115 protein-coding genes (2 of these 115 cut by a window edge) are annotated in these 108,485 nt (G+C 68.7%); 54 read left to right on the top strand and 61 right to left on the bottom strand.

The features are described 5' to 3' along the window. From AC3WT6_RS02615 to AC3WT6_RS02570, 10 genes are all read left to right on the top strand, one after another. A protein-coding gene (locus tag AC3WT6_RS02615) for a hypothetical protein (protein ID WP_492652000.1) crosses the window boundary here: on the top strand, nt 1–9 show its final stretch. The gene continues 165 nt to the left of window position 1, outside the view; only the last 9 of its 174 coding nucleotides appear in the window; the start codon falls outside the window, past its left edge; its stop codon occupies nt 7–9. A 22-nt stretch (nt 10–31) separates the two neighbouring features. After that, nucleotides 32–937 carry a PhzF family phenazine biosynthesis protein gene (locus AC3WT6_RS02610; RefSeq protein WP_492651999.1) on the top strand — a complete coding sequence of 302 codons (906 nt, stop codon included), beginning with the start codon at nt 32–34 and terminating at the stop codon, nt 935–937. A gap of 10 nt (nt 938–947) precedes the next feature. Further along, on the top strand, nt 948–1,958 hold the full coding sequence (locus tag AC3WT6_RS02605; RefSeq protein WP_492651998.1) for a DUF72 domain-containing protein: 1,011 nt from the start codon (nt 948–950) through the stop codon (nt 1,956–1,958). A 41-nt stretch (nt 1,959–1,999) separates the two neighbouring features. Beyond that, nucleotides 2,000–2,254, top strand: a complete 255-nt coding sequence (locus tag AC3WT6_RS02600; protein ID WP_492651997.1) for an AbrB/MazE/SpoVT family DNA-binding domain-containing protein — start codon at nt 2,000–2,002, stop codon at nt 2,252–2,254. Continuing rightward, nucleotides 2,251–2,604: a type II toxin-antitoxin system PemK/MazF family toxin gene (locus AC3WT6_RS02595; RefSeq protein WP_492651996.1), complete on the top strand. Its 354-nt coding sequence runs from the start codon at nt 2,251–2,253 to the stop codon at nt 2,602–2,604. Before AC3WT6_RS02600 ends, AC3WT6_RS02595 begins: the two co-directional genes overlap by 4 nt. Before the next feature lie 14 nt (nt 2,605–2,618). Further along, a complete protein-coding gene (locus AC3WT6_RS02590; protein ID WP_492651995.1) occupies nt 2,619–2,996 on the top strand; it encodes an MGMT family protein in 378 nt (125 codons plus the stop codon). A gap of 77 nt (nt 2,997–3,073) precedes the next feature. Next, a complete protein-coding gene (locus AC3WT6_RS02585; RefSeq protein ID WP_492651994.1) occupies nt 3,074–3,679 on the top strand; it encodes a TetR/AcrR family transcriptional regulator in 606 nt (201 codons plus the stop codon). A gap of 64 nt (nt 3,680–3,743) precedes the next feature. Continuing rightward, nucleotides 3,744–4,658, top strand: a complete 915-nt coding sequence (locus AC3WT6_RS02580; RefSeq protein ID WP_492651993.1) for an SDR family NAD(P)-dependent oxidoreductase — start codon at nt 3,744–3,746, stop codon at nt 4,656–4,658. A gap of 59 nt (nt 4,659–4,717) precedes the next feature. After that, nucleotides 4,718–7,312 (top strand): TonB-dependent receptor, encoded by a 2,595-nt coding sequence (locus AC3WT6_RS02575; protein WP_492651992.1) that lies wholly within the window; start codon nt 4,718–4,720, stop codon nt 7,310–7,312. A 2-nt stretch (nt 7,313–7,314) separates the two neighbouring features. Continuing rightward, nucleotides 7,315–7,776, top strand: coding sequence for a DUF2147 domain-containing protein (locus AC3WT6_RS02570; protein ID WP_492651991.1), 462 nt, complete (start codon nt 7,315–7,317; stop codon nt 7,774–7,776). Between the two features lie 25 nt (nt 7,777–7,801). On the opposite strand, the gene AC3WT6_RS02565 is transcribed toward AC3WT6_RS02570, so the two are convergent. Continuing rightward, nucleotides 7,802–8,494 carry a hypothetical protein gene (locus AC3WT6_RS02565; RefSeq protein WP_492651990.1) on the bottom strand — a complete coding sequence of 231 codons (693 nt, stop codon included), beginning with the start codon at nt 8,492–8,494 and terminating at the stop codon, nt 7,802–7,804. Between the two features lie 49 nt (nt 8,495–8,543). On the opposite strand from AC3WT6_RS02565, the gene AC3WT6_RS02560 reads away from it, so the two are divergent. The 7 genes from AC3WT6_RS02560 (at nt 8,544) to AC3WT6_RS02530 (ending at nt 12,944) form a co-directional block, all read left to right on the top strand. Beyond that, nucleotides 8,544–9,035: a VOC family protein gene (locus AC3WT6_RS02560; protein ID WP_492651989.1), complete on the top strand. Its 492-nt coding sequence runs from the start codon at nt 8,544–8,546 to the stop codon at nt 9,033–9,035. 10 nt (nt 9,036–9,045) lie between these two features. Continuing rightward, a complete protein-coding gene (locus tag AC3WT6_RS02555) occupies nt 9,046–9,471 on the top strand; it encodes a YciI family protein (RefSeq protein ID WP_492651988.1) in 426 nt (141 codons plus the stop codon). A gap of 11 nt (nt 9,472–9,482) precedes the next feature. Continuing rightward, nucleotides 9,483–9,980 (top strand): VOC family protein, encoded by a 498-nt coding sequence (locus AC3WT6_RS02550; protein WP_492651987.1) that lies wholly within the window; start codon nt 9,483–9,485, stop codon nt 9,978–9,980. Next, nucleotides 9,977–10,618: a glutathione S-transferase family protein gene (locus AC3WT6_RS02545; RefSeq protein ID WP_492651986.1), complete on the top strand. Its 642-nt coding sequence runs from the start codon at nt 9,977–9,979 to the stop codon at nt 10,616–10,618. The genes AC3WT6_RS02550 and AC3WT6_RS02545 overlap by 4 nt, the downstream gene beginning before the upstream one ends. Nucleotides 10,619–10,645: 27 nt before the next feature. After that, entirely contained in the window at nt 10,646–11,056 is a 411-nt protein-coding gene (locus AC3WT6_RS02540; RefSeq protein ID WP_492651985.1) for a VOC family protein, read from the top strand. Further along, nucleotides 11,044–11,499, top strand: coding sequence for a YciI family protein (locus AC3WT6_RS02535; protein ID WP_492651984.1), 456 nt, complete (start codon nt 11,044–11,046; stop codon nt 11,497–11,499). The genes AC3WT6_RS02540 and AC3WT6_RS02535 overlap by 13 nt, the downstream gene beginning before the upstream one ends. Nucleotides 11,500–11,732: 233 nt before the next feature. After that, nucleotides 11,733–12,944 carry an RNA polymerase sigma factor gene (locus AC3WT6_RS02530; RefSeq protein WP_492652836.1) on the top strand — a complete coding sequence of 404 codons (1,212 nt, stop codon included), beginning with the start codon at nt 11,733–11,735 and terminating at the stop codon, nt 12,942–12,944. An 8-nt stretch (nt 12,945–12,952) separates the two neighbouring features. Here AC3WT6_RS02530 and AC3WT6_RS02525 read toward each other — a convergent pair whose 3' ends face one another. Beyond that, a complete protein-coding gene (locus AC3WT6_RS02525; protein WP_492651983.1) occupies nt 12,953–13,363 on the bottom strand; it encodes a protein tyrosine phosphatase family protein in 411 nt (136 codons plus the stop codon). Nucleotides 13,364–13,663: 300 nt separating this feature from the next. On the opposite strand from AC3WT6_RS02525, the gene AC3WT6_RS02520 reads away from it, so the two are divergent. Beyond that, nucleotides 13,664–14,101, top strand: a complete 438-nt coding sequence (locus tag AC3WT6_RS02520) for a YciI family protein (protein ID WP_492651982.1) — start codon at nt 13,664–13,666, stop codon at nt 14,099–14,101. Between the two features lie 15 nt (nt 14,102–14,116). Here the strand turns inward: AC3WT6_RS02520 and AC3WT6_RS02515 are convergent, their stop codons facing one another. Further along, nucleotides 14,117–14,371: a hypothetical protein gene (locus AC3WT6_RS02515; protein WP_492651981.1), complete on the bottom strand. Its 255-nt coding sequence runs from the start codon at nt 14,369–14,371 to the stop codon at nt 14,117–14,119. Between the two features lie 272 nt (nt 14,372–14,643). Next, on the bottom strand, nt 14,644–15,696 hold the full coding sequence (locus AC3WT6_RS02510) for an AraC family transcriptional regulator (protein WP_492651980.1): 1,053 nt from the start codon (nt 15,694–15,696) through the stop codon (nt 14,644–14,646). A gap of 24 nt (nt 15,697–15,720) precedes the next feature. On the opposite strand from AC3WT6_RS02510, the gene AC3WT6_RS02505 reads away from it, so the two are divergent. The 3 genes from AC3WT6_RS02505 to AC3WT6_RS02495 are packed head-to-tail and all read left to right on the top strand — an operon-like array spanning nt 15,721 to nt 20,396. Further along, a complete protein-coding gene (locus AC3WT6_RS02505; protein ID WP_492651979.1) occupies nt 15,721–18,186 on the top strand; it encodes a DUF1302 domain-containing protein in 2,466 nt (821 codons plus the stop codon). A gap of 21 nt (nt 18,187–18,207) precedes the next feature. Continuing rightward, entirely contained in the window at nt 18,208–19,041 is an 834-nt protein-coding gene (locus AC3WT6_RS02500) for a DAPG hydrolase family protein (RefSeq protein WP_492651978.1), read from the top strand. After that, nucleotides 19,038–20,396 carry an FAD-binding oxidoreductase gene (locus AC3WT6_RS02495; RefSeq protein ID WP_492651977.1) on the top strand — a complete coding sequence of 453 codons (1,359 nt, stop codon included), beginning with the start codon at nt 19,038–19,040 and terminating at the stop codon, nt 20,394–20,396. Before AC3WT6_RS02500 ends, AC3WT6_RS02495 begins: the two co-directional genes overlap by 4 nt. A gap of 12 nt (nt 20,397–20,408) precedes the next feature. Here the strand turns inward: AC3WT6_RS02495 and AC3WT6_RS02490 are convergent, their stop codons facing one another. From AC3WT6_RS02490 to AC3WT6_RS02455, 8 genes are all read right to left on the bottom strand, one after another. Then, nucleotides 20,409–21,086 carry a hemerythrin domain-containing protein gene (locus AC3WT6_RS02490; RefSeq protein WP_492651976.1) on the bottom strand — a complete coding sequence of 226 codons (678 nt, stop codon included), beginning with the start codon at nt 21,084–21,086 and terminating at the stop codon, nt 20,409–20,411. Between the two features lie 450 nt (nt 21,087–21,536). Next, nucleotides 21,537–22,916 carry an AlbA family DNA-binding domain-containing protein gene (locus AC3WT6_RS02485; protein WP_492651975.1) on the bottom strand — a complete coding sequence of 460 codons (1,380 nt, stop codon included), beginning with the start codon at nt 22,914–22,916 and terminating at the stop codon, nt 21,537–21,539. Between the two features lie 210 nt (nt 22,917–23,126). Then, complete coding sequence (locus AC3WT6_RS02480) at nt 23,127–24,461, bottom strand: GAF domain-containing protein (RefSeq protein ID WP_492651974.1); 1,335 nt, start codon at nt 24,459–24,461, stop codon at nt 23,127–23,129. Then, nucleotides 24,458–24,949 carry a hypothetical protein gene (locus AC3WT6_RS02475; protein ID WP_492651973.1) on the bottom strand — a complete coding sequence of 164 codons (492 nt, stop codon included), beginning with the start codon at nt 24,947–24,949 and terminating at the stop codon, nt 24,458–24,460. The genes AC3WT6_RS02480 and AC3WT6_RS02475 overlap by 4 nt, the downstream gene beginning before the upstream one ends. A 67-nt stretch (nt 24,950–25,016) precedes the next feature. Beyond that, entirely contained in the window at nt 25,017–25,901 is an 885-nt protein-coding gene (locus tag AC3WT6_RS02470; protein ID WP_492651972.1) for a fatty acid desaturase family protein, read from the bottom strand. Between the two features lie 170 nt (nt 25,902–26,071). Next, nucleotides 26,072–26,923 carry an acyl-CoA thioesterase gene (locus AC3WT6_RS02465; protein ID WP_492651971.1) on the bottom strand — a complete coding sequence of 284 codons (852 nt, stop codon included), beginning with the start codon at nt 26,921–26,923 and terminating at the stop codon, nt 26,072–26,074. A 91-nt stretch (nt 26,924–27,014) separates the two neighbouring features. Further along, nucleotides 27,015–29,084, bottom strand: coding sequence for a M13 family metallopeptidase (locus AC3WT6_RS02460; protein WP_492651970.1), 2,070 nt, complete (start codon nt 29,082–29,084; stop codon nt 27,015–27,017). 67 nt (nt 29,085–29,151) lie between these two features. Then, on the bottom strand, nt 29,152–31,242 hold the full coding sequence (locus AC3WT6_RS02455; protein ID WP_492651969.1) for a M13 family metallopeptidase: 2,091 nt from the start codon (nt 31,240–31,242) through the stop codon (nt 29,152–29,154). Nucleotides 31,243–31,414: 172 nt separating this feature from the next. Between AC3WT6_RS02455 and AC3WT6_RS02450 the strand changes: the two genes are divergently transcribed. Beyond that, on the top strand, nt 31,415–31,903 hold the full coding sequence (locus AC3WT6_RS02450) for a GAF domain-containing protein (RefSeq protein ID WP_492651968.1): 489 nt from the start codon (nt 31,415–31,417) through the stop codon (nt 31,901–31,903). A gap of 323 nt (nt 31,904–32,226) precedes the next feature. On the opposite strand, the gene msrA is transcribed toward AC3WT6_RS02450, so the two are convergent. The 3 genes from msrA to AC3WT6_RS02435 all read right to left on the bottom strand — a co-directional run bounded on the left by msrA (nt 32,227) and on the right by AC3WT6_RS02435 (nt 34,358). Further along, nucleotides 32,227–32,853, bottom strand: a complete 627-nt coding sequence (gene msrA / locus AC3WT6_RS02445; protein WP_492651967.1) for a peptide-methionine (S)-S-oxide reductase MsrA — start codon at nt 32,851–32,853, stop codon at nt 32,227–32,229. Further along, entirely contained in the window at nt 32,850–33,350 is a 501-nt protein-coding gene (gene msrB, locus AC3WT6_RS02440; protein WP_492651966.1) for a peptide-methionine (R)-S-oxide reductase MsrB, read from the bottom strand. The genes msrA and msrB overlap by 4 nt, the downstream gene beginning before the upstream one ends. Nucleotides 33,351–33,422: 72 nt before the next feature. Next, entirely contained in the window at nt 33,423–34,358 is a 936-nt protein-coding gene (locus AC3WT6_RS02435) for a hypothetical protein (RefSeq protein WP_492651965.1), read from the bottom strand. Between the two features lie 134 nt (nt 34,359–34,492). Between AC3WT6_RS02435 and AC3WT6_RS02430 the strand changes: the two genes are divergently transcribed. Continuing rightward, nucleotides 34,493–35,179, top strand: a complete 687-nt coding sequence (locus AC3WT6_RS02430) for a type 1 glutamine amidotransferase (RefSeq protein WP_492651964.1) — start codon at nt 34,493–34,495, stop codon at nt 35,177–35,179. A gap of 235 nt (nt 35,180–35,414) precedes the next feature. On the opposite strand, the gene AC3WT6_RS02425 is transcribed toward AC3WT6_RS02430, so the two are convergent. The 18 genes from AC3WT6_RS02425 to AC3WT6_RS02340 form a co-directional block, all read right to left on the bottom strand. Next, a complete protein-coding gene (locus AC3WT6_RS02425; RefSeq protein WP_492651963.1) occupies nt 35,415–36,617 on the bottom strand; it encodes a molybdopterin molybdotransferase MoeA in 1,203 nt (400 codons plus the stop codon). A 10-nt stretch (nt 36,618–36,627) separates the two neighbouring features. After that, entirely contained in the window at nt 36,628–37,362 is a 735-nt protein-coding gene (locus AC3WT6_RS02420; protein ID WP_492651962.1) for a TSUP family transporter, read from the bottom strand. A 15-nt stretch (nt 37,363–37,377) separates the two neighbouring features. Continuing rightward, a complete protein-coding gene (gene moaCB / locus AC3WT6_RS02415) occupies nt 37,378–38,307 on the bottom strand; it encodes a bifunctional molybdenum cofactor biosynthesis protein MoaC/MoaB (RefSeq protein ID WP_492651961.1) in 930 nt (309 codons plus the stop codon). Beyond that, nucleotides 38,307–38,849: a molybdenum cofactor biosynthesis protein MoaE gene (locus AC3WT6_RS02410; RefSeq protein WP_492651960.1), complete on the bottom strand. Its 543-nt coding sequence runs from the start codon at nt 38,847–38,849 to the stop codon at nt 38,307–38,309. The genes moaCB and AC3WT6_RS02410 overlap by 1 nt, the downstream gene beginning before the upstream one ends. A gap of 133 nt (nt 38,850–38,982) precedes the next feature. Beyond that, nucleotides 38,983–39,228: a MoaD/ThiS family protein gene (locus AC3WT6_RS02405; protein ID WP_492651959.1), complete on the bottom strand. Its 246-nt coding sequence runs from the start codon at nt 39,226–39,228 to the stop codon at nt 38,983–38,985. Between the two features lie 5 nt (nt 39,229–39,233). Then, nucleotides 39,234–40,226 carry a GTP 3',8-cyclase MoaA gene (moaA, locus tag AC3WT6_RS02400; protein WP_492651958.1) on the bottom strand — a complete coding sequence of 331 codons (993 nt, stop codon included), beginning with the start codon at nt 40,224–40,226 and terminating at the stop codon, nt 39,234–39,236. Next, nucleotides 40,223–40,810 (bottom strand): molybdenum cofactor guanylyltransferase MobA, encoded by a 588-nt coding sequence (gene mobA, locus AC3WT6_RS02395; RefSeq protein WP_492651957.1) that lies wholly within the window; start codon nt 40,808–40,810, stop codon nt 40,223–40,225. The genes moaA and mobA overlap by 4 nt, the downstream gene beginning before the upstream one ends. 27 nt (nt 40,811–40,837) lie before the next feature. Then, complete coding sequence (locus AC3WT6_RS02390) at nt 40,838–43,684, bottom strand: nitrate reductase (RefSeq protein WP_492651956.1); 2,847 nt, start codon at nt 43,682–43,684, stop codon at nt 40,838–40,840. Continuing rightward, nucleotides 43,681–44,898: an NAD(P)/FAD-dependent oxidoreductase gene (locus AC3WT6_RS02385; RefSeq protein WP_492651955.1), complete on the bottom strand. Its 1,218-nt coding sequence runs from the start codon at nt 44,896–44,898 to the stop codon at nt 43,681–43,683. The genes AC3WT6_RS02390 and AC3WT6_RS02385 overlap by 4 nt, the downstream gene beginning before the upstream one ends. Nucleotides 44,899–44,907: 9 nt before the next feature. Then, the gene (nirD, locus tag AC3WT6_RS02380) at nt 44,908–45,273 is read right to left on the bottom strand and encodes a nitrite reductase small subunit NirD (RefSeq protein WP_492651954.1); all 366 of its coding nucleotides are present in this window, start codon (nt 45,271–45,273) and stop codon (nt 44,908–44,910) included. Continuing rightward, on the bottom strand, nt 45,270–47,795 hold the full coding sequence (gene nirB, locus AC3WT6_RS02375) for a nitrite reductase large subunit NirB (RefSeq protein ID WP_492651953.1): 2,526 nt from the start codon (nt 47,793–47,795) through the stop codon (nt 45,270–45,272). The genes nirD and nirB overlap by 4 nt, the downstream gene beginning before the upstream one ends. 151 nt (nt 47,796–47,946) lie before the next feature. Continuing rightward, the gene (locus AC3WT6_RS02370) at nt 47,947–48,750 is read right to left on the bottom strand and encodes an ABC transporter ATP-binding protein (protein ID WP_492651952.1); all 804 of its coding nucleotides are present in this window, start codon (nt 48,748–48,750) and stop codon (nt 47,947–47,949) included. Nucleotides 48,751–48,752: 2 nt separating this feature from the next. Continuing rightward, complete coding sequence (gene ntrB, locus AC3WT6_RS02365; protein ID WP_492651951.1) at nt 48,753–49,673, bottom strand: nitrate ABC transporter permease; 921 nt, start codon at nt 49,671–49,673, stop codon at nt 48,753–48,755. Between the two features lie 102 nt (nt 49,674–49,775). Next, the gene (locus AC3WT6_RS02360) at nt 49,776–51,053 is read right to left on the bottom strand and encodes a CmpA/NrtA family ABC transporter substrate-binding protein (protein WP_492651950.1); all 1,278 of its coding nucleotides are present in this window, start codon (nt 51,051–51,053) and stop codon (nt 49,776–49,778) included. Nucleotides 51,054–51,093: 40 nt separating this feature from the next. After that, complete coding sequence (locus AC3WT6_RS02355) at nt 51,094–52,368, bottom strand: alginate export family protein (RefSeq protein ID WP_492651949.1); 1,275 nt, start codon at nt 52,366–52,368, stop codon at nt 51,094–51,096. A 220-nt stretch (nt 52,369–52,588) separates the two neighbouring features. Next, nucleotides 52,589–53,158, bottom strand: a complete 570-nt coding sequence (locus AC3WT6_RS02350; RefSeq protein WP_492651948.1) for an ANTAR domain-containing response regulator — start codon at nt 53,156–53,158, stop codon at nt 52,589–52,591. Between the two features lie 92 nt (nt 53,159–53,250). Continuing rightward, nucleotides 53,251–55,002: a DUF4153 domain-containing protein gene (locus tag AC3WT6_RS02345; RefSeq protein WP_492651947.1), complete on the bottom strand. Its 1,752-nt coding sequence runs from the start codon at nt 55,000–55,002 to the stop codon at nt 53,251–53,253. Further along, nucleotides 54,999–55,673 carry an alpha/beta hydrolase gene (locus AC3WT6_RS02340; protein WP_492651946.1) on the bottom strand — a complete coding sequence of 225 codons (675 nt, stop codon included), beginning with the start codon at nt 55,671–55,673 and terminating at the stop codon, nt 54,999–55,001. Before AC3WT6_RS02340 ends, AC3WT6_RS02345 begins: the two co-directional genes overlap by 4 nt. A gap of 47 nt (nt 55,674–55,720) precedes the next feature. Between AC3WT6_RS02340 and lptM the strand changes: the two genes are divergently transcribed. The 3 genes from lptM to polA are packed head-to-tail and all read left to right on the top strand — an operon-like array spanning nt 55,721 to nt 60,129. After that, on the top strand, nt 55,721–55,924 hold the full coding sequence (gene lptM / locus AC3WT6_RS02335; protein ID WP_492651945.1) for an LPS translocon maturation chaperone LptM: 204 nt from the start codon (nt 55,721–55,723) through the stop codon (nt 55,922–55,924). An 18-nt stretch (nt 55,925–55,942) separates the two neighbouring features. Then, the gene (gene lysA, locus AC3WT6_RS02330) at nt 55,943–57,190 is read left to right on the top strand and encodes a diaminopimelate decarboxylase (protein ID WP_492651944.1); all 1,248 of its coding nucleotides are present in this window, start codon (nt 55,943–55,945) and stop codon (nt 57,188–57,190) included. A 23-nt stretch (nt 57,191–57,213) separates the two neighbouring features. Next, nucleotides 57,214–60,129: a DNA polymerase I gene (gene polA, locus AC3WT6_RS02325; RefSeq protein WP_492651943.1), complete on the top strand. Its 2,916-nt coding sequence runs from the start codon at nt 57,214–57,216 to the stop codon at nt 60,127–60,129. Nucleotides 60,130–60,407: 278 nt separating this feature from the next. Here the strand turns inward: polA and yihA are convergent, their stop codons facing one another. Further along, nucleotides 60,408–61,025 (bottom strand): ribosome biogenesis GTP-binding protein YihA/YsxC, encoded by a 618-nt coding sequence (yihA, locus tag AC3WT6_RS02320; RefSeq protein ID WP_492651942.1) that lies wholly within the window; start codon nt 61,023–61,025, stop codon nt 60,408–60,410. Nucleotides 61,026–61,172: 147 nt separating this feature from the next. Here yihA and AC3WT6_RS02315 point away from each other — a divergent pair, with 147 nt between their 5' ends. From AC3WT6_RS02315 to AC3WT6_RS02300, 4 genes are all read left to right on the top strand, one after another. Continuing rightward, nucleotides 61,173–61,802, top strand: a complete 630-nt coding sequence (locus tag AC3WT6_RS02315; RefSeq protein WP_492651941.1) for a c-type cytochrome — start codon at nt 61,173–61,175, stop codon at nt 61,800–61,802. A 21-nt stretch (nt 61,803–61,823) separates the two neighbouring features. Next, nucleotides 61,824–62,471 (top strand): thiol:disulfide interchange protein DsbA/DsbL, encoded by a 648-nt coding sequence (locus tag AC3WT6_RS02310; protein ID WP_492651940.1) that lies wholly within the window; start codon nt 61,824–61,826, stop codon nt 62,469–62,471. A gap of 4 nt (nt 62,472–62,475) precedes the next feature. Next, complete coding sequence (locus tag AC3WT6_RS02305; protein ID WP_492651939.1) at nt 62,476–63,381, top strand: M14 family murein peptide amidase A; 906 nt, start codon at nt 62,476–62,478, stop codon at nt 63,379–63,381. 208 nt (nt 63,382–63,589) lie between these two features. Continuing rightward, nucleotides 63,590–64,570, top strand: a complete 981-nt coding sequence (locus AC3WT6_RS02300; RefSeq protein ID WP_492651938.1) for a diguanylate cyclase domain-containing protein — start codon at nt 63,590–63,592, stop codon at nt 64,568–64,570. 27 nt (nt 64,571–64,597) lie between these two features. Here the strand turns inward: AC3WT6_RS02300 and AC3WT6_RS02295 are convergent, their stop codons facing one another. After that, nucleotides 64,598–65,650: a succinylglutamate desuccinylase/aspartoacylase family protein gene (locus AC3WT6_RS02295; protein ID WP_492651937.1), complete on the bottom strand. Its 1,053-nt coding sequence runs from the start codon at nt 65,648–65,650 to the stop codon at nt 64,598–64,600. Beyond that, nucleotides 65,647–66,546 carry a 30S ribosomal protein S6--L-glutamate ligase gene (gene rimK / locus AC3WT6_RS02290; RefSeq protein ID WP_492651936.1) on the bottom strand — a complete coding sequence of 300 codons (900 nt, stop codon included), beginning with the start codon at nt 66,544–66,546 and terminating at the stop codon, nt 65,647–65,649. Before rimK ends, AC3WT6_RS02295 begins: the two co-directional genes overlap by 4 nt. 93 nt (nt 66,547–66,639) lie before the next feature. Between rimK and AC3WT6_RS02285 the strand changes: the two genes are divergently transcribed. From AC3WT6_RS02285 to mnmG, 3 genes are read left to right on the top strand one after another with little or no spacing between them, the layout of a single operon-like run. Further along, nucleotides 66,640–66,948, top strand: coding sequence for an Mpo1-like protein (locus AC3WT6_RS02285; protein WP_492651935.1), 309 nt, complete (start codon nt 66,640–66,642; stop codon nt 66,946–66,948). Further along, nucleotides 66,948–67,334 (top strand): hypothetical protein, encoded by a 387-nt coding sequence (locus tag AC3WT6_RS02280; RefSeq protein ID WP_492651934.1) that lies wholly within the window; start codon nt 66,948–66,950, stop codon nt 67,332–67,334. Before AC3WT6_RS02285 ends, AC3WT6_RS02280 begins: the two co-directional genes overlap by 1 nt. 49 nt (nt 67,335–67,383) lie before the next feature. Continuing rightward, nucleotides 67,384–69,279: a tRNA uridine-5-carboxymethylaminomethyl(34) synthesis enzyme MnmG gene (mnmG, locus tag AC3WT6_RS02275; RefSeq protein WP_492651933.1), complete on the top strand. Its 1,896-nt coding sequence runs from the start codon at nt 67,384–67,386 to the stop codon at nt 69,277–69,279. On the opposite strand, the gene AC3WT6_RS02270 is transcribed toward mnmG, so the two are convergent. The 8 genes from AC3WT6_RS02270 to AC3WT6_RS02235 form a co-directional block, all read right to left on the bottom strand. Continuing rightward, nucleotides 69,276–70,034: a M48 family metallopeptidase gene (locus AC3WT6_RS02270; protein WP_492651932.1), complete on the bottom strand. Its 759-nt coding sequence runs from the start codon at nt 70,032–70,034 to the stop codon at nt 69,276–69,278. The genes mnmG and AC3WT6_RS02270 overlap by 4 nt on opposite strands. A gap of 20 nt (nt 70,035–70,054) precedes the next feature. Beyond that, nucleotides 70,055–70,450: a hypothetical protein gene (locus AC3WT6_RS02265; RefSeq protein WP_492651931.1), complete on the bottom strand. Its 396-nt coding sequence runs from the start codon at nt 70,448–70,450 to the stop codon at nt 70,055–70,057. A 79-nt stretch (nt 70,451–70,529) separates the two neighbouring features. Then, on the bottom strand, nt 70,530–70,958 hold the full coding sequence (locus AC3WT6_RS02260) for an excinuclease ABC subunit A (protein WP_492651930.1): 429 nt from the start codon (nt 70,956–70,958) through the stop codon (nt 70,530–70,532). Between the two features lie 63 nt (nt 70,959–71,021). Next, complete coding sequence (locus tag AC3WT6_RS02255) at nt 71,022–72,248, bottom strand: beta-ketoacyl-ACP synthase (protein ID WP_492651929.1); 1,227 nt, start codon at nt 72,246–72,248, stop codon at nt 71,022–71,024. Next, a complete protein-coding gene (locus AC3WT6_RS02250; protein ID WP_492651928.1) occupies nt 72,248–72,988 on the bottom strand; it encodes a 3-ketoacyl-ACP reductase FabG2 in 741 nt (246 codons plus the stop codon). Before AC3WT6_RS02250 ends, AC3WT6_RS02255 begins: the two co-directional genes overlap by 1 nt. Then, nucleotides 72,985–73,464, bottom strand: coding sequence for a hotdog family protein (locus AC3WT6_RS02245; protein WP_492651927.1), 480 nt, complete (start codon nt 73,462–73,464; stop codon nt 72,985–72,987). Before AC3WT6_RS02245 ends, AC3WT6_RS02250 begins: the two co-directional genes overlap by 4 nt. A gap of 4 nt (nt 73,465–73,468) precedes the next feature. After that, entirely contained in the window at nt 73,469–73,951 is a 483-nt protein-coding gene (locus tag AC3WT6_RS02240; protein ID WP_492651926.1) for a DUF3261 domain-containing protein, read from the bottom strand. Nucleotides 73,952–74,067: 116 nt separating this feature from the next. Continuing rightward, entirely contained in the window at nt 74,068–74,418 is a 351-nt protein-coding gene (locus AC3WT6_RS02235) for a hypothetical protein (protein WP_492651925.1), read from the bottom strand. A 66-nt stretch (nt 74,419–74,484) separates the two neighbouring features. Here AC3WT6_RS02235 and AC3WT6_RS02230 point away from each other — a divergent pair, with 66 nt between their 5' ends. Then, entirely contained in the window at nt 74,485–75,786 is a 1,302-nt protein-coding gene (locus AC3WT6_RS02230; RefSeq protein WP_492651924.1) for an NAD(P)/FAD-dependent oxidoreductase, read from the top strand. Continuing rightward, entirely contained in the window at nt 75,786–77,033 is a 1,248-nt protein-coding gene (locus AC3WT6_RS02225) for a cation:proton antiporter (RefSeq protein ID WP_492651923.1), read from the top strand. Before AC3WT6_RS02230 ends, AC3WT6_RS02225 begins: the two co-directional genes overlap by 1 nt. Here AC3WT6_RS02225 and AC3WT6_RS02220 read toward each other — a convergent pair. From AC3WT6_RS02220 to AC3WT6_RS02185, 8 genes are all read right to left on the bottom strand, one after another. Beyond that, entirely contained in the window at nt 76,996–79,308 is a 2,313-nt protein-coding gene (locus AC3WT6_RS02220) for an MMPL family transporter (RefSeq protein ID WP_492651922.1), read from the bottom strand. The two genes, AC3WT6_RS02225 and AC3WT6_RS02220, sit on opposite strands and share 38 nt — an antisense overlap. Continuing rightward, nucleotides 79,305–79,937 carry an outer membrane lipoprotein carrier protein LolA gene (locus AC3WT6_RS02215; RefSeq protein ID WP_492651921.1) on the bottom strand — a complete coding sequence of 211 codons (633 nt, stop codon included), beginning with the start codon at nt 79,935–79,937 and terminating at the stop codon, nt 79,305–79,307. Before AC3WT6_RS02215 ends, AC3WT6_RS02220 begins: the two co-directional genes overlap by 4 nt. Beyond that, complete coding sequence (locus tag AC3WT6_RS02210) at nt 79,934–80,353, bottom strand: acyl-CoA thioesterase (protein ID WP_492651920.1); 420 nt, start codon at nt 80,351–80,353, stop codon at nt 79,934–79,936. The genes AC3WT6_RS02215 and AC3WT6_RS02210 overlap by 4 nt, the downstream gene beginning before the upstream one ends. Next, nucleotides 80,350–81,102: a glycosyltransferase family 2 protein gene (locus tag AC3WT6_RS02205; protein ID WP_492651919.1), complete on the bottom strand. Its 753-nt coding sequence runs from the start codon at nt 81,100–81,102 to the stop codon at nt 80,350–80,352. Before AC3WT6_RS02205 ends, AC3WT6_RS02210 begins: the two co-directional genes overlap by 4 nt. Before the next feature lie 6 nt (nt 81,103–81,108). After that, complete coding sequence (locus AC3WT6_RS02200) at nt 81,109–81,450, bottom strand: ApeI family dehydratase (RefSeq protein WP_492651918.1); 342 nt, start codon at nt 81,448–81,450, stop codon at nt 81,109–81,111. 6 nt (nt 81,451–81,456) lie between these two features. Beyond that, nucleotides 81,457–81,735: an acyl carrier protein gene (locus tag AC3WT6_RS02195; RefSeq protein ID WP_492651917.1), complete on the bottom strand. Its 279-nt coding sequence runs from the start codon at nt 81,733–81,735 to the stop codon at nt 81,457–81,459. Between the two features lie 315 nt (nt 81,736–82,050). Further along, nucleotides 82,051–82,851 carry a lysophospholipid acyltransferase family protein gene (locus tag AC3WT6_RS02190; protein ID WP_492651916.1) on the bottom strand — a complete coding sequence of 267 codons (801 nt, stop codon included), beginning with the start codon at nt 82,849–82,851 and terminating at the stop codon, nt 82,051–82,053. After that, nucleotides 82,848–83,705, bottom strand: coding sequence for a chorismate transformation FkbO/Hyg5 family protein (locus AC3WT6_RS02185; RefSeq protein WP_492651915.1), 858 nt, complete (start codon nt 83,703–83,705; stop codon nt 82,848–82,850). Before AC3WT6_RS02185 ends, AC3WT6_RS02190 begins: the two co-directional genes overlap by 4 nt. Before the next feature lie 181 nt (nt 83,706–83,886). Here AC3WT6_RS02185 and AC3WT6_RS02180 point away from each other — a divergent pair, with 181 nt between their 5' ends. Genes AC3WT6_RS02180 through AC3WT6_RS02140 form a run of 9 tightly spaced genes read left to right on the top strand, consistent with a single transcriptional unit; the run spans nt 83,887 to nt 90,455 of the window. Beyond that, on the top strand, nt 83,887–84,651 hold the full coding sequence (locus AC3WT6_RS02180; protein ID WP_492651914.1) for a class I SAM-dependent methyltransferase: 765 nt from the start codon (nt 83,887–83,889) through the stop codon (nt 84,649–84,651). Between the two features lie 44 nt (nt 84,652–84,695). Continuing rightward, a complete protein-coding gene (locus tag AC3WT6_RS02175) occupies nt 84,696–84,974 on the top strand; it encodes a phosphopantetheine-binding protein (RefSeq protein WP_492651913.1) in 279 nt (92 codons plus the stop codon). Next, entirely contained in the window at nt 84,974–85,597 is a 624-nt protein-coding gene (locus tag AC3WT6_RS02170; protein WP_492651912.1) for a COG4648 family protein, read from the top strand. The genes AC3WT6_RS02175 and AC3WT6_RS02170 overlap by 1 nt, the downstream gene beginning before the upstream one ends. A gap of 5 nt (nt 85,598–85,602) precedes the next feature. Next, a complete protein-coding gene (locus AC3WT6_RS02165) occupies nt 85,603–86,913 on the top strand; it encodes an AMP-binding protein (RefSeq protein ID WP_492652835.1) in 1,311 nt (436 codons plus the stop codon). After that, on the top strand, nt 86,906–87,196 hold the full coding sequence (locus AC3WT6_RS02160; protein ID WP_492651911.1) for a 3-hydroxyacyl-ACP dehydratase FabZ family protein: 291 nt from the start codon (nt 86,906–86,908) through the stop codon (nt 87,194–87,196). Before AC3WT6_RS02165 ends, AC3WT6_RS02160 begins: the two co-directional genes overlap by 8 nt. Beyond that, nucleotides 87,189–88,082 (top strand): lysophospholipid acyltransferase family protein, encoded by an 894-nt coding sequence (locus AC3WT6_RS02155; RefSeq protein WP_492651910.1) that lies wholly within the window; start codon nt 87,189–87,191, stop codon nt 88,080–88,082. Before AC3WT6_RS02160 ends, AC3WT6_RS02155 begins: the two co-directional genes overlap by 8 nt. Nucleotides 88,083–88,090: 8 nt before the next feature. After that, nucleotides 88,091–89,260 (top strand): beta-ketoacyl-ACP synthase, encoded by a 1,170-nt coding sequence (locus AC3WT6_RS02150; RefSeq protein WP_492652834.1) that lies wholly within the window; start codon nt 88,091–88,093, stop codon nt 89,258–89,260. After that, nucleotides 89,257–90,039, top strand: coding sequence for a beta-ketoacyl synthase chain length factor (locus AC3WT6_RS02145; protein ID WP_492651909.1), 783 nt, complete (start codon nt 89,257–89,259; stop codon nt 90,037–90,039). The genes AC3WT6_RS02150 and AC3WT6_RS02145 overlap by 4 nt, the downstream gene beginning before the upstream one ends. After that, nucleotides 90,036–90,455, top strand: coding sequence for a hotdog family protein (locus AC3WT6_RS02140; RefSeq protein ID WP_492651908.1), 420 nt, complete (start codon nt 90,036–90,038; stop codon nt 90,453–90,455). The genes AC3WT6_RS02145 and AC3WT6_RS02140 overlap by 4 nt, the downstream gene beginning before the upstream one ends. 25 nt (nt 90,456–90,480) lie before the next feature. On the opposite strand, the gene AC3WT6_RS02135 is transcribed toward AC3WT6_RS02140, so the two are convergent. Beyond that, nucleotides 90,481–91,209 carry a class I SAM-dependent methyltransferase gene (locus AC3WT6_RS02135; RefSeq protein WP_492651907.1) on the bottom strand — a complete coding sequence of 243 codons (729 nt, stop codon included), beginning with the start codon at nt 91,207–91,209 and terminating at the stop codon, nt 90,481–90,483. 87 nt (nt 91,210–91,296) lie between these two features. Between AC3WT6_RS02135 and AC3WT6_RS02130 the strand changes: the two genes are divergently transcribed. Continuing rightward, complete coding sequence (locus AC3WT6_RS02130; RefSeq protein WP_492651906.1) at nt 91,297–91,827, top strand: hypothetical protein; 531 nt, start codon at nt 91,297–91,299, stop codon at nt 91,825–91,827. Nucleotides 91,828–91,834: 7 nt separating this feature from the next. Here the strand turns inward: AC3WT6_RS02130 and AC3WT6_RS02125 are convergent, their stop codons facing one another. Both AC3WT6_RS02125 and AC3WT6_RS02120 read right to left on the bottom strand, forming a co-directional pair. Then, nucleotides 91,835–92,671 (bottom strand): MipA/OmpV family protein, encoded by an 837-nt coding sequence (locus AC3WT6_RS02125; RefSeq protein ID WP_492651905.1) that lies wholly within the window; start codon nt 92,669–92,671, stop codon nt 91,835–91,837. Between the two features lie 35 nt (nt 92,672–92,706). Next, complete coding sequence (locus AC3WT6_RS02120; RefSeq protein ID WP_492651904.1) at nt 92,707–93,516, bottom strand: ParB/RepB/Spo0J family partition protein; 810 nt, start codon at nt 93,514–93,516, stop codon at nt 92,707–92,709. 63 nt (nt 93,517–93,579) lie between these two features. Here AC3WT6_RS02120 and folE point away from each other — a divergent pair, with 63 nt between their 5' ends. From folE to AC3WT6_RS02105, 3 genes are all read left to right on the top strand, one after another. Then, nucleotides 93,580–94,122: a GTP cyclohydrolase I FolE gene (gene folE / locus AC3WT6_RS02115; RefSeq protein ID WP_492651903.1), complete on the top strand. Its 543-nt coding sequence runs from the start codon at nt 93,580–93,582 to the stop codon at nt 94,120–94,122. Nucleotides 94,123–94,221: 99 nt separating this feature from the next. Beyond that, the gene (locus tag AC3WT6_RS02110; protein WP_492651902.1) at nt 94,222–95,220 is read left to right on the top strand and encodes an acyl-ACP desaturase; all 999 of its coding nucleotides are present in this window, start codon (nt 94,222–94,224) and stop codon (nt 95,218–95,220) included. 41 nt (nt 95,221–95,261) lie between these two features. Beyond that, complete coding sequence (locus AC3WT6_RS02105) at nt 95,262–96,062, top strand: SDR family oxidoreductase (RefSeq protein WP_492651901.1); 801 nt, start codon at nt 95,262–95,264, stop codon at nt 96,060–96,062. A 16-nt stretch (nt 96,063–96,078) separates the two neighbouring features. Here the strand turns inward: AC3WT6_RS02105 and AC3WT6_RS02100 are convergent, their stop codons facing one another. The 6 genes from AC3WT6_RS02100 to AC3WT6_RS02075 form a co-directional block, all read right to left on the bottom strand. Next, on the bottom strand, nt 96,079–97,347 hold the full coding sequence (locus tag AC3WT6_RS02100) for a GGDEF domain-containing protein (RefSeq protein WP_492651900.1): 1,269 nt from the start codon (nt 97,345–97,347) through the stop codon (nt 96,079–96,081). Nucleotides 97,348–97,433: 86 nt separating this feature from the next. Then, nucleotides 97,434–98,312 carry a DUF4340 domain-containing protein gene (locus tag AC3WT6_RS02095; RefSeq protein ID WP_492651899.1) on the bottom strand — a complete coding sequence of 293 codons (879 nt, stop codon included), beginning with the start codon at nt 98,310–98,312 and terminating at the stop codon, nt 97,434–97,436. Between the two features lie 91 nt (nt 98,313–98,403). Continuing rightward, nucleotides 98,404–99,792 carry a GldG family protein gene (locus AC3WT6_RS02090; protein ID WP_492651898.1) on the bottom strand — a complete coding sequence of 463 codons (1,389 nt, stop codon included), beginning with the start codon at nt 99,790–99,792 and terminating at the stop codon, nt 98,404–98,406. Nucleotides 99,793–99,805: 13 nt separating this feature from the next. After that, nucleotides 99,806–100,549, bottom strand: a complete 744-nt coding sequence (locus AC3WT6_RS02085) for an ABC transporter permease subunit (protein WP_492651897.1) — start codon at nt 100,547–100,549, stop codon at nt 99,806–99,808. Further along, entirely contained in the window at nt 100,546–101,484 is a 939-nt protein-coding gene (locus AC3WT6_RS02080) for an ABC transporter ATP-binding protein (RefSeq protein ID WP_492651896.1), read from the bottom strand. Before AC3WT6_RS02080 ends, AC3WT6_RS02085 begins: the two co-directional genes overlap by 4 nt. A 160-nt stretch (nt 101,485–101,644) precedes the next feature. Continuing rightward, complete coding sequence (locus AC3WT6_RS02075) at nt 101,645–102,523, bottom strand: lysophospholipid acyltransferase family protein (RefSeq protein ID WP_492651895.1); 879 nt, start codon at nt 102,521–102,523, stop codon at nt 101,645–101,647. A 40-nt stretch (nt 102,524–102,563) separates the two neighbouring features. Here AC3WT6_RS02075 and dtd point away from each other — a divergent pair, with 40 nt between their 5' ends. The 6 genes from dtd to ttcA form a co-directional block, all read left to right on the top strand. Next, nucleotides 102,564–102,998 carry a D-aminoacyl-tRNA deacylase gene (gene dtd, locus AC3WT6_RS02070; protein ID WP_492651894.1) on the top strand — a complete coding sequence of 145 codons (435 nt, stop codon included), beginning with the start codon at nt 102,564–102,566 and terminating at the stop codon, nt 102,996–102,998. A gap of 157 nt (nt 102,999–103,155) precedes the next feature. After that, entirely contained in the window at nt 103,156–104,295 is a 1,140-nt protein-coding gene (locus tag AC3WT6_RS02065) for an OmpA family protein (protein ID WP_492651893.1), read from the top strand. A gap of 60 nt (nt 104,296–104,355) precedes the next feature. Next, nucleotides 104,356–105,630 (top strand): thrombospondin type 3 repeat-containing protein, encoded by a 1,275-nt coding sequence (locus AC3WT6_RS02060; RefSeq protein ID WP_492651892.1) that lies wholly within the window; start codon nt 104,356–104,358, stop codon nt 105,628–105,630. Between the two features lie 73 nt (nt 105,631–105,703). Then, on the top strand, nt 105,704–106,471 hold the full coding sequence (locus AC3WT6_RS02055; protein WP_492651891.1) for a type II toxin-antitoxin system TacA family antitoxin: 768 nt from the start codon (nt 105,704–105,706) through the stop codon (nt 106,469–106,471). Between the two features lie 91 nt (nt 106,472–106,562). After that, nucleotides 106,563–108,398 carry a POT-type proton-dependent oligopeptide transporter gene (locus AC3WT6_RS02050; protein ID WP_492651890.1) on the top strand — a complete coding sequence of 612 codons (1,836 nt, stop codon included), beginning with the start codon at nt 106,563–106,565 and terminating at the stop codon, nt 108,396–108,398. 73 nt (nt 108,399–108,471) lie between these two features. After that, nucleotides 108,472–108,485, top strand: partial view of a tRNA 2-thiocytidine(32) synthetase TtcA gene (gene ttcA, locus AC3WT6_RS02045; protein ID WP_492651889.1) — the beginning only. Its footprint extends 898 nt past the window's final position; only the first 14 of its 912 coding nucleotides appear in the window; the start codon lies at nt 108,472–108,474; its stop codon lies beyond the right edge, outside the window.

Below are 108,485 nucleotides of genomic sequence, written 5' to 3'. Positions count from 1 at the left end.
GTCCACTGATCCCAGCAACAGGAGATTGCCGGTGAGCACACTGGCCTTTCACACCCTCGACGTCTTCACCGAGCGCGCCTACACCGGCAACCCGCTGGCGGTGGTGCTCGACGCCGATGGCCTCAAGGACTGGCAGATGCAGCGCATCGCCAGCGAGTTCAATTTGAGCGAGACGGTGTTCGTCTGCAAGCCGCGCACGCCGGGTGCGCTGGCCACCGCGCGCATTTTCACGCCGGCGCGCGAACTGCCGTTCGCCGGTCACCCCACGGTCGGCAGCGCCTGCCTGCTCGCCGATCTCGGCCTCGTCCCCGCCGGGGCGTCGCGCCTGGTGCTGGACGAGGGCGTAGGCCCGGTGGCGGTGGAGCTGCGCCACGAGGCCGGTCAGCCCTGGTTTGCCCAGCTCACCGCCGCCGTCGCGCCGGAGACCCGGCCCTGGGACGGCGACTTCGCCGAGATCGCCGCCGTGCTCGGGCTGGCGCCGGAGGCCCTGGGCAGCGAGGCGGAAGTCCCGCGCCAGGCGAGCTGCGGCAATCCCTTCCTGATCGTGCCGGTGAAACAGCCCGAGCTGCTGGCGGCGATCAGTTTCGATGCCCAGCGCGCCCGCGCCTTGCTGGCCGGTGGTTGGGCGCACGCGATCTACGTCTATGCCCGCGGTTATGAGGACGGCGAGTTGCGTGCCCGCATGTTCGCGCCCGATCTCGGCGTCGCCGAAGACCCGGCCACCGGTTCGGCCGCCGTCGCACTCGCCGGCGCGCTGGCGCTGGAAGCCGCGCAGCCCGAGGCCGACCTGCGCTGGACCATCCATCAGGGTGTGGAGATGGGCCGCCCCAGCCAGCTCTATGCCGAAGCCAGCAAGCGCGGCGGCAAGGTGGCGGCGGTGCGCGTTGGTGGCTACGCCGTGCGCATCACCGAGGGGCGCATCCAGGTTCCGGTCTGAGCGGTGGCCGATGGACCTGTTCGGTGACGAGGGGCCCGCGCCGCCAAAGCCGCCGAAGCGCGCCGCGGAACCGAAGCCGCCGCGCACCAAGGGCATCCAGCCCGCCGAGCCGAATTCCGAGCTGATCGCCCTCGCCGAACGTTTGCGTGCGAGCTACGGCGAGCGGCTGCGGCTCGGCACCTCGTCCTGGTACTTCCCCGGCTGGGCCGGTTTCGTCTGGTCGTCGTCGGCGCGCGAGGCCAGCGAGCAGAAGGTTTCCCGAGAGGGCCTGCGCGCCTACGCCCAGCACCCGCTGTTGCAGAGCGTCAGCCTGGACCGCGCCTACTACACGCCGATGACCGCCAGCGACTACGCGCGCTACGCGAACCAGGTCGGGCCGGGCTTTCGCTTCACCAGCAAGTGCTGGCGCGGCATCACCGACCCGGTGATCGAAGGCACGCCCAACCCGCTGTTCATGGACGGCGACTACGCCCGCGAGCAGATCCTCCAGCCCTTTCTTGATGGCGCCGGCGCCAAGGCCGGTGTACAGGTGCTGCAGTTCTCGCCCGGGCTGCCACGTCGCGCGCGACTCACGCCGCGAACTTTCGCGGAACGGCTCGATGCCTTTCTCGCCGCCTTCGCCAGCCCGATCCCGGTGGTGGTCGAGTTGCGCGATGCCGAGCTGCTCACGCCCGACTACTTCGCTGCTTTGCAGCGGCACGGCGCCGAACACTGCATCAACGTGCATCCCAAGAGCGGCGTGTCGGTGATCGAACAGGCCAAGCTCATCGGCCGCCGGCCTGAGCCACTGGTGATCCGCTGGATGCTGCACGCCGGTTTCGCCTACGAAGAAGCGCGCGAGCGCTACGCGCCCTTCGATCAGCTGGTGGATGAAGACCCGGAGACCCGCCGCGCCATCGCTAGGCTGGCGCGCCGCGCATTGGACGGCGGCGGCAGCGTCTACATCATCGCCAACAACAAGGCCGAGGGCAGCGCGCCCTTGACGCTGTTCAAGCTGGCGGCGGAGATTGTCAGCGGCTAGGGCAAAAGTGCTACATTTGTCGCACTTGTTAGGAGCGCTCCATGTCTCAAGCCTCGCTGCGTAGGGCCGGTGGCTCGGTAATGGTCACCGTGCCGCCTGCCTACTTGAAACACACCGGCCTTTCGGCTGGTCAGACTGTCAGTCTGGAAATGAAGGGAGATACCCTCACCATCCGCCCGTCGGCGAAGAAGCGGGTCACGCTGGCCGAAATCCTGCGCGGCACGCCCAAGAAGGCTGCGCGGCAGCGCGCCGAAGGCTGGGACGAAATGCCTGCCACCGGCCGAGAGGCGGCGTGACCCCTGATCTTGGTGACATCCTGCACTTAGCGTTCGACCCCGCCAGTGGACGCGAGATGAAGGGCAACCACTACTGTCTGGTGGTAACGCCCAAGGCCTTCAACCAGCACTTCGGGCTGGCCTGGACGCTGCCGATCACCACCGGCGCGCAAAACGCCGCACGCGGGCTGACAGCCGTGACCCTGATGGGCACCGGCCTCAAGGTTAGTGGCAGCGTGCTATGCCACCAGATCAAGGCACTCGACTGGTCCGCGAGGCGGGCCAGCAAGACTGATCGCCTGAAGGGACCGGTGCTGGATGAGATCCTCGATATCTGTACCGGCATCCTCGACCCGGCGCGCAGGGCCTGAGCGGCGCTATCGCTATGAGATCGAAAGCGCCGAAGCCGAAACCGCTCAGTGCCTTCAACTACCAGACGGCACGCAAGCAGATCCTCGACACCATCCGCCGCATTCCCATGGGCAAGGTGGCGAGCTATGGCCAGGTCGCCTACGTCGCCGGCTGGCCCGGCCGCGCGCGGCTGGTGGCGCGGGTGCTGGGCGATGTCGAAGTAGCCGACGGCGTCATCCCCTGGCAGCGGGTGATCAACGCCCAGGGGAAGATCGCCATCCCCAAGGACTCGCCTGGCCATCGCACGCAAATCCGCCTGCTCAAGGCCGAGGGCGTGGTCTTTCTCAACGGCAAGGTCAGCTTCGCGCACCACGGCTGGCAGCCCGCCGACCCAAGCCCGCTGCTTGATTGAGCCGCTCGCAGCAATTCCACCCGCCGCGCTTGCGGGTTAATGTGCCGCCCTCGTATCTCCGCCCAGCAGCAGCGACGATGGCCAATGCAAAACCCGCGGTGCCGCGGTCGCGCGGTCGCGCGGTCGAACAGGCGATCCTGAAAGCCACCTTGCAGATCCTCACCGAGGGCGGCTACTCGGCGCTCACCATAGATCGCGTCGCCGCCACGGCGCGCGCCAGCAAGACCACGATCTATCGCCGCTGGGCCACCAAGGAGCATCTGGTGCTGGCGGTGTTCGCGGAGCTGCCCATCGCCGAACCGGTGGCGGGGCCGAGCCTGGAAGCGGACCTGATCACCCTGTTCGGGCAGTTCACCAAGATCATGGAGAACTCGCCGCTGCGCGGCGTGCTGCCCAATCTCACCGCCGAGTGCATCAACAACCCGGAACTATCCGCGGCCTTGATCCAGGTGAACGAGCGCCGCCGGGTGCCGATCCGCCAGGTGCTCAGGCACGCCATCGATCGTGGCGAGCTGCCTGCCGATGCCGACATCGAACTCGCCATCGACGTGATCCAGGGAGCGATCTCGATCCGCCTGTATTTCCTGCTCGACCGGCTCAGCGAGGAATGGATACAGGGGCTGGTTCAGCTGCTGCTGCAGGGCATCGGCCGCGGCCACCGTCGCCGCAAACCGGCCCGCTGATCGGGGCCGGGCTCGTCCTTTTGGGCGATGTTGATGTGTACGATACGTATCGTATTGTCCGGGGATGGGCAAAAAACATGTGGTCATCACCGGTGCGGCCAGCGGTCTCGGCCTGGGCTGCGCACGGCAATTCCGGCGTCTGGGCTACGACGTCACCATCGCCGACCTTGATCTGGACGGCGCGCACCGGGCGCTGCAGCAACTGCAGCTGCTGGGTCCTGGTGCGGCGCGGCTAAGTGCCGCGCCCATCGATCTCGCCGACCCGGCCAGCATCGCCGCCTGCGCCGACCGCCTGTTGCAGGCGGGGCGCCCCATCGACGTCCTGGTCAACAACGCCGGTATCTACTCGCCGTCGCAGCGCCGGCTCACCGCCGAAGGTCAGGAACTGACCTTCGCCATCGCCCACCTGGGCCACTTCCGGCTCACCAAGGCGCTGTGGCCGCTATTGTGGCAGGCCCAGGCGGCCCGAGTGGTCTCGGTGTCCAGCATGGTGCAGCGCCAGGCGCAGATCGACCTCGACGATCTGACGCTGGAGCAGAACTACCAGCCGATACTCGCCTATCGCCAGGCCAAGCTGGCCTGCCTGCTGTTCGCCCAGGAGTTGCAGCGGCGCCTGAGCCAGATCGGCAGCCCCATCCAGAGCTACGCCGCCCACCCCGGCGTGTGCCGCACCGGCATCGGCCGGCACCGGCCGCGCACGCCCGGCGACAGCGCCTGGCAGGGCTTCACCTCCAAGACCATGGACTGGGGGCTGCGCTATGTCGGGCAGACCCCGGAGAACGGCGCCGCCTCGATCATCGCCGCCGCGACCACCAGCGACTTCGAGCCCGGCAGCCTGATCGGCCCGCGCTGGCTGCTGGAGAGCTTCGGCGCGCCGGCGCGCAGCCGGCTGGGACCGGCCGCGCGCGACGCCCAACTGGCGGCGCAGCTCTGGGCCCGCACGGAACAACTCACGGGAGCGCCCTGGACGCCCACCTAGATCCAAAGGCAGTGCCCTAGCGTCATCTGGACCAGCAGTACATAACGAGGAGAGAGAGGATGAAGCGAAGCAGGTGCTGGGGCGCAGCCGCCCTCGTGTTCCATTGCGCGTCGGTGATGGCCGACGACAACCAGTCGCCGCCAGCCACCGAGGCCGAGACGGGAGCGACCATCGAAGCGGCGCCGGTCGCCAGCATCCCGGTCGCCGCCATCGAGGTCGCAGCCACGCCGGCTCCCGCCGAAACCGTGCGCCGGCCCGACCCAGGCGCGGCGGTGCTGGAAGAGGTGGTGGTCACCGCGCAGCGGCGCGAGGCCTCGGTGCAGGACACGCCGATCTCGATGGAGGCCTTCAGCAGCGACAAGCTCGCGCAACGCGGCATCGCCAGCGTCGAAGACCTCAGCGGCAATGTCCCCAGCATGGTCATCGAGCCGCATCCGCTGTCGAGCACCACGCTGCGCATCAGCATCCGCGGCGTCGGCGTCACCGACGCGCAGGTGACGCAAGACCCGGCCGTGGGCATCTATCTGGACGGCGTCTACCTCGCCCGCTCCGCCGGCCTGGCGCTGGACCTCGCCGACCTCGAACGCATCGAAGTGCTGCGCGGCCCGCAGGGCACGCTCTACGGCCGCAACACCACCGGCGGCGCGGTGAATCTGGTGACCCGGCGGCCGTCGGTGAGCGGCTTCTCGATGCAGCAGCAGATTTCGGTTGGCTCGCGCGACCAGCTCACCGCCAAGACCTCGTTCAACCTGCCGATCACCGACACGCTGGCGGTCAAGCTCGCCGCGCTCGGCAGTCGCCAGGGCGGCTTCATGGAAAACACCGGGCCGGGCGGCGACTTCGGCGACCGCGAGGAAAAGGCCTACCGCCTCGACGCGCGCTGGAACGCCAGCGAGCGGCTGACCGTGGACTATGCCTACGACTACAGCGACCTCGGCTATTACAACTACATGTTCCAGTCGATCATCCCCTCCAACACGCCACACGGGATGGCCGACCTGTTCAAGCCCTACGCGCAGTCCGAGTCGGTGTATGCGACGCAGCGCCTTTCCAGCCTGGCCTCGGGCGCGCCCTATGAGCAGTCGTCCTCAGAGATTCAGGGCCATGCGCTGGTGCTGACCGCGCCGCTGATGCCGGATCTGGAGGCCAAGTACATCGGCGCCTACCGCAAGCTCATCGACAACCAGTACGCCGACCTCGGTGGTGGCGGTGGCTCCACCGGCTATCGCGTCGATACCCATGCCTACGATGGTCCGGCCGGCCTGATGGCGGGTGGCGGAGAGCCGACGCCGCTGGTGATCCCGCAGGTCTATCAGGAGCAATGGAGCCACGAGCTGCAACTGAGCGGGCGCGCCTTCGAGCGGGTCGAATACATCCTTGGCGCCTACCACTTCAGCGAAAAAGGCGGCGAGTACGGCGGCCCCACGCACCACATCTTCAACACCAAGCTCGACCCCTCCCAGTTCAATACCTTGCTCGACGCCATCCCGGGTCTGCGCGACCAGTTGCGCGATCTGGTGCTCCCGGGGCTGGCGGCGTTCTGGGACTACGACATCGCCATCGACAACTCCGCCACCGCGCTGTTCGGCCAGTTCACCTGGACGCCGCCGGTGCTCGACGACCGGCTGCGCGCCACGCTGGGGCTGCGTCAGTCCTGGGACCAGCGCAGCGCGCGCAAGAACTTCATCCAGACTCAGTACATCGAGGGCCAGATCGCCGGCATCGGGCTGACCGCGGTCAATATCCCCGGTGCGCTGTTTGGCGGCGTCGATGATTTCGTCGATGTCCATGCCTCGCGCGAAGACAGCAACTTCTCGCCCTCCTTCAACCTCCAGTTCGATATCACGCCGGCCGCCACCACCTACGCCTCGTATGCCACCGCCTACAAGAGCGGCGGCTTCAACACCCGCGATCCGCAGGTCTCGGCCGCCTCGGGCGCAGCCTCGGACGGCATCAACTACGGCTTCGGCTTTGTCGAAGGCTTCAAGCCGGAGACGGTCCGCTCGCTGGAGCTCGGCATCAAGAGCAACTGGATGAAGCGGCGCCTGCGCCTCAACGGCGCGGTGTTCGACAGCCGCTACCGCGACATGCAGACCAACTTCATGATCGCCGGCACCATCTCCGATACCAAGGCCCGCAACGCCGGCAAGGCGAGCATGCGTGGCGTGGAGCTGGAAGCGGCCTTTGTGGCGCTGCGCAACCTGATCCTCTCGGTGCAGTACGCCTACCTCGACGCCCGTGTCGAGGAAGTCATCGACATCAACGGCAACAACGTCGCCAACCTCTACCCCTTCATCGCCGCGCCACCGCATTCCTATGTCGCGACCATCGACTGGACGATGCTGCGCGGCGGCTGGGGCAAGCTGCGCGGCTATCTCAACTACCAGTACATCGGCGACCGCCAGGGCTTTGTCATCACCGAGGACAAGCGCGGCCTGACCGCCATCGAGGGCTACGGCCTGCTCAATGCGCGACTCAGCCTCGCCGAGCTGCGGCTCGGCGCGCGCGGCAAGCTGGATATCGCGGTCTCCGCCAAGAACATCCTCGACGAGGAATACCCGGCGGCGGCGATCGACAACCTGCCGCACGCCGACCGCGCCGTGGTCTGGGGCGAGCCGCGCGCCTACGGCCTGGACCTGGTCTATCGGTACTAGGCATGCGCCCGCTACGCGCCTTCACCCTGCTGCTGCTGGGTCTGCTCGCCAACGCCAGCGGAGCCGCTCCGGCGCCGGGCGGGGCGGAGGCGGTGCTCGGCCGCTGGATCGCCTACGAGGCCAGCAACAGCACCACTTCCGTCGTCGAGCTGTATCTCGAACAGGGCCTACTCGCGGGCCGGGTGCTGGAAGTGCTCGACGCCCACGGCCAGCGGATCGCGCCTCTCTGCGACCGCTGCGCGCCGCCACTCGCGGGCCGGCCGATCATCGGCCTGCGCTTCCTCTGGGGCCTGCGGTTCAGTGACGGAGGCTGGGTGGGCGGACGGGTGCTCGATCTGCGTCCGGGTCTGAGCCAGGGCGCGGAGGCGAATGCCGACCTCAGCCTGCTCGACGGCGAACTGGTGCTCAGGGCCTATGTCGGCCTGCCGCTGTTGGGGCAGTCGCGCGTCTGGCGGCGACCCTAGCCGGCATATCGGGGCGCGGACGCGGTCATCCGCCCTCGCCGGCGGCGGGGTCTTCGCGCAACGCGGTGACGGTGGCGAACCGCTGGTGGTGCATGAACTCGCGCAGGATCAGCAGCGCGGCGGCGAACTCGGCACTTTCGGGCAGACCTTCGTGCGCCGCCGGGCGCCCCTCGATCACCGCCGAGAGCCGCTGGAACAAGGCTTCCATGGCATCGAGGCTCAGCACCATGCGCCTGCCGCGCGGTACGCCGGCGAGTTCGGCGACGCGCGGTGTCCAGGCGTCCGCGGAGTACAGCCGGGAACCGACAGATAGGGCCGGGAGGCGCATGACCTCATCCTCGACAGCGGCGATGGCGGTTTCCATCTCCAGCGCGCTGGGCAGCGCGGCCCGGAAGAATGCGCGCGCGGTTCTCCCGGCTCCCAGCGGCAGGCGCCACTCATGGGCCGGTTCGGCGCCGCTGCCGGCGATGATCGTGCTGTCTTCGGCGCCGAGGTGCAGCAGCGTCACCGAGCCCTCGTTGTCCGCCAGGGCGATCTGGTAAAGCGTTCGCGGGGAGCTGTCCAAGGGATCTCCTGATCCATTGCCAAGCGGCGACGGCCGCTGGGCTGAGGCCTCGCGGTCAGCATAAATCTCTTCTGCTTCAGCGGCTTGGTCTTGCCGTCGGGGTTTGGCGCGCGGCGTCTGTCGATTTTTAGCCTGGCCGTTCGACGTGTTCATGAAGGCGCGGAATCGGTTCCGCGCCGCGCACGACAGGAGACCGCCCCCCATGAGCCGCAGCCGCCCCACCGTCCCGCCGATCCCGCCGCAGTACCCGGGCGCTACGCCCTACCTCACCGTCCGTGGCGCCGACCGCGCCATCGAGTTCTACAAGGCCGCCTTCGGTGCCACCGAGGTCGCGTGCCTCGCGCCCGGCGGCCGGGTGATGCACGCCGAGCTGCGCGTCGGCGCTGCGCCGTTCATGCTCACCGAGGAGATGCCGGAATATGGCGCCGTCAGCCCGCAGACTCTGGGCGGCTCGGCCAGCTCGGCGGTGATCTTCGTGGAAGACGTCGACGCCTTCTTCGCGCGCGCCCTCGCCGCCGGCTGCACCCAGGTGATGCCGGTCGCCGACCAGTTCTGGGGCGACCGCATGGGCTGCCTCAAGGATCCGTTCGGCCATAGCTGGATGTTCTCGACCCACATCGAGGACGTGTCGCCGGAAGACCTGCCCGCCCGCGCCGCCGCGGCGATGGCCGGCGCTCCGCAGCCCTGCAACTAGGAGTACGGCCATGCGCGTGATGGTGTTGGTGAAGGCGAGCCCGGCTTCGGAAGCCGGCGTGATGCCGACCGAGGCGATGCTGGCGGCCATGGGCCAGTTCAACGAAGCGCTGGTGAATGCCGGCGTACTGCTGGCCGGCGAGGGCCTGCACCCGAGCTCGCGCGGCCACCGCGTGGTCTTTGAGGGCAGCCGCTCGCGAGTCGTCGACGGGCCGTTCGCGGAGACCAAGGAACTGGTCGCCGGCTTCTGGCTCTGGCAGGTGCGCTCGATGGACGAGGCGCTGGAATGGGCGGCCCGTTGCCCCAACCCGGAAGGCGAACACTTCGAGCTGGAGCTGCGCCGCGTGTTCGAGGCCGAAGATTTCGGCGCCGAGTTCACACCGGAACTGCGTGCCCAGGAAGACGCCCTGCGCGCCCGCCTCGACAACCCGCGCTGAGGAGCAAGCACATGGATTTCGCCAGCAAGATCAGCCCCTGTCTCTGGTTCGACACCCAGGGCGAGGAGGCCGCGTGCTACTACGTCGGCCTGTTCCCGAACTCGCGCATCGTCGACATCGGCCGCTACACCGAGGACGGCCACGAGGTGCACGGCCAGCGCGCCGGCTCCGTGATGACCGTCGCTTTCGAGCTGGCTGGCCAGGGCTTTCTCGCGCTCAACGGCGGCCCGCAATTCAAGTTCAGCGAGGCGGTCTCGCTGATCGTCTATTGCGAAAATCAGGCCGAGGTCGACCACTACTGGAACGCACTCGCCGAAGGCGGCGGCGGAAAGTCGCAGGCCTGCGGCTGGCTCAAGGACCGCTACGGTCTGTCCTGGCAGATCACGCCGAAATCGGTGGTCGAATGGCTCGCCGGCCCCGACAAGGACAAGGCCAGCAAGGCCATGCGCGCGGTGATGCAGATGGTGAAGATCGACATCGCGGCCGTCGAGCGCGCGGTGGCGGCATGAACGACACGCTGGTTGTCACCACCTTCGACTGGGTGCCGGAAACACCGCGCGGCTACGTGCGTGACCTGCGCGTGCGCTGGGCGCTGGAGGAAGCCGGCCTGCCCTATCGCGTCGAAAGCACACCCTTCCGCGAGCGCGCGGCCGCGCACTACGCGCACCAGCCGTTCGGGCAGGTGCCGTGGCTGGTCGACGGTGGGCGTTCGATCTTCGAGAGCGGGGCCATCCTGCTGCACCTCGGCCAGCGCAGCGCCGCGCTGTTGCCGACCGAGGCCGGTCCGCGCAGCGAGGCGACGACCTGGCTGTTCGCGGCGCTGAACTCGATGGAGCCGGCCATCCTGCCGATGACCGTGCTCGAGTTCGCGGGCTTCACCCCGGACATGCCGGTGACCCAGCCATTCGAGGCCTTCCTCAAGGCGCGCCTCGGGCATCTGGAGCCGGTGCTGGCCGGTCGCGAGTGGCTGGCCGGGAGCTTTTCGGTTGCCGACATCGCCATGGCCGATGCGCTGCGTCTGGTGGACGGATCCGAGCGGCTGGCGGCGTTCCCGGCCTGCCGCGCCTACGTCGGCCGCGCCACCGCCCGCCCGGCTTTCATCAAGGCCCACGCCGACCAGCTCGCGCACTTCGCCGCCGCCGACTGAACGGAACCCCGCAACCGGAGAACCGCTGTGCCCAGAACTATCACCATCAGCCTGCCCGTGACCGATCTGAGAGTTGCCAGGGCGTTCTACACGGCACTCGGTTTCGTCAGCGAGCCAAGGTTCAGCGATGACAGCGCCGCGCTCATGGTCTGGAGCGAGACCATCAGCCTCATGCTCCTGCCTCACGAAACCTGGCGAAAGCTGACCAGCCGGCCCATCCCGCCGAACACCTCGAGCGAGGTCGGTCTCGCGCTCTCCTGCGAGTCCCGCGAGCAGGTCGACGCGATGAACCAGGCGGCCGCCGCACACGGGGGAACCGCCGACATCAATCCCGTCGAGGACTACGACTTCATGTACGGCCGCGACTTCACCGACCCCGACGGCCATGTCTGGGGTGCGAAGTGGATGGATCTCACGGCCCCACCATGCGCTACCTGATTCTTCGTCGGGCCGACGCGCGCACCGAGGCCGGCTTCGCGCCGACACCGGAGTTCCTCGCGGCGATGGGTCGCTACCGCGCCGCGCTGGAGCGCGCCGGCGTCTATGTCTACGGCGACGGCCTGCACGCCAGCAGCCGCGGCGCCGCCCGCCTGCGCATCGACAACGGCGAGTGGACCGTGGTGGATGGCCCCTTCGCGGAAACCAAGGAGCTGATCGCCGGCTTTTTGATCGTCGAGTGCGACTCGCTGGCCAAGGCCATCCGCTGGGCCAAGGCCTGCCCCTCGATGGCGGGCGACGGTGTTGCCGAAATGGAGGTGCGGCAGATCATCTCCGCCGCCGACCTTCCGGCGGAACTCGCGCCCTATCTCGCCAACCTGCCCTGGAACAGCGTCGCCGACGCGGCGATGGCGGCCCGCGAGCCCGAGCATGTCCGCGCCTGAAGCGCTCCCTCCCTCGTGTACGGGGGAGGGTCGGGGTGGGGGCGCCGCCGAAGGTCGCGCGCGCGGCGGGCAGTGGCGGTCGCCTAACGCCCCCATCCCAGCCTTCCCCCGCCCGCAGGGGAAGGAGCGCTCGCTGCGCTGCGCTTGCTTGCGTCGCCTGGCTGGCGATGCTCTGATCCCCGCCCGTGACCAGCACAGAGCACATACATCGCCGCATCGACGCGGTCTGGCGCATGGAGTCGGCGAAGATCATCGCCGGCCTGACGCGGATCGTGCGCGACGTCGGCCTCGCCGAGGAGCTGGCGCAGGACGCGCTGCTCGCGGCGCTGGAGCAGTGGCCGGGCGAGGGAGTGCCCGACAACCCCGCTGCCTGGCTCATGGCCACCGCCAAACATAGGGCCATCGACCGCCTGCGGCATCTGCGTCTGCAAGACGAGAAGCACCAACTGCTCGCGCCCGACCTGGAGCTGCAACACCAGCTCGAAACCGCCGACCGCGCCGCCGCGCTCGATGAGTTCATCGAGGACGACCTGCTGCGGCTGATCTTCATCGCCTGCCATCCGGTGCTCGGCACCGAGGCACGGCTGGCGCTCACGCTGCGCCTGCTCGGCGGGCTTTCCACCGACGAGATCGCCCGCGCCTTTCTGGTGCCGGAGCCCACCGTTGCGCAGCGCATCGTGCGCGCGAAGAAGACGCTCGCCGAGGCGCAGGTGCCCTTCGAGCTGCCGCCGCCCGCCGAGCTGGCGGAGCGACTGGCCTCGGTGCTGGAAGTGATCTATCTCATCTTCAACGAAGGCTATGCCGCCACCAGTGGTGCGGACTGGCTGCGCCCCGCGCTCTGCGAGGAGGCACTGCGCCTGGGCCGGGTGCTCGCGGCCCTGGCGCCGCTGGAGCCGGAGGTGCACGGCCTCGTCGCGCTGATGGAGATCCAGACCTCGCGCAATGCCGCGCGGGTGGCGGCCGACGGCCGGCCCATCCTGCTGCTGGAGCAGGACCGCAGCCGCTGGGACCGCCTGCTGATCCAGCGCGGCCTGCAGGCGCTGGAGCGCGCGCAGACCCTGAGTGCCACGCCCGGCAACTACCAGTTGCAGGCCGCCATCGCTGCCTGCCATGCCCGCGCGGCGCGCGCCGAGCACACCGACTGGTCGCGCATCGCCGCGCTCTATGCGCTGCTGGCGCGGATCAGACCCTCACCGGTGGTGGAGCTCAACCGCGCCGTCGCGGTGGCGATGGCGGAAGGCCCGGCCGCAGGCTTGAAGCTGGTCGATGCGCTGCGCCGCGAGCCGGCGCTCCAGCGCTACCACCTGCTGCCCAGCGTGCGCGGCGATCTGCTCTACAAGCTCGGGCGCCTGGATGAGGCGCGCCGCGAGTTCGAGCAGGCCGCCGCGCTCACCGCCAACGAGCGCGAGCGCGCCCTGTTGCTGGAACGCGCCGCGGCCTGCTGACCAAGCCTCTAGCCGAGCCGGCCGGCGAGAGCCGAGATGTCGTAGCCGGCTTCCTGCGCGGTTTGCAGCAACTGGGCGGCGGGCTGCCGGCCGGCCTGGGACAGCGCCCAGAGCATGGTCGAGCGGGTGCCGGTGCGGCAGTAGGCGAGCACCGGCCCCGGCGCCTCGGCCAGCAGCTTGCCGAAGCCGGCGATGCTGGCCTCGTCGAGCTGACCCGGGGTAACCGGGAGGTAGTGCAGGCGCATGCCCAGCGCCGCCGCCGCCTGCGCGAGCTGCTGATGCGTGGGCTGGTCGGCGCCCTCGCCGTCCGGGCGGTTGCAGATCAGGGTGCGAAAACCCTGTTCGGCAATGGCGGGCAGCTCGCTGGGCTCGATCTGTGGGGAGACGGAAAGCTGGTCGGTGAGTCTGCGGGAGGGCATCGGGATGGCTCCGGTGGTTCTGGGTTCAGAGGGTGTTGAGGGGAATCTTGAGGTAGCGAATGCCATTGTCCTCCGGTTCCGGCAACTGGCCAGCCCGCAGCCTGATCCGCGCCGACACCCGGCAAGGTGGATCGTCTCGCCGCCGCCCCGCGCCGGAGAAGTCGCGACCAGGTGCGCGCCCGGTGGACTGAGGCGCGCATTCTACGGCGGCCGTGCGCCGCGCCTTGTCGATTTCGCCCAGGCTGATCCGACGTGAAAGGCGGCAAGCACTTTCACTCATCCCTCCCAGGAGAACCCGGCATGCGTTTCATCATCACCGCCACCACCGGCCCCGGCGCGGCCGGCGCCGACCAGCCATTCGGCGAGCAGCAGCTCATCGACTACATGCGCTACAACGAGGAGCTGCATCGCGCCGGCGTGCTGATCGCCTCCGAGGGCCTCAACCCGGCGGCCGGTGGCGCGCGCATCGCCGTGCGCGATGGCCGCCGCTACGTCGTTGATGGTCCGTTCGCGGAAACCCGCGAGCTGGTCGGCGGCTTCTACCTCATCGAGGTGCCGACGCTGGACGAGGCCATCCAGTGGGCGCTGCGCTGCCCCGTCGGCATGGCCAGCGCCGAGCTGCTGGATGTGCGGCCGCTTACTGGCGCCGGCGACATCCCGCCGGAGCTACTGAAGATCATCGAAGCCGCCGCGCCCGGCTGGAGCGCGGCGGCCTTTTCGGTCGGCAAAGCGGGCTAGCTACGCCCAGGGGCCTCAGGCGGCGAGCGCCGACTCCAGCTTGTGCCAGTCGCTGTAGCGCAGCAGCGGGCGCAGCATCTCCATCACGCCGCCGAAGGCTTCCGCGGGTGCCTGCTGGCGCATGCCGGCGAGCAGTTGGCTGCGCTCCTGATGGTTGGCGTAAGGCAGCATCCAGCGCAGGCCGCCCATCATCTCCTCGGGGGGAATGCTGGCGACCAGCCGCTGCTCGATGGCGTGGATCTCGGCATCGCTGTAGCCGGCCCAGAGCACGGCATTCGCTGGCGTCGTGCCAATCGCAACGGCCGACCTCCATCAGCGTGTGCGACATCTGCGCACGCAGGGCTTTGTGGATGACGGCGTAGATGCTGTAGCGGGTGGATTCGCTGGCCATGATGATTTCCTTGTCGTGGTTGGCTATTTGGCAGCCCGCGAAATGCGTGCTGCGATGGGCCGCCAGACTAGGGCGCGTGGCCGCGCGCCGCCGCCAAGTCTTCCCTAAGCGAATCCTAAAAACTTGCTAAGCGCGGGCCGACTGTGAACGGCTACACGGATTGGCGGGCCTGCACGCGGCGGTACTCGCCGGGAGTCATGTTGAACCAGCGCCGGAACGCGCGCTGAAAGCTGCTCTGTTCGGCGAAGCCGAGCATCAGCGCGACATCCACCAGCGACAGCGAGGCATCATCGACGTAGCGCCGCGCCAGATCCTGGCGCACCACCTCGACCAGACCGGTGTAGCTGGTGCCCAGGCCGTCGAGCTGCCGTTGTAGGCTGCGCGCCGAGAGGTCCAGCGCCGCCGCCACCGAGGACAGCTCCGGCGCGCCGTGCGGCAGCCGGTCGGCGATGTGTTGACGGATGCCCGCCAGGCGCAAGTCGCCATGGCTCTGCTCGACGCGCAACGCCAGCAGGCGGCGTCTTGCCTCCAGTTCCAGCGTCTGCTTCAGGCCGCTGTCGCCGTGCAGCAGTGGCAGCGCCGCGTAGCGCGCCGGGAAATGCACGCGCAGGTGCTCGGAACCGAAGCGCAGCGGGCAAGCGAATAGCGCCTCCTGCTCGCGGATGTCCACCGGTGCGGCATGCGGAAACTCGATACGTAACGGGGACAGCGTCTGCCCAGCCAGCCAGCGCGCGGTGCTGATCCAGCCGGCGAGGTTGGACTCGGTGCAGTGCCGGTGATACAGCCCGCGCGCCGGATGCACCTGCACCTCCAGGCACATCTCCTCACCGCGTAGCGTGTAGTGGGCGCTGATGTCGTTGCCGACCAGTTGCGCGTACCGGCCGTGCAGTTCGAACAGCTCGTGCAGTTGCCGCGAGGTCAGCATCAGGTGCCCGAGCAACCCGAAGTGGGTCGGGCGCAGGCTGCAACCGACATGCAGTCCGATGTTGGCGTCGCCGCTGAGCTGCTCGGCGGCGAGAAAGGCGCGTTCCTCGGCGCTGGCTTCGATGCGCCGGTCGGGGTCGGCGAGCGCCGCCTCGTTCAGTCCCGCCGCGGCCAGCACCGGGCCCAATTCCAGACCCTGCTGGCGCAGGTAGTCGAACAGCGCGCGCAGATAGGCGGCGATCAGGTAGGGCGGCTCGGCGCCATCGACGGTTTGGGACATCGCCGGAGGTCATCACAGCCTGGCATGCGCGGTCAATGCCTGGCGCGCCGGGCCAATACCGGCGCCAACGACCTGCCGAAGATGCCGCCCCAAGTGCAAGGAGAACAGGTATTGGGGGCGAGCATGGCCGGACACGACATCGGCGCGACCGCGCGGCGGGCGGCATGGCTGCTGGCCATGCTGGCCGCCAGCGCGCCGGCCCCGGCGCTGGAGGGCGCCTGGGACCTGGGCGGTGACAGCCTGCAGGCGGTGCTCAACACCGGCCTGCAACTGGGGGCGCAGTGGCGTGTGGAAAGCCGCGCCGCCGATCTGGTCGGCAAGGCCAACCTCAACCCGGAGCTGTGCCCGGTGGCGCCGAACGGCGCCGGCACCAGTTGCCTCGCGCACCTCGCCCAGGCCGATCCGGCCCACGCGCCGGGCGCGCTCAACCTCAACAGCTATGTCGGCGAGGGGCCGGCCGCCAACCAGGTCGCCATCGACGCGCCGGGGCAGTTCTCCACCAATGCCGACGACGGCAATCTCAACTTCGATCCCGGCGATCTCACCCAGGCGGTGGCGCGCCTCAACAGTGACCTCACGCTGCACTGGGGCGAGTTCACGCTGTTCGCGCGCGGTCACGCCTACTTCGACCCGGTCAACGAGGGGCGCGCGGTCTGGCACCCCAATGCCGGCACCGAGGCCTATGTCGAGCGCACCGGCCTCTACCGGGGAGCCCGCGGCGACGCGGTGAAGATTCCGGCCACTGCCGCCGCCGACCGGCAACTGGGTCTGGACCTGCGACTGCTCGACCTCAACCTGAGTACCCGGTTGCCACTGCCGGGCGAGCGCCAGCTCAATCTCCAGATCGGCCGCCAGTCGATCAACTGGGGCGAGAGCACGCTGCTGATCGTCAACTCGCTCAACACCTTCAGCGCGCCCAACGTCAACGCGCTGTACCGGCCCGGCTTCCTGGAACTGAGCGAGGTGCTGCGGCCGGTAGACGCGCTGCGCCTGAGCACCGCGCTGAGCGGCGAGCTGACTCTGGAGGCCTTCTACCAGTACCGCTGGGAGTCGGCCGAGATCGCGCCGCCGGGTTCGTATCTTTCCACCGTGGACGTCGGCTCCGGCAATGCCGCCGACCGTTTCTACCTCGGCTTCGGCAAGGTGGCGGAAAACCCCTACCGGCTGAGCCTGCCCGACGAGCTGATGCTGTCCGCGCTCACCGACTCGCATGGCACGCCGGAACTGCTGCCCGAGCGCGCGGCGCGCGACGGCGGGCAGTTCGGAGTCTCCTTGCAGTACTACGCCGAAGGCCTGGGCAACGGCACTACCCTGGCGCTCTACGCGGCGCGCTACCACAGCCGCCTGCCCTACCTGAGCTTCTACGCCGGGCAGTACGGCTGCGCGAGCGGTCCCAGTGCGCCGACGCCGGCCGCCGAGGGGCCGGGCAAGTATCTGAGCGACATGGCCAGCCTGCTGCTTGCCTGCCCCGGCGCCGACGCCGCCCTGGTGCTGGAGAGCGCTCTGCCGGTGGGCCTCGCGCCGCCGGTGCGCGACCAGCGTATCGGCGCCGATGGCAACGCCCTGTCGATCGGCACCGTCCAGGCGCGACTGGAATACCCCGAAGACATCGCGCTGTTCGGCTTCAGCTTCAACACCACGGTGGGCGACTGGGCCTTGCAGGGCGAGATCGCCTATCGGCCGGACGCGCCCCTGCAGGTGGATGACACCGACCTCGGCTTCGCGGCGCTACAGAGCAGCTTTCCGCGCGGTAGCGGCAGCGGTGGCGCGGACGACCGTTTCGACGTCGGCCTGCCTGGCGTCGGCGTCATCGCCCAGTTGCCCGGCGCGCGGCTGGCGATCCCGGATTTCGTCAGCGCCTACCGGGGCCGGGACCCGCTCAACTACCAGCCTGGCGAGTACATCCGCGGTTGGGAGAACTTCGCCACCGCCCAATACAACCTCGGCGCCACTTACGTGCTCGGCCCCGACAATGGCCTCGGTGCCGACCAGATTCTGTTCATTGGCGAACTGGGCGCGACCCAGGTCTTCGACCTGCCCAGCCTGGACCGTCTGCAGATCGAAGGCCCCGCCACCTTCACCCACGCCAGCGCCGGCATCGACGGCAGCGGCGCCGATGGCTCGGCGCAGTCCAATTCCGGCGTGATCGGCAGCAGCGGCCTGCGCTTCAACCCGACCCAGCAGCGCGAAGGTTTCGCCGACGCCTTCGCCTGGGGTTACCGCCTGATCGGCCTGTTCCGTTACGAGAGCGTCTGGCCCGGCATCAGTCTTTCGCCCTCGCTGGTGTGGATGCACGACGTGCAGGGCACCGCTCCGGGCCCCGGCGAGAACTTTGTCGCCGGCCGCAAGAACCTGATCGCCAGCCTGGAAACCCGCTTCGGCGCGAGCTGGGGCTGGACGCTGGGCTACTCCGCCTTCTTCGGCGGCGGCTCCCACAACCTGCTGCGCGACCGCGATTTCCTGCAAACCGCGGTGCGCTGGACCTTCTGACCCCTTGCCCGCGAGCCTGTCATGCCCCCCATCCGACCCAATACCTCCCTCGGCTACGACGCCGAGGCGCTGGCGCACAGTCCCTACGCGGCCTACTACCGGCCGACGCTGGCGCCGCTCGCCGAGCCGGTGCGCGCCGCGCTCGCCGTCGGCGCGCTCGCCACCGAGCTACTGCCGCCGGTCGGCGACGCATGTCGCATCCAGGACGAGGGCTACCAGACCGTCGAGACCGGCTACGCGCTGACGCCCGAGGGCGGCGCCCGCCTCGCGGTGCTGACACCGATGCCGGGCGTGGCGCCGGCGATGTGGGACTGGTGGTTCGCCTGGCACGGCAGCGAGGCGCTGCGCTACAAGCTCTGGCACCCGCAGGCGCATCTCGATGTCGGCTGGCGCGACGGTGATGGCGAACGGCCGCACTACGTCGGGCGCGTCTCCGAAGTCGAGGAATACGTCGGCTCCGAGCGCGTGCGCGCCAGTGTCGCCTTCGTCGCGCCTTCGGCGATGGGCCTCGACGAGCGCCGCCTCGCGGAACGCGGCGAGGTCGCCATCTGCGCCCGCCTGGGCATGGTCATCGCCGGCCTGCCACTGCATTCCGGCTGGCTGCTGCACCAGTTGCGGCCGGTGCCGGGCGGTGCCGAGATGCGCTCGCGCTTCTGGCTGGGCGGGGCCGACGTGCGCCTGTTCGGCTGGGAGAATCGCGTCGGCGCCGCGCTCGGCCATGTCGCCGCGCGCCTGAAGCCGGTGCAGTCGGCGCAGGCGCAGGCGCTGATGGTTCACGACGCCCAGGAGATGGGCCATCTCGCCGCCATCCTGCCGGAGCTCTACGCCGCCTTCGGGCCCGGGAGCCGCGCATGAAACGCCCGACCACGAGGGGCCGCAGCTGGCAGCGCGGCGAACCCGGTTTCGACGCCGCTGTGCTCGCCACCAGCTTCAGCGGTCGCGATCCCGGCCACCGGCCGCAGCGCATGGTGCAGGCCAACGACGTCTTCGAGGTTATCGCGGCGGTGAAGCAGGCGCGCCGCGAGCGCTTGAAGATCAGCATCTGCTCCGGCGGCCACAGCTGGGCGCAGAACCACCTGCGACCAAATGGGCTCTTGCTCGACCTCTCGCGCCTGCGCGGCATCGAGATTGACGCTGGCCAGCGCGTCGCCCGTGTCGGCCCCGGATGCTGGTGCGTCGATCTCGACACGGCGCTGAAGAAGCAGGGCCTGTTCATGCCGGTCGCGCACGCGCCCGACGTCGGCCTCGGCGGCTTTCTTCTGCAGGGTGGCTTCGGCTGGAGCAGCCGCGTCTACGGCCTCGGCTGCGAGCAGGTGATCGGCCTCGACCTAGTGCTCGCTGACGGTAGCCTGGTGCACGCCAGCGCCGAGGAGAACGCCGACCTCTACTGGGCGGCGCGCGGCGCAGGGCCGGGCTTCTTCGCAGTGGTGGTGCGCTTTCACCTGCGTTTGCATCCGCGGCCGCGCTATACCGGCATGCTCGCCCAGGTGTTCGCCATGCGGCATCTGGAGGAGGTGTTCACCTGGGCCGACGCGGTGGGTGCCGAGGTGGCGCGCGAGGTGGAATTCCAGATCCTGCTCACGCCCAAGGCCATGGGCCTGTTTGCGCCCGGTATCGAGGTGCTGGCGCCGGTGATGACTGACAGCCGCGCGCGCGCCAGCGCCATGGTCGATTTCGTCCGCCGCAGTCCCTTGCGCCGCAAGGCGCACCTGACCACGCCGCTGTTGCCGCTGTCGACCGCGATGATGGCCTGGGGCGCCTCGATCACCCACTTCCCGCCGCGCATGCGCTGGTGCGCCGACAACCTCTGGACCGACGCGCCGGTTGAAGCCCTGCTGCCCGGCCTGCGCGCGGTCGCCGACAGCTTGCCGCCGGCGCCCAGCCACGCGCTCTGGCTCAACTGGCACCCGCCGGCGCAGCGGCCGGACATGGCGTTTTCGCTGGAAGCGAAGCGCTACTTCGCCGTCTATGGCGAGTGGCGCCGTGCAGACGACGACGCCCGCTACGCGAACTGGGCCACCGAGCGCATGCAGGCGATGGCGATGCACGGCAAGGGCATCCAGCTCGCCGACGAAAACCTCGGCCGGCGACCGGCGCGGTTCATGGCCGAGGCCAACCTGGCGCGGCTCGACCGCATCCGTGCCGAGCACGATCCCGAGGGCCGCTTCCACAGCTGGATGGGCCGGCCGCCACCGACGGCGGCCAGCTGAGCTTGCCGCACCTCAGGCCGCGAGCGCGGTTTCCAGCTTGTGCCAGTCGCTGTAGCGCAGCAGCGGGCGCAGCATCTCCATCACGCCGCCGAAGGCTTCGGCCGGCGCCTGCTGGCGCATGCCGGTAAGCATCTGGCTGCGCTCCTGATGGTTGGCGTAGGGCAGCATCCAGCGCAGGCCGCCCATCATCTCCTCGGGCGGGATGCTGGCAACCAGCCGCTGCTCGATGGCGTGGATCTCGGCGTCGCTGTAGCCGGCCCAGAGCACGGCGTTGTTGTGGCTCTCTTCCACTTCCATGTGCTCGTAGTTCTCGGCGACGAAGCGCGCCAGTTGCCGGTAGAGCTGCGCGGCCGCGCCTACGCGGGCGGCGCGGTCCGGGGTCTGGGCGATGCAGCGGCTCAGCGCCGCCAGCTCGGCGATCTCGCGCTGGTGGCCGCGGTGCTCGGTGGCGGTGTGCGCCGCCGAACCCGGCTGGCAGGCTTCCATCGCCGTGTGGATGAACTCGTTCTCGTGCTGCAGGTGCGCGCCGCAGGCTTGCAGCAACTGCTCCACGGTCTGCAGCACCTGCGTGCGTTCGCTGGCGTCGTGCCAATCGCAACGGCCGACCTCCATGAGTGTGTGCGACATCTGCGCACGCAGCGCTTTGTGGATGACGGCGTAGATGCTGTAGCGGGTGGACTCGCTGGCCATGATGATTTCCTTGTCGTGGTTGGCTATTTGGCAGCCCGCGAAATGCGTGCTGCGATGGGCCGCCAGACTAGGGCGCGTGGCCGCGCGCCGCTGCTAAATCTTCCCTAAGCGAATCCTAAAAAAACGCTAAGCGCGGGGCGACTGTGATGCGGTGCGCGCAAATTGACCATGGCGATAGCTGTACGCGCTTCAGAACTCCGACATCGACAGGTGCATTCGTGCCAACAGCGGTCAGTCGCGCAACTCGCGGCGAGCATGCATCAAGTTCCAGAAGCGGACAGCCATAGCTGATCCGCGACTGCGGCTCGGCGCCATGAACTGACGTTCCCCCTGAGGCTGTTCTGGCACCTTTTTATCGGTCGGACGCAGCTAGCGCGAACGCCTACGAAGCAAAGACATTCTCTTCAGATTGCTCTTCAGTCGGGGAGGTCTGCGTCATGGCTGTCCTGTTCATTCGTTGAAAACGAGCTGCTCACGCTTCTTCATCTTTCTCTTCCGAAGCGACGGCCAATCATCGGGCATAACTTTGCGGTTCGTGCCGCCACTTCGGACGTAGAGCGTGTAGTCGTCGGTAATCGCCACAATTTCCGGATCGGCAGGTTCGACCATCACGATGACGATGGCGCGATCGTCGACCTGACCTACCGAAACACTGAGGTCGACGCCGCCGTGCATTTGATCGCGGATCGCCTGCAGCAAGGCGCCGCGATATTGGTTCAAAGCTTCTTCCAAGTCAGATTCTGCCCAGGCGCTCACCTTCTGATTGACGCCCTCGATCTGACATTCGTCGGTGATGCCTAGGTAGATCGCACCACCCTGGCAATTCGCGAAGGCTGCGACCGTTCTGATCACCTCTTTCAACTTGACGTGGTCGTCGTTCTTGCCTGACTTTTCTTTGATGCTCTTCCTCGCCAGTTGGATAAAAGGCTTGAACTCGATGAGCAGGCCCTCCCCTTCCTGCGCGGCCAACTTGATCTGTTCGCTCAGGTTCCCCGCGGAGCCGCTGAAGGCGTTCCCTCCACCATCGACCGAGTTCATCCGTCGATCAGATTGACTGTCGAATACCTCGTCGTGCTTATCGATAAGAACGAGGTCCAGGCGATCCGCGTTCTTTGGGACATCCAGAACGACCTTTCGGTCCTCGACCGCCGAATCGAGGTGATGGATTTGTTGATCCAGCCAATAGGCGCCCTTCAAACGCATACCGCCTTCGAGCAGCGCTGTGCCATCAAGCTCGACCAGTAGCTGGCCATTTGTCTGGAAAGCGACGTTGCGGATGAAGGCGCGAACCTGCGGAAAGTGAAACAGAATCTGCCCATTCCTGGCGTCGCTTGAACCGTGATAGACCGCCAGGCCTAGCCAATGACGCGCGGCTTCATAGGTGTCCGGGTAATACGGCTGTTCTGCCGTAACCAGCTTGTCGAAGAGGCGGTTTTGATTGTTTCTCGCCACCGATGCGGTGAAAACCACGCCAGAGCGCTTCATGTAAATCTGCCAATCGTTCGGTCGATCCCAACTCGACGGCTCCAGCGTCGTGGTTATTTTTCCAAACGTGGCCGAGCCCTCCTGTATCTTCTCGACGAAGTCCAAAAGCTGCGGCACCTGAAGGATGTCCTCGAATAGTACGGTGCTCGGATAGACGCGAGAGGATGTAGAAACGATGCTCTCGTCCGGAGTCATGGACTCGACGACGCAGCACAGCAGCATCCAGTCGCTGCTGCTATCGCTGAGAACGGCTCTGCGGCGGAATTTTTGCATCTTTGGCTCGCGCGCAATCTGCGCGAGCAGTTGCTCGATTACGGGATTTTTTTGTTGGCTTTCAATGGTCATGTTTGCTGAACGCTGCCGCATGCGCCTTATCAAAGTCTGTGTAGCAGAAGGATTCAAACTCTCACGCACATATGTAGATATCTATCTACTACGGGCAGGATGCCCAAGGCCTCGTAACACGCCTATATCGACGTCTCGGACTTCGAGCACATTACGACCTAAATCTCAAAGCGTCTGAGGGTCTGCTTTGGGCTGACGGCAGTCCCTTACTTAAACCACTTCGACCAACCGCAAAGCCCGCTCCGCCCGGAAGCGAAACCGTCCGCGCCCGGTCTTTTCGATGGCGAGGTAGTCGCAGCGCTCGGCTAAACGGCGGCTGAGCAGGATTAGTCTGGTTTCCAGGTTATCGCCGACTTCCGGGAGTCGTAGCGAGGCGTCGAGACGAAGCTCGCGGTTGCAGAACTCGACGCGGCCGCCTTCGGCGTGAGCCTTTGCGAGCTTCCAGAAGATGGCGCCGGCCACGCCCTTGATGAGGTAGTCCTCGCCAAGAAAGATGCTGTCGTCGGCGGTGTAGTGGCGCACCTGCACTGGCGCGCCTAGTGGGCAGCGCGGTGCGGCTTCGGGCTCGCCGTCGTCTTCGGTGGCGGACTGCTGCAACAACTGGATGGCGGTGCCGAGCTGGGCGCCGTAGGCAGAGAGCGCGTCCTCGTCGTCATAGCCAAAGCGGCGGTCCTCGGGGCTCTCGGCATAGAGCACGCCGAGCAGGCGGCTGCCGGCGACGATGGGCACGGCGAGCTGGCTGTGCGGCTCGGCGAGGCCGGGGAAGGGAATCTCGCGCGGCAGCGTTTCGCCGCCACCTTGGGCCAGCGCGGCCTCGCGCTGGGCGCGCACATAGCTGTACTCGGCGGTGGCGTGCGGCACGCAGATGGCGGTGCGCTGCTGGGCGGCGACGCCAATCACGCCGTCGCCGACGGCGATCTCGGAGCCGACGCCGGAGCGCGCATAGCCCTGGCTGGCAACGGTGTAGAGCCGGTCGCCCGCTTCGGCGAGCAATAGCAGCAGGCTGTGCTCGACGCCGAAGCAATCGCGCAGCGTGGTCAGCGCCTGGTCGAACAAGGCGTCCAGCTCACCGCTGGCGGCGAGCCGGGCGCTGGCCTGACGCAGGGCGGCGAGCAGATTGCGGCGCGGCGCTTCCACCGCCAGAACCGGGCCGGGCACGGGCTGGATGTCGAGCACCCGATAGACATCGGAGCCACGCAGGCGGAACACGCCGGCCATGCCTTCGTGCGAGGCGATGCCGGCGAGCTTGGCCTTCATGCGCTCGAACAGCGGGCCCTCGCTCTCGGTGCGCAGGTAGCGCAGCCGCAAGTGGTAGCTGGCGCCGCTGAGCGGGTTGATCACCGTCACCCGTACCTCGGGGTTGGCGAGCACGTTCTCGCGGGTCTTGCTGAAAAACTGGAACGACAGCGCCGCGTGCTCGCTGTCCACATAGTCCACCTGCGAGACGTAGGTGATGTTGGGGGTGCCGTCGGCGGCGCAGGTGGCGAGCGTGCCGGGGATGCTGCCGTCCAGGCAGTCGCGGATGGCGTCGAGCGTGAGCTTCATGGCAGCCGCGCTCCCGCGCCGGGGCCGGGCGTCTGGCTGTAGGCGGCGTCTGGGTGGAACACCACCGCCACCGGCGCCTCTGCCAGCACCTGCAACAGCACCCGCACCAGCGCTTCGGGAAAGTGCAGCTTGGCGAGGTCGGCGACAAAGGCGCGGGCGTAACGCTCGCGCAGCGCCTCGTCTTCGGCGCTGCCGGCCTCGACGCGCGCATCGCGGCCCTTGAGCTGCAGCGTGCGGTTGTTGGAAGGCTGCGAAAAGGTGACGGCCACCCGGCCGCTGGCGGCGATATCGGTGAGCAGGCCAGCGGCGCGCACGGGGCAGAACAGCAGCCGCACCTGCCGGCCATCCTCGCTCGCCGCGCAGCCGATCACCCGCGCCATCGACGGCAGGCGTTCGGCATTGACGCTGCCGGCGGTGATCGATACGCCGCCCTGGATGAACTCCCGGTGCTCGGCGGAGAGGCTTAAGGCGGCGGTGCTGGATGGCATCGCCGGATGATAGCGAGCGGCTTGGGGCCTGTTAACGCAGCGGCCCGCGTAGCCTCACCACCTGGCCCTAGTGCCCGGAGCTGGTCTCCAGTTGCCACCAACGCACCACCGGCGCGCCCAGGCGCACGAACTCGGTCTCGCGCTGCCGCCAGATCCGCCGGTAGCGGTAGAACGGCACGCTGGGGAACAGGTGATGGATGAGGTGATAGTTCTGGTAGAGGAACAGCCAGCGCATCAGTGGCTCGCCGCCGGCGCGGACATTGGTGGCGGCGTAGGGGTTGTGCGACTGCTCCACCGCATGCGGATGGTGCGGCAGGTAGTTGAAGGCGCAGGCCAGCCAGAGAATCGCCAGCCGCGAGGGCAGCAGCCAGTACAGCGTCGCCTCGTAGCCATAGCCGAGTGCGCAGGCGGTGGCGTAGCCGCCCAGGATCAGCGCCACGGTGCCGACGATGGCGAGCTGGTCCTTGGCCGGGATGCGCGCGCGGTCGCGCAGGATCAGCAGGGCGTAGTAGAGGTCGGCCGTGGCCCAGTGCAGCGGCAGCAGCCAGGGCGAGCGCGCCGTTCCGCTCCAGAGGTCGGGGTCGCGCTCGGTCTCGTTGGTGTAGCGGTGGTGCGCGAAGTGGGCATAGCGGAAGGCGGTCACCGAGCCGACGATGCCCAGGAAGCTACCGCCAATGCCCGCAACCAGATCGTTGAGTCGCGGGTAGCCGCGCAGCAGCGAGCGGTGCACGCCGTCGTGCAGCACGGTGAACTGCATGAATGCCGCCACCGTTTGCAGGGCCACCGCCAGCGCCGGGTGCAGGTAGCCTTCCACCGCGCCCCAGAGCGCGCCACCCCAGATCAGCAGCGCCAAGGCGAACAGGCCCAGGCTCGGCCAGGCGATGGCGGGCGCCTGGTAGAGCGGGTCTTTGGGCACGCCGGGGCGTGGGGCAGCGGGGACGGTAGAGCGCAAGGGGTTCTCCTCCATGGCGCACAATTGAACGGTTGGTCCATTAGGCGTGGCGGGTGGAGCGGCGTCAACCAACCAAAGGTTGGAGATGACAGCCGGTCTTGGCAGGCCCGGATGTCGGGCCCTGTCTCAGTCCTGGCGGAGCGATGGCACCAGGGTTGACTCAGGGGCGCTCAGGCAAAGATCACCACCGACTGCCGCGACAGCGCCACCGGCCGGTTGTCCGGGCTGTGGACGATGGCGGTCTGGGCGATGTAGCCCTCCTTCGCGGAGTGAATCTCGGAGTCGATGCGCCAGTAGTCGTGCCCAACGCCAAAGCGCTGCGCGTCGTCCGGCGCCGGCGCCGGCTCGATCAGCTCCAGCGTCCAGGTCAGCGAGCTGGCCGGGGCCGGTGTCTTGAGCCAGGAGATCGCCGGCGAGGGGATGGCGTCGGCCAGGGCCACCAAGGCCAGCTCGGCGGCGTGCTCGCCGAACTGCGCGACGCTCGGTGCGGCCTCACGCGACTTCAGCCAGATGCGCGTGGTCGCCCCCGGCGTGTTGCTGAACGGCCAGCCGCCCTCGGCCCAGCGCATCGCGTAGTACTGCAGAAAGTTGGGCGCGATGCCGCGCGCGAACGGCAGGTCGCGCAAGCCTTCCGGACCTTTTTCCGGCAGCGCCGGCACCGCCATCGGCACCACGATGTTGGACGGCCGGCCGGCGCCGAACACGCCGACGAACAGGGCCAGCGTGCTGCCCTCGGCCTCGATGCGCGCCTCGACATGGGTCACCGACTTGCCGGCGCGCAGCACCTGCGCGCGCAGGCTCACCAGGCCCTGCGGCACCGGCGCCATGAAGGTGGTCTGCAAGACCCGCAGCGGCGCGGTGACACCGGTGAGCTGGCGCATCGCCGCCAGCGCCAGTGCCGCCTGCAGGCCGCCGAAGGCGCTGCGGCCCTGCAGCCAGTCCTCGCTGATCTCGAACTGCAACTCGCCGGGCGCGCTGGCAGTGGGCGTCAACAGCTCGACGAAGCTCTTGGGGCTGCTCATGGAAATCTCCAAACTGTTCGGTATGTAGAGTAGCCAAAGAAAACCCGGCGCACCATCGCGGCGCGCCGGGTCGTCGCTTCGCGACGCGCGCTTACCAGATCGCGACGCGCGCCTCCGGCGCCTTGTAGAGCCCATCGCCCGGCTTGGTGCCGTAGGTCTCGTGGAAGGCCGGCACGTTCACCACCACGCCGTTGACGCGCAGGTCCGGCGGCGAGTGCGGATCGGACTTCAGGCGGGTGACCTGGGTCTCCTCGCGCACCTTGGTCATCCAGCTCTGCGCGTAGCCGGCGAAGAAGCGCTCGGCGCCCGTGTGGCCGTCGATCACCGGTGCCGGCTGGCCGTTGAGGGAAATCTCCCAGGCGCGGTAGGCGATGATGATGCCGGCGAGGTCGGCGATGTTCTCGCCCAGGGTCAGCTCGCCGTTGACGTGCAGACCGGGCACCGGCTCGTAGCCGTCGAACTGCTGGGCGAGCTGCTTGGCGCGCGCCTCGAAGCGCTCGCGGTCTTCCTTGGTCCACCAGTCGCGGAGATTGCCGTCGCCGTCAAACTGGCTGCCCTCGTCGTCGAAGCCGTGGCTGATCTCGTGGCCGATCACCGCGCCGATGGCGCCGTAGTTCACGGCATCGTCGGCGCTGGCGTCGAAATACGGCGCCTGCAGGATCGCCGCCGGGAACACGATCTCGTTCTGCTGCGGATCGTAGTAGGCGTTGATGGTCTGCGGCGTCATCTGCCACTCGCTGCGGTCCACCGGCTGGCCGAGCTTGTCGAGGTTGTAGCGCGCCTCGAAGCGGCTGCTGCGCTGGATGTTGCCCAGCAGGTCTCCGGCGACGATCTCCAGCCCCGAGTAGTCACGCCACTTGTCCGGGTAGCCGACCTTGACGGTGAACTTGGCCAGCTTGTCCTTGGCCTGCGCCTTGGTTTCCGGGCTCATCCATTCCAGCGTATCCACCTTCTGCGCATAGGCCTTGAGCAGATTGCCGACCAGTGCCTGCACCTTCTGCTTGGAGGCTTCTGGGAAATGCTCGGCGACATAGAGCTTGCCCATCGCCTCGCCGAGGCCGCCTTCGACCACGTCCAGGCCGCGCTTCCAGCGCGGCTGCGGCTGCTCGACGCCGGAGAGCGCCTTGCGTAGCGCGAAATGCGCGTCGTAGAAGTCCTGGCTCAGGTAAGGCGCGGAGGCGGCGATGGCGCGCAGCTTGGCATGCGCCTTGAGCGTGGCCAGCGGCGTTTTCGCGGCGAGCCTGGCGTAGCCCTTGAGATAGCTGGGCTGGCTCACCACCACGGCGTCGGTCTTCAGGCCCAGGCCGGCGACCCAGGCCGACCAGTCGTAACCGGGCGCTTCCTTGGCCAGCGCCTTGAGCGTGCGCGGGTTGTAGGTCTTCACCGGGTCACGGTTCTCGACCTTGCTCCAGTGCAGCTTGGCAAGCGCGGTCTCGAAAGCCAGCACCTCCTTGGCCTTGCCGGCGGGGTTCTTCTCGCCCGCGAGCTTGAACAACTGCGTCATGTAGGTGAGATAGGCCGCGCGCAGCTTCACGAAGCGCTCGCCGCTGTCGAGATAGAAGTCGCGATCGGGCAGGCCCAGGCCAGACTGGTAGAGATCGAGGCTGTAGCGCGAGACATCGCGCGCGTCCGGGTGCACATAGGGCGCCACTGGCGTGCCGACGCCGAGCAGGTCCAGCTCGGCGTAGAGCGCCGGCATGGCCTTGCGCGAGTCCACGCCGTCGATGCGCGTCAGCAGCGGGAACAAGGGCTTGGCGCCGAGCGCGTTGAGCTTGGTCTCGTCGAGATAGGCGGCGTAGAGGTCGCCGATCTTGCGTGCCTCGCTGCCCGGCGCGCCGCTGGCGGAGGCCTGCTCCACGAGCGCCTTGAGCCAGTCCTGATTGCGGTCGTCGAGCAGGCCGTCGATGCCGTAGCTGGTCTTGTCGGCGGGGATGGCGTTGGCCTTGAGCCAACTGCCGTTGACGTAGCGGAACAGATCGTCCTGCGGCCGCACGCTGCGGTCGAGGTTGGCGTCGATCACGCCGGAACCGAGTGCGGCTGCGGCCGGCGCAGCGGTGGTGGCCGCCGCATCGGGGCGATCGAGTCGATGCAGGCCGCAGCCGGCGAGCAGCAGCGCGGCGGCGAGCGCGAAGGTGGAGCGGCGAAACAGGAGCGTGGTCATGGGCTTCCTCGAAGTCTGAAAACAAGAAGGCCGGTCTTGCGACCGGCCCGGTTGTTGCTGCTGTGGCTCACCAGATCACGATGCGCTCGGCCTCGGGCTTGTACATCTTGTCGCCCTCCTTGGTGCCGAAGGCGGCGTGGAAGGCCGGGATGTTCACCGGCGTGCCATTGGCGCGGAACTCGCTGGGCGAGTGCGGATCGGTCTTGATGCGGGTGAGCAGGTTCTCCTCGCGGTACTTGCGGCGCCAGACCTGCGCCCAGCCGAGGAAGAAGCGCTGGTCGCCGGTGTAGCCGTCGATCACCGGCGCTGGGTTGCCGGCCAGCGACAGCACATAGGCCTTGTGCGCGACGGTGAGGCCGCCGAGGTCGCCGATGTTCTCGCCGAGCGTGAACTTGCCGTTGACGTGGTAGCCCTTCACCGGCTCGTAGCTGTCGTACTGCGCGGCCAGCTTGGCGCCCAGGGCCTCGAACTTGGCGCGGTCGTCCTTGGTCCACCACATGCGCAGATTGCCGTCGCCGTCGTACTGGCTGCCCTGGTCGTCGAAGCCATGGCTGATCTCGTGGCCGATCACCGCGCCGATGCCGCCGTAGTTCACCGCGTCGTCGGCCTTCAGATCGAAGAACGGCGGTTGCAGGATCGCCGCCGGGAACACGATCTCGTTCATCTCCGGGTTGTAGTAGGCGTTCACCGTCTGCGGCGACATGATCCATTCCTTGCGGTCGATCGGCTTGCCGAGCTTGGCGAGGTTGCGCTGGTAGTCGAACTCGGCGCCGCGCACCAGGTTGCCGTAGAGATCGTCGGCCTTCACCTCGAAGGCCGAGTAGTCACGCCACTGGTCGGGATAACCGATCTTGGTAGTGAACTTCGACAGCTTCACCTTGGCCGCGGCCTTGGTCTCGTCGCTCATCCAGCTCAGGCCGTCGATGCTCTGGCCGTAGGCGGTGAGCAGGTTCTTGACCAGGGTCTCCATGCGCGCCTTGGCTTCCGGCGGAAAGTGCTTTTCCACGTAGAGCTTGCCCAGGACCTCGGAGAGACCACGGGAGAAACCCAGACCGCCGGAACCGAACTCGACCACGTCCACGCCCCGCTTCCAGCGCGGCTCCATTTCCTGCTGGCCGTTGAGCGTCTTCTTGAAGAAGGCGAAGTCGGCATCGACATAGGGCTTTGACAGGAAGGGCGAGAAGCCCGCCAGCAAGCGCCACTTCAGGTAGATCTTCCAGTCGTCGAGGCTGACCGTCTGCACCGCCTTGCCGAGCGCGCTGACGTAGCTGGGCTGGCTCACCACCAGCGTCGGCTGCGCGGCGAGGCCGAGGCCGTCGAGGTAGGCGGTCCAGTCCACGGCGCCGGTCAGCGTGGTGAGCTTGCCGGCCTCGAACTTGTTGTAGGTGGCGACCGGATCGCGGTTTTTCACCTTGTCCCAATGGCCCTTGGCGAGCTGGGTTTCCAGCGCCATCACCGACTTGGCGGCCTTCGCCGGCTCGGAGAGGCCAGCGAGCCCGAACACCGTCTCCAGGTGCTTCAGGTACTGGGCGCGGATGTCCTTGAACTTGGCGTCGTCCTGCAGGTAGTAGTCGCGCTCCGGCAGGCCCAGGCCGGCCTGCAGCAGATCGGCGGTGTACTGGGTGGCGTCCTTGGCATCCTGGTGGATGTAGAGGAACAGCGGCGCATCGACGCCGAGCCGGCTCAAGTGCGCGAAGCGCGCGCCCAGCTCCTTCTTGTCCTTGATCGCGTCGATGGCGGCGAATTCCGGCGCCAGCGGCTTGAGGCCCAGCTCTTCCAGCTTGGCTTCGTCCATGAAGCTGGCGAAGAAGTCACCGACCTTCTGCTCCTCGGAGCCCGGCTTGCGGTCCTTGCTGGCGGCGGCGGTCTCGATGATCGCCTTGAGCTGTTCCTGCGCCTGGTCGTCGAGCTTGGTGAACGAGCCGTAGTTGGACTTGTCGGCGGGGATCTCGAAGCTGTCCAGCCACTTGCCGTTGAGATGGCGGTAGAGGTCGTCCTGCGGACGGACGGTGGCCTCGATCTGGCTCAGGTCGATGCCGGACACCGGCGCGGCGGCCACAACCGGGGCGGCGACCTCGGAGCTGGCAGGCGGTGCTTCCTTCTTGCCGCAGGCAACCAGGAGGGCGAGCGCCATGGCGCTCAGGGCAAAACGATTCATTGGGGAGACCTCGAAAAGGCAATGCGTGATCGTAACGCGACCGGCAAGGATGCCGGTGCCGGCTCCAGGGTTTAAACCGGCCCGGAAGTTTTTTCGCAGCCGGCGCGCGGCCGGCGTTGCGGATTGCCGCTCCCGGCCCCATGGTGGCCGCAATCTCGAATCCACAATCCGCATGTTCCAGCTCGACACCAGCACCGCCGCCGCCGGCAAGTCCGAAACCTATGCGCTGCTGGCGCAGCAGGCCGAGGCCCTGTTCCACGGCGAGCCCGACCGCATCGCCAACGCCGCCAACCTCGCCAGCCTGATCTGGCACAGCCTGCCCGACCTCAACTGGGCCGGCTTCTATCTGTACGACGGCCGCGAACTGGTGCTGGGCCCGTTCATGGGCAAGCCCGCCTGCGTGCGCATCGCGCTCGGCAAGGGCGTCTGCGGCACCGCCGCCGCCAGCCGCGAGACTCAGGTGGTGTTCGACGTGCACGCCTTCCCTGGCCACATCGCCTGCGATGCCGCCAGCAACTCCGAGATCGTCGTGCCCCTGGTCCGCGATGGCCAGCTGCTGGGCGTGCTCGATCTCGACAGCCCGCTGACCGGCCGCTTCGACGAAGCGGATCGCGCCGGGCTGGAGCGGGTGGCGGCGCTGTGGCTGCAGGCCTCGGCCTGAGCCGCGCTCGTCTCCCTCACACGCGTGCGGGGGGTCAGAGCACTGCTCTGACGGGTGGGGGCGCTGTTACGCGCAGCCTAGATATTCGCCGCCATCCCTGGCGCGAGCCCGCACTTTGCATTGAGCCCCGGGGCATGCATCCCTGCATGCCCGTCGGCCGGGGCCGATGGCCATTCAAGGCCATCGTCCTTTACCCGGCCGACCCCCAGAGTTCCTTCACCCGCGCATCGCGGCCACAACCGAAGCGGTAGGACGGCGACACGGTGTCGCGCAGCGTGGGTGCGGGAGCCGTCCTGCGACCGCGTGTGTACTGCGTACCCCGCTCAGTGCGCCTCGCCCCAGAGTTCCTTCACTCGCGCATCGCGGCCACAACCGAAGCGGTAGTACTGATACCGCACCGGATTCTTCTGGTAGTAGCCCTGGTGATAGTCCTCGGCCGGCCAGAACGGACCGGCGGCGACGATCTCGGTGTAGATGTTCTTGAACCGCCCGCTCTTCACCAGCGCCGCCTTGCTGGCCTCGGCGATCTGCTGCTGGCTGGCGTCCAGCGGGTAGATGCCGCTGCGGTACTGCGGCCCGTGATCGCAGAACTGCTGGTCCTGCACGGTCGGGTCGATATGGCGCCAGAAGTACTCGACCAGCTGTGCATAGCTGACCTTGGCCGGGTCGTAGGTCAGGCGTACCGCCTCGGTGTGGCCGGTGGCGTGCGCCGAAACCTGCTCGTAGCTGGGGTTGCGCTCCTTGCCACCGGTGTAGCCGGACTCGGCGGTGATCACGCCGGGCAGCTTTTCAAAATCGGCTTCCACGCACCAGAAGCAGCCGCCGGCGAAGATCGCCTGCTCGGTCTTGCCTGGCGCAGGCGCGGTGGCGCCAGCCGCCTGCCCGGCACCCGGCGCCGCTCCCAGAACCAGGGCCAAGGCCAGCGCCAGCAACGGCCCGGCGCGCTTCACGACAGGCCCCGCGTCGTCGGCAGGGCTTCGCCCTTGGGCACGAAGCGCAGCGCCACGCCGTTGTTGCAGTAGCGCTTGCCGGTGGGTGGCGGGCCGTCGTCGAAGACATGGCCCTGGTGGCCGCCGCAATGCGCGCAGTGGTACTCGGTACGCGGGTAGAGCAGGAAGTAGTCGGTCTTGGTGGCGACCTGGCCCTCGCGCGGCTGGAAGAAGCTGGGCCAGCCGGTGCCGCTCTCGTACTTGTGCGCGCTGTCGAACAGCGGTGAATAGCAGGCGGCGCAGACAAACACGCCCTCGCGTTTCTCGTGATTGAGGGGGCTGGAGGTGGCGCGTTCGGTGGCCTCTTCAAACAGCACCTGGTAGGACTCCGGCGGCAGCAGCTTCTGCCAGTCGCTCTTGCTGAACTTGGAGAGCACTTTCACTCCGGCCTCGGCGCCGCGGGCCAGCGACAGCGCCGGCAGCAGAGCGATCCACTTGAGCAGAGCACGGCGATTCATCAGGGTGTCCTCCAAACGGGGCGCGACGCGGCGCCCTGTTCCTATTACGTGACCGGGGCGCCGCCGGATGCCTCAGGGCGCCGGCAGCGGCAGGCAGGCAAAGCCGGCGCGTTGCTCGGAGCCGGCACAGTACAGACGGCCATCGGCGCTGATGGTTCCCGCCTCGGTCTGCTTCCACTGCGGCAGGTCGATGGTCTCGGGCTGGCGCGCGAACATCGCCGCCCAGCTGTCCCCGGGCTGGCGGCGGTAGAGATTGGCGTCCTTGTAGGTGCCGACCACGGCATAGCTGCCGTCGGGGGCGAAATCGAAGGCGGTGGGCCAGTCGCGCAGGAAGCCGAACTTGGGATCGTCGGTGAGATCAGCCGGTGTCGGCTTGGGCAGATGCGACACCGTCGCCACCAGTTCAGCGGTCCGCAGCTGATCTGCCGCCGGCGCCTGCTCTGGCATCGCCAGCCGATACAGCCGTGGCGGCCGCTCGCGCTTGCTCAAGATCAGGATGTCGCCGCTCACCGGGTCCACCGCCAGGCCCTCGGCGTCGCGTGGGCCGTCGGGATAGCGCAGCTGCAGGGACCACAGCAGTTTTGCCGTGTCGCCGCCGGCGCCGGGATCGCGCACCGCGTAGAGCGTCACCGACCTTCGCAGCGCGTAGTTGTCGCCGATGTCGCCGATCAGCAGCGCCGGCTGTTGCCGCCAGCGGAAGGCGGCGATGTCTTCCCAGTCGACAGCCTTGGCTCCTGGCACCGCCACCACGCCGCCATCACTGCCATCGAAGCCGACCCGGAACAGCCGCGCACGGTCGCCGCTGTCGTTGTGCGCCCATAGCCAGTCGTCGCTGGCCAGCGAGCGGCTCAGGCCGGAAAGCTCGTCCAGCTCCGGGTTGGCGACCGCATCCAGCGGCTGCGCGCGCAGATAGGCGCAGGCCGAGATCAGCAGGCTGGCGCCCAGCAACAGCCGTCGCCAGCGACGCGCCGCTGGCGAACTCATGGCGTGGGCCCCGACGCGGGGCATGAGGGAGGGAAACGGTGCGGCACGGTGGATGGACCTGAGAAAACCCCGCCGGTTCGCCGACGGGAGCGGCGCCAGCGCCGTCCCGCCACGCGCCGGGCTCGCTACACTGGCACAAACCCTCTTGCCCTTACGACATGCGCGTTCACTGGCTACAGCACGCCGAGCACGAAGACCTGGGCTGCATCGCCCCCTGGCTGGCCGCGCGCGGCCACGAGGTGCGCTACACCCGCCTGCAGCGCGGCGAGGCGCCGCCGGCGCCGGAGAGCTTCGACTGGCTGATCGTGATGGGCGGGCCGATGAACATCTACGAGCACGCGCTCTACCCCTGGCTGGTGCCGGAGAAGCAGCTGATCCGCCGCGCTCTGGACGGCGGCAAGCGGGTGCTGGGCATCTGCCTGGGCAGCCAGCTCGTCGCCGACCAGCTCGGCGGCCCGGTATCGCGCAATCCCGAGGTGGAGATCGGCTGGCATCCGCTGCGGCTGACCGAGGCCGGCCGTGGCGCCGCCGCCTTCGCCGGCTTCCCCGAAGAATTCACCGCCTTTCACTGGCATGGCGACACTTTCGCGCTGCCGCCCGGCTGCGAGTCGCTGATGGGCAGCGAGGCCTGCGCGCGCCAGGCCTATGCACTGGGCACGCGGGTGGCCGGTATCCAGTTTCATCTGGAAGTCACCGCCGCCAACGCCCGCGACTGGTTCGCGGTGGAGCGCCCGGCGCCGGCGCGCTATGTGCAGCGGCCGGAGAGCATCCTCGCCGAGCTGCCGAACTTCGCCGCCAACAACCGGCTGATGCGCCAGCTGCTGGGCAATCTCGAAGGCGGCTGAGCGGTGAGGGCGGCGGCCGTTGGCCGCCTGTGAGGGCGCTGCCCGCTGCGCGGGCTCGCTGTAAGGGCGCGATGCTACGCATCGCTGTGAGGGAAAAGCCGAAGCGAATCGCGGGCGTCGCTAGCCCCGCAATGCTTGCTATTGCTTATCCCTCACAGGGTCGCGCAGCGGCCCGCCCTCACAGCGGGGAGCGCAGCGAACCCGCGCCCTCACAGGCGGCCAACGGCCGCCGCCCTCACTCTTCCAGGGCCAGCCAGCGCAGTTGTGCCGGCAGCGGCCCCTCGCCGGCAGGCGGCAGGCGCAGCAGGGCATTGGCCTGGGCCAGGTTGCCGAGCATGTGCGAGGCCTGGCCGCTCAGCGTGCGCAGTTGTGGCCGGCCTTCGGCGTCGGGTTGCTGCACCGCGCGCAGCCAGAGCGTCTTCTGCGGATCGGCGCGCAGATTTGTCGCTGGCGCCTCGGCGCTGCGCCAGCGGGCGGCGGGTTCCAGTCCCGCCATCGCGTCCAGCGCCGCGCGCACGTAGACCAAGAGGTTCACCAGCACCGAGGCCGGATTGCCCGGCAGCCCGAACAGCAGGGCGCCCTGGCGGCGGGCGACGTAGAGCGGCATGCCCGGCTTCTGCGCCACCTTCCACAGCAGCCGCTCGGCGCCCAGGGATTCGGCCACCGCCGGGATGTAGTCATGATCGCCCACCGAGACGCCGCCGGTGGTAATCACCAAGTCGGCTTCGGCGAAGGCGCGCGCCAGCGCCGCGCGCACCGCCGCCTCGGTATCGGCCACCGCCTCCAGCCGCAGCAGCGGCAGGCGCCAGTGCTGAAAGTAAGCCGCGAGCAGCGGGCCGTTGGCGTCCGGCACCTGGCCCAGCGCCAGCGGCGCGCCGCCGGCCACCACCTCGTCGCCGCTGACCAGCACCACCACCCGCGGTTGTCGATGCACTCGCACGCGAGTCATGCCGCCCAGGGCCAGGGCGGCGATCAGACCGGGACCGAGCCGGCTGCCCGCGCCGGCGAGCTCGGCGCCAGCGGGCATTTCCTCCCCGCGCTCGCGGATGTCGGTGCCGATGGCGACAGGCTCCGCCACCAGCAAGTGCGCGCCTTCGCGCTGGCAGCGCTCCTGGCGCACCACGGTGTCGGCGCCCAGCGGCAGCAGGCCGCCGGTGAGGATGCGCGCGGCGCTGCCCGGTGCCAGCGTCGGCGCCTGCGCATGGGCGCCGGCGGCGATGTGCTGCGCCAGCGGCAGCCGCGCCGGCAGCCGCGCGAGATCGGCCTGGCGGACGGCATAGCCATCGACCGCGCTCTGGGTGAACAGCGGCAGCGGGTGCGCGCTGTGCGCCGGTGCCGCCAGCACCCGGCCGAGCGCCGCCGTCGGCGGCAACTCCTCGGTCCCCAGCACCGGCACCGCCGCCAGCACCCGCGCCAGCGCCTCGTCGACCGGGATCATCGTCCGCACCTCATATCAGCCGTACCAGCTTGAGCCCGGCGAACAGCAGCACCAGCGAGAGCAGCCGCTTGATGCTGGCCACCGGCAGATGCAGCGCGCCCAGGCGCGCACCGATCAGGCCACCCAGGCCCACCGCCAGCAGCAGCGGCGCGGCCAGTGTCGGCAAGGCCTGGCCGGCGGCGAAATGCCCGGCCAGGCCGGCCAGCGAGTTGAGCAGGATGAACGGCGCCGACACCGCCGCGACCTGGCGCATCGGCGCCCAGCGCAGGAACAGCATCAGCGGCGTCAGGTAGATCCCGCCGCCGGTGCCGGTGAGCCCGGCGAGCAGGCCCAGGCCGGCGCCCACCGCCAGGGCCAGTGGCAGCGGCGGCGGCCGGGTCGTGGTCTCGGGCGGCGGCCGCAGCAGGAGATTGGCGGCGGACAGCAGCAGCGCCAGGCCGACCAGCATCTGGAAGCCCAGCGTCGGCAATTGCAGATAGCCGCCCAGCGCCGCGCAAGGCAGGGCGGCGAGCGCGAACGGCCAGTACAGCGACCAGCGGAAATGCCCGGCACGCCAGAACTGGACGCTGCCGATGCTGGCGACCAGCACATTGAGCATCAGCGCCAGCGGCTTGATGCTGTCCGGCGCCAGGCCCAGGAGACTCATTACCGCGATATAGCCGGAGGCGCCGGCATGGCCCACCGAGGCATAGAGCAGGGCGACGGTGAATACCGCGGCGATCAGCAGGGGCAGTTGCTCGGTCATGGTCGGTGGCGTCGTTTAGCGATAGCCGCCGGCATGCGGCTGGCCCCAGCGGCAGGCGCGGATCAGGTGCACCAGGCCCGGCAGCACCGCCGCCAGCGATTCCTCGGCGCCCTTGCGGCTGCCGGGAAAGGTCATCAGCACGGTGTTGCTGCCGGCCAGCCCGGCGACGCCGCGCGAGAGCATGGCGTAGGGCGTGCGCTGCTGGCCGAAGTTGCGCGCCGCCTCCATCAGCCCCGGCAGCTCGGTGACCAGCAGCGGCCGCAGGGTCTCGACGGTCTTGTCGCGCGGCCCGACGCCGGTGCCGCCGACGCTGACGATCAGCGCCAGGCCCTGATCCAGCCAGTGGCGCACGCGGGCTTCGAGCTGCGCCGGCTCGTCCGGCAGCACCTCGTAGGCGGCGAGCGTGAAGCCGGCGGCCTGCAGGCCCTCGGCCACCGACTTGCCGGCGGTATCGGGCTTGCGGCCGGCGGCGACGGTGTCGGAGAGCACGATCACCGCCGCGCTGGCGCCGCCGGCGTCGCGGCTGAAGTCGGACTTGCCGCCCTGCTTCTCCAACAGGTGGATGCCGTCGATGCCCAGCTCGGCGGCCGGCACATGCGGCTTCATCATGTCGTAGACGGTCAGCGCCGCCGCGCTCACCGCGGTCAGCGCCTCCATCTCGACGCCGGTGGCGGCGATGGTGCGCACCCGCGCGGTGATGCGCAGCGCGGTCTCCTCCAGCGTGAAGTCCAGGCCGGCGTCGAGGATGGGCAGCGGGTGGCAGTGCGGCAGCCAGTCCGGCGTCTTCTTCACCGCCATCAGGCCGGCGATGCGCGCGCATTCCTGCACATCGCCCTTGTCCACCCGCCGCTCGCGGATCAGCGCCAGCCCGGCGGCGGACAGCCGCACCCGGCCCTCGGCGGTGGCGCTGCGCAGGCTGTTGGGCTTGAGGCTGACATCGCGCATCAGTACGGCTCTCCAAGAATCTCGATGGGTTCTTCGACTCCGGTCTCGACCTGCGCATGGCTGGGCAGGCAGTGCAGACGGCTCTCGGCGGGCGGCGCGTCCTCCGGCGTCACCAGGGCGCAGCCGGCGACAAAGGCGCTGCTGCCGTCGGCATAGAACTCCTCCTTCCAGATCGGCGCGCGCTGCTTCACCGCCTCGACCAGGGCGCGCAGGGCGGCGAAGGTTTCGGCGCGGTGCGCGCCACGGGCGAGGGCGAGGATGGCGGTATCGCCGATCGCCAGCGCGCCGACCCGGTGCACCACCCGACAGACCGCCACGCCGTGGCGTTCGGCGACTTCCTGCTCGATTTCCCGGATCAGTTTTTCGGCCAGCTTCGCGTAGGCCGAGTAGCTCAGCGAGACCACGGCGCGGCCCTGATGGTGGTCGCGCACGGTGCCGGCGAAGATCGCCAGCGCGCCGCAGTCGTTGCGCTCACTGCCGGCCAGCAGGGCGTCTAGCGATAGCGGTTGCGACTGGATGCGGTTCAGTTCCCAATCGGACATGTCCAGCTCCTCGAAAAGGGCAGATGCCGTCCCTGGCGCGACCACGCGCTCCGATCAGGCCCCGGCCCGGCCCTCCCTGGCCTGGCGTTCGCGGGCGCAGCGAGTGCCGCAGGCACTCGCAAGGCGCGCCCGCTCACCCTCCTGCCACCGGTGGCAGCAGCGCCAACTGGTCGCCGTCCGCCAGCGGGGTGGCCCGGTGCACCAGCGCATCGCCGCGCGCGCAGGCGCAGCTCTCCAGCAGTGCTGCGAATTCCGCCGAGCGCTCGCCCAGCCGCGCGAACAGCGCCCGCACGTCGGCGCCTTCCGGCAACTCCACGTCCAGTTGCGCCGCGCCGGCCAGGCGGCCGCTGGCGCCGCAGCATTCGACACGAACCTGCATGCGCTTCAACCCCCCAGGTGATGCATGGTGATGGTCCGCTCGACATAGCCGGGCTGCTCGGCGTAGCCGGCCGGCTTGTGCCAGACCGCGTTGCGGATCAGCGCCAGCAGCGCGGCATCGTCGGCGCCGGCGCGCAGCGGCGTCAGCAGATCGCAGGACTGCGCCGAGAACAGGCAGGTGTAGAGCTGGCCGCGCGCGTCCAGCCGCAGGCGGTCGCAGCGGCTGCAAAACGGCTTGGAGATGGTGGAGATGACGCCGACCCGATAGCCGTCGGCGCTGGCGTAATAGGCGGCCGGATCGTGGCCGCGCGGCAGCGCCCGCAGGGGCTCCAGCGCCGACAGCTGGGCGATGATCTCGTCTTCGCGGTAGACCTTTTCCGGCGCCCAGCTCTGGCGGCCGTCGAGCGGCATGAACTCGATGTAGCGCAGCGGCAGGCCGCGCTCCCGCGCCCACTGGTGCAGCGGCAGTACCTGGTCGTCGTTGGCACCGCGGATCAGCACGCAGTTGAGCTTGAGCGGCAGGCCGGCGGCGACCGCGGCGGCGATGCCGGCCAGCACCGGCGCTAGCGCGCCGCCGGTGAGCGCGCGGAAGCGCTCGGGCTCGATGGCGTCGAGGCTGATGTTGAGGTCGTCCAGCCCGGCCGCGCGCAGCGCCGCCGCCCTTGGCGCCAGCCGCGAGGCATTGCTGGTGAGCGCGATGCGCTCCAGGCCCTGGGCGCGCAGCGCGCCCAGCTCGCGGACGATGTCTTCCAGATCCGGCCGCAGCAGCGGCTCGCCGCCGGTAAGCCGCAGCTCGGCGATGCCCAGCGCGCGCACGAACAGGCCGACCAGGCGGCGCAGCTCCTCGCGGCTCATCAGCGCCGCCTTCGGCAGCCAGCGCGGCTGCTCGGGCATGCAGTAGTGGCAGCGCAGATTGCAGCGGTCGGTGAGCGAGACCCGCAGCTTGCGCTTGAGCCGGCCGCGCGCATCGACCAGCGGCGCCTGCACCGGCCCGCTCATGGCCTGGCCTCGGCGGCGGCGAAGTCTTCCACGGTATTGAGATTCACCGGCGCCGGCGCCCGTAGGCGCGCCGCGCCCTGCGCGTCCAGCCAGGCCACCAGGCCCTGCTGCTGCTCGGCCGCCGCCTGCGCCGAGGCGGCTAGAGCGCAGCGGACCAGGCAGAAGGTCGGGTGCGGGCCGAGGTCGTCGTGCAGATAGGCGGCCGGCGCGTCGGCGGCCAGGGCGGCGGCGTACAGGCGGGCGCCGAGTTCGGCGGGCAGCTCCGGGCTGTCACAGGGCACGCACAGCAGCCAGTCCTGGCGCGCCGCGGTCAGCAGCGCGGCCAGCCCGGCCAGCGGCCCCTGGCCGCCACGGTCGGCGAGCACCGGCAGACCATAGGCGGCGTAGCGCTCGGGATGGCGGTTGGCGGAGATCAGCTGCTCGACCGACTGTGGCCGCAGCGCCGCCAGCACCCAGTCGATCAGCGGCCGGCCGCGGAAAGGCAGCAGGCCCTTGTCGGCGCCGCCCAGGCGCAGGCCGGCGCCGCCGGCGAGCACGCCGGCGGACAGCGGAGGAGTGGCAACGGCGGTGGCGGCGGTGGGCATGGCGGCGATCATAGCTAGCGCTTGCCGCTAGGTCTGCTCGGCGTGCACGGCGGCAATCAGTTGCCGCAGCTCCGGGATGCAGGAGCCGCAGTTGCTGCCGCATTTGAGCTGCGCACCCAGGGCCTCCGGGCTAGCGCAGCCGGCGCGGATCGCGGCGACGATGGGATTGCGGCCGACGCCGAAGCAGGAGCAGACCGTGGCGCCGGGGTCGCTGGCCGGGTCCAGCGGCTGGCCGGCCAGCAGCGCGGCGCGGTCGGCCTCGGTGAGCCGCTCCTGCACGAACAGGCCGGACAGCCAGTTGCGGGTCGGCAGGTCTTCCGGCCGCGGCGACAGGAACAGGCAGGCGGCGAGCTGCTCGTCGGCCAGCAGCGCGGCGCGGTACTGGCCCTCGCCGGGGTCGCTGGCTTCCAGCCAGTCGGGCTCGTCGGTCGGTGCCGCCAGCAGCTGCCGCGCCCAGGCGCTGTCCATGGCGGCCGGGCCGCGGCCAGCGAGTTCGTAGCGCAAAAACCGGCTGCCCTGGATGCGCGTCCACCAGGTCAGCTCCGGCAGGCCGCGCAATACCGCTTCGGGCAGCGGCCGGCGGCTCAGCACAAAGCCGTGCCAGTCGACCTGGAAGGGCTCCAACCGCGCCGGCGTGTGCTTGAACTCCGGCTCGCCGGAGAGCGGGCACACCGCCGGATTCACCAGCGCGCCGACCCGCGCATCGGAGGCGGTGCGGCCGTTCCAGTGGATGGGCACGAACAGCTGCCGGCGCGGGATGCCGCTGGAGGTCTTCACCCGCAGCACGCAGGCGCCCCAGCGGCTGCTCACCCGCGCCAGGCGGCCGTCCTGCACGCCCCAGAGCAGCGCCTCCTGGGGATGGATCTCGACATAGGGCTCGGGCAGATGCGCGGCCAGCTTCGGCGACTTGCCGGTGCGGCTCATGGTGTGCCACTGGTCGCGCACGCGGCCGGTGTTGAGCACCAGCGGCCAGTCGTCGTCGGTCTGGTGCGCCGGCCCGCGCGGCCACAGCGGCAGCAGCCGCGCGCGGCCGTCGGGATGGGCGAACTGGCCGTCGGCGAACAGCCGGGAAGCCGGCGCGCCGGAGACCGGGGGCGGGTTCGGCAGCGGCCACTGCAGGGGTTCGAGGCGGTCGTAGTCGGCCGCGCTCAGCCCGGCGAGGCCGGCGAGGTTGAAGACGCGATGGATGTCGGTCGCCTCGGCGCCTGAGCCCTCTCCCGCTTGCGAGATGGGGCGAGGGCGGTTGCGGTAGGCGGAGAGCCTGGCGTGCTCGACGAAAATCTCCTGCGCGCTGCGCTGCGCGAAGGCCTCGGCAAAGCCCATGCGCTTGGCCACTTCGGCGATCGCCCACCAGTCGGCGCGCGCCTCACCGGGCGCCGGCAGAAAGGCCCGCTGGCGCGAGATGCGGCGGTCGGAATTGGTCACCGTGCCGTCCTTCTCGCCCCAGGCCAGGGCCGGCAGCAGCACATGGGCGAGGTCGGCGGTGTCGGTGCGCGCCATCACCTCGGAGACCACCACCAGCTCGCAGCGCGCCAGCGCCGCGCGCACACGGTCGGCGTCGGGCAGGCTCACCACCGGGTTGGTGGCCATGATCCACACCGCCTTCACCCGCCCGGCGTGGATCGCCTCGAACAGCTCCACCGCCTTGAGCCCCGGCTGGCTGGCGATGCGCGGCGAGCGCCAGTAGCTCTGCACCAGCGCGCGATGCGCCGGCTGGTCGAGGTCGAGATGCGCGGCCAGCATATTGGCCAGGCCGCCGACCTCGCGGCCGCCCATGGCATTGGGCTGGCCGGTGATCGAGAAGGGGCTGGCGCCCGGCTTGCCGATGCGGCCGGTGTAGAGGTGGCAGTTGCTGATGGCGTTGACCTTGTCGGTGCCGCTCGACGACTGGTTGACGCCCTGCGAGAAGGCGGTCACCACTTTCTCGCTGCGGCCCCAGAGCGCGTAGAACTGCCGCAGCAGCGGCTCCGGCAGCCCGCAGGCGCGCGCCACATGCGCCAGCGAGCCGCTGGTCTCCACCGCCACCGCCACCGCCGCCTCGGCGCCGCGGGTGTGCTCGGAGAGAAACGCGGCATCGCCCAGGCCCTTCTGGTGCAGCCAGGCGAGTAGGCCGTTGAACAGCGCCACATCGCTGCCCGGCGCCAGCGGCAGATGCAGGTCGGCCAGCTCGCAGCTGGCGGTACGGCGCGGGTCGATCACCACGATCTGCAGCTCCGGCCGCGCCTGCTTGGCGGCACTCAGGCGCTGGAACAGCACCGGATGGCACCAGGCGGTGTTGGAGCCGACCAGCACCACCAGCTCGGCCGTCTCGAAATCCTCGTAGCAACCGGGCACCAGGTCTTCGCCGAAGGCGCGCTTGTGGCCGGCCACCGCCGAGGACATGCACAGCCGCGAATTGGTGTCGATGTTGGCCGAGCCGATGTAGCCCTTCATCAGCTTGTTGGCGAGGTAGTAGTCCTCGGTCAGCAACTGGCCGGAGACGTAGAAGGCGACGGCGTCGGGGCCGTGCTCGGCGATGATGCGGGCGAAGCCCTGGGCGACGGTGTCCAGGGCTTCGTCCCAGGTCGCCCTGCGCTCGGCAACCGCCCCCCTCCCGGCCTCCCCCCGCTCGCGGGGGGAGGAGTCGGAACTCCCTCCCCCGTGTACGGGGGAGGGCTGGGGAGGGGGCGTTCTCAGCACCGGGTACAGCAACCTCTCCTCCAGCCCCACCGTCTCCCCCAGCGCCGAGCCCTTCACGCACAGCCGGCCGAGACTGGCGCCGTGGCTGGGGTCGCCAGCGATGTCGACGCCGCCGTCGGTGCGCGGGCTCGCCAGCACACCGCAGCCGACGCCGCAGTAGGGGCAGGTGGTGCGCACCGGCGCACTGGTGCTCATGCCGCGTCCGCGACCAGGCAGTAGGCGCGTCCGAACAACAGCGAGCGGCGCCAGGCGCCGATAGGCTGGCCACTCTGGATCAGCTCGAAGTACCAGCCGCTGTCGCGGGCATCGCCGATCAGCACCGCGCCGACCAGGCGGCCGGCGCGCAGCACCAGCTTCTTGTAGATGCCGCGCCGGGGGTCGCGGTAGCGGAGCAGCTCGTCGCCCTCGGCGCCGACGAACTCGCCGGCCGAGAACAGCTCGATGCCGCTGACCTTGAGCTTGAGCGAGGTGGCCGAGCCCGGGTAATGCGCCGCGTGCTCGCCCGCCAGCCGCGCCGCCAGCACCCGCGCCTGTTCGTAGACCGGCGCCACCAGGCCGTAGCACTGGCCGCGATGCTCCAGGCATTCGCCGACGGCGCTGATCGCGGCATCGGAGCTGCGCAGCGCGTCGTCCACCTGGATGCCGCGTCCGCAGGCCAGGCCCGCCGCCTGCGCCAGCGCCATGCGCGGCTGAATGCCGGTGGCGAACAGCACCAGATCGGCGGCGAGCACGCGGCCGTCGCGCAGTTGCAGCGCCGTGACCCGCTCCTCACCGAGCAGCGCCTGGGTCTCGGCGTGCAGCTCAAAGCGCAGACCCTGGCGCTCCAGCTCGGCCCGCAGCAGGCCGGAGGCCTCGGCATCGAGCTGGCGCTCCATCAGCGCGCCGGAGCGGTTCAGCACGCAGACGTCGAGGCCGCGGTGCCGTAGCGCCATCGCCGCCTCCAGGCCAAGCACGCCGCCGCCGACCACCAGGGCGCGGCCACCACGGCGGATGCCGGCTTCCAGTTGCGCGAGATCGCTGAAATCGCGGAAGGCCAGCACGCCCGGCAGGTCCATGCCGGGCAGCGCCGGCCGCAAGGCCGCGGCACCGGTGGCGAGCACCAGCTGGTCGTAGCCGGACTCGGCACCGCTGCGTGTCCGCAGGCGCCGCCGCGCGCGGTCGATGGCGGTCACCGGATCGCCGCCGAAAAAGCGGATGCCACGCGCGGCATGCCAGGCCGGCGGGTGGGTGATGATCTCGCTCGCGGCCATCTCGCCGGCCAGCACCGGCGACAGCAGCACACGGTTGTAGTGGCCCTCAGGCTCCTCGCCGTGGACCTCGATGGCATAGCGGTCTGGCGCCCGCGCATGCAGCTCTTCGAGCAGCCGCGCCGACGCCATGCCGCCGCCGACGATCACCAGCTTCTGCATCGCCCTGACTCAGGCTCTGTCCGCAGGCCGGCGGCCCACGAAGACCTGCCCTTCCGCCACGCGCACCGGGTACACCGGCACCGACAGCGACTCGTCCTCCAGACATGCGCCGGTCTCCAGGGCGTAATGATTTTTGTAGACCGGCGAGGCCACCACCGCGACGCCGCCGAGATCGCCGAGCAGACCGCGCGAGAGCACGTTGGCCTGCGAGCGCGGATCGAACTGGCCGAGCGCATGCACGCCCTCCTCCACGCCGTCCGGCGACACCAGCCGGAACACCGCCACCTGCTCGCGCCCGACCTTGGCGCAGACGCCGGTGTTGGGGACGATGGCGTTCAGCGGGCAGACATAGGTCCACAGTGCTTGCGCGGTCATGCGACGGTCTCCGTGATTTTTTCGGCGGCGCGCGCCGGGCGGATCTGGCCGCGCTCGTCGACGAACTGGATGTTGGCGTCCGGCTCGGCCGAGTTGACGAAGTGACGGAAGCGCTTGAGCGTCTGCTCGTCGTTGATCGCCTTCTTCCACTCGCACTCGTAGGTGTCGACCAGGCCCTGCATCTCGGTTTCCAGCTCGGCGGCGATGCCCAGCGAGTCTTCCAGCACCACCTTCTTCACGTAGTCGATGCCGCCTTCGAGGTTGTCCAGCCAGGTGGAGGTGCGCTGCAGGCGGTCGGCGGTGCGGATGTAGAACATCAGGAAGCGGTCGATGTAGCGCACCAGACTCGCGTCATCGAGATCGGTGGCGAGCAGCGAGGCGTGGCGTGGCTTCATGCCGCCGTTGCCGGAGACGTAGAGGTTCCAGCCCTTCTCGGTGGCGATCACGCCGACGTCCTTGCCCTGCGCCTCGGCGCATTCGCGCGTGCAGCCGCTCACCGCCAGCTTGATCTTGTGCGGCGAGCGCAGCCCGCGATACCGGTGTTCGAGCCGGATCGCCATGCCCACCGAGTCCTGCACGCCGTAGCGGCACCAGGTCGAGCCGACGCAGCTCTTCACCGTGCGCATGGACTTGCCGTAGGCATGACCCGACTCGAAGCCGGCGTCGACCAGCGCCTTCCAGATCAGCGGCAGTTGCTCGACCCGCGCGCCGAACAGATCGATGCGCTGGCCGCCGGTGATCTTGGTGTAGAGGCCGTAGCGCTGCGCCACCTGGCCGATCACGATCAGCTTCTCCGGCGTGATCTCGCCGCCGGGGATGCGCGGCACCACCGAGTAGCTGCCGTCCTTCTGCAGGTTGGCGAGGTAGTAGTCGTTGCTGTCCTGGATCGCGGCGTGGCGCGGCTTGAGAATGTGCTCGTTCCACACCGAGGCGAGGATCGAGGCGATGGTGGGCTTGCAGATGTCGCAGCCGCGGCCCTGGCCGTGCTTGAGCAGCACCGCGTCGAAGCTCTTCAGCCCGCCCAGCTTGACCAGGTGGAACAGCTCCTGGCGCGAGTGCGGGAAGTGCTCGCAGAGGTGGTTGCTGATGCTGAAGCCCTGGGCCTTGAGCTCGGCGTCCAGCACCTGCTTCACCAAGGCCGCGCAGCCGCCGCAGCTGGTGCCGGCCTTGGTGCATTTCTTCAGCGCGCCGAGGCTGGTGCAGCCTTCGGCCACTGCGCTGCAGAGTGCGCCCTTGCTGACGTTGTTGCAGGAGCAGATGGTGGCGCTGTCCGGCAGCAGCTCCACGCCCAGGCCTTTCTTGGCGCCGCCCTCGCGCGCCGGCAGGATCAGCTCCTCCGGGTGCGCCGGCAGGGCGATGCCATTGAGCGCGAACTGCAGGAGGTTGCCGTAGTCGGCGGCCTCGCCAACCAGCACCGCGCCGAGCAGGCGCTTCTGGTCGCCGCTCACCACCAGCTTCTTGTAGATGCCGGCGACCTCGTCGCTGTAGACGTAGTTGAGCGCGTCCACGGTGGCGCCGTGGGCGTCGCCGATCGAGGCAACATCGACGCCCATGAGTTTCAGTTTGGTGCTCATGTCCGCACCCTGGAACTGCGCCGGCGACGCCGCGTCGGCGATGGTCGCCGCCGCCACCTCGGCCATCTGGTAGCCGGGTGCGACCAGGCCGTAGATCTTCTTCTCCCACAGCGCGCATTCGCCAATCGCGTAGATGCTGGGGTCGGAAGTGCGGCAGTGGTTGTCGATGACGATGCCGCCGCGCTCGCCCACCGCCAGGCCGCTGCCGCGCGCCAGCTCGTCGCGCGGGCGGATGCCGGCGGAGAACAGGATCAGATCGGTGTCGAGATGGCTGCCGTCGGCGAAGCGCAGGCGGTGCCGGCCCTGCTCGCCATCGACGATGTCGGTGCTGTTCTTCTGGGTGTGCACCGCCACCCCCAGCGCCTCGATCTTGCGCCGCAGCAGGCGGCCGCCCAGCTCGTCGATCTGCACCGCCATCAGGCGCGGCGCGAACTCCACCACCTGGGTGGCGAGGCCGAGATCCTTGAGCGCCTTCGCCGCCTCCAGGCCGAGCAGGCCGCCGCCGATCACGGTGCCGCTACGCGCGCCTGCCGCCGAGGCCTTGATCGCTTCGAGATCCTCGATGGTGCGGTAGACCAGGCAGTGCGGCCGCTCCTTGCCGGGCAGCGGCGGCACGAAGGGATAGGAGCCGGTGGCCAGCACCAGGAGGTCGTAGGGCAGCACCCGGCCCAGGCTGCTGCGGACGGTCTTGGCTTCGCGGTCGATGGCGACCACCGCCTCGCCCAGATTCAGTGCATAGCCGGTGCTGGCGAAGAAGTCCGGCGGCGTCAGCGACAGCTGCTCGGCGCTGCTGCCGCTGAAGTAGCTGGTCAGGTGCACGCGGTCGTAGGCCGGGCGCGGCTCTTCGCAGAGCACCTCCACCTGCCAGTCGCCCGCGCGTTCGGCGAGCTGCTCCAGAAACTTCTGCCCGACCATGCCGTGCCCGGCGAGGATCACTCGTTTTTTCATGTCAGCGCCCAAAAAAAAGTCCACGAGCGGCCCTAGGCCGGCTCATGGACGTCATTGCCCTTTGAATGTCTGTGCTTCCCGACCGTCGTTGGCCGGGAGGCTCAGAAGTGTTGACGCATGCACCGTGCCATGCACGGTGCCGGTGCTGCGTTTATGCCGCTTCGGAACTCGGGTGGCCCTGGCGCTCGTAGAGGAAGCGCAGGATCTCGCTGCGGTAGTGGTTGTAGGCCGGCTGGGCGGCCAGCTCCAGGCGCTTGCGAGGCCGCGCCAGCTCGATGCTCAGGATCTCGCCCACCGTCGCCGCCGGACCATTGGTCATCATCACCACCCGGTCGGAGAGCAGCACCGCCTCGTCGACGTCGTGGGTGATCATCACCACCGTCGCCTGGGTCTTGAGCTGGATCTCCATCAGCGAGTCCTGCAGGTTGGCGCGGGTCAGCGCGTCGAGCGCGCCGAAGGGTTCGTCCATCAGCAGCACCTTGGGTTCCATCGCCAGCGCGCGGGCGATGCCGACGCGCTGCTTCATGCCGCCGGAGATTTCCGCCGGCCGCTTGTCTCGGCAATGGCTCAGGCCCACCAGCTCCAGCGCCGCCAGGCTGCGCGCCTTCAGCTGCTCGCGCGACTCCTTGCCGCCGAATACCCGCTCCACCGCCAGGTGGACGTTGCCGTAGCAGGACAGCCAGGGCAGCAGCGAGTGGTTCTGGAACACCACCGCGCGCTCCGGGCTGGGGCCGTTGATCTCGCGGCCGCCCAGCACCACGCCGCCGCGCGCCGGGTCGACCAGGCCGGCGATGGCGTTGAGCACCGTCGACTTGCCGCAGCCGGAGTGGCCGATGATGGAGATGAACTCACCTTGCGCGACCTTCACGTCGACGTCGCGCACGGCCAGAAAGCTGCCGCCGCCGCGACTGCGGAAGGCGACCGAGAGATTGTCGATTTCGAGATAGGCGGACATGCTTACTGACTCCGGTAGTCGTAGCGACGGGCGATGGCGCTCATGCCCTGTTCCAACAGCAGGCCGACCAGCCCGACCACCAGGATGGCGATCAGGATGTGTTCCATGTTGAGGTTGTTCCACTCGTCCCAGAGCCAGAAGCCGATGCCGGTGCCGCCGGTCAGCATCTCGCTGGCGACAATCGCCAGCCAGGCGATGCCCAGCGACAGCTTGGCGCCGGTGAGCACGTAGGGGATCGAGGCGGGCAGGAGGATGCGGGTGAACACCTTCCATTCCGAGAGATTCAGCACCCGCGCGACGTTGAGGTAGTCCTGCGGCACGCTGGCGACACCCAGCGCGGTGTTGATCAGCAGTGGCCAGAGCGCGCAGATGAAGATGGTGAAGATCGCCGCCGGGTTGGCGGCCTGGAACACCGCCAGGCCGATCGGCAGCCAGGCCAGCGGCGATACCGGCCTGAGCAGGCTGATGATCGGTTGCAGCGCGCGGTTGAGCATGCTGAAGCGGCCGATCAGGAAGCCCAGCGGGATGCCCACCAAGAGCGCCGCGCCGAAGCCCTTGGCGACCCGCTCCAGCGAGGCCAGCAGGTTCCAGGCGATGCCCTGGTCATTGGGCCCGATGCGGTAGAAGGGGTCGGAGAACAGCTGCACCGCCGAGGTGAAGGTCTTGCCCGGGCCGGGCAGGTAGTCGCTGCCCTGCGCCACCAGCGCCCAGACCAGCAGCAGGCCGGCGATGCCCAGCAAGGGCGGTAGCAGCAGCGCGAACAGCGCGCGCAGGCGCAGGCTCAGAGCCGAGACCGGCGGCGGCAGCGTCAGCGGGCGGGAAGGTGGCATGCGTGGCTGGTTGGCGGGTGTGGCGGTGGTGAGCAGCGAGGCCGCCTCGCTGGCGGCGGCGCGGCGGGAGACGAATTTCAGGGCAGCGGACATGGCTTGCTCCAGATGCAGGCGCCGCCGCCCCGGTGACGGCCCCGGCCCCCCAAGGGAGGAACGGGCCGGAACCATCACCGGGGTGACGTGCGCGGGAAACCTTTAGGCCTTGATCTTGAAACCGGCGACGTAGTCGGCCGGCTTGCCGGGGTCGAACACGGTGCCGTCGAACAGCGTCTCGGCCTTCATCGCGCTGGCCGGCACCGCGATGCCGAGCTGCTTGGCGACCTCGGTATAGAGCCCGACCTGGTTGACCTCTTTGGCCACCGCCAGGTAGTCGATCTCGCCCTTGATCAGGCCCCAGCGCTTGTGCTGGGTGAGAAACCAGATGCCGTGCGAGTAGTAGGGGAAGTTCACCGCGCCGTCGTCGTAGAACTTCATGTAGTCGGGGTCTTTCCACTTCTTGCCCAGACCGTCTTCGTACTCGCCGAGCATGCGGCCGCCGATGACCTGCGGCGGGGCATTGACGTAGGACTTGCCGCCGATGATCTCGGCAACCTTGGTGCGGTTGGAGGCGGCGTCGATGAACTTGCTGGCCTCCAGCACCGCCGCCATCATCGCGCGGGTGGTGTTGGGGTACTTGCTCACGAACTCCTTGGTGGTGCCCAGCACCTTTTCCGGGTGGTTCTTCCAGATCGCCTGGCTGGTGGTGGCGGTAAAGCCGATCTTGTCGAAGATGGCGCGCGCGTTCCAGGGTTCGCCGACGCAGAAGCCGTCCATGTTGCCCACCCGCATGTTGGCGACCATCTGCGGCGGCGGGATGACGATGTTCTTGACGTCGTTGAAGGGATCGATGCCGTTCGCCGCCAGCCAGTAGTAGAGCCACATGGCGTGAGTGCCGGTGGGGAAGGTCTGCGCGAAGGTGTATTCGCGCTCCTTCTTGGCCACCAGCTTCTTCAGCGAGGCGCCGTCCTTGACGCCAGCCTCGGCCAGCTTGCTCGACAGCGTGATCGCCTGGCCGTTGTGGTTGATGCCCATGAGGATGGCCATGTCCTTCTTCTGCGAGCCGATGCCCAGGTGGGCGCCGTACATCAGCCCGTAGAGCACATGCGCGGCATCGAGCTGGCCGAGCACCAGCTTGTCGCGCACCGCAGCCCAGCTGGCCTCCTTGGTGACATTGACGTTGAGGCCGTACTTCTTGAACAGGCCCAGTTCGCCGGCCATCACCACGCTGGCGCAGTCGGTGAGCGGGATGAAGCCGATGTTGAGGTCGGTCTTCTCCGGCTTGCCGAAGTCGGCGGCGTAGGCGCGCTGCGGCAGGATCGCGGGAGCAACCCCGGCAAGGGCGACTCCGCTGGCGGACATCAGGGCATTTTTCATGAAACTGCGGCGGGAAGCGTCGGTGGGCGCGGGCGCGTCGACGGGGTTGCGGTGGCTCATGGGGTCGGTCTCCGTTTCAGCTTGGTCGTTAAGGTGGGCATCAGAATTTGTGTTCCAGCCAGGCCCAGGCCTTGTCGACGTCGCCCTTGATCGGCGAGACGCCGGTCACCGGAGCGGCGTCTTGGCCGTAGTACGCCGCATATTTCAGGCCAGCGGTGAGCTGGGCACCGAGCGGTCGGGTGGCCTGTAGATCCAGCTCGCTGCCGTAGTCGCCATCGACGGCGTCGGCGCTGAACTGGCTCCAGCGCGCCGTCAGCGCGACGTTCTCGAGCTTGCCGCTGAGGCTCAGGTAGAGCTCCTGCAAGCCATTGGCCGGCGTCACCAGGAACATATCGGCCCAGCCCTGGAAGGCGTGCAGGGTGGCGAGCGGCGTCTGGAAGGCGTAGCTGCCGTCGCCGCTGAGTTTTTCGTAGCCGAGCTTGATGCCGGCCGATTTGGCCCCCAGGCCCAGCTCGATCAGCTGGTAGTCGGCGTCGACCAGGCTGGTGGAGTCGCCATAGTCGGACTGCTGCGCGTACTCCAGCGCATAGCTGAAGCGCAGCGCCCCGCGAGGCAGGCTGCCGCTGGCGCGCAGGCCCCAGGTCTGGCTGTCGGCGCTGGGGCTGTTGTCGGGCGCCAGTGGCGGCTGGAAGTCGAGCAGGTAGTCGTAGGCGCTCAGCCTCAGCGCCGCGGCGTAGTCGTAGCTCAGGTGTGCGACCTGGCCCTTGAGATCGCGGTTGGTGCTGGGCTTGCCGTCGATCACAAAGCTGCGGAAGGAATTGACGTTGCCCAGGTAGGCGTAGTCGAAGCTCAGCTTCGGAACGAAGCTGTTGCTGAGCAGCAGCGCGTCATAGGTCTGCTCGCGCTGGCGCCAGCCGACATTGCCGATGAAGCGGGCGTTGTCGAAGACGAGACGCTGGCGGCCGAGCTTCGCCGTGGTCTTGGCCGGGCCGGCGTAGCGAATCCAGGCCTGGTTCAGCTCGCTGCCCTCGGGGTCGGCGATCACCGGATAGACGGCCATGCCGCTGTTCTCGGTGCTGTTGTAGTCGTCCTGGCCGATGGCGGTCAGGTTCTCGAATTCCAGCTGGGCGTCGAGCCCGTTCCACTTGCCGGTCGTGTAGCCCAGGCGGCTGCGCAGGGTGAAGGCGCTGGCCTGTTCGGCGCTGCCGGCGCCCAGCTCCTGGTCGACGTTTTCGTAGCGCAGCCTGAGGTCGAGGTTGGGCGTGCCGCCCGACACCGCGTAGGGCAGGTTCTCCAGCGGTTCGGCGGCGCCGGCCAGCGGCGTCAGTCCGAACAAACCAAGAACCAAGCCCAGCCCTGCCTCGTTGTGGTGCATCAAAATCAAAGCTCCGTGAAGTTATGAGTTGCTGATTCGCGGGCACAAAAAAAAGCGTCCAGGCCGCCGGCTATTGCCGACGCACTGGACGCCTTTGCCCAAATTCAGATTGTCACCCTCTGCACCGAGACCTTCGTTGGTCCCGCCGTCGCCGGCTCGTGCCAGGGCAATTAATACGCAGCAATCACCGTGCCAAGGGCGGCGGTGAATACCGCAGCGCTTACAGCAACTCGGCGGCGGCGATCAGCATGCGGGCGGCTTCGCCGATGCGGATGCTCTTGTCCATGGCGAGCTTGCGCAGGGCAGCGAAGGCCTCGGGCTCGCCGAGCTTGCGACGCTCCATCAACAGGCCCTTGGCGCGCTCGACATCCTTGCGGTCGGCGAGCTGGATGCGCGCGTCTTCCAGCTGGCCCTTGAGCGCCTGGTACTCGTGAAAGCGGGCGATGGCGACATTCATCACCGGCTTCAGCCGCGCCTGCGCCAGACCGTCCACCACGTAGGCGGAGACGCCGGCCTGCATGGCGCGGCGGATGGTGTCGGCGTCGCTTTCGGCGGCGAACAGCACGATCGGCCGTGGCCGGTCGCGGGAGATCATGCCCAGGGTTTCCAGGGTGTCGCGGCCGGGGGCATCGACATCGATCAGGATGATTTCCGGCTGATGGTTGGCGACCGCGCTCAGGAGATCGTCCTGCCCCATCAGCCGCGCCACCACCAGATGGCCTTCGGCAATGAGCGCGGCGTCGAGCATGGCGAGTCGCTCGCGGTCGTCGTCTATCAGCATCACGCGCATCGAGGTGGAATCCGGGGTCTCGCAGTGGACGGCACCGATTTAGCAATAAGCGTGCCCCGGACTGGTGCGCGGTGCCCGTTTGGTGACCGCCCCTAGCGCCAGAACGGCAGCCGCTCGCCGCCGATCTCGAGATCCAGCCGCTCCGGCGGCGCGGCGCGATAGCGGCCGGCTTGCAGCGCCGCGCGCAAGGCCGCGATATCCGCGGCATCGCGCCAGAGCACCCGGGTCTCGCCGGCGCACCAGCCCTGGGGGCAGGCCTGGATCAGGAGCAGATGCAGCGCCGGGTTCGCTTCTGCTGGGCCTTCGGCCGGCAGCCGCAGGCGCAGCCATTCCGGCTCGCCGCCGGGGATCAGATCGGCGCGCAACAGCCAGCACTCCACCGGCGCGGCGCAGGGGCGCGCCCCGGCCTCGCCCTCGTTCCAGGTCTCGGCGAAGGCGCGCAGGCCGGCTGGCAGCGGCCCCAGGTCGGGGGCGAGGTGCAGCTGGGTCGGGCCCTGCGCGCCGGTCTCCGGCGCCGCATCCCAGCGCCGCTCGAGCGCCAGCAAGCGGCTCAGCTGCCGCGCCCGCTCCGGCCCGGCCGCGTCGCGCAGACGCTCCAGGGCATAGAGGCCGGGATGCCCCAGTTCCCAGCGCAGGTAGCGCAGGTCTTCGTCCTTCAAGCTGTCGCCGCGCGCCAGCAGCTGGTGGGCGGTGATGGCGCGCAGGTCCAGCGCACCGGTCTGGGTCAGCAGCAGCAGGCCAGCGGCCAGCAGCGAGGCGGCGCGGTTGACCGGCGCGATGCCGGCCAGCCAGACCGCGCCAGGCCGCGGCCAGGCGGCGGCGGCGTAGCCCAGCGCATGAAGGCCGGCGATCAAAATCAGCAGGGCCGCCCACAGCCGGTCCAGGCTCAGACCGTACTGCTGCCAGCGCAAGGCCAGCGCCCAGGCGGCGAGTGCCACAAACAGCGGCAACAGCATCAGCGCCGCCGTCACCAGCCAGCGCAGCGCCGGCCGCGGCGCCGCCTCACCGCCCTTGCCATAGGCGGAGTTGGCGAGCGCGATCAGGATGAACACCAGGGCCAGCAGCAACTGCGTGGCGTGGCGGGTCTCCCAGAGCGGCTCCACACCGTACAGCAGCAGGGCCATGGTGAACGCCAGGGCCAGCACCGCCGCCAGCGGCAGCAGGCCGCGCCAAAGCGCCAATACCCGCAGGTGCACGGCGTCGCCCAGGCTGCTCCGGGTGCGGGCGATCACCAGGCCATAGCCGACCACCAGACTGGTGACCGGGTAGATGAAGCGGGCCTGCTGGAACAGCTCGGTGAAGAACTCGATCTTCAGGGCCTTGAACAGCGCCGCCCACAGCACCAGGAGCAGCCAGAAGGCGCCGGTGTAGGCCAGCACCTGGACCAGGGTCGAGACCATCCGCCAGGCGGCCTCGAACAGCAGCGGATAGCAAAAGCCCTCGCGGCGCAGGCTCACCGCGAACCAGGCGCAGAGCACCTGGCCGCTGGCGAGCAGCACTCCGGCGTAGGGCAGCGCCACCGCGCTGACCTCGACGCGCGCCGGCTCCATCGCCCGGCCCGCGTAGTAGGCGAGATAGACCAGCAGCAGGGTGTAGGCGCCGACTCCGGCCCAGAACCTCCGGTCGGCGACGCGCTGGATGCTCAGCGCCGCGAACAGCGGTGGCAGACAGGCCAGCGTGAACCACAGGCAGCGCAGCAGGCGAGGCTCGAACCAGGCGGCCTTGGCGGCCAGCGCCTCATGGGCGATCAGCAGCAGGCCGCCGCTGAGGATGGCGAACAGCAGAATGGCCTGGCGTGCCGGGCGGTCCGGCGCCTGGGCATCCTGCGTGCCGGTATCGTTCACGCCAGCGCCAGCCGCTGGCGCAGGAAGTGGCCGATGTCGTCGATCTCCTCCGGGCAGACCTGGTGTTGCATCGGGTATTCGCGCCAATCGACGCGGTAGCCGGCGGCACCCAGGATTTCCGCCGAGGACTTGCCCAGCACCAGCGGCAGCACCGGATCGTACTGGCCATGGCACATGAGGATGGGCACGTCCTTGTTGGCCGGGCTGGCTTCCGCGGCCAGGCTCTCGTGCAGCGGCAGGTAGCCGGACAGGGCCAGCAGGCCGCCCAGCCGCTGCGGATAGCGCAGGCCGGTGTAGAGGGCCATGGCGCAGCCCTGCGAGAAGCCGGCGAGGATCAGCCGCTCGCTGGCGATGCCGGCGGCGCGCTCGGCGTCGAGCAGGCCGGCGATGCGCGCCGCCGAGGCCTGGGTGCCGGCGACGTCCTGCTTCTCCATGCGGGTGAGCGAGAGGATGTCGTACCAGGCGCGCATCGAGTAGCCGTTGTTGATGGTCACCGGCCGGATCGCGGCGTGCGGGAACACGAACTTGATGCCGTGCTCCTTGCCCAGGCCCAATTCCGGGACGATAGGCACGAAGTCGTGGCCGTCGGCGCCCAGGCCGTGCAGCCAGATCACGGTGGCGGTGTGCTTGCCGGGCGCGGGCAGGATGACGGCGTCTTCGTTGCGGGACATGGGCTGGGAGCAGGAGTGAATGGGAGCAGGCGCCTTAGAATAGCGGCATGAACCGCGCCCACCGCTCCTTGCTCCTGCTGCTGGCCAGCCTGATCGCGGCCTGTGGCCAGATGGGTCCGCTGGTGTTGCCCAGCGAGGCACCCGCACCGGCGCCGGTGCCGGCCGCCGAGGCAGAGCCGAAGTCGGCGCCCACCGTGGCGCCCACCACCGATCCCGCCACACCCGCTCCCGCGCCAGCTCCGGCGCCCTAGATAAAGCCTCCCTCGCCCGTGGACCACTTCACCCTGCGTGACGGCGCGCTGCACGCCGAAAACCTGCCCGTCGCCGCGCTCGCCGAACGCCACGGCACGCCGCTCTACATCTATTCGCGCGCCACGCTGGAGCGCCACTACCGCGCCTTCGACGAGGCGCTGGCCAGCGTGCCGCATTGCGTGCACTACGCGGTCAAGGCCAATTCCAACCTCGCCGTGCTCAATGTGCTGGCGCGCCTGGGCGCCGGCTTCGACATCGTTTCCGGCGGCGAGCTGTCGCGGGTGCTGCGCGCCGGCGGCGACGCCCGCAAGGTGGTGTTCTCCGGCGTCGGCAAGACCGCGGTGGAGATGCAGCAGGCGCTGGTCGCCGGCGTCGGCTGCTTCAACGTCGAGTCGGAATCCGAGCTGCGCCGGCTCTCGGCGGTAGCTGCCGCGCGCGGCGTGCGGGCGCGCATCGCGCTGCGGGTGAATCCCGATGTCGATGCCAAGACCCACCCCTACATCTCCACCGGCCTGAAGGCCAACAAGTTCGGCGTCAATCTTGCCGAGGCCGAGCGCCTCTACCGCGAGGCGGCGAGCCTGCCCGGCATCGAGATCGCCGGCATCGCCAGTCACATCGGCAGCCAGCTGCTCGACGACGCGCCGCTGCTCGACGCGCTCGACCGCATGCTGGCGCTGATCGACCGGCTGACGGCCGCGGGCATCCGCTTCCAGCACATCGATGTCGGCGGTGGCCTGGGCGTGCGCTACCGCGACGAGAAAACCGTCGAGCCGGCCGAATGGGCGGCGCACCTGCTGCCGCGGCTGGCCGGTCGGGGCCTGGAAGTGCATTGCGAGCCGGGCCGCGCCATCGCCGGCAATGCCGGCATCCTGGTCACCCGCGTCGAGGCGCTGAAGGTCGGCGAGGAGAAGAACTTCTGCATCGTCGACGCGGCGATGAACGACCTGCTGCGCCCCACCCTCTACCAGGCCTGGATGGACATCGTGCAGGTGCAGCCGCGCGAGGACGAGGCCGCGCGCGTCTACGACGTGGTCGGGCCGGTGTGCGAGACCGGCGACTGGCTGGGCAAGGACCGCAAGCTGGCGGTGCAGGAGGGCGATCTGCTGGCGGTGCGCACCGCCGGCGCCTATGGCTTCACCATGGCCAGCAACTACAACTCGCGCGGTCGCGCCGCCGAGCTGATGGTCGATGGCGATAGCGCGCACCTGATCCGCGCCCGCGAGGACTTCGAGGACCTGGTGCGCGGCGAGTCGCTGCTGCCCTGAGGCAGAGCGGGCGATAATCGGCCATGACCGAATCCGCGCCCCACACCCTGCTCCTGATCGACGCCAGCAACTGGCTGTTTCGCGCCTATCACGCGCTGCCGCCGCTCACCAGCCCGCAGGGCGAGCCCACCGGCGCCATCTACGGCTTCGCCAGCATGCTTAAGCGCCTGCAGCGCGAGCACCACGTCGACCGCGTCGCGGTGGTGTTCGACGCCAGCGGCACCTCGTTCCGCAACGACATCTATCCCGAGTACAAGGCCAACCGCAGCGAGACGCCGGAAGACTTGTCGGCGCAGTTCCCGGCGATCCTGGAGCTGGTCAAAGGCCTGGGCCTGCCGCTGCTGATCGAGCCAGGCGTGGAGGCCGACGACGTGATCGGCACGCTGGCCAAGCTGGGCGAGGCGCGCGACATGGAGGTGCTGATCGTCACCGGCGACAAGGACATGGCGCAGCTGGTGAGCGAGCGGGTGAACCTGCTCGACACCATGAAGAACCGGCGCATGGGTCCGGCCGGCGTGGTCGAGAAATTCGGCGTGCGGCCCGAGCAGATCATCGACTACCTGGCGCTGATGGGCGACGCGGTGGACAACATCCCCGGCGTGCCCGGCGTCGGCGAGAAGACCGCCGCCAAGCTGCTCAACGAGCACGGCACGCTGGACGCCGTGATCGCCGCCGCGCCGACAGTGAAAGGCAAGCTCGGCGAGAACCTGCGCGGCGCGCTGGCCACGCTGCCGATGTGCCGCGAGCTGGCCACCATCAAATGCGATGTCCCGCTGCCGGTAGCGCTCGACGCGCTGCGCAAGGGCGCGGAGAACAAGGAGCAGCTGGCGACGCTGTACCGGCGGCTGGGCTTCAATCGCTGGGTGGAGGAGCTGGGCGCTGCGGCGGCGGTGGGTCTCCCTCCCCCGCTCGCGGGGGAGGGTCGGGGTGGGGGCGTTTCAGGCGACGCGCTGTCGTCGCAAACGCCCCCCTCCCCGGCGGGCTTACGCGGGACCGACATTGAGTCGGTCCCACGCCTGAACCCGCCGCCCCCCGCTGGCGGGGGGAGGAGTGACAACGCCGCGGAGCTGCCGGCGTCACAAAAAACCGAAGCCACCCTGGTCGTCGATGAAGCCGCCTTCGCCGAAATGCTGGCCGCGCTCGAAGCCGCCGAGCTGATCTGTTTCGACACCGAGACCGACTCGCTGGAATCCAACCGCGCCCGCCTGGTCGGCCTCGCCTTCGCGGTGGAGGCGGGCAAGGGCTGGTACCTGCCGCTGGCACACGATTATCTCGGCGCGCCGGCGCAGCTGCCGGCGGCGGAGGTGCTGGCGCGACTCAAGCCCCTGCTCGAGGATCCTGCCAAGGCCAAGCTCGGCCAGCACGCCAAGTTCGACTGCAATGTGCTGGCGCTGCAGGGCATCCAGGTGCGCGGCCTGGCCTACGACACCATGCTGGAAAGCTACGTGCTCGACGCCGCCGGCAACCGCCACGACATGGACACCCTGGCCGAGAAGTACCTGGGCCACAAGACCATCGCCTTCAGCGAGGTGGCGGGCAAGGGCAAGAACCAGATCACCTTCAACCAGGTGGCGCTCGACGTCGCCGCCGCCTACTCGGCGGAGGACGCCGACATCACCCTGCGCCTGCACCAGGCGCTCTACCCGCGGTTGGCGGAGACGCCCTCGCTGCTGGCGGTGTTCGAGCGCCTGGAAATGCCTCTGGTGCCGGTGCTGGCCGACATGGAGCAGACCGGCGTGAAGGTCGATGCCGCGATGCTCGCCAAGATCAGCGGCGAGCTGGCGGTGCGCATGGCCGAGTTGCAGGCGCAGGCTTTTGCCGAGGCGGGCACCGAGTTCAATCTCGGCTCGCCCAAGCAGCTGCAGGAGCTGCTCTACGGCAAGCTGGGTCTGCCGGTGTTGGCGAAGACGCCCAAGGGCGATCCCTCCACCGCCGAGGACGTGCTCGAAGACCTCGCCGCCCAGCATCCGCTGCCGCGGCTGATTCTCGACTGGCGCAGCGTTTCCAAGCTGCGCTCGACCTATACCGAAACTTTGCCGCTGCAGATCAACCCGCGCACCGGCCGCATCCACACCAGCTACCACCAGGCGGTCGCCGCCACCGGCCGGCTGTCCTCCCAGGATCCCAACCTGCAGAACATCCCGGTGCGCAATGCCGAGGGCCGGCGCATCCGCCACGCCTTCGTCTCTGAGCCGGGCAATCTGCTGTGCTCGATCGACTACTCGCAGATCGAGCTGCGGCTAATGGCGCATTTCTCCGGCGACGCCAAGCTGGTCGAGGCCTTCCAGTCCGGCAAGGATATTCACCAGGCGACCGCCGCCGAGGTGTTCGGGCTGGCGCTCGGCGCGGTGAGCAGCGACCAGCGCCGCGCCGCCAAGGCGATCAACTTCGGCCTGATCTACGGCATGTCGTCCTGGGGTCTGGCCAAGCAGCTCGCCATCGGCCGCGCCGAGGCGCAGGACTACATCGACCGCTTCTTCGCGCGCTATCCGGGCGTGAAGCGCTTCATGGACGACACCAAGGCGGCGGCCAAGGAGCGCGGCTATGTCGAGACCCTGTTCGGCCGCCGGCTCTACCTGCCCAACATCAATTCCCGCAACCAGGGCCTGCGCCAGTACGCCGAACGCACCGCCATCAACGCGCCCTTGCAGGGCACCGCCGCCGACCTCATCAAGGCGGCGATGATCGACCTGCACGCCTACCTGAGCAGCCAGGCGCCGACGGTGAAGATGATCATGCAGGTGCACGACGAACTGGTGTTCGAGGCTCCGGCGGAGCAGATGAACGCCCTGGCTCCCGACCTGGCGCGGCGGATGGTCTGGGTGCTGCACGAGGGTTCCCACCGGCCGGCCCCGCTGGCGGTGCCGCTGGTCGCCGATTACGGCATCGGCGACAACTGGGAATCGGCCCATACCGCTTCGGGCCACGCAAGTGCCTGAAAAAACAGTGAATGTCGCCAGATGATGGCTTTTTGTGGGTGCCGTAAGCCACTGATTTTTCTGGACTAAATTTCGGCGCGCCGACAATAAATGACGCGCTGTTCATTTGTCGCTGAAACTTTTTCGCCGGCTCGCCCGTCTACTTCTGCGAAGCGGGGCCCTCCCTTCCTCGCTTCCCGCCTCCACTCCCTGGGCGGTATTTTCCGGCTCTCCCCAGCCGGAAATCGTGGCCCGGTGGTTCCCCCGAACCGCCGGGCTTTTTTATGGCCGTGGCGGGTTCAGGCTGCCAGCGCCGCCGCCAGCGCCGCCCGCGCCTCGTCCACTCCGGTCGGGGTGTGCGAGGAGAACAGCTGGGCGGTGAAGCCCGGGCCGCGGGCCTTCAGCGCCTGCCGCACCTGCAGCAGCACCGCCGCCGCCGCACCGCGCGAAAGCTTGTCGCACTTGGTCAGCAGCACATGGCAGGGCCGGCCGGCGGCCTGCGCCCAGTCCAGCATCTGCTCGTCGAGTTCGGTGAGCGGATGCCGGCAGTCCATGATCACCGCCAGCGTCTTCAGGGTGTCGCGGGTTTCCAGATAGCCGCCGATCAGCTTGCCCCAGTCGCGGCGGATGGCGTCCGGCACGGCGGCGAAGCCATAGCCGGGCAGATCCACCAGCCGGGCATTGCCGCCGCGCAGGGCGAACAGGTTGATGAGCTGGGTGCGGCCCGGCGTCTTCGAGACCCGCGCCAGGGTCTTCTGCTGGCAGATGGTGTTGAGCGCCGAGGACTTGCCGGCGTTGGAGCGGCCGACGAAGGCCAGCTCCGGTGCGCCGTCGGCAGGCAGCTGCTCCAGCTTCGCGCAGGACATCAGGAAGGTGGTGTGAGCAAACGGGTTGACGAGGACTTCCGGAGCGCTCATGCGGCCTGCTGGGGTGGTTGATCGGGGCGGCCCCGCCCATGACAGTCGCGGGCCGGATCAATACAATGCCTTATTACTCAACCCGTCGCACCGCGGCCGCCACTGTGGCGTGCCCGTTTCTGCGTCTGCCTTCTGGAGTCTGGACTGATGAAGCGCGTTCTCCTCGCCCTGGCGCTCACCGCGCCCGCCGCCGTGTTCGCCGCCGGTGCCGCCGCCGATCCCTTCGTCAAGGGTGACGCCACCGCCGGCGCCAGCAAGGCCGCGGTCTGCGCCGCCTGCCACGGCATGGGCGGCAACGGCATCATCAATCCGGACTGGCCCAAGCTCGCCGGCCAGCATTCCGCCTATGTCGCCGGCCAGCTCAAGGCCTTCAAGGCCAACGAGCGCAAGAACCCGGTGATGTTCGGCCAGGCGGCGGCGCTGTCCGACCAGGACATGGCCGACCTCGCGGCCTACTTCGCGGCGCAGAAGCCGGTTCCCGGTGTCGCCAGTAAGGACGCGGTGAAGATCGCCGAGAAGCTCTACCGCGCCGGCGACGCCAGCCGCGGCCTCGCCGCCTGCGCCGCCTGCCACGGCCCGACCGGCGCCGGCAACCCGGCGGCGCTGTACCCGCGCATCGGCGGCCAGAACGGCGGCTACACCATCACCCAGCTGAAAACTTACAAATCTGGGGAACGCGCGGCCGGCAAGCTCGCTCCAATCATGGCGGCGGTGGCTGCCAAGCTCACCGACGAAGAAATCGCCGCGCTCGCGTCCTACGTGAACGGGCTCCAGTAAGGACCACCCAGGATTTTTCCGATGAACCGTTGGCTACGTCGCTGCTTTTTCGCCCTTGCCCTGCTGCCGCTGGCTTGCAGCGCCCAGACCGCTTCCGCTCCCTATCAGGAAGGCAAGCAGTTTGCACGGGTCAAGCAGAGCGTTGCCCCGGCCGACGCCAAGCGGGTCGCGGTGGAGGAATTCTTCTGGTACGGCTGCCCACATTGCTTCGCCGCCGACCCGGCGGTGGAGGCCTGGAAGGCGAAGAAGCCGGAGTACGTCGACTTCGAGCGCGTGCCCAACACCCTCGGCCGGCCGGAAGGCGAGGTTCATGCCCGCGCCTTCTACATCGCCGAAACGCTGGGTGTGCTGAACAAGACCCACGCGCCGCTGTTCGCCGCCATCCACGAGAAGCACCTGCCGATGGCGCGCCTGGAAGACATCCGCAGGCTGTACGGCGATGTCGCCGGAGTGAAGCCGGATGACTTCGACCGCGCCACCTCCAGCTTCATGGTCGACTCCCGTTTGCGCCGCTCCGAGCAGCTGGCCCGCACCTACCAGCTGACCAGCGTCCCCACCATCGTCGTCGGCGGCCAGTACGTGACCAATGCCACCATGGGTGGCGGCACCGCCAAGATGATGGAAGTGGTGAGCTTCCTGGTCGAGAAGGTGCGCAAAGAGCGCAAGTAAGAGCTTGAGCACGAAGCTCGCCCGGCGTCTCGCCGGGTTTTTCGTTTCTGCTGCCCTGCTGGCAGGGCCGGCAAGGGCGGCGCCCCTGGCCTCGGTGGAGACCGCCTGCCGCAGCATCGCCGCCAAGGTGCAGGGCGTGGACGCCGGTGAATGCCTGGCCTCCGGTCTGCAGGCCGCGGCCGTCGCCAGCGTCCAGGGCCAGCCCATCCTGTTTCGCGACTACCTCGCCGGCAGCCGCCGCAGCACGCCCAAGCGGGTGTTGCTGATCGGCGGCATACACGGCGACGAGCTGTCTTCGGTGCAGGTCAGCTTCGAGTGGATGCGGCGGCTGGCGGCGGAAAAATTCCAGCCCTTTCACTGGCGGGTCGCGCCCTGCCTGAATCCGGACGGCCTGCTCAAACCGAGTTCCAGCCGCACCAATGCCCGCGGCGTCGACCTCAATCGCAATTTTCCGACCCTGCGCTGGGCCGAGCTGGCGCCGCGCTACTGGGAGATGAAGACCCGCCGCGACCGCCGGCGCTGGCCAGGGCCGGCGGCGGCTTCCGAACCGGAAACCCAGTGGCTGGTGCAGCAGATCAGGAGCTTCAAGCCCGACGCCATCGTCTCGGTGCATGCCCCCTACGGCATCCTAGACTTCGACGGCCCGCGTGCGCCGCCACGCAAGCTGGGTTTTCTCAATCTCAACGAGCTGGGCACCTACCCCGGTTCGCTGGGGAACTACGCCGGGGTGCAGCTGGGCCTGCCGGTCATCACCCTGGAGCTGCCGCATTCCCAGGAGACGCCCACCGCCAGCCAGAGCGCGCGCATCTGGAGCGATCTGCTGACCTGGCTGGAGCGCAATCTGCCCAAGGGCGAGGCGCCGCTGTACCAGCGGCTGGCGGACCAGAACTGGGTGCATAACGCGCCCTGAGGCGCAGCTCCATCGGCCGGTTGCCGCCCTTGGTCAACCCGGCCTGAAGACGCCGGCGGGCTTGCGCAAACTATTGGCTTCAAAGGCCAAGCAGCGGCCGCAGGATGCGGCGTGCCCGACCAGGGCAGGGTCACAGGGGGCGTGAGCTGGGTTTGGCCGAAACGACGCCTGCAAGGGCGCCGGTATCCGGTTTTGATGGAGCCCTGTTATGCCTCAGCTTCCGCTTGTATCCGACGCCGCCCCCGAGTGGGTCACGCGCTTGGCCAATGACCACGGCCTGGGTCTGGTGCCCTGGTCGCGCCTGGTCTGCCAGGCACTGCAACTGGCCGCCGAGGCCTGCCAGGCCAAGACTGCGGCCCTGGTGGTCGCCGACCGGCAGATGGAGCATCTGCTGGTCTGGCCGCAGATGAGCTTTCTGAGCGTGAAGGCGAAGAATCGCCTGGTCAGCCCCGGCCATGGGGCACAGAGCTTTTTCTATAGCCGCGAAGAGATGCGGCTGAGCGTGCAGGGCCACCCCTGGATCAGCCGCCAGGGCGGCACCAACTGGTGCGCCGGCCGCAGCCTGCCGGCGATGCCGGCCTGCGATCTGGGCAGCATCGTGCTGCTCGGCAGTGGCACGCCGCTGGCACCTCCGCTGGTGCAGGAGCGCCTGCGCGCGGCCACCAATCTGCTGGCGGCGGCGCTCACTGGCCGCCCGGCAAACGGCGACAAGCAGGTGTCCGCGCTGATGAGCCGGCGCGAGTTCGACCAACAGCTGTCGCGCGAGACCCGGCGCTCGGAGCGCTCGAACCAGCCGCTGGGCATCCTGCTGGCGACGCTCACCTGCAAGAGCCGCAAGCACGCCGCCGGCGACGCCGAGGTGCAGGAGGTGGGCGAGGCGATTGCCCGGCTGCTGCGCCGGGGCGGTGATTTCGCGGCCCGCTACGGCAGCCGCTCGATCGCCATCCTGCTGCCGGACTCCGACCAGAACGCCACCGCCGGCACCGCCAGCATGCTCAACGCGGTGGTGGCGCCACTGGTCGAGGCGATCAACGAAGACCGCGCGGCACCGCTGGGCTTCAAGCTGGTCACCACCTCGGTGCGCGGCTACAGCAGCCTGGCCGCAGCCAGCGAGGAAGCCGCCTCTGGCACCGCGCGTGTGTCCCGGCGCAGCGTGCCGGCCGCGGACGTGGCGGCGGCCAATGCCTGAGCACAGGGCCTCGCCTGAGCACAGGCCCTAGACGATGCGCGGTTCCTCGTGATCCCAGGCGGCGCTGTGCGCCGTCAGTTGATCGACGTTCTGCGCCGCCTCGCCCGGTGTTTCGACGCGCGCGATGTGGAATACCGCCTCGCCCTCGTAGACCAGGGGCAGCATCACCCGGCCGATCACCACGCCGCTGGCCGGTGAGGTCACCGGGGTTTCCTGCTCGCCGAAAGGGTCGCCGATCAGGCCCAGCAGCTGGCCCTTTTTCACCGCATCGCCGAGTGCGGCCTGCGCGCGCAGGATGCCGCTCACCGGCGCCCGCGCCCAGGTATCGGAACGCGCCAGGATCGGCGTCACGCCCGGCGGCGGCGCGGCTTCCGAGCGCGGCAGCATGTCCAGCTCGGTCATCACATTGACGATGCCCTGCATGCCGATGCGGATCGCGGTCTCGTCGAAGCGCAGCGCCTCGCAAGCCTCATAGAGGATCACCGGCTTGTTGGCGGCGGTGGTGTAGGCGCGCAGCGTGCCGGCGGTGGGTTTGGAGTCGAGGAACAGCGGCGCGCCGAAAGCCATCGCCAGCCGGCGGTTCTCGGGATTGCTCAGGTCGGCACGGATCTGCGGCAGGTTCGGGCGGTGGATGGCGCCGGTGTGCAGGTCGATGCCGTAGTCGGCATTGCCGACCACTTCCTTCAGGAACTGGTGCGCCAGCCGCGCCGCCAGCGAGCCTGACTCGCTGCCGGGAAAGCTGCGGTTGAGGTCGCGACGGTCCGGCAGGTAGCGCGACTGGTGCAGAAAGGCCAGCACGTTCACCACCGGCACCGCCAGCAGGGTGCCGGCCAGCTCGCCGAGCGCCGGCAGTTTCAGCAGGCGGCGGATGATTTCGACGCCGATGATCTCGTCGCCGTGCATGGCGGCGCTGACGAACAGCGTCGGCCCCGGCCGGCTGCCGCGATGCACGATCACCGGCAGGTGGATAGGCGTGCGGGTGTAGAGATCGGCGACCGGCAGGTTGACGGTCTGCCGGCTGCCGGCCGGCACGGCAACGCCGCCGATCAGCAGTTCGGGTGGAGTGGTGGTTTCATTCATCGCGCGTTCCGTCGCGGTTGCCGCGCCTGCTGCTGCTCCAGAAACTCGATCACCGCGCCGGCGATGTTGACGCCGGTGCTCTTCTCGATGCCCTCCAGGCCGGGCGAGGAATTCACTTCCAGCACCATCGGCCCCTGCGCGGTGCGCAAGAGATCGACGCCGGCGACATTCAGGCCGAGGATGCGCGCGGCGCGGATCGCGGTGCGGCGCTCCAGCGCGCTGATCGGCACCGCCTGCGCCTTGCCGCCCCGGTGCAGATTGCTGCGGAACTCGCCGGGCGCGGCGGTGCGCTGCATCGCCGCCACCACCTTGCCGCCGATCACGAAGCAGCGGATGTCGCTGCCACCGGCCTCCTTCACGAACTGCTGCACCAGGAAGTAGGCATCAAGGCCACGGAAGGCCTCGATCACCGAGGTCGCGGCGCCATCGGTCTCGCAGAGCACCACGCCGACGCCCTGCGCGCCTTCGGTGAGCTTGACCACCAGCGGCGTGCCGCCGACCAGGTTGATGAGATCGCGGGTATCGTCTGGCGCATGTGCGAAGCCGGTCACCGGCATGCCGACGCCCTTCTGCGCCAGTAGTTGTAGCGCCAGCAGCTTGTCGCGCGAGCGGGCGATGGCCGTGGAGGAATTGAGCGCGCAGACGCCCATGGTTTCCAGCTGCCGCAGCACCGCCAGGCCGTAGTAGGTGATCGAGGCACCGATGCGCGGAATCACCGCGTCGAAGCCTTCCAGCTTGCGGCCGCGGTAGTGCACGTCGGGCGCCGCCGGGTTGACGTTCATGTAGCAGCGCAGCGCGTCCACCACCCGCACCGAATGTCCGCGCCGACGCGCGGCGTTGACCAGCCGCTTGGTCGAGTAGAGCTGGGCGTTGCGCGACAGGATCGCGATCTTCATGGCCGGCGCGGGGCTGGATTTACAGGGGGCGGGGGATTCGCTGCGCGCTAGCTTGCGCCTACACTGCGGCCATCTCAATGCGAGGAGACGCAGATGAGCAAGATCGAGTACCGGAGTCTCGCCGAGTTCTATCCCTACTACCTGGGCGAGCACGCCAACCGCACCTGCCGGCGCCTGCATTTCATCGGCTCCAGCCTGGGCCTGCTGATCGCCGCCTACGCGGTGCTGACCCAGAGCTGGTGGCTGATCGCCGTCGCCTTCGTGCAGGGCTACGCCTTTGCCTGGGTCGGGCACTTCTTCTTCGAGCACAACAAGCCGGCGACCTTCCAGTACCCCTGGCTCAGCTACAAGGGCGACTGGAAGATGTGGTGGGAAACCCTCACCGGCAAGATTCCGTTCTGATGACGGCGGCGGAACTCCTCGAAGGGCTCGCCGACGGCAGCCTGCCGCCATCGGATTTCAGCCACGCCGCGCATCTGCAGGTCGCCCGCGAACTGTTGCTGCAACTGTCGCCCGCCGAGGCCGAGGCGCGGTTCTGCGCGCTGCTCGGCGGCTACGTGCGCCGGCTCGGTGCCGAGGCCAAGTTCCACCAGACCGTCAGCATCGCGCTGCTGCGGCTGATTGCCGCCCGCCTGCGGCCCGGCGAAAGCTGGGCACAGTTCCAGGCCGGCAACCCGGAGCTGTTCGCCGACGCCCGCGGACTGCTCGCGCATCACTACAGCGCCGAGCGTCTGGCGGCGGGCCGCACGCAGTTCCTGGCCCCCGACCTGGCGCCGCTGCCGGCCTGAGCATTTGTTGACCAGCGGCGCTAGAATCGCGCCCCCGCGAATTGGTCCGATGTCCATGTCCCAGCAGCGCTATGAGGTGATCGTGATCGGCGGCGGCCATGCCGGCACCGAAGCCGCGCTGGCGGCCGCCCGCAGCGGCGCGCGCACCCTGCTGCTGAGCCAGAACATCGACACCCTCGGCCAGATGTCCTGCAACCCGGCCATCGGCGGCATCGGCAAGGGCCATCTGGTGAAGGAGATTGATGCGCTCGGCGGCCTGATGGCGCGTGCCGCCGACGCCGCCGGCATCCAGTTCCGCACCCTCAATGCCAGCAAGGGCCCGGCGGTGCGTGCCACCCGCGCCCAGGCCGACCGCGCGCTCTACAAGGCTTACGTGCGCCAGGCGCTGGAGAACCAGCCGAACCTGGAAATCTTCCAGCAGGAAGTCACCGACCTCATCGTCGAAGGCGACCGCGTGGCCGGTGTGGTCACCAAGATCGGCCTGCGCTTCCTCGCACCGGCGGTGGTGCTGACCACCGGCACCTTCCTGGGCGGGCGCATCCACGTCGGCCTGGAAAATCATCCCGGCGGCCGTGCCGGCGACGCGCCCTCGCTGCCGCTCGCCGCGCGCCTGCGCGAGCTGATGCCGCGCATCGGCCGGCTCAAGACCGGCACCCCGCCGCGCCTCGACGGCCGCAGCATCGATTGGACCCGCCTGCAGGAGCAGCCCGGCGACGCGCCGCGTCCGGTGTTCAGCTTCCTCGGCAGCCGCGCCGACCATCCGCGCCAGGTGAGCTGTCACATCACCCACACCAACGCCCGCACCCACGAGATCATCCGCAGCGGCTTCGAACGCTCGCCGATGTTCACCGGCGTGATCGAGGGCGTGGGGCCGCGCTACTGCCCGAGCGTGGAAGACAAGGTGAACCGCTTCGCCGACCGCGAGCGCCACCAGATCTTCCTGGAGCCGGAAGGGCTCAACACCACCGAGATCTACCCCAACGGCATCTCCACCAGCCTGCCCTACGACATTCAGGAAGCCTTCGTGCGCTCCATCGAGGGCCTGGAGCAGGCGCGCATCGTGCGCCCCGGCTACGCCATCGAGTACGACTACGGCGACCCGCGCGACTTGCAGCGCACGCTGGAGACCAAGACGCTGGCCGGTCTCTACTTCGCCGGCCAGATCAACGGCACCACCGGCTACGAGGAGGCCGCCGCGCAGGGCCTGCTGGCCGGCCTCAATGCCGCCCGCGCCGCGCGTGGCGAAGAGGGCTGGGTGCCGCAACGCCACGAGGCCTATCTCGGCGTGCTGGTCGATGACCTCATCACCCTCGGCACCACCGAGCCCTACCGCATGTTCACCTCGCGCGCCGAGCACCGCCTGCTGCTGCGCGAGGACAATGCCGACACCCGGCTGACGCCGGCCGGCCGGGCCATGGGCCTGGTCGACGATGCGCGCTGGGCGGTGTTCGAGGCCAAGCAGCAGGCGGTCGCCGCCGAGCGCAGGCGCGTCGAGGCGCTGTGGCTGAAGCCGGCGCAGATGGCCACGCCAGAGTTTGCGGCGCTGTTCGACAAGCTGCCCACTGACCAGGGTATCTCCGCCTTCGAGCTGCTGCGCCGGCCCGAGGCCAGCTACCAGGCCTACCGAGTGCTGGGCCTGGCGGCTGCCGAGCTGGACGAGACCATCGCCGAGCAGGTCGAGATCGCCGCCAAGTACGCCGGCTACATCGAGCGCCAGACGCTGGAGATCGCCCGCACCCGCCGCCACGAGGATGCCGTGATCCCCGCCGATTTCGACTACGGCCGGGTCAGCGGCCTTTCGAACGAAGTGCGCGCCAAGCTGCTCAGCCATCGGCCCGACACCGTCGGCCAGGCCGGCCGCATTTCCGGCGTCACTCCGGCGGCGCTGTCACTGCTGCTGGTGCACCTGAAGAAGGCTGGACAGCTGCGCGCGGCCGGCGCCTAGCCAAACAGATCGGCCTGCGGCGGCGGCGCATCGGCGTCGGCCGGGCGCGCCAGCCAACGGTGCAGGCCGGCGCCATGCCGCTTGAGCCAGTCGCGGTGCAGCGACCACTCCGGCATCTGTTGCGCCACCAGGCCCCAGAAGCGCGGCGAGTGGTCGGGATGCGGTAGGTGGCAAAGCTCGTGGATCACCACGTAGCGGAACACTTCCGGCGGCGCCAACAGCAAGCGCCAGGACAGCGAGATCACCCCCTCCGGCGTGCAGCTGCCCCATTGCGCGCGCGGATCGCCGATGCGCAGCTCGCTCCAGCGCAGGCTCAGGCGATGCGCCTCCTGGTTGAGCAGGTCTTCCGCTTCCAGGCGCGCTTCGTTGATCAGCGTGCGCCTGAGCAGGCGCGTGAGCAGCTCATGCCGGGTGTCTTGCGGTGCGAACACGGTGATCGCCTCCGGCAACAGCCGCACCTGCGGTCGCGACAGGCTGGCGCGCGACCAGCGCACCGGCGTCTCGGCGCCACGCAGGGGCAGCACGTCGGCGCCGTCCCAGCGCAAGGGTCTGCGCGCCGCCTCCGGCGTGCGGCTCTCCAGCTTGCCCAGCTGCTCGCGGACCCAGTCCAGCCGGCTGACCAGGAAGGCCCGCGCTTCCGCCTTGGTGGCGTAGCGCGGGATGGTCAGCACCACCTCGCCGGTGGCGTTGACCGCGACGCGGATATAGCGCGCCTTGGGGTTGACGCGTTCCTGGACGGGGAAAGGGAACTGCATGCCGTAGGCCGTGGCCGAGGCTAGCCGCCGCTCGGTGCTTGCAGCAGCGCCTGGCGGATGTCGTAGGCGAGATTGCGCGTCCAGTTCATGTACTTGCTATGGATATGGGCAACCCCGTCATCCAGTTCATAGTCCATCACCGCGCTGTCGAGGTAGTGAATCTGGATGTCCTGCGGACCGTAGCTGATCGCGACCTTGATCATGTGCTGACGGATTCGCAGAGTTGCTTCCAGCTGACCCGGCGCGGTCTCGACGAGCTGCCACTCGCGACGGGCGCCACCGGCCTTGATCGCCTGCAATACGGCTGCTGGTGCCATGCCGGGCGGAACCGAAATCGGGGCGGGCTCTTCTAGCTTGGCGGCCAGCGCGGCAAACGGCAGGACGGCGAGGGCGAGCAACAGTGAAAGCTTGGACATGCAAACCTCCGGGCGAGGGAATACCAAAAAAACTGGACTAGCGGATTGGCGGGCGTCGCGCGAAGGGCGACCAGGCGCATCAGGGCAGCTTGACCACCGTACCGCGCAGGGCCACGCCACCCATCACGCTGCCGGCCCCGCACTGGTACTCGGTCTCGCTGCTGAGTTCGTTGTTGCGGTAGACGCTGACGATATTGACGACCGCGTTGCCGCCTTCCTGCTTGGCCCGCTCCTGCAAGGCGAGCACCGCGGAAAGAAACACCCACTCGCAACCGTCCTTGTCGGACTTGTTGAAGAAGTTGGTCTTCTTGTTGGAAGTGTAGGTGCCGAGCGCCTTGGCGCCGGCCGGGGTCTTGCCGAACACCAGCTTGATCTGTGGGTCGATCTTGGCCTGGGCGCTGGGGGTGGCAAGTGCCTCGGCGACCGGAAACTGCAGGCGGTCGTCACGCGCTTGAGCGGTCGCGGCAAGAGTGGCGAGCAGGGCGGTGGCGGCGAGCTCTTTGAGCATGGTCTAGTCCTTTAGTTTGGTGTTGGCTGGTGTGGCGAAAACTGGGACAGCGTGGATCTCGAATCAGTTGCAGCGGCGGAAGATCAGGGAAGTGTTGATGCCCCCGAAGGCGAAGTTGTTGTTCATCACGGTGTCGCATTGCAGCGAGCGCCCGTCGCCAACGAGATAGTCGAGTTCGCCGCAGCGGGGGTCGACGTTGCGCAGATTGAGGGTGGGCGCAAACCAGTCGTGGCGCATCATCTCGATCGACAGCCAGCTCTCCAGCGCGCCGCAGGCACCCAGGGTGTGCCCGAAGTTGCCCTTCAGCGAGCTGACCGGCGGACGATTGCCGAACAGTCGCCAGGTGGCCTGCGACTCGGCGATGTCGCCCTGCTCGGTGGCCGTGCCATGGGCATTGATGTAGCCGATGGCTTCCGGTGGCAGGCCGGCGTCGTCGAGCGCCAGACGCATCGCCACTTCCATGGTGCGAGTGTTGGGATGGGTGGCGTGGTCGCCGTCGGAGTTGGCGCCGTAGCCCAGAATCTCGGCGTAAATCCTGGCGCCACGAGCCAGCGCGTGCTCGCGCTCTTCCAAGATCAGCGTGCAGGCACCCTCGCCCAGCACTAGGCCGTCGCGGCCGGCGTCGAAGGGCGAGGGCGTGGTGCTCGGCGCCTCATTGCGAGTGGAGGTGGCGAACAGGGTGTCGAACACCGCCGCCTGGGTCGGGCACAGCTCTTCGGCGCCGCCGGCGACCATCAGCTTCTGGCGGCCGAAGCGGATCGCCTCGTAGGCATAGCCGACGCCCTGGCTGCCGGAGGTGCAGGCCGAGGTGGTGGGAATCACCCGGCCCTTGATGCCGAAGCGGATGCCGATGTTCACCGCCGCGGTGTGGCTCATCATCCGCAGGTAGGTGGTGGCATTGAGATTGCCGCTGCCGCCGGCGATCAGCATCGAGGCGAAGTCCTTGAGCGCGTCGGTAGACCCGGAGCAGGAGCCGTAGGAGATGCCCATGCGGCCGTCTTGGATGATCGGGTCGTCCTTCAAGCCGGCATCCGCCAGCGCCTGCTCGGTGGCGCAGCTGGCGAGCAGCGCCACCCGGCCCATGGTGCGGGTCACTTTGCGGGTGTAGTGCGCTGGCGGCGCGAAGCCGGAGATGGGGCCGCCCAGCCGGGTGTTGAGTTCGGGGTAGCGATCCCAGGCCTCCATGCGGCGGATGCCCGAGGTGCCGGCGCGCAAGTTTTCCGCGATCTGCTCCCAGCTGTCGCCCAAAGAGCTGATTCCGGCCATGCCGGTAACCACCACGCGATGCATCAGACCATACCCCCATTGACGGAAATGACTTGCCGGGTGATGTAGGCAGCGCCGGGCGATAGCAGATAGGACACCAGGCTGGCGACTTCCTCGGGTTCGCCGATACGGCCAGCGGGAATCATCTTCAGTGCTTCTTCCACCGGCGCCTCGGCGATCATCTCGGTACGGATCAGCCCGGGAGCCACGCAGTTGACGGTGATGCCCCGGCTGGCCAGCTCGATGGCCAGCGCCTTGCTGGCGCCGATGATGCCGGCCTTGGCGGCGGAATAGTTGACCTGCCCGCGATTGCCGGCAACGCCCGACACCGAGGCCAGGGTGATGATGCGGCCAGGCTTGCGGCGGCGGATCATCGGCATGGTCAACGGTTTCAGGACGTTGTAGAAGCCATCGAGATTGGTGCCCAGCACCGAGTCCCAGTCCTGGTCGGACAAGGCCGGAAACGCGCCATCGCGAGCAATGCCGGCGTTCAGCACCACGCCGTAGGGCGCGCCATTGGCGGCCACCTCCGCTTCCAGTGCCGCGCCGCTGGCGGTGCGGTCTGCGATGTCGAAACAGAGGCTGTGCGCTTCGACGCCAAGGCCGCGGATTTCGGCCTCAGCCTCGGCCAGCGCTGCCGTCGGGGCGCGGCCGTGCAGCAGCGGTTGGTAGCCATCGCGCGCCAGTTGCACGGCGATGGCGCGGCCGATGCCGCGCGAGCTGCCGGTCACCAGCACCCGTAGTCGCGGGCTCGATAGGCTCATGCCACCGCGTCCTCCAGTAGAAAGCGATGAATGTCGTCGGGGCGGTAGGCCTTGATTTCCGCCCGCGCCAGGCTGGCTCCGGCGGCGTCGAAAATCTCGCAGCCGAATACGCAGATGCCGGTTTCATCGCGCATCACCAGACGGACGCCGACGCTGAGGCGCTGACCCGCCAGGAAATGGTCGATCTGGCTGTCGTAGCGGCGCGCGCCGATCAACAGGCCGATCTTGGGCGAGAGCCCCAGCGCGCTCATCTCGAGCCCGGAAAACACGGCGATGGCCTGCGCCATGTATTCGATGCCGAGATAGGCCGGCACCCGGCCGTGACCGTCGCCGAACGGTGCCTGGTCACGGACTTGCAGCGCTACACGGAGCGAGTCCTGGTCGTAGTCGAGCAACTCGTCGATCAGCCGCATGGCGCCGGTGTGCGGCAATAGCGCGGCCACCGGGGTGGGCGTGTGGGGCTTGGCGTTGGACATCGGTTCAGGGGCTAACGGCGGTAATGCTTTCGGAGCGGATCGCTAGGCTGTAGTCGTAGCGCAGGTTGACCAGCCAGAGCCGCCCGTTCCAGGGGTCGGGGCTGGCATAGTGAACCTCCGCGACCAGGCGACCGTCGCGCAGCAGGCGGCGGGTATCGTCCGCCGGCTGGCTGATCTGCCAGGCGCTGCCGGCATAGGCGGCCTGCAGACTGGCCAGCGGCCAGAAGGCCAGCTGCACGTCGGCGAGGATGCGCCTCGGGTCCAGCTGCTCGGGTACGCCGGGACCGCGTTCGGCGCTGATCTGGCCATCGGCGGAGACGCCCAGGCTCAGTAGCCGCAGCCCCAGGGCATTGATGCAGACGGTGCGCCAGTCCGCCGCGCCGACCGACAGCGTGCATTGCATCTGTACCGCGCGGTCACCGAAGGCCGCCAGCAGGGTCTGGCTGCTGTCGGCGGGTAGCCGCGGTTGGTCCAGCGCCAGAGGCATCGCCTGGTCCGGCACTGCCACCGCTACGGCCGCGGGCCGTAACGCGCAGCCCGCGCTCAGCAAGCTGCCGAACGCCAGGCCCAGGGCACCGACGCTGCGGCATCGCCTGGCGGTGCTCAGCGGCAAAGATCCGGCTTGCCCGAAGTGAGGTCGTAGCATCGGTAGGCAAAGCCCATCGGCCAGTAGATCAGGGCATACGGCGGCCAGAAGATCGAGACCACCCGGAAGCGGGCGGCCAGCCGACCTTCCTGAACCACCTTGTCGTTCTGCTCCAGCTTGTAGGGAATGCCACCGGCGGAATCCCAGAAATAGGGAAGCGTCTTGACCTGGCCGGCGGGGTAGCTGGTTTCGCGGCTGCCAAAGCGGATCTGGCTATCCGGCGGCAGACGAAATTGCGCGGTGGTCGAGCAGCCCGTTAGCAAGGCGAAGGCGGCCGCAAGCAACGCGGCACGGGTACCTGGAGACATGTGATTTCCCTCGTGATTATTGTCTGATCTCAGCGGCCGAATATTAGCGCACCGCTATCGCAGGGCGTGGCGGGGAGGCGCGCGGCCGTGGACAATGATTCACAAACAAACCGGGGAAAATGCTTGAACGACGTGCTCATCATCGGGGCCGGCCCAGCCGGCTCCGTCGCAGCTGCCATGCTGGTGCAAAAAGGGTATCGGGTACTGGTGCTGGAAAAGCAGCTGTTCCCGCGCTTCTCGGTTGGTGAGAGCCTGCTCGCGCAAAGCCTGGGCCTGATCGAGCAGGCCGGGATGCTGGAGGCGGTGCAGGCGGCTGGCTTCCAGTACAAGAACGGCGCCGCCTTCGCCCACAATGGCCGATATTCGACTTTCAACTTCGCCGAGAAGAGCAGCCCCGGCTTTGGCTACACCTACCAGGTGCCGCGCGGCGAGTTCGACCATCTCCTGATCAAGGAGGCGGCGCGCATGGGGGCCGAGGTGCGCTTCGAAGTCGAGATCATCGCCGCCGATTTCTCCGGCGAGCGGCCGCGCATCACCGCCCGCGGCAAGGACGGCAGCGAAGAGGTTCACCAGCCGCGCTTCGTGCTCGACGCCAGCGGCTTTGGCCGTGTGCTGCCGCGCCTGCTGGGTCTGGAATCGCCCTCGCCGTTCCCGACCCGCTCGGCGCTGTTCACCCAGGTCTACGACGGCATCCCCTCCGGCGCCTTCGACCGCCAGAAGATCCGCGTCACCACCCATCCGAAATTCCGCGATGTCTGGTTCTGGCTGATCCCCTTCTCTAACGGCAAGGCCTCGATCGGCGTGGTTGCGCGCGACGAATTCTTGCAGCAATACCCGGGCAGCAACGAAGACCGGCTGTGGGCGCTGCACCGTGAAGACCCTGAACTCGGCGCGCTGCTGGCCAATGCGAAACCGGCGCTCCCGGTTGGCGAGCTGCGCGGCTATGCCGCCAATGTCAGCCGCATGTGGGGGCCGGGCTACGCCCTGCTCGGCAATGCCGCCGAGTTTCTTGACCCGGTGTTTTCCTCCGGCGTCACCATCGCCATGAAGTCCGCCAACATGGCGGCCGGCTTGCTGGATCGGCAGTTCAGGGGCGAGGCGGTGGACTGGGAGGCGGAGTTCGCCGCCCCCCTCAAGCTGGGCGTGGAAACCTTCCGCGGCTTCGTCGAGGGCTGGTACGACGGCAGCCTGCAAGACGTCATCTACTACCCGCGGCAAGACCCGAAGATCCGCCGGATGATCTGCTCGGTGCTGGCCGGCTATGCCTGGGATACCGGCAATCCCTACGTCGGCAAGGCCAAGCAGCGCCTGCACACCCTGGCGCAGCTGTGCCGGCAGGGCGAAGCGCAGGCCGGCAGCGCCAGTTGATGGAACTCGCCGCCTATGCGCGCGCGCTGCTGGCACTGGTGGCGGTGCTGGTACTCGGCCGCCTGCTGGGCCGGCTGCTGCGGCATCTGGGCCAGCCGCCGGTGATCGGCGAGGTGCTGGCCGGCATCCTGCTCGGGCCCTCGTTGATCGGCCCGGAGTGGGCGGCGCGCATCCTGCCCGCGGAGTCGGCGCCACCGCTGCGCGCCATCGCCATGCTCGGCATGGTTCTGTACATGTTCCGGGTCGGGCTGGAGCTGGATACCGGCCTGATCCGCCAGCGCCTGCGCGCCACCTTGCTGATCGCCCACGCCGGCATCGCCGCGCCGCTGCTGCTGGGCGTGGTGCTGGCGGTCTGGCTTGCCCCTGGCTACGCCGGGGCGGCCGCGACGCCCTGGGTGTTCGCGCTGTTTCTCGGCGTTTCCCTGGCGGTGACGGCGTTTCCGGTGCTGGCGCGCATCCTCGCCGACCGCGGCCTGTCCCGGCAGCCGCTGGGCCAGATGGCGCTGGCCTGCGCCGCGGTCGGTGATGTCTCTGCCTGGTGCCTGTTGGCAGCGGTGACCGGCATGGCCAGCAGCGCCCACCAAGGCACTGCGGTCGGCCTGATCGTCGGCTCGCTGGCCTATGTGGCGGCGATGCTGCTGCTGGCGCGGCCACTGCTGCGGTTGGCGTTGCGTGCTCCGACCGCGCTGGCGGTGCCGCTGGTGCTGGCCGCGCTCGCCGGCTCGGCGACCTGCACCCAATGGCTGGGCCTGCATGCCAGCTTCGGCGCGTTCCTGATCGGCGCCCTGCTGCTGCGCGAACATGCGCTGACGCAGACCCTGGATCGGCGGCTGGAGGGCATCGCCGCCTGGCTGCTGCCGGCCTTTTTCGCTTACGCCGGCATGCGCACCCGCCTGGACCTGCTGGCCGGCTGGGAGCAATGGGGCCTGTGCCTGCTCATCACCCTGGTCGCCACCGTCGGCAAGGTCGGCGGCACCTATCTGGCGGCGCGGGTCTGCGGCGAGCCCCGGCGTCCGGCGGCGGCATTGGGCGCGCTGATGAACGCGCGCGGCCTGATGGAACTGATCGTGCTGCAGATCGGCCTGGACTTCGGGATCATCAGCCCGGCGCTGTTCTCCATGCTGGTGGTGATGGCGCTGGTCACCACCCTCGCCACCACGCCGCTGGTGCGCGCCCTGTTGCCAAGGCCGGAGGCGTCGCCGCCGGCACTCAAGCCGGCGGTGCTTGCGAATCCAGCGGCGCGGTAAACAGCGCCAGCGTCAGCGTGGTGGCGATGCCCAGCGCCAGCGTCAGCCCCAGGCTCTGCAGGAAGGGTGTGCTGGAAAACGCCAGGCCGCCGAACGACAGCAGGGCCGTCATCGCCGCCAGCCCCACCGCCAGCCGGCTGGCGGCCGGCGGCGCCCCGGCGCGTACGCCCTCGCGCAGAAAGATCACATAGTCGTTGCCGATGCCCAGCACCAGCAGCAGGGCAAGCACGGTGAACAGGTTCAGCGGTAGCCCGCACCAGCCGAGAGCTGCCAGCGTCAGCAGGCTGGCGCCCAGCGGCGCGGCCAGCGCGCGCAGGCCCTCGCCAGGCCCATAGCGGACGGTCAGTACCACCGCGATCAGCAGATAGATCAGGCCGAGTCGCCGCAGTGCTTCCTGGCGCTGGCTCGCGAGCACAGCAGTGGTCTCGGTTACCGGGTCGTGCCATTGCACGCCGGGTAGATCCGCCGCGATCGCCGCCAGGGCCGAGGCGTCCTTGACGCTGCTGAGGGTCACCGCCGAGCGCCAGACCCCGGCGTCCTCGCCCAGCCAGAGTGCCGTCAGTGCCTTCAGGCGGTCGGTCGACAGCGCCGTCGCCGGCTCCAGTCGCGGCGCCACCGCGAACTCGGCGGCCAGGCGCGCCGCCGGTTCGGGGCCGTAGCCCAGGGCCGCGAGATGACGGGCAATCAGGCCCTGTGGCAGCAGCAGCGGCGCCAGCAGGGCGCGGTTGGCGTCCTGGGTTTTGAGCGACGGCAGCGCGCGGCTGACGGCGGTGTAGTCGGACAATCGCAGCGCGTCGAGCCGGGCGGTCAGCGCTTCCTCGCGTTCCAGCAACTGTTGCTCGGAGCCGCCCTCGATCAGGAAATGCCGGCTGTCGAAGTTGCTGCCCAGCAGCGCGCGCACCCGCTGCTCTTCGGCGATCAGGGCCGGCGGCGAGGACTGCAGCTGGCGCAGGTCGTCGACTGGCTTCAGGCGCAGCAGTCCGGGGACTGCGAGGGCGACCAGCAGCAGCCAGAACCACCAGGGCGCGCGCCTTGGCCGCAGCAAGCCAGCGAGGCGCAGCCAGCGTTCCCCGCCACCCATCGCCGCCGGCCGCGCCAGGGTCGGGAAGGCGAGCCAGACGGTCGCGGCGGCCACACTCAGGCCGCTGGCGGAGAACACCGCCATCTGCCGCAGCACCGGCAGCGGTGCGGTGGCAAAGGCGGCGTAGCCCAGCACCGCGGTGCCCAGGCCGAGCAGCAGGCTGGGACCGATGTGGGCGGGCGCGTCGGCCGGGCGCCAATGGCGGGGATCGCGAAACTGATCGCAGAGGAAGTGGATCGCGTAGTCCACCGCCACGCCGATCAGGCTGGTGCCGAAAACCAGGGTGAGGAAGTGCAGGCTGCCGAACAGCGCCTGCACCAGGCACAGCGCGGCGACGATGCCTAGCCCGACCGACAGCAGGCCCAGCAGTGCCGGGCGCAGGCTGCGGAACACCGCCAGCATCAGCAGCGCGCAGGCCAGCAGGTCACCGCCGCCCAGCCAGACCATTTCGGCGCGTGCCCGGGCCGAGGCGGCCACCGCATGCGGGGCGACACCGCTGACCAGAACCTCGGCGCCAGCGGTCTCGGCGGCGGCGCGTGCCGCCTTCAGGGCCGCCGCCAAGGGTTGCTGGATCGCCTGCGAAAACGGGCTGTCGCGGGTCTCGGCGAGCACCAGCAGCCAGACCTTGGCGCCGTCGTGGATAGCCAGTACGCCACCTTCCAGAGTCGCGCGGCCTGGCACCGGCAGCGCCGTGCGCAGCTGATGATCGAACAGCCCCAGGGGATCGTCGACCACGGCGGTCAGCCGGGCGAAGCCGGCCGGCGAGTAGAGCGCGCGCAGGGCCTCGTCGCGCAGGGCCTCGGCGGCGCCGGCGGCGAGCCTGGCGCGATCCGCCGCCGAGATCAGGCCGAAGCGCGCCGCCTGCTCGACGGCGGAGGGACGCAGAGCGCCGGCGTCGGGCTCGAACTGCACGCTGTCGAAGGCCGGCGAGGCCTGGAGGCTGGCGGCGAGCCCGGCGGCGGCGGCGCGCGCCTGCGCATAGTCCTCGGCGCCGACCAGGAACAGCAGGCGCCGTGCGAAGGCATCGCTGATGCGGTGGCTGGCGCGCTCGGCGCCGGGGTCGCGCTCCTGCGCCGGCAGCATCGCCAGCAGGTTGCTGTCCAGCTTGAGATTCGGCGCGGTGTGCAGGCCGAAGTACGCCAGCAGCAGCGCCATCGCCGCCAGCCAGAGGCGAAAGCGCGCGGGCTGACTCATGGAAAGCGCGCGAGCGCTTCCGGCGGCAGCGCCTGGAGCGCCTGCAGCTGTTCGAGTTCGATCTCGGTGCGGTCGCCACGACCGTCGGTGATGACCACCCGCTCCAGCTGCCGGCTGCCGTCCAGCCTGGCTTCGGTGAGCGCACCGGCCAGCGCCGCGTGGCGCGGTTTCAGGCCGATGCTCCAGCGGCTGCCGCTACGCTCGCCGTACAGCAGAAAATCGCGTTCCAGCGACTCCAGGTCGAGCGCGAACAGCGCTGCGAACAGCCGCGAGACGGCGGCAAGGCCAGGTTGGGCGTCTGCGCCCAGGCGCTGTTCGCTACCGCCCTCGCGGGCGATCAGGCTGTTGCCGGCCAGCACATATTCGGCGCTCAGCGGCTGCCGCACCCGCCAGATCACACCGCGACCGCGGGCATAGACGAAGTCGCCGCTGGAGCGCAGCGGCTGCGGCAGCTCGGCGAGAAATTTCTTCTGCACGAAGCTGCCGGTCAGCGCCGCGCCCTGGGCGCTGGCGCGGGTTTCGGCCGAGACCAGGGCCTCGATCTCGGCGGCGCGCCGCGGCGTGGCGAACAGCTCCGCCCTGGCCGCCGGCAGTACCAGCAGCAGCGCCAGCAGCAGCGCCGCTCTCACTTCGCCACTCCCAGCTTTTCCAGCAGGATTCGCGGCGAGGCCAGCAGCAGCTCGCCAGTATTCATATCGACCGCGGCCTGCACGCTATGCCCCTTGGTGACCCGCGCACCATTGTCGGCATCGGTGATCAGATAGCCGATCTTCAGCCGGTGCTCCCATTCGATGAACCAGGCGCTGACCCGCAGCCGCTGCTTGAAACGAGCCGCCTGGACGTAACGGGCCTGGTAGTCGATCAAGGGCCAGATATAGCCGGAGGCCATCATGTGGTCGTAGTTGTAGCCGATGGTTTCCAGCAGCGCGCAGCGGGCCAGCTCGAAATAGCGGGCGTAGTTGCCATGCCAGACGATGCCGGCGGGATCGAGGTCGTGAAACGGCACTTCGACGATCACCTCGGCGCGGCGGCCCGTGGCGTTCATGGCGGCAAGCCGCGCAGCCGGCGCGTCAGTAGCCAGGGCAGACGCGGCAGCATCGCCACAAACAGCCGTGCATGCATCCAGGAAATCCTCAGGTTGTCGCGCCAGAGATCGAAATGCGAGACGCCGTCGCTGGGATAACTCACCTGGGTCGGTAGGTTGACCACCGGCACGCCGGCCCAGAACAAGCGCACCAGAATCTCGGTGTCGAAGTCCATGCGCCGGCCGGCGCGCATGGTCCGCCAGGCCGCCAGGGCCGGCGCCAGCGGGTAGAGGCGAAAGCCGCACATGGAATCGCTGATGGCCAGCGACAGCGTGTTGACCCAGACCCAGAAATGGGTGACGTAGCGGCCGTACAGACGGTTGCGCGGCACGCTGGCGTCGTAGACCGCGACGCCGGCGATGACCGCGTCCGGCCGCCGCCGGCTTTGTTCGAGGAAGCGCGGGATGTCTTCGATGCGGTGCTGGCCGTCGGCATCCAGCTGAATGGCGTAGTCATAGCCAGCGTCCGCGGCGGCGGCGAAACCGGCCATGGTGGCGACACCCTTGCCGCCGTTCTCGGGCAGCCGCAGCACCCGCAGCCAGTCCGATTCGCTGGCCTCCAGACGATCCAGCAGCGGCGCGCAGCCAGGGCCGGAGCCGTCGTCAACCAGAAAGCAGGTTAGCTCCAGGTTCAGCGCCCGCAGCCGCGCCAGCACCTCGGGCAGCGCCTGCTCATGGCGGTAGAAGGGGATGACCACGCAGGTGCGCATGCGCTGCTAGGGCGTAAACAGCACGCGGCCCTGCGAGCAGACTCTCTCGGCGCGGGTGTAGCGAAAGCCCAGGGCGCCGGGAGTCCAGTGCAGGTCCAGATCGACCTCGGCACCGGGGCCGATGACGTGCATGAACTTGATCCCGGCCAGCGCCGAAAAGCGGCCGGATACCGGCAGGCGCGCGCTGGCCAGCCGCACTGCCCAGTCGACCTGGGTAACGCCAGGGAGTATCGGGCTGCCGGGGAAATGCCCCTCGAACTGCATCAGCGTCGATGGCACCCGCAGCCGCAGCCGCACCGCCGCCTCGCCATCGGCGCTCTCGGCAAGGACTAATGGCTGGCTGCCCATGCCGCCTCAGGCGGCGGCGGGCGAGGGGGCCGCGACGTCTGCGTTGACCAGCTGGTAGACCGCATTCACCACGTCGTTGACGCTGCGCACATGCTTGAACTCCTCGGCGTTGATCTTCTTGCCGGTGATTTCCTTCAGACGCAGAACCAAGTCGATGGCGTCGATGCTGTCGATGTCCAGATCCTGGTAGAGCTGAGCATCGCGATGGATCTTCTCCGGGGCGATCTCGAACAGCTCGATCAGCACCTCTTTCAAGGTCTGGTAAATCTCGTCGTGGCTACGCATGGAATCCCTAGGATGGTTTTTATGGTGGCAATTGTAGATTCTGGGCCGCCGGAGCCCTAGGGTGTGTTGACAATAAATACATCGCTGCGGCGGAAGGCGGTTTTGGGGCAGTGCAAGGAAGCAAGAGTGCGCAATAGCGGGTCTATTGAAACTCTTGCTGACGCGGCAATGCCCCAAAACCGTCCCGCCCCGAAGGGTTGCTGGCCAAAATTGCGTCATGCGGCGTTGCCCGCCTAGCGAAGGCAACAAGCCTTCGCGTCGGCCGGCGCCTTGCCTGACGCAATTTTGACCGGCAACGCAGCGACGTATTTATTGTCAACACACCCTGATCCGGTCGGTAAAAAAGTCCTGGAAGTACCGGCTCAGGCGACGCGCGGCCAGCGCCGGCGGCAGGTTCGCGGGGATCACCTCGCTGGCCTGAAACGACGGCTCCACGGTGATTTTCCAATGCGCGCGCCGTGGCGGAATGTTCCACCACTTCTCCGCCTTGGTCAGTGTGCTCGGCTGGCAGATGATCGAAACCGGCAGAATCTCGCAGCCGGCCGCCAGCGCCACCTGCGCCGCGCCGCGCCGCATCTCCAACGGCTGACCGGGCCGGCTGCGGGTGCCTTCCGGGAACACCAGCAAGGCCCGGCCGGCCTTCAGCACCCGGGCGCAATTGGCGACCAGCGCCTCGCCCTCGTCATTGGGGATATAGCCCGCCCAGACCACCGGCCAGCGCAGAAAGGGATTGCGCCAGAGCGCTTTTTTGACGATGCAGTCCACCTCCGGCAGAAACGACACCAAGAGCACCACGTCGATCAGGCTGGGGTGGTTGGCGATGATCAGCCGGCCGCCCGGCGGGACCGGCGCGAGCAGGCGCTCGCGGCCATGCAGCTCGTAGCTCACCAGGCCGGTGTGGCGCATCAGGCCGACAAACAGGCGGAAGGCGTGGTGCAGGGTCAGCCGGGCGCGGCGGCGCAGTTGTGGCTCGCTCCAGCTGACCAGGCGCAGCAGCGGAAACCAGGTGAAGCCGAGAACCACCGCGCCCACCCCGAAGCTGGTGAAGGCAAACGCGGTGGCGTGCAGACGCCAGTGCCGGTTCAGCCGCTGCTTCCAGCTCAGCCGCGCGGTCACGGCCGGACCCGGTAGCTGCCTTCGACTTCCAGCAGCAGTTCGCTGCGGCAGATGTCGCCCAGCAACACCGACAGCGGGGTATCGGGATGGCGCTCGCTGCACAGGGCCATGGCCGCCGCGGCGTGCTCGGGGTCGCGCACATAAAGGCGGAGCGACTCGGCGCGCAGCCGGCCGGGCTCCGCGTCCAGCCGGCGCTCGGCCTCGCCGAGCAGGCTGTCGATATTGGCCAGGGCCTCCTGCATCTGCGCCGGAACATCGCCGACATGGCGGGTTTCATGGCCGACCACGCTGGCGGTGCCGGAGATCAACAGCTCCGCGCCGTCGGCCCAGTCGACCAGGGTGGCGCGCGAGAAGCTGGGGCTTTTCGGCCCGTACTGGCGCGGATAGGCGTAGGCGCTGGTCTGGCGGGGATTCTCGATCTGCCGCCCGGGCGCGCGCGCCGCCAGAAAATAGAGGACCAGCCCGCCCTCGGCGGTGCCGATCGCGGTCGCGGCCGGCAGCTGCTGTTCGAAGCCGGGCTTGAGCGCCAGCGCATTGTGGCGGCCCAGGGAAAACTGCCGGTAGCGCTCCTCGTCGCCCTCGCCACGGGTGATTTCCGCCAGGTAGTTCCAGGTGCGCAGCCAGTGCGGATAGCCGCGCGAGCGCAGCAGATGCTCGATGCGGCCGTAGGCATGAAAGGTGGCGCGGGCCAGCCCCAGCCGCTGCAACTCGGGCTCCGCGACTTGCAGCTGGCCAAACAGCACCGCGCCGTTCTCGGCGTAGCCCAGGCCCTCGGACCAGCCGTGTTGCACCGGCGTCGGGCTGAGCCAGTTATCCTCGGCGGGGCCAGTGAGCACCGGCAGTGGCACCTGCACCAGCCTGGGGTCATCGCCTCTGGTCGGCGCCGTCCCGTGGCACACCCTGGCTAGTAGGAATTGATCCTCGACGGCGTGGTGACAGACACGGAAAGGGCGCGCTGGGGTGGTGGAAAGCTGGGGCATTCGCAGTCGGATGTGCGAAACTGAAAGGCATATCAGGCCACATTCTAACGTCGCCATGTCGCCCACACCCCCCGCTTCTTCCGCAGCGCAAATCGCACCGCTGCCGGTGCTCAAGACCTACTTCAGCGACGAGCCCGGGCGGCGGCAGACGGTGAAGACCCTGTTCGATGCCTCGGCGCGGCATTACGACTGGATCACCGCGATGATGAGCTTCGGCTCCGGGCGCTGGTATCGCCGCGACGCGCTGCGCCGTCATGGCCTGAGCACCGGCACCAAGCTGCTTGATGTCGGCGCCGGCACCGGGGTGATCTCGCTGATCGCGCAGGAGGTGGTCGGCGCCCAGGGCGAGGTGATTGCCGCCGATCCCAGCGAAGGCATGCTGGCGGTGGCGCGGGACTCCGGCGTACGCCAGACCGTCACCGCCGGCGCCGAAGACTTGCCGTTTGAAGCCAACCGCTTCGACATGCTCACCATGGGCTATGCCTTGCGCCATGTCTCCGACCTGGTGCTGGCCTTCCGCGAATACCACCGGGTGCTGCGGCCGGGCGGCAAGGTCTTGCTCTTGGAGATCACCCGGCCGGCGCGACGCGGTTTTGCCTACTGGCTGCTGCGCGCCTATCTGCGGGGCGTGGTCCCGGCCGTCACCCGCCTGTTCCGGCGCTCCGCCGATGCCGAGCAGCTGATGCGCTACTACTGGGACACCATCGACCAGTGCGTGCCGCCCGAGACCATCCTGGAGGCGCTGCGTCAGGCCGGCTTCCAGAACCCGAGCCGGCATGTGGCGATGGGCATCTTCAGCGAATATTCCGCCACCAAGTAAACAAACAAATAATCGGCCCGCTGTATTTGGGGAACCGGGGAACCATGTCTAGCCTTTCCACCACCGAACTCGAATTGGCCGAGCTGCTGATCGGCGCCCTTAATCTGGAGGGTCGCGATGCCGCGGCCACCGATCCCGAAGCGCCGCTGTTTGGCGATCACGAGCGTGGCTGGGGCCTGGACTCGATCGACGCGCTGGAGATCGCCCTAGCGATCCAGCAGCGCTATGGCGTGGAGCTGCGCTCGGAGGACGAGGCGACCAAGCGCGCCTTCGCCAGCGTGCGCGGCCTCGCCGCGCATGTGGCCTCACTCCGCAAGGGCTGATGCCGCTGCCGCCAGCCCGCGTCCTGTTGCCGGCGACGCTGAGCGTCGGCTACCCACTGCTCTCGCATCTCGCCACCAGCCTCGGCTCGCCGGGCTTGCAGTGGCTGGCGCTGATGGCCATCGTGGGCGTTCCACTCAGTGGCGGTCTTCTGCGGGGCAGCGCGCCTGCCTGGGCCTGGCTGGGCGGACTGGCGCTGTTGCTCTGGCTGCTGGTGCACTCCGGCGGGGGGCAGTACGGCCTGTTCCTGCCACCCCTGGTGCTGCCCGGTGCGATGGCGGCGGGCTTTGGCTTGAGCCTGCGCGCCGGACGTACGCCGCTGATCACCCTGGTGGCCGAAACCCGCGGGCCGCTGCCGCAGTATCTGCGCAGCTACACACGTAGGCTCACCTGGTTCTGGACCGGCTTCACCGCCAGTCTGGCCCTGGTCGCCCTGCTGCTCTGCCTGTCTGGGCAACTACAGCTGTGGTCCTGGTTCGCCAATGTGTTCAGCTATGTGCTGATCGGCCTGGTGCTGGTGGTCGAATACCTGCTGCGCCGACACTGGTTCCCGGCCTATGCGCATCCGGGCTTTGTCGCCTATCTGCGGATGATCGTCCGTGGTCCGCCCAGGGCGTCGCGGTGAAGCCGATGCTGCCGCTGATCCACGACTACCGGCCGCAGGCGCCGCTGCTCTGGCTGGAGGGCGCGCCGGTGAGCCAGGCCGCGTTTCTGGCTGCGGCCCGGCAGCTGGCCTCGGAGTTGCCGGATGCCGCCCGGGAGGTGCTGCCGCTGGCCGCCAACCGTGCCGGCTTCCTGCTTGCCTTCGCCGCCGCCTTGCTGCGCAACAAGCCCTGCCTGCTGCCGCCCGCCGGCCATCCGGCGGCACTCGCCAGCCTGCGTGCGGCGCACCCGTCGGCGATGGTGCTCAGCGACCAGCCGGCGCAATGCACCGCGCCGGGGGATCACTGTCTGCGTCTCGCCTTCGATCTGCCCGACTGGACCGGCCCGGTGCCGGAATTGCCGGCGACCCAGCTGGCGGCCATCGCCTACACCAGTGGCAGCACCGGCGCGCCGCAGCCCAATGCCAAGACCTGGGCGATGCTGATCGCCACTGCCCGCCTGGCGATGGACCGCTTCGGGCAGGGCTTGCACATCGCCGCCACGGTGCCGGCCCAGCACATGTATGGCCTGGAAACCACCGTGATGATGGCGCTCGCCGGCGGCGGTATCGCCGATGCCGGTCAGCCGTTCTTTCCCCAGGACGTGCGCGCGACACTGGCGGCGCTGCCGGCGCCGCGCATGCTGGTGACTACGCCAGTGCACCTGCGGGCCTTGGTCGCGGCGGCACCGGCGCTGCCTGAGCTGAAGCTGCTGCTGTCTGCCACCGCACCGCTGCCGCTCGCCTTGGCGCAGGACGCCGAGGCGCGGTTCAACGCGCCGTTGTTCGAGATCTACGGCTGTACCGAGGCAGGCAGTATCGCCACCCGCCGTCCGGTCGCCGACCCGCGCTGGCGGCTGTACCCGGAACTGAAGCTGGAGACCCTGGCTGCCGGCAGCTTTCTACATGCCGACTACCTGCCCGATCCGGTGCCACTGGCCGACGAGGTCGAATGCCTGGATGGCGAACACTTCCGCCTGCTGGGGCGTAGCGCCGAGCTGATCAAGGTGGCCGGCAAGCGCATCGCCTTGGCGGAACTGACCCAGACCCTGCTCGGTATCGCCGGCGTCGAAGACGGCGTGGTGCTGCTGCCCGAGGCGGACGAGGCCACGGTAGTGAACCAGCGTCCGGCCGCGCTGGTGGTGGCGCCCGGACTCAGCGAGGCGCAGCTCTTGGCGGCGCTGGCGGCGCGGCTAGACCCGGTGTTCCTGCCGCGTCCATTGAAGAAGGTGGCAGCGCTGCCGCGCAATGCGGTTGGCAAGCTGCCGAGAGCGGCCTTGCTGGAACTGCTCCATGGCTGAGACCCGCATCTTGGTGTCCGCCGATCATCCCAGCTTGCCTGGCCACTTCCCCGGCGAGCCGCTGGTGCCGGGCGTGGTGCTGCTGGACTGGGCCTGGCAGGCCTGCCGTGCGGAGTTGCCATCGGGTGCTCGACTGTTGGGTCTGCTCACCGCCAAGTTCCTTTCCCCGGTGCGACCTGGGGACCAATTGCGGATCGTGGTCAGCGCCGGTCCTGGCCAGAGCGACTTCAGCCTGTGGGTTGGTGAAACGCCTGCTGCACAGGGCCGCTTCAGTCATGGCTAAGACCAGCTGGCAGCAGCAGCGCGAGCGCGGCAGCGCGCTGGGCATCGGCATCCTGTTCGCCACCGCGCGCTTTCTCGGGCGCCGGGCCGCGCGCTTCGTATTGGCGTTCGTGACGTTCTACTTCCTGCTCACTGCCGGCGCCGCGCGGCGCGCTAGCCGCCAGTATCTGCGCCGCGCCCTGGGCCGCGCGCCAGGTTGGCGCGATCTCTGGCAGCATTTCTGGTGTTTTTCCGGCTGCGCGCTCGACCGGGTGTTCCTGCTTGCCGGCGGCAAGGAGATCGAGGTGCAGATCGAACTGGCCGACGAGGTGCTGGCGATCGGCCGGCGCGGCGGCGCGCTGCTGATGGTCAGCCACTTCGGCAGCTTTGAGGCGATGCGCACTTCCGGCATCCGCCAGGCGGAGGTGCCGCTGGCGATCCTGATGGACCGTGCCCACGGTGCCCGCATCACCCAGGCACTGGAGCGGGTGGCGCCGGATTTTTCCGCCCAGGTGATCGACGCCGACCAGCCTGGGCCCAGCTTAGTGCTGAAGCTGCGGGAGACGCTCGCGGCCGGCAAGCTGGTGGGCATGATGGTCGACCGCGCTCGCGCTGGCGAGGCGACCGAGAGCGTCGATTTTCTCGGCGCGCCGGCGCGCTTCCCGCTCGGCCCCTGGCAGCTCGCCGTGGCATTGCGCTGCCCGGTGATCCTCGGCTACGCAGTGCCCTGCGGTGGCCGGAAATACCTGGCGCGTTTCGAGCTGTTCAGCGCCGGGCTCGAAGCCGCCCGCGGACAGCGCGGCGAACTGGCCCGCGAGGCGATGCAGCGCTATGCGGAGTGGTTGGCCCGGCAGGCGCGGAGCGCCCCCTACAATTGGTTCAACTTCTACGATTTCTGGGCGGAATGAACACTCCGATGCCGCCACTGGCGGTGCTCAACTACAGCCTCACCACCGCGCTGGGAGCCGGCCGCGCGGCACAGGTCGAGGCGCTGCGCGCCGGCCGCGGCGGGCTCGCGCCGCAGTGCGGGCTGGAGGCCTGGGTCGGCGAGGTCGCCGGCCTGGATCGCCCCCTGCCCACGCAATGGCGGAGCTGGGACTGCCGCAACAACCGCCTGATCGAACTGAGCCTGCAGCAGGATGGCCTGATGGACGCTGTCTCCAGGCTGCGCGCGCGCTATGGCGCCGCGCGCATTGGCGTCTTCATCGGGACTTCCACCGCCGGCGTGCAGCAGACCGAGCGCGCCTATCTGCTCCGTGATCGCAACACTGACCACCTGCCCGATTGGTTCAACTACCAGACCTCGCAGAACGCCTATTCGGTGGCCGACTACGTGCGTCTGCGACTGGGTCTGGAGGGCGTCGTGCTGGCCATCTCCACCGCCTGCTCCTCCTCCGCCAAGGTTTTTGCCTCGGCGCGTCGGGCGCTGGCCGCGGGCCTCTGCGATGCGGCGGTGGTGGGCGGTGCCGACTCGCTCTGCCTGACCACGCTCTATGGCTTCAATGCCCTGCAACTGGTGTCGCCGGAGCCCTGCCGGCCGGCCGATGCCGGCCGCCGTGGCATCTCCATCGGCGAGGCCGCCGGCTTCGCGCTGCTGGTGCCGGCGCCGGCCGAAGCGGAGCTGGGTCTGCTGGGTTATGGCGAGTCCTCGGACGCGCACCACATGTCGGCGCCCGAGCCCGAAGGCCGCGGTGCCGCCGCGGCGATGCAGGCGGCGCTGCACCGGGCCGGTCTCGCCGCCGAGTCGGTGGACTACATCCACCTGCACGGCACTGCGACTCCGGCCAATGATCTCGCCGAGGATCACGCCGTGTTCCGGCTGTTTGGCGCCGCGGTGCCGGCCAGCTCGACCAAGGGCTACTTCGGACACACCCTGGGTGCCGCCGGCATGGTTGGCGCCGCGGTGGCCCTGCTCGCGATCGAACAGGGCTTTGCGCCGGGCAGCCTCAACACCCAGGTGGTCGACCCGGCGCTGCAAGGCCGGATTCTGCTCGAAGGCCGCGAGCTCAAGCTGCGGCAGGTGCTCAGCAATGCCTTCGGGTTCGGCGGCAACAATTGCAGCCTGCTGTTCGGGAGGCTGCCGTGAAGCTCGATCTGCTTGCCGTCGGCCTGAGCATGCCGGGGCTCGCCGGCTGGGTGGCGTCGCAGGCGGTGCTGCGCGGCGAGCAGGCGCATGCGCTGGCCGAGCTGCCACCATCGGCGATGACGCTGCTGCCGGCGAACGAGCGCCGCCGGGCGCCGCCCACCGTGCGCCTGGCGTTTGCCGCGGCGGAAGACGCCGTCGACAACGGCGGCCTGCAGCCGGCGGACTGGGCCACGGTGTTCGTCACTTCCGAGGCCGACACGCCGATCATCCATCGCATCTGCCATGCCCTGGCGGAGCCGGCGCGGCTGGTATCGCCAACCGACTTTCACAACTGCGTGCACAACGCCGCCGCCGGCTACTGGAGCATCGCTGCCGGCTGCCGGCTGCCTTCGAGCAGCCTCTCCGCCTGGGACTTCAGCTTTACCGCCGGACTGCTGGAAGCCGGAGCCCTGGCCTTGGTCGAGGAGCTACCGGTGCTGCTGGTCGCCTACGACCTGCCGCCACCGGTGCCGCTCTACGCCAGCCGCAAGATCGCCCAGCCGGCGGCGCTGGCTCTGGCGCTGCGGGCACCGGGCAGCGGACCGGCGCTGGCGCGGCTGCACTTGCAGCGCGGCGGCGCCGACGATGCCGAAAGTCGCTGCGCCGATGTGAGCCTGGAGGCTTTGCGGCTGAGCAACCCGGCGGCGCGCGCGCTGCCCTTGCTGGTGGCTCTGGCGCAAGGTCGGGGCAGCGTGGTGCTGCCGGCGGCGGGCGGCACGCTGCGGGTGGAGTTGTCATGAGCGATCTGCTGGATCGCGCCGGCATCGCCGCGCTGATCCCGCATGCCGGGACGATGTGCCTGCTCGACGCGGTGGAGCATTGGGACGTGGCGTCGATCCGCTGCCGCAGTGGGAGTCATCGCGATCCCGGAAACCCCCTGCGCGGCGCCGACCGGTTAAGCGCCCTGAGCCTGGTCGAATACGGCGCCCAGGCCAGCGCCGTGCACGGCGGGCTGATTGGCGGCGCGCGGCCGGGGCGGCTGGTCAGCGTGCGCAAGCTGGAGCTTGCCTGCGAGACCATTGATGCGCTGGAGTCGGCGCTGACCATCACTGCCCGAAGGCTGCTGGTCAATGCCGAGGGCATGCTCTACGACTTTGAAGTGCATGCCGCTGCCCGGCGGCTGGCGCAGGGCCGGATTGCGGTGATGCTGGTCTGAGCCGGCGGGTGGTGCGCCGGCCGACTCAGGCCAGCCCCGGTTTGCGCGCCACCATCAGAACCTCGGTCACTTCCGGAGTGCGGCCTTGCAGGCCCAGGCGCCGGAGCAGGCCGAAGTCCGGCAGTGACCACCAGGGAGTCGAGGCCTCGGTCTGTTGCGGGTCGACCACGAAGCCGATGGAGCGCACCAGGGCCAGATACTGGTCGGCGGACTTCTGCACGCCCTCCGGGTGTCGGAACAAGAGGCGCACGCTCCAGGTATGGATGAAGGCGGCGCAGGATTCGCTGAGTAGCAGCGCCCCGCCGGGAGCCAGCACCCGATACAGCTCCCGCAGGGCGGCTTCCTGGTGGGCGACATGGTGGATCAGTTGGTGGCAGAAGATCAGGTCCACCGAACTGTCGGGGAGGTTGAGCCGGGTGACCGAGCTTTGCAACACCGAGACCTGGCCGCCACCGTGGGCGGCGGCTTGCCGGGCCTTCTCGACCTGGGCCGCGTCGATGTCGATCCCCAGCAGACTCCGCGGCTGGAAGTGCTGCATCAGCAGCGGCAGGGCAACGCCCTGACCGCAGCCGACATCCAGCATCTTCTCGACGCCGGCGACGCCCTCGCCACCCAGTCGTCGCAAGTCGGCGACGGCCAGCTCCAGTACATACTTCCGCCAGATGTTGGTGCTGAGAAACCATTTGCCGAACGCGGTTTCTGGAACCCAGTCGCGTGTCGATGGCAAAGTCGTTGGGCCTGGCGCGGAGTTCATGGCGAACACGGTGTCGGATTCAGGGCAGCAGAGTATCTAAAACCCACAGTGAATTCCTTGCGTATTTCCCTGGCTCGACGCGGGCCATTGTCCCGGCCCTGGTTGCAGTGGTTGGAGCCGCTGCCGCTGGCGAGCTTTCTGGTGTACATGCGCTTGCTGTCACCGAAGACGCCCCAGGAATGGCTGACCCCCTATCTGCTCTGCTCGTTGCTGGCACTGACGGTGACCGTCGCCGGCTGGTACCTGCGGCAGCCCTTGAATCGGATTTATCTGGCGATCGGCGCCTATTTTCTTAGTGGCCTGCTAGCCCTGGCGCTCGGCTGGCAGACATTGAACACGCTGTACGGCCGGCTGGAGGCGACCGCGATGCTGGCCTGGGTGCTGGCGCTCGGCGTGGTCAGTACCTGCGCCTTGCCGGCCGGCTATATCGGCGTTGTCGGAGCGCCGCCACGGGCTTCGCGTCGGGCTTCGCTATGGCTCTTGGCCGCGAGTGGTCTGGCCCTGTTGTTCTCGGCCTGTGCCGGCAGAAACCCGCTGCTGTCGGCCTTCATTCCCTTTCTGTTCCTGTTCGTCGCGCAAGGGCGGCTGCGCGCGCGCCTCGTCAGCGGTCTGCCTTAAGGCTTGATTAGTCCTGATCGGCAAGCGTCTGCTTGCTGTGAAAGAGGCGGTATTGCAGCGCGGCGCCGACGGTGAAGTTGCTATTGCGGCGGAACAGCGGGCTCTCTGAGTTGGCGGCTGCGGTAGTGAGGAACAGCTGGCCGCCCAGGAACAGGCTCAGATCCGGGCTGAAGCGGTGACGCAGGCCGAGGCTGAGCGCCGATTGCTGATAGCCATCGCGGGCCTGGTAAGCCGGCCGGTCGGGACGGACATCGGCCGGCCGCACCTCGTAGAAGCGCCGGTTCAGGCCATCCTGGCCAAAGCGCGCCCAGACGCCGGCCAGCAGTTGCAGATCGGGGCGCAGAAATCCGTTTCGCCGGTAGCTCAACTCCGGTTGCAGGGCGAGGCCCTGATAGCCGCGATCATCACCGCTGACCGCGAACACCGCGCGCGCCTGCGCCAGCAGGCGCAGCTTGCTGGCGCCGTCTTCGTATAGCCGATAGCCGATGGTCGGGCCGGCTTCCAGCAGATAGCCGAGATCGGGCATGCCCTCGCGTTCGGCGTTGTCGCGCGAGCGCACCGGGAAGGCGCCGCCCAGCCCGAGGCTGAACTCCAGGCGCTCGCCGAGCGAAAACCGGCCACGCAGACCGGCTTGGTCGGCGCGCAGTCGCTGGCCGCGGTAATAGGCGTAGGGCAGAGCCAGGCCGTTCCAGTGATTGCTGGCCGCCGCCGGATAGTCCGGCGAGTAGAGCCCGCCGGCCAGCAGGCCCGCGTCCCACAGGGGCTCGCCGCCCGATGCCGGCGCGGCCCTAAGGCTGGTCGCCACCAACAGCAATAGCAGTGCAAGAACTCGGTTTGGTTTCATGTGAAAGCTTGGCAGAACGAATTTGTGTAGAGACCTCAACCGCCTTCATACCCCAGCCGCGCCAGCAAGCCGTCGAGCTCGTCCAGGGAGTGAAAGGCCACCCGCAGCTCACCCTGCCCAGCCTTGTCGGCCTTGAGTTCGACGGCAAAGCCCAGCAGGTCGGAGAGCTCGCGCTCCAGCCGGCGCCAGTCGGCGGGCTTGGCGGGGCGCGCCGGCTGGCCGCGCCGGCTGCGGGCGACACGGCGCTCCAGGGTGCGCACGGTCAGTCCGCGGCCGATCACTTCGCCGGCCCAGCGCTTCTGCGCATCGGCGGCCAGGCCCGCCAGCACCTTGGCGTGGCCTAGCGAGAGATGGCCCTCGTCGACCAGGGTCTGCACCGCCGGGTCGAGATTGAGCAGGCGCAGCACATTGGTGACGTAGACCCGCGACTTGCCGATGCGCTGGGCGATTTCCTCGTGGGTCAGCGTGTGTAGTTCGCCCAGCCGGCGCAGGCCGGCGGCGGCCTCCATCGGCGTCAGCGATTCGCGCTGCAGGTTTTCGATCAGGCCGAGGACATAGGCCTCGTCCTCGCTTAAGTCGTCGCGCAGCAGCGCCGGCACCTCGTGTAGCCCGGCCTGTTGCGCCGCGCGCCAGCGGCGTTCGCCGGCGAGGATTTCGTAGCCCCAGACCCGGGTGCGCAGCACCAGCGGCTGGACGATGCCGCTCTCGCGGATGCTCTCGGCCAGCTCCGCCAGCGCGCCCGCGTCGAAGCTCCGGCGCGCCTGCTGGCTGCCGGGGCGGATCAGGTCGATGGGCACCGCGCGCACCGTCTGCGCGGGCCTGGCTGGGGGTATGGGAGCGGACATGAGGTGAAAACCGGGCATGCCATAATCGCACACCACTTACACACGACAGACCAGACTCTAGCCGTGGAAGCCGAATACCGCTCCATCCTCAAGGCCGTTGGCGAAGACCCGACTCGCGAAGGCCTGCTCAACACGCCGCAGCGAGCCTCGAAGGCGATGCTGTTCCTCACCCAGGGCTATCGCCAGAGCCTGGAGGAACTGATCAACGGCGCGCTGTTCGCCACCACCAACAACGAGATGGTGATCGTCAAGGACATCGAGTTGTACTCGATGTGCGAGCACCATCTGCTGCCGTTCTTCGGCCGCGCCCATATCGGCTACATCCCCAACGGCAAGGTGCTGGGGCTGTCGAAGATCCCGCGCATCGTCGATATGTTCGCGCGCCGCCTGCAGATCCAGGAGCAGCTCACCAAGCAGATCGGCGACTGCATCCTCGAAGTCACCGACGCCAAGGGCGTGGCGGTTGTCATCGAAGCGAGACACATGTGCGCGATGATGCGCGGTGTCGAGAAGCAGAACTCCTCGATGACCACCTCGATGATGGAAGGCCGCTTCCGCGACGATTCGCGTACCCGCCAGGAATTCCTGACGCTGATCAAGAGTTAGCGCGGCGCCGGCGCGGCATCGGGTTTGCCTATACTTTCAGCGTCCGAACGGCCGGCAGAGCCGTACCGGGACGCACCGCGTCAGACGCCCGAGGAAGCCATGACCACCCTAGTTCAACCCCCGCTCGCCGCGAGCCGATTCGGTACCCCGCAACAGATCGAGGTGCTGGTGGCGATGGAGCCGACCGTCGCCCTGGAGATGGAGCGGCACCTGGAGCGCCGCAAGCTCTGGTTCCCCAACGATCTGATGCCGGCCGATGCCGGCCTGGGCGAAGCTGACGACCGCATGCTCAGCGAGCTGCGCGCCCGCGCCCGTGGCCTGCCCGACGGCGTGCGCGTCGCCGTGGCACTCAATCTGCTCACCGAGGAAGGTCTGCCGCATTTCCACCGGCTGATCGCCGTGCACATGAGCAACGAGTCGGTGTGGCGCGCCTGGAACAACATCTGGACCGCGGAGGAAGACCGCCACGGCTGCGCCATGCGCGACTACGTGCGCGACGCGCGGCTGTTCAACATGGGCGCGCTAGAACGCCTGCAGTACCAGTACATCGCCGCCGGCTTCGATCCGGACTGGGAGCAGGATCCCTATCGCCTGCTCGCCTACACCTCGCTGCAGGAGAAGGCGACCCAGATCAGCCACGCCAACACCGGCCGCCTCGCCGGCGAGCACGAGCCGATGCTGCAGCGGGTGCTGGCGCATCTGGCCGGTGACGAGTCGCGTCACTACCAGTTCTACCGCGCCTGCTTCGCCGAGATCCTCAAGCTTGATCCCAACCGTGCGCTCAGCTCGCTGCTGAAGGTGACGCTGGCCTTCGCCATGCCCGGCCACAACATCGCGGGCTTCAAGGAGCTCTCCGACGTGGTGCAGCGCTACGACATCTTCGGCCCGCGCCAGTACCAGAAGATCGTCGAGGAACTGCTGGAGCACTGGGGCATCGCCGGGATGAGCGGCCTGAATGGCGAGGGCGCCGAGGCGCAGGCCAAGCTGATGAAGGTGCCGGCCCGCTTGGCGCGCATCGCCGACTACCAAGAAGCCAAGCTGGGTGCCAAGAGCTACCGCTTCGAGTTCATCGACGACCGCGAGCTGGCGTTCGCTTAAGCCGCTTGCGCGTGGCCGCCGCCGGCAACGATGATGCGGTCATGAGCCTACGAATCCTTGTCACCGGTGCCGGGTCCGGCCTCGGCCGCGCCATCGCCCTCCACTATGCCGCCTCGGGCGCGCGCGTGGCCTGCACCGACCGCGACGCCGCCAGCGTCGCCGAGACGCTCGCGCACGTCGAGAAGGAAGGCGGCTCCGGCCTTGCCTTCGCGCTCGACGTCACCCGCGAGGAAGACTTCATCGCCGCCCGCGAGCGGGTGCAGCGCGAATGGGGTGGGCTGGACCTGCTGGTGAACAATGCCGGTGTCGCCACCGCCGGCAGCATCGAGGAAGCGCCGCTCAGCGACTGGGACTGGGTGCTCAACATCAATCTCCTGGGCGTGGTGCGCGGCTGCAAGACTTTCGCGCCCTTGTTCAAGGCCCAGAAGTCCGGCTACGTGGTGAACATCGCGAGCTTCGCCGGCATCGCCAATCCGCCGGCGATGGCCTCCTACAACGTCGCCAAGGCCGGGGTGATCTCGCTATCGGAAACCCTGCTGCACGAGCTGGCGCCATTTGGCATCGGCGTCTCGGTGGTCTGCCCGGCGTTTTTCCCCACCAATCTGATGAACGCCGCGCGAGTCACTCAGCCCGGCACGGTGGCGATGGTGCACAAGTTCATGAAGAAGTCCGGCGTCACCGCCGCCGATGTTGCCGCGCAGATCGCCAGCGCGGTGGAAAAGCGTCAGTTCCTGGTGCTCACCCACAAGGACACCCGCGTGCAGGCCCTGGTCAAGCGCGCCTCGCCGCAGACCTTCTTCCGCCTGATGCAGAAGACCACGGCCAAGTGGGGCAAGAAGTAGCCCTGGAGCCGGTTGCTCAGGCGGCGCGGAAGCGCAGGCAGTCGCGGCCAGCGGCCTTGGCCTCGTAGAGCGCGACATCGGCCGCGGCCACCAGCGTCGAGGGCGAGCGCTCGAGAAACTGCTGGGTGGTGGTCGCGCCGATGCTGATCGACACCTGTGCCCCGGTTGGCGAGGCCGGGTGCGGCAGCGCCGCGCGGCGCAGGGTTTCCTGCAAGTGCTGGGCGAAATTTGTGGCGCCGGTGCTGTCAGTGGCCGGCAGCAGTACGACGAATTCCTCGCCGCCATAGCGCGCCAGCAGATCCTCGGGGCGGCGCATGGCTGCGCTCAGGCGGCTGGCCACCGCCCGCAAGCAGGCGTCGCCGGCCGGGTGGCCGAGGGCATCGTTGTAGGCTTTGAAGTGGTCGATGTCGATCAGCAGCAAGGCCAGCGAGGAGCCGGCGCGGGCGGCGCGCCGCCACTCGTCGGCCAGGCGGGCCTCGAAGGCGCGGCGGTTGGCGATGCCGGTGAGCGCGTCATTGAGGCTCAAGCGCCGCAGGTGCTCTTCCAGCGCCTTGCGCTCGCTGATGTTGCGCGCCACCGCTACCAGAAAATCCTCGCCGCTGACCCGCACCCGCATGACGTTGATCTCGGTGGGCACCGGTGTGCCGTCGGCGTGCACCAGCTCGCCTTCCAGCCGCAGCGATTCGTTGAGATTGGCGCTGCGCAGGCGGTCCAGCAGGCGTCCGGCGACGCGATCGAACAGCGGATGGTTGCTGAGCTGGCTGCCGAGCAGCTCTTGCTTGCTGAAGCCCAGCGCGCGCTCGGTGGCGAGATTGGCCTCGACGATCTCGCCGTGGCGGCCGAGCGCGAAGAACAGGTCTTCGCTCTCGTCGATCAGCCGGTAGATCAGCTCCGGTCGCGCGCGTTCGCGGCGCAGATTGCTTTCCAGCGCGCGGCGGTTGACCGCGCCGAGGATGGCGCGGCGCAAGCTCTCGGCGTTGGCCATGTGCTTGGGCAGCACCTCGTCGGCGCCGCACTGACGGGCGCGGGCGGCGACGTCGGGGCTTTCATTGGCGGTCAGCAGCACCACGGGCAGATCCTGCCCCTGGCTGCGCAGCTGCACCAGGAACTCCACGCCGCTCATGTCCGGCAACGCGTACTCCACCAGCACGCAGGTGGTATCCGGCTCGATCAGCTTCAGCGCCTCGGCGCCGGTCTCGGCCTCGCGCAGGGCGCAGTCGTCTTCCAGCAACTGGCGGCTGGCCTGCCGCTCGCTCAGGTTGGGATCGACGAGGAGGATTTTCATGCGGGCTCGGCACGCGACCGGCCAAGCAAAAAATACTACCCGGGCCGGTGGCGGCGAATTCTACTGTGCCGCTGGCAAAATACTCCTCAGGATTCGGGCGCGGCCTCCGACTTCCCGACCGGCGGCTCAGATGCTTTGGGCAGGTGCAGCAGCTCCTCGGCCAGCGCCTTCGACAGCTGGTAGCGGATCTTCGCCGTTGGCGAGTACAGCGAGAACTGCGGCTCGCTGCCGGCGACGATGAACTCGCGCTGCTCGCCGCCCTTCAGCGTAAAGCGCAGCTGCGGGCCCACGGGCGCTTCACCGCCGGCCTCGTTCCACATCGCGCTGGCGGCTTTCCAGCCCTCCGCCAGCTTGGTCAGGGCGGCCGGAGTCGCCTCGGCGGAAGCCGGCTCGGCCTTCCAGCTGCCGTCCTCGCCCTTGCTCAGGCTTAAGCCCGGTAGCGCGATGCCGACCAGCTCCTCGTCGGCGGCGAACAGCTCCTTGGCGATGAGGTCCTGATAGTCGCGATCAAAGGCGGCGCTGACCGGATCGTCGATCAGCATCACCTTGTCGCCCAGCTTCACGTAGCGACGCGATTCGATCGGATCGGTGGCGCCGAACTCGATGCGCTGGTCGTTGAGCGTCAGCACCCGCTCGGGCGGGTCCAGGCCCAGTTGCTTGAGGTCCAGGCCCTCGGGGCTGAGGGTTTCCTTTACCTCGGCGGTGGCGAGATTGCCGAAGTTGAGTACCTCGAAGCGGTCGGCGCGTGCCGCGACCGGCGCGGTCAGCCGCCACTGGCCGCCTTGCTTCACCAGCTTGATCTCGGGCGCGTCCGGCCATTGCACGCTGGCGCTGGAGAGACCCTCGGCGGCGATGGTGGTGAGCGCCGGCTTGGCGGCGTCTTTCTGCTTCTGCGCGTACCAGGCGCCGCCGGCGAGGGCGGCGACCAGCACGGCGAGCGTCAGGTTGAGCGTATTGCGGTTCATCGTTTTCTCCATGTGCTCCAGGGCGGGGCCCCAGCCCCGCCCGTTCGCCCGGCAGGGACTGCCACTGGCAGTCCCTGAAATCCCGGGCTCACTAGCGGCGGCGACGCGACAGCCAGCGGCCGATGCCCACGGCCAGCAACGCCAGCGGCAGCAGCAACAGGAAGCCGAACTGGATCAGCAGCGCCGCCAGCGGCGAGAGATTCAGCGACTGGTCGCGCGCCGGAGGAATGGTGATATCCAACTGGTCGTCGCGGCTGGCCAGCCAGCGCGCCAGATTGAGGCCCAGCTTGGAGTTGCCGAGCTGGCCGATGAAGGCATTGCTGAGAAAGTCGGAATCGCCGATCAGCGCGACGCGCTGTGGCTTCTCCGGCACCTTGGCATCCGCGGCGGCATCCGCCGGCTTCTCACCCGCGACGCTGCGGTTGAGCAGCAGGCCCAGGGTCAGCGGACCCTGGACATCGCCCTGGTCGGCATCGAAGCCAACCTCGCCCGACAGCGGGCCGGTCTCCAGCCAGGCGTCCGGCGAGGATTGCAGGAAGGGCTGCGATTTGAAGGCCGGGTCCGGCTTCGCCGCCGGGTCGGTGCTGATCGAGCGCATCAGCGGGAAGGCGGTATTCTCGCGCAGCTCGCCGGTGACCGGCGTGCGCGGATAGCTGGCGGTGAGGAACATGCTCGGGTCGCCGCCCAGGGCCGCGAACTCGGGGAAGATCGCGGTGCCCTTGTCGAAGCGCACGCCCAGCAACTGCGCCAGTGCCGGCGGCGGCGGCGGGCTGTCGGGGTCGGAGAGCCAGAGCAGGTTGCCACCACGTTTGACGTAGTCGACCAGGATCTGGGTCTCGCCTTCGGTGAGCGCCACCTGCGGACCGGCGACCACCAGGGCCGCGGCGTTGTCCGGCACCCTTGGGCTGGTGGCGAGGTTGAGCGGCTGGGTCTTGAGGCCGTTGTCGTGCAGGGCCTGCACGAACTGGCCGTAGCCGGAGGCGCCCGGCTCGGCGGCGTCGTGCTCGCCGTGACCCTGGAGGAACACCAGCCAGCGCTCTTCGGCAAAGCTCAGGCGCTGCAGCGCCGGCGTCACCGCCGACTCGTTCATCTCGCCGGCGCGCACCGTCTCGCGGCGGCCCTGGTATTCGATCACCAGGTCGCCGACGTTGCTGATGTTGTATTCGCGGACCTTGGCCGGGTTCTTGATCGGGTCGATGTACTCGACCGCGAGATCCGGCTTGGCCTTGATGTAGCGGCCGAAGAACTGCTCGATCTCGGCGCGGCTCTCGGCGCCGCTGGTGGCGAAGGCCAGCACCTTCACCGGCTCCTTCATGTTGTCGAGCTGCTTGATCGAGGCCGCGGTTAGGGTGTTGCGCTGGTTGGCGGTCCAGTCGAACTCCAGCTTGTACTGGTTGGACAGCCAGCCGGCGAGGCCGATGACGGCGAGCATCAGCAGGGCCGAAACCGCCTGCTGGATGCGGAGGTTGGTCTTTTTCATGTTCGGTTTCGGATTAGTTGCGTTCGAGGTCCAGGCGCTGCACCGACAGCCACAGGAACAGGACGATGAACAGCGTGTAGTAGGCGAGATCGGCGGTGCTGAACACGCCGCGCCGCAGTTTTTCGAAATGGCCGATCAGCGAGAGCTGGCGGAACAGCTCGGAGAAGGTATTGCCGTTGTAGGCCATCGCCTCCAGCAGCCAGACCACCAGCAAGAGGCCAAAGCCGCCGACCGCGGCGATCACCGGCTCGCGGGTGAGCGTGGACATGAACAGCCCCGCCGCGCCGAAGGCCAGCATCAGCAGGAACACGCCCAGGAGACCGGCGGCGATGCGGCCGAGATCGAGGTCGGTGCCACCGAGTAGGGACAGCGGCATCGCCGCCATCAGCGCCAGCGCCGCCAGGAAGAACACGCAGAGGCCCAGGTACTTGCCGAGCACGATCTCGGTGATCGAGGCCGGCGCGCTGGTCAGCAGGGTGAGGCTGCCGGACTTCTTGTCCTCGGCGAACAGCCGCATGGTCAACAGCGGGATGATCAGCAGCAGCAAAATTGAGGAAAAACCGTACAGCGAGCCGCCGATGTAGTCGGCGACACCGGCCTGCTCGTTGAGCATGCCCGGCTCCGCCGCGATCTGCGCCAGGGTGAGGAAGAACACCATGCCGAGGATGAACTGCAGCACCGCCAGCACCGTCCAGGCCAGCGGCGATACAAAGATGCGGCGCGCCTCGTGGCGCGCGATGGCAAACACCGGGCTCATGCGGCTTTCCTCAATTCAGTGGCCTCGCCCGAGGTGAGCGAGACGAAGATTTCTTCCAGGCTGCGGGTCTGGCGGCGCAGTTCCAGCAGGCCCCAGCCGTTGGCGACGCTGCGCTCCACCAGCGCCTCGCGCGGGTCGAAGCTGGGGTCGCTCTCGATGCGGTAGCGGCCTTCGCCGAGCGCGCTGATCGCCGACACGCCCGGCAGTTCCAGATGCTCGGGCGGGCGGCTGAACTGCACGTAGTAGCTGGGTACCGCCTCGCTGGCGAGCTTGGCCAGCGACTCGTGGAACACCACGCGGCCGCGGTTGACGATCATCACCCGCGAGCACACCGCCTGAATCTCCGGGAGGATGTGGCTGGACAGGATCACGCTGTGCTCCTTGGCCAGCGTCGCGATCAGGCTGCGGATCTCGCGGATCTGGATCGGGTCCAGACCCACGGTCGGCTCGTCGAGGATGATCACCGGCGGCCGGTGGATGATCGCCTGGGCGAGACCCACGCGCTGCTGGTAGCCCTTCGAGAGATTGCCGATCAGCCGGCGGCTGACCTCGGTGAGCCCGCAGGCCTGCTTGGCGCGTTGCAGTGCCGCGGCGCGGTCCTTCCTGGCGACGCCGTGCAGGGCGGCGGCGAATTCCAGGTATTCGTCGACGGTCAGCTCCGGGTGCACCGGCGGCTGCTCGGGCAGATAGCCGATCGCGCGCTTGGCCCCCTTGGGGTCGGCGGCGAGGTCGATGCCATTGATCTTCACCGTGCCGCCGGTGGGCGCCAGATTGCCGGTGAGCATCTTCATGGTGGTGGATTTGCCGGCGCCGTTGGGGCCGAGCAGGCCGAGGATCTCGCCGCGCCTTAGCGTCAGGTCGATGCTCTCGACGGCCACGTTTGGGCCGTAGCGGCGGGTCAGCCCGCGCGCCTCGATGAGGATGTCGTGCTCCATGTCTTCTCTAGGTTTTTTAGGAGTGGGTTGCTGCGGATGCTGCGGGTGTCTCGCGCGCTCCGACCGGGGCGATGCGGCGCGAGTTCCCGCGGCCGGCGCGGATTTTTTAATGTTTGGCCGCCCGGCTCAAGCGGGCGGCCATCCTGACTCAAGTTGGCCTTCAGGCATAGGGATCAACACTGCCGGGCGGCCGCCGACGGTAGCGCTGATAGCCCCACCAGTATTGCCTGGGCGCAGCGCGGATCACCGCTTCCACGCCGGCATTGAGCGCGGCCGGACCTTGCCGAGTGTCGCTGATTGCGACCGGGGCCGGCTGTAGGCGGATGCGGAAACCGAGCAGCGGCCGGCGCTCGGCCAGGCAGAACCAGACCGGCGCGCCGGTCCGCGCCGCCAGCTTGGTCACCAGCTCCATGGTGTGCGCCGGGTGGCCGAACAAGGGCGCGTAGACGCCGCTGCCCTCGGGCGGGTCGTGGTCGGGCAGGATGCCGACCATCTCGCCGCGCCGGAGCGCCGAGAGCACCTGCTTCACGCCGGCCGGACTGGTCGGAGCCAGTTGCGCACCCAGGCGCGAGCGGCCTTCCAGGATCAGCGCCTCCATCACGCCCTTCTGCGGCTTGTAGACCGAGGTCATCGGGCCCTGCGCGGCGCAGAACATGCCGGCCAGCTCCCAGGCGCCCCAGTGCGGGCAGAGCAGGATCAGCCCGCGCCCCTGCGCGCGCAGCGCCGCCAGCTGCGCGGCGGCCTCGGGCGACCGCAGCCAGCGGCGTAGACGCCACTCCGGGCCAAACCAGATCGCCGGGGCTTCCAGCGTCGCCATCATCGAATGCGCCAGACTGGCGGCGACAATACCCAGCCGCCGCGCCCTGCCCAGCTCCGGTAGGCAGTAGCGCAGCTGTTGCCTGCTGACTCGCCGCAAGCGGTTGGGCAGCAGCAGCAACAACAGGCTCGGCAGGGCCGCGAGGGCGTGCGTCAGCGGCAGGGGCAGGTAGCCCAGCCCGCGCAAGAGGCCGCGCAGCGCGGCTTTCTTCCGTTCACTCATCCAGACATTCTAAAAGCCGTGATGGCTAGGAGTGCCGGAGATGATCGGTCTGCTGCAAAGGGTGAGTTGCGCCAGCGTGCGCGTCGAAGGCGAGGTGGTGGCGCGCATCGACCGGGGGCTGCTGGTGCTGGTGGGCGTCGCCCGCGAGGATGATGAAACCCAGGCCCGGCGCCTGGCGCAGCGCCTGCTCGATTACCGGCTGTTCGCCGACGACGCCGGCAAGATGAATCTGAGTGTGCTCGACATCGGCGGCGGCCTGATCTTGGTGCCGCAGTTCACTCTGGCTGCCGATACCCGCAGCGGCAGCCGTGCCAGTTTCACCAGCGCTGCAGCGCCCGAGCGCGCGCGCGGTCTGTTCGAGCGCCTGCTGGCCGAGTGTCGCGAGCGGCTGCCGGCCACCCAGTCCGGCGTGTTTGGCGCCGACATGAAAGTCGCCCTGGTCAATGACGGGCCGGTCAGCTTCCTGCTCAGCTGAACGGCCCCAGCCCCAAAGCTGATACCAAAGTCATATTGCTGCATTGCGCAAAAACTCATACTGTCGGCATCGGAGCACCTGGCCGGGCATGAACATTGCCCTAATGAATGTAGTGGCAGGGTGGGTAGGCAGTAATCGCGACGGGGAAGGTCGAACAATGAATAAGAAAGTTCTGGTCACGGCTTTGGCCGCGATGCTCGGTCTTGGCGCCGCTCAGGCGCAGGAAACCACCGAACAGGTTCTAGGCGCTGACGGCAACCGCCCGCATCTGTTCATCACCGGCTCTTATACCAAGCCCGACAGCGATCGCGGCACCGAGGACCGCGGCACCGGCCTGCAGGCGGGCTTTGGCTACCCTCTATCTGACACGGGACGCTGGTGGCTGGAAGGCCGCTTCGACTACAGCACGCTGGAGACGGGTGCCGGTCGTGGCACCGATTTCTACCAGTCGGTACTCGGTGCCGACCTGCAGTACGCCTTCGGCAACCGCGAGCAACTGACGCCCTTCGTCCTGGCTGGCTTGGGCTATGCCTACAACGACGTGGTTCCGGACTCCGAAGACAGTGGTTCCTTCGAGGCCGAGGCCGGCGTCGGTCTGGTCGCCCGCATCGGCAACCTGCGCTGGCTGCGTGGCCGCGGCGACGCGCGAGTGGTGCACGACAGCTTCCAGGACGGCTATCTCGACTACCGTCTGCACCTGGGTCTGGAAATCGCGCTCGGCCCCGAAAAGCAGACCGTGAAGGAAGTGCCGGTCACGGTCGAGAAGGTGGTGGTCCGCGAGGTATTGGTGCCGGCGCTGGATAGCGACAGCGACGGCATTCCCGACGAGTTCGACCGCTGCCCCGGCACGCTGAAAGGTGCCAAGGTCGATGGTCGCGGTTGCGTGGTGGAAAGCCAGACGCTCATCGTGCTGCGCGATGTCAGCTTCGACTTTGACTCCGCGCGCCTGCAGCTCAATGGCCAGCGCTTGCTCGATGACGTGGTGAAGTTCCTGTCTTCGCAGAGCGAATTGAAGGCCGAGATCGTCGGCCACACCGACAGCATCGGCCCCGAGGCTTACAACCTCAAACTGTCGGCGGCGCGCGCGGCTTCGGCGCTGAACTATCTGGTTGGCAAGGGCATCGCCGCCGAGCGGCTCAGCTCCAAGGGCCTGGGCGAAGCTAGCCCGGTGGCCAGCAACGAGACGCCGGAAGGTCGCGAGACCAACCGCCGCGTCGAGTTCAACATCATCGCGCCGCCGCAACCCGCGGCCAGCGAAGCCCCCGCCGCTGCCGAGCCGACACCTGTTGCGCCCTGAGGCACCGTCATTTTCCGCCCGCGCAGGACGCGCCGTTTCCAGTTCTCAAGGACCGAAACCATGATTCCCAAGCTCTCTTTCCACGGCAGCCACTGGCTACTGGCCTTGGCCCTTTGTGGCAGCGTCGGCCTTTCCGCCTGCAACCGCGCGCAGGACTCCGACGTCGGTGGCCCGCCGACTTCCATCCCCGACGGCGATGGCGACGGCGTACTGGACTCGGTGGACAACTGCCCGACGACCCCCAATACCGACCAGCTCAACTCCGACGGCGATGCCCAGGGCAATGCCTGCGATAGCGACGACGACAACGATGGCGTGCCGGATGGCGGCGACAACTGTCCCGTGGTGGCGAATCCGAACCAGCTCGACACCGACGGCGATGGTCAGGGCGATGCCTGCGACAGCGATGACGACGGCGACGGCGTGCCGGATAGTGGCGACAACTGCCCCGTCGTGGCCAACCCCGACCAGCTCGATACCGACGGCGATGGTCAGGGCAATGCCTGCGACAACGATGACGACGGCGACGGCGTGCCCGACGACGACGGCAACGGCGGCGGTGACAACTGCCCGACCGTGCCCAATCCCGACCAGACCGACTCTGACGGCGACGGGACCGGTGATGCCTGCGAAACCGACGACGACAACGACGGCGTGCCGGATGTCGACGACAACTGCCCGACGGTCGCCAATCCCGACCAGCTCGACAGCGATGGCGACGGTGTGGGCGACGCCTGCGAGGTGCCGACCACCGGGCCCTTGGCCAGTTGCACGCAGTTTGCTCCGAACACTTCCGTGGCGACCGGCGAAACCGGTGGCTTGCTGTGCTTGGTGGGTCAGCTAACCACCCCGGCGGTCGAACTCTGCGCGGTCGAACAGCCGGCCTTCGGCGCCGACAGCCTGACCCAGACCTTCACCACCATGCAGTACGCGGTCGCCCTACTGGAGCCGGTCAACAGCGCCCTGCTCAACCTGCTCGGTTCGATCTCTTACAAGGTGAAATTGCCAGCGGCGGTGCCGGCCGGCAACTTCGCGGGCTTTGTCATCGAGCAGCCGCCGGCCACCGCCGACATCAGCCTGTTGCGCACTCTGACGGTCACTACCTTCCTGGCCAATGCCCAGCAGGAACAGTTCACCGCCGATGCCACCAACCTCGACCTGCTGGGCCTCTCGGGCCTGCTTGGCGAGTCGGGCCTGAACCTGCTCGGCGGCGCCAATACCAAGCCTTACGACGAGGTGCGGCTGAGCATCAGCTCCACCTTGTTGTCGGTGGATCTGATCGACACCGTGCGCGTCTACGAGACCTGCACCCAGGCCGAGACTGCCGCGCCCTAACGAGTCGCGCTCGCTCTGGAACCCGCGATGCGCTTTAATCGAGCATCGCGGGTTTTCTTTTGGCGGACTGCGCATGCAAAGGGACCAGAAGTCGAATGTCCGGGTACTCGCCGAGGCGCGCATGGAAATGCGCCTGTCGCCGCAGGACAAGGCGCTGATCAACCAGGCCGCCAGCCTCAAGGGCAGCAACGCCACCGCCTTCGTGCTGGCCTCGGCGCTCGCCGAGGCGCGGCGCCTTCTGGGCGAGAACGCCGAACTACAGCTGTCCGCCGCCGACCTGGCGCTGCTGCGGGCGGATACCGGTAGCCCGGCGCTGACCAGCCCGGCCTTGCTGGACGCCCTGCAAAGGCACCGCGGCCTGGACTCGGCGCTGGCCAGCCTGTTCCAGCGCCTGGACCCGGCGCGCCACGAGCTGAACAGCTTTGACTGCGGCGACGAGCGCCAGAACGAGTTCCTGCTACGCCAGGCGCTGACCCAGGAGCGCTTCGACCTGGCGCGGGTCTATGTGCTGACCGATGCCCTGGTGCCCAGCCGGGTGCTGGGCTACTACACCCTGAGCGCGATCAGCATCGGCGGCGGCACCAGCCATGCGGCGCCGCTGCCGGCCCTGCGGCTCAGCCGGCTGGCGCTGGACCGCAGCCTGCAGGGGCGCAGCCTCGGCGCCCTGCTGCTCGCCGACGCGATACTGCGCTCCGCGGCGGCGGCCGACATCATGCCGGTTTACGCCCTGCTGGCCGCGCCGCGCGACGAGCAGGAGGAGGCCTGGTTCGAGGGCCACGGCTTCCGCCGTTTTCAGGATCAGCCCGCGGCGCTGTTCCTGCCGCTCGCCAGCCTGGCCTGAGCGCCGCGATCAGACCGCGGCGGGCGTGGCTTTCAGGGGGCCGCGGCATGCCGCGTGCTAGCATCGATCCATACCCGAATCCCCCATCATCATGACCACCGCCACCCTCGCGCCGGCCACGGCCGCGCGCATGCCCAAGAGCATCCCCTACATCGTCGCCAACGAGTTTGCCGAGCGCTTCTGCTACTACGGCATCAACGCGATTCTGGTGCAGTACATGATCCAGTTCCTGCACTTTGGCGACGCCAAGGCAGCGACCTGGCAGGCACTGTTCAAGGCCGGCGCCTACTTCTTCCCGCTGCTCGGCGCGATGGTGTCGGACATCTTCCTCGCCAAGTTCCGCACCATCATCAGCTTCTCGATGGTCTATGTGACCGGCTGCTTCACCATCGCCTTCGGCGGCGGCGGCGAAGCCAGCATGGTGGTCGGCATGTTCCTGGTCGCCTTCGGCACCGGCGGCATCAAGCCCTGCGTGTCCACCAATGTCGGCGACCAGTTCACCAGCGCCAATGCGCACCTGATCGAACGCGCCTTCAGCTATTTCTACCTGGCGATCAACGCCGGCTCCTCGATCTCGATCTACTTCTGCCCGGTGTTGCTGGCTAATCCCGACTACGGCCCCAAGTTCGCCTTCGGCATGCCGGGCGTGATGATGGCGTTCGCCACGCTGGTGTTCTGGCTGGGGCGCCGGAAGTTCGCGGTGGTGCCGGCGGCGATGAGCAAGCCCGGCCTGGCGCTGCCGGCCTTCCTGCTGGTGTTCTTCGCGGTGCTGGCCTTCACCGGCTTCGTGTTCATGGTCAGCGGCAACAACATCCTGCTCGCCACCACGACCCTGATCGGTACCTTGTCGGCCGTCGCGGCGCTATTCCTCAAGACCGGCCTGCGCGACCGCCTGCCGCCGGAGCTACGCCACTGGCTGGAGCGCTCGCTCACCGGCGAGGGTTTGAGGATCGTCGGCAAGCTGGCGGTGCTGTATCTGTTCGTCGCCTTCTTCTGGTCGCTGTGGGAGCAGAGCAACGGCAACAGCTGGACCATCCAGGCGCAGTCGGCGCTGATGGACAAGCACCTGTTCGGTTTTTTGGCCGGCGTGCCCGGCTTTGAATCGCTGGCCACCTACGAGATGCTGCCGGCCCAGGTGCAGGTGGTGAACGGCATCTTCATCCTGATCCTGGTGCCGATCTTCACCTTCGGCATCTATCCGCTGATGGGCAGGTTCTTCACCGTCACCCCGCTGCGCAAGATCGGCATGGGCATGTTCGTCACCGCCAGTTCCTTCCTGCTGGTCGCCTATGTCGAGCAGGTGATCCAGGACGGTCAGCGCATCAGCATGTGGTGGCAGATCAGCGCCTACGCGGTGCTCACCGCCTCCGAGGTGCTGGTGTCGATCACCGCGCTGGAATACAGCTACAAGCAGGCGCCGCTGTACATGAAGAGCTTCATCATGAGCCTGTTCCTGCTTTCCACCAGCGTCGGCAACGCCTTCACCGCCGCGGTCAACACCCTCATGGTCAAGCCGCTGACGGTGGCGAGTGTCGAGGTCGGCGAGCAGACCTGGGTGACGCTGGAAGGCGCCAGCGAATTCGTCACCGGCCAGAAGATCGACTTCGACGGCGGCGACTCCGGCGTGCAGCTCGTCACCGCCGAGGGCAAGAGCCAGCCGCTGGCCGGCACCTTCCTGGTCGGCGAGGTCGATGCCGTTGGCGGCCGCCTGCGCCTGCTCGACAAGGTCCAGCGCCAGCCGCTGGCCAGCAGCGGCAGCTTCGACGCCGGCCAGGTCCAGGTCTCGACCTACTCCCTGGTCGGCCCGATGTACTTCCTGTTCTTCGCGGCGCTGATGGCGGCGGTGGCGCTGCTGTTCGTGTTCTACGCCATGTGGTTCAAGGAGACGACCTTCGTGCGTGAGGACGAGCAGCCGGCCACGGCCTGATCGCGCGCCTGGAGCCCAAGGGCCGCCTCGCGCGGCCCTTGGGGTTTCTGGGCCTGGCACGCGGCACGGTAAAATGCCGCCCATGCA

Source organism: Stagnimonas sp. FW305-C-60, from assembly GCF_058782965.1.
This window is presented reverse-complemented; position numbering and strand designations above follow the sequence as displayed.

Bases quoted from the DNA above. Each gene is read 5' to 3' on its own strand.
- AC3WT6_RS02300 (WP_492651938.1), top strand. From the start codon at position 63,590: ATGCCTCAGCTTCCGCTTGTATCCGACGCCGCCCCCGAGTGGGTCACG.
- AC3WT6_RS02295 (WP_492651937.1), bottom strand. From the start codon at position 65,650: ATGAATGAAACCACCACTCCACCCGAACTGCTGATCGGCGGCGTTGCC.
- AC3WT6_RS02200 (WP_492651918.1), bottom strand. From the start codon at position 81,450: ATGGGCAGCCAGCCATTAGTCCTTGCCGAGAGCGCCGATGGCGAGGCG.
- AC3WT6_RS02315 (WP_492651941.1), top strand. From the start codon at position 61,173: ATGAAGCGCGTTCTCCTCGCCCTGGCGCTCACCGCGCCCGCCGCCGTG.
- AC3WT6_RS02555 (WP_492651988.1), top strand. From the start codon at position 9,046: ATGCGCGTGATGGTGTTGGTGAAGGCGAGCCCGGCTTCGGAAGCCGGC.
- AC3WT6_RS02485 (WP_492651975.1), bottom strand. From the start codon at position 22,916: ATGACCATTGAAAGCCAACAAAAAAATCCCGTAATCGAGCAACTGCTC.
- AC3WT6_RS02410 (WP_492651960.1), bottom strand. From the start codon at position 38,849: ATGTCCGATTGGGAACTGAACCGCATCCAGTCGCAACCGCTATCGCTA.
- AC3WT6_RS02535 (WP_492651984.1), top strand. From the start codon at position 11,044: ATGCGCTACCTGATTCTTCGTCGGGCCGACGCGCGCACCGAGGCCGGC.
- AC3WT6_RS02265 (WP_492651931.1), bottom strand. From the start codon at position 70,450: ATGTCCAAGCTTTCACTGTTGCTCGCCCTCGCCGTCCTGCCGTTTGCC.
- msrB (WP_492651966.1), bottom strand. From the start codon at position 33,350: ATGAATCGCCGTGCTCTGCTCAAGTGGATCGCTCTGCTGCCGGCGCTG.
- AC3WT6_RS02500 (WP_492651978.1), top strand. From the start codon at position 18,208: ATGCCCCCCATCCGACCCAATACCTCCCTCGGCTACGACGCCGAGGCG.
- AC3WT6_RS02565 (WP_492651990.1), bottom strand. From the start codon at position 8,494: ATGAACACGTCGAACGGCCAGGCTAAAAATCGACAGACGCCGCGCGCC.
- yihA (WP_492651942.1), bottom strand. From the start codon at position 61,025: ATGAGCGCTCCGGAAGTCCTCGTCAACCCGTTTGCTCACACCACCTTC.
- nirB (WP_492651953.1), bottom strand. From the start codon at position 47,795: ATGAAAAAACGAGTGATCCTCGCCGGGCACGGCATGGTCGGGCAGAAG.
- AC3WT6_RS02390 (WP_492651956.1), bottom strand. From the start codon at position 43,684: ATGAGCACCAGTGCGCCGGTGCGCACCACCTGCCCCTACTGCGGCGTC.
- AC3WT6_RS02520 (WP_492651982.1), top strand. From the start codon at position 13,664: ATGCGTTTCATCATCACCGCCACCACCGGCCCCGGCGCGGCCGGCGCC.
- moaA (WP_492651958.1), bottom strand. From the start codon at position 40,226: ATGAGCGGGCCGGTGCAGGCGCCGCTGGTCGATGCGCGCGGCCGGCTC.
- AC3WT6_RS02120 (WP_492651904.1), bottom strand. From the start codon at position 93,516: ATGTCCGCTCCCATACCCCCAGCCAGGCCCGCGCAGACGGTGCGCGCG.
- AC3WT6_RS02155 (WP_492651910.1), top strand. From the start codon at position 87,189: ATGGCTAAGACCAGCTGGCAGCAGCAGCGCGAGCGCGGCAGCGCGCTG.
- rimK (WP_492651936.1), bottom strand. From the start codon at position 66,546: ATGAAGATCGCGATCCTGTCGCGCAACGCCCAGCTCTACTCGACCAAG.
- AC3WT6_RS02285 (WP_492651935.1), top strand. From the start codon at position 66,640: ATGAGCAAGATCGAGTACCGGAGTCTCGCCGAGTTCTATCCCTACTAC.
- AC3WT6_RS02530 (WP_492652836.1), top strand. From the start codon at position 11,733: ATGGAGTCGGCGAAGATCATCGCCGGCCTGACGCGGATCGTGCGCGAC.
- AC3WT6_RS02060 (WP_492651892.1), top strand. From the start codon at position 104,356: ATGATTCCCAAGCTCTCTTTCCACGGCAGCCACTGGCTACTGGCCTTG.
- AC3WT6_RS02465 (WP_492651971.1), bottom strand. From the start codon at position 26,923: ATGAGCAGCCCCAAGAGCTTCGTCGAGCTGTTGACGCCCACTGCCAGC.
- AC3WT6_RS02450 (WP_492651968.1), top strand. From the start codon at position 31,415: ATGTTCCAGCTCGACACCAGCACCGCCGCCGCCGGCAAGTCCGAAACC.
- AC3WT6_RS02480 (WP_492651974.1), bottom strand. From the start codon at position 24,461: ATGAAGCTCACGCTCGACGCCATCCGCGACTGCCTGGACGGCAGCATC.
- AC3WT6_RS02105 (WP_492651901.1), top strand. From the start codon at position 95,262: ATGAGCCTACGAATCCTTGTCACCGGTGCCGGGTCCGGCCTCGGCCGC.
- AC3WT6_RS02430 (WP_492651964.1), top strand. From the start codon at position 34,493: ATGCGCGTTCACTGGCTACAGCACGCCGAGCACGAAGACCTGGGCTGC.
- AC3WT6_RS02065 (WP_492651893.1), top strand. From the start codon at position 103,156: ATGAATAAGAAAGTTCTGGTCACGGCTTTGGCCGCGATGCTCGGTCTT.
- AC3WT6_RS02605 (WP_492651998.1), top strand. From the start codon at position 948: ATGGACCTGTTCGGTGACGAGGGGCCCGCGCCGCCAAAGCCGCCGAAG.
- AC3WT6_RS02340 (WP_492651946.1), bottom strand. From the start codon at position 55,673: ATGTCCCGCAACGAAGACGCCGTCATCCTGCCCGCGCCCGGCAAGCAC.
- polA (WP_492651943.1), top strand. From the start codon at position 57,214: ATGACCGAATCCGCGCCCCACACCCTGCTCCTGATCGACGCCAGCAAC.
- AC3WT6_RS02570 (WP_492651991.1), top strand. From the start codon at position 7,315: ATGCGCCCGCTACGCGCCTTCACCCTGCTGCTGCTGGGTCTGCTCGCC.
- AC3WT6_RS02090 (WP_492651898.1), bottom strand. From the start codon at position 99,792: ATGAAAAAGACCAACCTCCGCATCCAGCAGGCGGTTTCGGCCCTGCTG.
- AC3WT6_RS02460 (WP_492651970.1), bottom strand. From the start codon at position 29,084: ATGACCACGCTCCTGTTTCGCCGCTCCACCTTCGCGCTCGCCGCCGCG.
- moaCB (WP_492651961.1), bottom strand. From the start codon at position 38,307: ATGCGCGATGTCAGCCTCAAGCCCAACAGCCTGCGCAGCGCCACCGCC.
- AC3WT6_RS02495 (WP_492651977.1), top strand. From the start codon at position 19,038: ATGAAACGCCCGACCACGAGGGGCCGCAGCTGGCAGCGCGGCGAACCC.
- AC3WT6_RS02205 (WP_492651919.1), bottom strand. From the start codon at position 81,102: ATGCGCACCTGCGTGGTCATCCCCTTCTACCGCCATGAGCAGGCGCTG.
- AC3WT6_RS02525 (WP_492651983.1), bottom strand. From the start codon at position 13,363: ATGCCCTCCCGCAGACTCACCGACCAGCTTTCCGTCTCCCCACAGATC.
- AC3WT6_RS02095 (WP_492651899.1), bottom strand. From the start codon at position 98,312: ATGAACCGCAATACGCTCAACCTGACGCTCGCCGTGCTGGTCGCCGCC.
- ntrB (WP_492651951.1), bottom strand. From the start codon at position 49,673: ATGTCCGCTGCCCTGAAATTCGTCTCCCGCCGCGCCGCCGCCAGCGAG.
- AC3WT6_RS02225 (WP_492651923.1), top strand. From the start codon at position 75,786: ATGGAACTCGCCGCCTATGCGCGCGCGCTGCTGGCACTGGTGGCGGTG.
- AC3WT6_RS02180 (WP_492651914.1), top strand. From the start codon at position 83,887: ATGTCGCCCACACCCCCCGCTTCTTCCGCAGCGCAAATCGCACCGCTG.
- AC3WT6_RS02560 (WP_492651989.1), top strand. From the start codon at position 8,544: ATGAGCCGCAGCCGCCCCACCGTCCCGCCGATCCCGCCGCAGTACCCG.
- AC3WT6_RS02085 (WP_492651897.1), bottom strand. From the start codon at position 100,549: ATGAGCCCGGTGTTTGCCATCGCGCGCCACGAGGCGCGCCGCATCTTT.
- AC3WT6_RS02585 (WP_492651994.1), top strand. From the start codon at position 3,074: ATGGCCAATGCAAAACCCGCGGTGCCGCGGTCGCGCGGTCGCGCGGTC.
- AC3WT6_RS02590 (WP_492651995.1), top strand. From the start codon at position 2,619: ATGAGATCGAAAGCGCCGAAGCCGAAACCGCTCAGTGCCTTCAACTAC.
- AC3WT6_RS02255 (WP_492651929.1), bottom strand. From the start codon at position 72,248: ATGCATCGCGTGGTGGTTACCGGCATGGCCGGAATCAGCTCTTTGGGC.
- AC3WT6_RS02170 (WP_492651912.1), top strand. From the start codon at position 84,974: ATGCCGCTGCCGCCAGCCCGCGTCCTGTTGCCGGCGACGCTGAGCGTC.
- AC3WT6_RS02370 (WP_492651952.1), bottom strand. From the start codon at position 48,750: ATGTCCGCCTATCTCGAAATCGACAATCTCTCGGTCGCCTTCCGCAGT.
- AC3WT6_RS02135 (WP_492651907.1), bottom strand. From the start codon at position 91,209: ATGAACTCCGCGCCAGGCCCAACGACTTTGCCATCGACACGCGACTGG.
- dtd (WP_492651894.1), top strand. From the start codon at position 102,564: ATGATCGGTCTGCTGCAAAGGGTGAGTTGCGCCAGCGTGCGCGTCGAA.
- lptM (WP_492651945.1), top strand. From the start codon at position 55,721: ATGAACCGCGCCCACCGCTCCTTGCTCCTGCTGCTGGCCAGCCTGATC.
- nirD (WP_492651954.1), bottom strand. From the start codon at position 45,273: ATGACCGCGCAAGCACTGTGGACCTATGTCTGCCCGCTGAACGCCATC.
- AC3WT6_RS02050 (WP_492651890.1), top strand. From the start codon at position 106,563: ATGACCACCGCCACCCTCGCGCCGGCCACGGCCGCGCGCATGCCCAAG.
- AC3WT6_RS02150 (WP_492652834.1), top strand. From the start codon at position 88,091: ATGCCGCCACTGGCGGTGCTCAACTACAGCCTCACCACCGCGCTGGGA.
- AC3WT6_RS02140 (WP_492651908.1), top strand. From the start codon at position 90,036: ATGAGCGATCTGCTGGATCGCGCCGGCATCGCCGCGCTGATCCCGCAT.
- AC3WT6_RS02080 (WP_492651896.1), bottom strand. From the start codon at position 101,484: ATGGAGCACGACATCCTCATCGAGGCGCGCGGGCTGACCCGCCGCTAC.
- AC3WT6_RS02550 (WP_492651987.1), top strand. From the start codon at position 9,483: ATGGATTTCGCCAGCAAGATCAGCCCCTGTCTCTGGTTCGACACCCAG.
- AC3WT6_RS02055 (WP_492651891.1), top strand. From the start codon at position 105,704: ATGCAAAGGGACCAGAAGTCGAATGTCCGGGTACTCGCCGAGGCGCGC.
- mobA (WP_492651957.1), bottom strand. From the start codon at position 40,810: ATGCCCACCGCCGCCACCGCCGTTGCCACTCCTCCGCTGTCCGCCGGC.
- AC3WT6_RS02260 (WP_492651930.1), bottom strand. From the start codon at position 70,958: ATGCTCAAAGAGCTCGCCGCCACCGCCCTGCTCGCCACTCTTGCCGCG.
- AC3WT6_RS02165 (WP_492652835.1), top strand. From the start codon at position 85,603: ATGCTGCCGCTGATCCACGACTACCGGCCGCAGGCGCCGCTGCTCTGG.
- AC3WT6_RS02435 (WP_492651965.1), bottom strand. From the start codon at position 34,358: ATGCCCCGCGTCGGGGCCCACGCCATGAGTTCGCCAGCGGCGCGTCGC.
- AC3WT6_RS02250 (WP_492651928.1), bottom strand. From the start codon at position 72,988: ATGAGCCTATCGAGCCCGCGACTACGGGTGCTGGTGACCGGCAGCTCG.
- AC3WT6_RS02455 (WP_492651969.1), bottom strand. From the start codon at position 31,242: ATGAATCGTTTTGCCCTGAGCGCCATGGCGCTCGCCCTCCTGGTTGCC.
- AC3WT6_RS02280 (WP_492651934.1), top strand. From the start codon at position 66,948: ATGACGGCGGCGGAACTCCTCGAAGGGCTCGCCGACGGCAGCCTGCCG.
- AC3WT6_RS02195 (WP_492651917.1), bottom strand. From the start codon at position 81,735: ATGCGTAGCCACGACGAGATTTACCAGACCTTGAAAGAGGTGCTGATC.
- AC3WT6_RS02405 (WP_492651959.1), bottom strand. From the start codon at position 39,228: ATGCAGGTTCGTGTCGAATGCTGCGGCGCCAGCGGCCGCCTGGCCGGC.
- AC3WT6_RS02355 (WP_492651949.1), bottom strand. From the start codon at position 52,368: ATGCACCACAACGAGGCAGGGCTGGGCTTGGTTCTTGGTTTGTTCGGA.
- AC3WT6_RS02110 (WP_492651902.1), top strand. From the start codon at position 94,222: ATGACCACCCTAGTTCAACCCCCGCTCGCCGCGAGCCGATTCGGTACC.
- mnmG (WP_492651933.1), top strand. From the start codon at position 67,384: ATGTCCATGTCCCAGCAGCGCTATGAGGTGATCGTGATCGGCGGCGGC.
- AC3WT6_RS02420 (WP_492651962.1), bottom strand. From the start codon at position 37,362: ATGACCGAGCAACTGCCCCTGCTGATCGCCGCGGTATTCACCGTCGCC.
- AC3WT6_RS02385 (WP_492651955.1), bottom strand. From the start codon at position 44,898: ATGCAGAAGCTGGTGATCGTCGGCGGCGGCATGGCGTCGGCGCGGCTG.
- AC3WT6_RS02490 (WP_492651976.1), bottom strand. From the start codon at position 21,086: ATGGCCAGCGAGTCCACCCGCTACAGCATCTACGCCGTCATCCACAAA.
- AC3WT6_RS02235 (WP_492651925.1), bottom strand. From the start codon at position 74,418: ATGTCTCCAGGTACCCGTGCCGCGTTGCTTGCGGCCGCCTTCGCCTTG.
- AC3WT6_RS02100 (WP_492651900.1), bottom strand. From the start codon at position 97,347: ATGAAAATCCTCCTCGTCGATCCCAACCTGAGCGAGCGGCAGGCCAGC.
- AC3WT6_RS02505 (WP_492651979.1), top strand. From the start codon at position 15,721: ATGCGCGGTCAATGCCTGGCGCGCCGGGCCAATACCGGCGCCAACGAC.
- AC3WT6_RS02360 (WP_492651950.1), bottom strand. From the start codon at position 51,053: ATGAGCCACCGCAACCCCGTCGACGCGCCCGCGCCCACCGACGCTTCC.
- AC3WT6_RS02425 (WP_492651963.1), bottom strand. From the start codon at position 36,617: ATGATCCCGGTCGACGAGGCGCTGGCGCGGGTGCTGGCGGCGGTGCCG.
- AC3WT6_RS02475 (WP_492651973.1), bottom strand. From the start codon at position 24,949: ATGCCATCCAGCACCGCCGCCTTAAGCCTCTCCGCCGAGCACCGGGAG.
- AC3WT6_RS02310 (WP_492651940.1), top strand. From the start codon at position 61,824: ATGAACCGTTGGCTACGTCGCTGCTTTTTCGCCCTTGCCCTGCTGCCG.
- AC3WT6_RS02350 (WP_492651948.1), bottom strand. From the start codon at position 53,158: ATGCGCGTGATGCTGATAGACGACGACCGCGAGCGACTCGCCATGCTC.
- AC3WT6_RS02175 (WP_492651913.1), top strand. From the start codon at position 84,696: ATGTCTAGCCTTTCCACCACCGAACTCGAATTGGCCGAGCTGCTGATC.
- AC3WT6_RS02220 (WP_492651922.1), bottom strand. From the start codon at position 79,308: ATGAGTCAGCCCGCGCGCTTTCGCCTCTGGCTGGCGGCGATGGCGCTG.
- AC3WT6_RS02600 (WP_492651997.1), top strand. From the start codon at position 2,000: ATGTCTCAAGCCTCGCTGCGTAGGGCCGGTGGCTCGGTAATGGTCACC.
- AC3WT6_RS02210 (WP_492651920.1), bottom strand. From the start codon at position 80,353: ATGAACGCCACGGGCCGCCGCGCCGAGGTGATCGTCGAAGTGCCGTTT.
- AC3WT6_RS02240 (WP_492651926.1), bottom strand. From the start codon at position 73,951: ATGCCTCTGGCGCTGGACCAACCGCGGCTACCCGCCGACAGCAGCCAG.
- AC3WT6_RS02545 (WP_492651986.1), top strand. From the start codon at position 9,977: ATGAACGACACGCTGGTTGTCACCACCTTCGACTGGGTGCCGGAAACA.
- AC3WT6_RS02270 (WP_492651932.1), bottom strand. From the start codon at position 70,034: ATGCAGTTCCCTTTCCCCGTCCAGGAACGCGTCAACCCCAAGGCGCGC.
- AC3WT6_RS02160 (WP_492651911.1), top strand. From the start codon at position 86,906: ATGGCTGAGACCCGCATCTTGGTGTCCGCCGATCATCCCAGCTTGCCT.
- AC3WT6_RS02125 (WP_492651905.1), bottom strand. From the start codon at position 92,671: ATGAAACCAAACCGAGTTCTTGCACTGCTATTGCTGTTGGTGGCGACC.
- AC3WT6_RS02575 (WP_492651992.1), top strand. From the start codon at position 4,718: ATGAAGCGAAGCAGGTGCTGGGGCGCAGCCGCCCTCGTGTTCCATTGC.
- AC3WT6_RS02510 (WP_492651980.1), bottom strand. From the start codon at position 15,696: ATGTCCCAAACCGTCGATGGCGCCGAGCCGCCCTACCTGATCGCCGCC.
- AC3WT6_RS02580 (WP_492651993.1), top strand. From the start codon at position 3,744: ATGGGCAAAAAACATGTGGTCATCACCGGTGCGGCCAGCGGTCTCGGC.
- AC3WT6_RS02075 (WP_492651895.1), bottom strand. From the start codon at position 102,523: ATGAGTGAACGGAAGAAAGCCGCGCTGCGCGGCCTCTTGCGCGGGCTG.
- AC3WT6_RS02245 (WP_492651927.1), bottom strand. From the start codon at position 73,464: ATGTCCAACGCCAAGCCCCACACGCCCACCCCGGTGGCCGCGCTATTG.